This is a genomic window from Arsenicicoccus sp. UBA7492, from assembly GCF_002479615.1.
Classification (GTDB): domain Bacteria; phylum Actinomycetota; class Actinomycetes; order Actinomycetales; family Dermatophilaceae; genus Arsenicicoccus; species Arsenicicoccus bolidensis.
This window is the reverse complement of sequence record NZ_DLOE01000063.1, coordinates 11,757-103,608: the sequence shown is the minus strand read 5'-3', so window position 1 is coordinate 103,608 and position 91,852 is coordinate 11,757. Positions and strand designations below refer to the sequence as shown.

Sequence of the window (91,852 nt, the reverse complement as noted above, 5' to 3'; positions counted from 1 at the left end):
CGCCCGCGAGATCCTCACCGCGACCAGCACCGACTGGCCGACACACTAAAACGGCACGAGTCGGGTCCTGGCGCCACCCTGTGGACGGCGGCGCGGCAATCCGCGCGCGGCGATCGCCCTGTGGACGAGGCGGCCCTCACGCGCCTCGCAGATCTCCGGGTTGCAACCCGAAGATCTGCGAGGGAGCCGAGGGGGGAGGGGCGGTCAGGCCTGGCCGACCTGGCGCAGCAGGTCCTGGAACCAGTCCTGCGAGGCGTCGAACGCCTTGTGCCCCGCGATGCGCGGGAACTCGATGACGCGCAGCTCGTCGCCGCGCTCCTCGTCGTTGCCGACGACGCCGGGCGTGCCGGCCTGGGCCGCGTCGACCGCCACGTCGCACATCTGCTTGATCAGCGCGAGGTCGGTGTCGTTGGCGGCGGCGGAGCGGGAGAAGTAGCCGGACTTCTGGACCATCGTCTTCTCGGCCTCGATCTTGGCGCCGAACTCCTTGGCGAAGTAGCTGCCCGGGTTGATCGTGTCGAGCTTGACGTGCCCGAAGGGGTCGCGGGCGACCTCCTGGCCGGACGCCTCGAGCTGCTTGACGATGTCGTCGACGCCGGCACCCTCGGACAGGAAGATGTTGACGCAGCCGATCTCGTCCATGACCTTCTTGAGCCGCGCGGCCTCCGCGTCGAGGTCGATCTGCACCTCGGGGACGTAGACGCCGTGGATCGCCCAGCGCTCCGGGGTGAGGCCGGCCTGCGGCAACCAGGTCTGCTGGCCGTGCCAGGTCATGTAGTCGCGGGCCGCCGCCGCCGTCAGCCAGCCGCAGTTGCGGCCCATCACCTCGTGGACGATGAGCATGCGCGGGTTGGAGCCGTGCTCGGCGATGATGTTGCGGGCGAAGATCGCCGCCTGCTCGGCCGCCGTCTGGGCGCCGAGGGACTGGCGGATCGGGACGATGTCGTTGTCGATCGTCTTGGGCAGGCCCACCACGGTCAGCTCGTAGCCCTGCTCGTGCAGGTAGGCCGCGAGGTCCGCCGCCGTGGTGTTGGTGTCGTCGCCGCCGATGGTGTGAAGGACGTCGACGCCGTCCTCCTTGAGGCGGTTGGCCGCGACCTCGAGGGGGTTCTCGCCCTCCTTGACCAGGCCGCGCTCGACGAGGTTCTTGGCGTTGGTGAGCTTGACGCGGGAGTTGCCGATCGGGCTGCCGCCGAAGTTGCGCAGCACCCCCGCGTTGCGGCGGGTCTCCTCGTCGAAGACCGTGTAGCTGCCGGTCAGCACGCCGTGGTAGCCGTGGCGGTAACCGATGAGCTCCACGTCGGGCAGCATCTCGGTGTAGCGCTCGATGAGGTCGCCGACGGCGGCGGACAGGCAGGGGGCGTAGCCGCCGGCGGTCAGCATGGCAACGCGCTTGATGGTCATCGGGAGGGTCCTCCTGCGATAGCGGATGAGGGGGTATGACGGTCGCGACTCTGCGACCTCCACCCTATCGAGGGCGCCCCGGGTGGGCAGACCCCCCCGGGGTGGCTGCGGCGATCAGTCGTCGACGCCCCGGGCCGCGAGGGCGTCACCGACGCGTTCGGCGTGCCGGACCGTGCGGATGACGAGGGGCGTGGCCACCGCCCGCACGGACCGGTCCAGGCCGCGGGCCCGCCTCGCGTCCAGGGTCTGCTGCAAGAGCTGCCCCACGACGGGGATGCTGCGCAGCGTCAGGCTGACGGTCAGGGCCACGCGCTCCGGCGAGACGCCGACGTGCCGCAGCGGCTGGGCGAGGCGCTGCACCCCGTCGAGCATCTCGGACACGCGCGTGGTGAGGGTGACGAGCCCGGCCGCCGCCACCGCGACCACCATGCCGCCGAGGGTGACCACGACGGCCTCCCACCCGCCGCTCCACCACTGGAACGGCGCCATCACCAGCAGGAACCACCGCAGCGGCCGCACCTCGCCCCACGCCAGGCGCAGCGAGATCCGGCACAGGGCGTAGACGCCGAGGACGACCAGCGCCGAGGCCGCCGTCATCCAGGGCCGCTGCACGAGCGACACCGGCACGAGGAACACCGCGAGCGCCAGCAGCTTCCAGGGCACCGGGAGGCGGTGCAGGAGCGAGCGGCCCTCGGCATACGCGCCGGTCAGCACGTCAGGCCCCCATCAGCCGGCGGTAGAAGGGGACCACCTCGCCGGCCGGCCCGTCGGCCGCCACCCGACCCTCGTCGATGCACACGACCCGCTCCCACCCCTCGAGCAGCCACAGGTGGTGGGTGACGAGCACGACCTGCTGGTCGAGGGCGTCGAGCAGCCGCGAGACCTGGTGCGAGTGGCGCAGGTCGAGCAGGGTGGTGGGTTCGTCGCAGACCAGCACGTCGGGCCGAGTGACGAGGATGGCGGCGATGGCGAGGAGCTGCTTCTGGCCCGAGGAGAGCTGGTGCGCGGGGTGATCCGCGTGATCGGCCAGCGAGTAGCGCTCGAGCACCTCGTCGACCAGCCGCCGCTTGTCGTCGTCGCTGAGGCCACGGCGGCGCCGCAGCGAGAACTCCACGTCCTCGCGCACCGTCGGCATCACGATCTGCGCCTCGGGGTCGGGGAAGACGAAGCCGACCTTGCGCCGCACCGCCGCCCCGTCGCGCGCCGCGTCCAGGCCGTCGACCAGCACCCGCCCCTCCGTCGGCTCCACCAGGCCGTTGAGCATGCGCGCGAGCGTGGACTTGCCCGAGCCGTTGGCGCCCACGATGCCGACGCGCGGCTCCGTGAGCGTCAGGTCGACGTGCTCGAGGACGCGGCGATCGCCATAGGCGTGGGCGACGCCCTCGATGCGGATGGTGGGCATGGGTCGTATGGCGGACGCCTGCTGCGAGCCGTGGTCGGCGTCAGCGGCGGCGGGCCGGCACGAGGTCCGGCAGCGCCTTGTGGACGGCGGTGGCGACGACGCCCGCGACGACGGCCTTGACGAGGTCGCCGGGCAGGAAGGTCGCCGAGAAGGTCGCCGCGCCGGCGAGGTCGAGCTTGGCCGAGCGCCAGGCCATCCCGGGGATCCCGAGGGCGTAGGACACGACGATGCCGCCGACCAGGCAGGCGCCGACCGCCGCCATGACGTGCAGGCGCGGGAGGAAGCGCTGGACGAGCAGGCCGATGACGAGCGCGACCACGGGGTAGCCGACGACGAAGCCGACCGTGGGGCCGGTGAAGATGGCGAGCCCGCGCACGCCGCTGGCGAGGACGGGGAGGCCGGCGACCGCGAGGACGACGAACAGCAGGACGGCCAGGAACCCGCGGCGCGCCCCGAGGACGGCACCGGCGAGCATGATGCCGAGGTTCTGCAGGACGATGGGGGCGGCGCCGCCGACCGGGACCTTGACGGGGACCAGCGCGACGATGAGGGCGCAGAAGGCGGCGACCAGGGCCAGGTCGCGGGCGGTGAGGCCGCGTCGGGTGGCGGGTCGGGGGTGGTCGCCCCCTGCGCTGGTGCTGCTGGCGCTGGAGTCGCTGCTGGCGCTGGGGTCGTTGCTGGTGGAGGTGCGGCGGGCGGCGGTGGGCATGGGGCGAAGCGTACCTGAACGGCGTTCAGGAGGCGGCGGCCGGGCCGGGTGATGGTCGACACCTGAGCCGGAGAGGCGCGTGCCGGCGAGGCCGACCTAGGGTGCTGGGGTGATCGCCCCTCCCGCCCGCGTGCTCGTCACCGGGGTCGTCGTGGGCGCCGTCGTGTGGGCGGGCCTCGCGCTGCTGGCCCTGCCGTCGCCCTCGCTGTTCGGCGGGCTGGCGGCCGGGGCGGTGCTGGCGTTCGGGTCGCCGCGGGCGCCCCAGCTGCCGCGCTGGAGCGTGGTGCTGGCGCAGGCCTTCGTCGGGGTGACCATCGGCGAGACGGTGACCCTGTCGGCGCTGCGCCAGATCGCCGCCGACTGGCCGTCCGTCCTGATCGTCACCGTGGTGACGCTGCTGCTGAGCCTGCTCGCGGGCGTCATACTGGCGCGTCTGCACCCGATCTCGCTGGCCACCGGACTGTTCTCGATGGCCGCCGGCGGGGCGTCGGGCATCACGTCGATCGCCGACGAGCTGGGGGCGGACGCGCGGGTCGTGTCGATCCTGCAGTACCTCCGGGTGCTGCTCGTGCTGGTGACCCTGCCGCTCGTCGTGGGCCTCGTGTTCCACCCGCAGACGGGGCAGGGCGGGGACGCCGCTGCCGGCGGGGCCGGTGGCGGCTGGGTCGCGTCGGCGGCCTTCGTCGCCGTGTCGGTCGGGGTGGGGCTCGGGCTGGCCCGGCTGGTGCCTGTGTCGACGTTCACGCTGATCGGGCCGCTGGCCGTGGCCGGAGGGCTGACGCTGTGGGGCGGGCTCGGCGGCGCGCAGACGCCTGGCCTGCTCGTGTCCCTGGCGATGCTGGCGATCGGCCTGCAGGTCGGGGTGAAGTTCACGCGCGACAGCGTGCGGGCGATCGGGCGGCTGCTGCCCGCCGGGCTCGTGCTGATCGCGGCTCTGCTGGTCCTGTGCGGGGTGCTCGGCTGGGTGCTGTCGCAGGTCACGGGCGTCGACCCGCTGACGACCTATCTGGCGACGACGCCGGGCGGGCTGTTCGCGGTGCTGGCGACGGCCACCGACAGCGGCGCCGAGCCGACCTATGTCTTTGCCGTGCAGCTCGCGCGGCTCCTCGCGATCCTGGCGCTGGCGCCGCTGCTCGCGCGCTGGCTGCGGACCCGCCAGGGAGCGTGGACCCGCCGGGGGTAGAGGCATCAGCCTGGGGAACGAAGGCCGGTTGATGCCTCTACCGGGGGTGGGTGCGGTAGTCGGTGGGGCCGTCGACCAGGACGCCCGCTCCCCCGGTCAGCTCGGCGACCAGCGCCGCGAGCTCGTCGCGCTCCTGCGACTCCGCGTCGAGCCTCAGCGTCGCCCGCTCCGCGTAGTCGGTGCCGTCGACGTGCACCCCGCGCGAGCGCAGCGCCGCCTCCACGCGCCCCGCGTCCGCGTGCACGACCTCCAGCGAGAACCGTTGCGCCAGAAGGCGCTCCAGCACCTGCGCGGCATCGCACGCGGCGCGCACACTGTCGCCATACGCCCGGATCAGCCCACCGGTCCCGAGCAGCGTCCCCCCGAACCACCGCGTGACCACGCACACCACGTCGCTCAGCCCGCGGCCGCGCAGGACCTCGAGCATCGGCGCCCCCGCCGTCCCCGCCGGCTCGCCGTCGTCGGACGACCGCTCCGTCATCGCCTCCGGCCCCAGCACGAACGCCGAGCAGTGGTGCCGAGCGTCCCAGTGCGCCCTGCGGGCCGCCTCCGCCACGGCCCGGGCCGCCGCCTCGTCCTCGACCCGCTCCAGCCGCGCCAGGAACCGCGAGCGCCGCACCTCGATCTCGACGTCGACGGGCGACGCGACGGTCAGGTAGGACTGGGGCACCAGGCCATCCTCCCCTAGGCTCGACGGGGTGAGCGACCTCCCTGTCCCCCTGCCCACCACGCTGCCCGACAGCCGCGTCCCCGACCCCCGTGAGGCTCCCCCGCTGCGGTGGGGCGTGATCGGGCCCGGCGGCATCGCGCGGGCGTTCGCCGACGGGCTGCACACGCGCAGCCGCGTCGTCGCCGTCGGGTCGCGGTCCCTGGACCGCGCCGAGGCCTTCGCGCGCGAGGTGGGGGGCGCGACGGCATACGGCTCGTATGCCGAGCTCGTCGCGGACCCCCAGGTCGACGCGGTCTATGTGGCCTCGCCGCACAGCGAGCACCGCGAGCACGCGCTGCTGGCCATCGCCGCGGGACGCCACGTGCTGGTGGAGAAGGCCTTCACGCGCACGGCGGCCGAGGCGCAGGAGGTCGTCGACGCCGCCCGCGCCGCCGACGTGACGTGCATGGAGGCGATGTGGACGCGCTACCTGCCGCAGAGCGACGTGATCCGACAGCTCGTCGCCGACGGGGTGCTGGGCGAGCTCGAGACGGTGCTCGCCGACCACGGGCAGTGGTTCGCCGAGGACCGGTCCTTCCGGCTGTTCGCGCCGGAGCTGGCGGGCGGGTCCCTGCTCGACCTGGGCATCTATCCCGTGTCCTTCGCCTGCGGCGTGCTCGGTATGCCGCAGCGGGTCACCGCCGTCGGCACCACGGCCTTCACCGGGGTGGAGGCGCAGGCGTCGATGATCCTGTCGGACTTCGCGGCGGCGCCCAGGGCGCACGCGGTGCTGACGACGACGCTGGCCGCCAAGACCCCCACCATCGCCTCCATCTCGGGGTCGCTGGCGCGCGTCGAGCTGGACGGCGACTTCTACCAGCCCGGTCGGGTGCGGCTGGTGTCGCGCTCCGGCGAGGTGGTCGAGGGCCCGGAGCCGGTCGTGCACGGGCACCGGGGGCTGTGCTACGAGGCGGCCTACCTGGCGCGGCTGGTCGCGGAGGGGCGACGCGAGTCGGAGCTGCTGCCCCTGGACGAGACGGTCGCGATCATGGGGCTGCTCGACGAGGCGCGGCGGCAGATCGGCGTGCCTCTGTGAGATCAGCTGAGGTAGGTCAGAGCTCCTCGAGCTCCTTGCCGCGCAGCTCGGGCAGGCCGAGGGCCGAGAACGCCGCGATCGCGAACGCCACCGCGAAGGTCGTGAACACCAGGCCCGTCCCCCCGGCCGCCTTGAGCGGCGGCACGGCCAGCGGCGCCAGGATCGAGGCGATGCGCCCGAACCCCGCCGACGCCCCGGACCCGGTCCCCCGCATGACGGTGGGGTAGATCTCGGGGGTGACGGCATACAGTGCACCCCAGGCACCGAGGTTGAAGAAGCTGAGCGCGCACCCAGCGGCGAGGATCGCCGGCACCGACGAGGCCATCCCGAACGCCCCGGCGGCGCAGGCCGACCCGATCAGGAAGGTCGTGAGCGTCGCGCGGCGCCCCCACGCCTCGATCAGCCAGGCCGAGACGGCATAGCCGGGGAGCTGGGCGAGGGTGATCCACAGGGTGTACTCGAAGGACTTGACCATGTCGAAGCCCTGGGCGAACAGGAGCGAGGGCAGCCAGATGAACGCGCCGTAGTAGGAGAAGTTGACGCAGAACCACACGACCCACAGCGACGCCGTGCGGAGCCGGTAGCGCGAGCTCCACAGCCCGGGCACCGGCCCGGTCGGCGGGACGGGGGCGTCGATGGCGGCGTCCGGCGCGTGGTCGGGGGCGGGCACCCCCGCCGGCTCCTCGAAGCTGCGGACCGCGGACTCCGCCTCGGCATACCGGCCCTTGGACTCCAGGAAGCGCACCGACTCCGGCAGGGTGGCGCGCACGACCAGGGCATAGAGCGCCGGCACGACGCCCAGCGCCATCGCCCACCGCCACCCGTCGGCGCTGCCGGGGATGACGAAGTAGCCGATGAGCGCCGCCAGGATCCACCCGATCGCCCAGAAGGACTCGAGGCCGACGACGACGCGGCCGCGGATGTGCGCCGGGGAGTACTCGCTGATCAGGGTGGACGCGACGGGAAGCTCAGACCCGAGGCCCAGCCCGACGACGAACCGCAGCGCCATCAGGACCGCCACGCTGCCGGCCAGCGCCGACGCGCCCGTGGCGAGGCCGTAGACGAGCAGGGTCAGCGCGAACACCTGGCGCCGCCCGATCCGGTCGGCCAGCAGGCCACCGAGGGTCGCCCCCACCGCCATGCCGAGCGAGCCGATCGAGGCGATCCAGGACACCTCGGTCGGCGTGAGCTGCCACTGGCGGGCCAGCGCGGTCAGGACGAACGAGATGAGGCCGACGTCCATCGCGTCGAGCGCCCAGCCGACGCCGGAGCCCGCGAGCAGACGGCGGTGCTTGCTCGTGAACGGCAGGCGGTCGAGCCGCTCGGTGCGGGTGAGGTGGCGGTCGAGGCCGGTGGCGCCCCGGGGGGCGCTGGGGCCGGTCGGGCCGAGGGGGCCGGTCGAGGTGGCGGGCATGGCTGGCTCCTGGGGGGCGAGACAGGGTGGAGCGAGCGGGTCGGACGACGGATCAGGCCGTATGACGGACGCCGCACCCGGGACGCGAGGGCAGGCTAGGCGCCTGTTGTGCTCATTATAAGCATTAATGGCGCGGCGTGATTCCCCGACCCCGCAGGTTCACCCGGACGTGCTCAGGAGCCGCGCACGTCCGGGCGTCAGGACGGGCGCCGGTCAGACCACCTCGAGGTCCGGATAGACCGGGTGCCACATGCGCTGGTAGACCGCCTGGACGGGCTCGTCGACCTCGACCGTCGCGAGCCCCTCCTCCTGGGCCGCCTTGACGACCGCGAGCGCGACCGTCGCGGAGACGTAGCGCAGCTGCGTGATCGAGGGCAGCAACGACATCTCGGGACGCGTGACCTGGCTGATCCCGGCGATGGCCTCCGAGGCCGCCGCGATCATGCCGTCCGAGACCCGCGAGGCCCCGCACACCGCGACGCCGAGCCCGAGGCCGGGGAACACGAGCGCGTTGTTGGCCTGCGCGATCTCGTAGGTGCGCTGGTGGAAGGTGACGGGGGCGAACGGCGACCCGGTCGCGATCATCGCCTTGCCGTGCGTCCAGTCGACGATGCGCTCCGGGATGCCCTCGGACAGGCTCGTCGGGTTGGACAGCGGCATGATGATCGGGTTGCGGGTGTGCGCGGCCATGTCCCGGACGATCGCCTCGGTGAAGGTGCCTGGCTGGCCGGACGTGCCGATGAGGATCGTGGGGTGGGTGTTGCGGACGACGTCGGCCAGCCCGATCCGGCCCGCGACGTCGAGCCGCCAGCCCTGCACGTCGGCGTCGGTGCGGGCGTAGGGCTTCTGGAACGGCCGGACCCGGTCGCCGAGCGCCTCGGTGATCAGGCCCCGCGACCCCAGGCACCAGAACCGCGCGTTGGCCTCCTCCGGCGACGCCCCCTCGCGGATCATGATGTCGCGCAGCAGGTTGGCGATGCCGACGCCGGCGGTGCCGGCGCCGTGCACGACGATGCGCTGGTCGCTCATCCGCTCGCCCGTGGCCTTGACCCCGGCGAGGGCCGCGGCGGCCACGACGGCGGCCGTGCCCTGCACGTCGTCGTTGAAGGTGCAGATGTCGTGGCGGTACTTCTCGAGGATACGGTGCGCGTTGCTCGCGCCGAAGTCCTCCCAGTGCAGCATGGCCTTGGGGTAGAGCCGGGTCGTGACCTCGACGAACTTGTCGATGAACGCGTCGTAGCGCTCGCCGCGCACCCGAGCGTGCCGCACGCCGAGGTAGAGCTCGTCGTTGAGCAGGGCGAGGTTGTCGGTGCCGACGTCGAGCACGACCGGGATGGCCCGGCGCGGGTGGATGCCGGCGGCCGCGGTGTAGACGGAGAGCTTGCCGATGGCGATCTGCACGCCACCCACGCCCTGGTCACCGATGCCGAGGATGCCCTCGGAGTCCGTGGCGACGACGAGGTCGACGTCCTCCGGCTCGAGGCCGTAGTTGAGGAAGGCGTTCTCGATGCCGTCCGGGTCGTCGATCGATAGGAAGACGCCGCGCGGGCGGGAGTACCAGTGCGAGTAGCGCTGGATCGCCTCGCCGATCGTCGGCGTGTAGACGATCGGCAGCATCTCCTCGAGGTGCTCGGCCAGCAGGCGGTAGAAGAGCACCTCGTTGCGGTCGCGCATGGCCGACAGGTAGACGTTCTTGGACAGCGCGTCCGGCTGCTCGCGGAACTGCTGGTAGACCCGCGAGATCTGCCCCTCGATGGGCACGATGCCGCTCGGCATGAGGCCGTTGAGCCGCAGCGAGTCCCGCTCGGCCTTGGTGAACGCGGTGCCGCGGTTGATCAGGGGGATGGCCAGGACGTCGTTGCCCCGCACGCGGACACGGACCGTGGTGCCGGTGGGGGTGGACTCGAACTCGAAGGGGCGACTCGACATGGCCCCCAGCCTAGAGCCGCCCCGTCTGCTCATCGGCCTCGGAGTTGGCGGACGAGCCGCTCGGGCGCGCCGATCATGGCCGGGCCGTACCACGTGAGCGAGCGGCCGTCGACGAGCGCGCTCGGGAGGGGGTCGAAGGCCTCCGGGCCGTCGTCGTCGGTGAACCGGTAGGGCTCGTCCGGCAGGATCGCCAGGTCCGCTCCGGGCAGCTCGTCCAGCGGCACCGCGGGATAGCGCTCGTCGTGCCCCCGCAGCACGTTGTCGACGCCGAGCCGGCGCAGCACGTCCCCGGCATAGGTGTCCTGGCCGACGAACATCCAGGGACGACGCCAGATCGGTATGACGGCGCGCACCCTCCTCGCGGGGTCGACGCGCGTGGGCGCGGCCCAGGCGTCGTGCGCGTCGTCCAGCCAGCTGGGCGGCGGCACCTCGAGGGCGTCGACGAGGCGCGCCATGGAGCGCAGCGCCCCGTCGACCGTGCGGATCTGCGTGGTCCACACCGGGATCCCCGTGTCGCGCAGCGCGGCGAGGTCCGCGGGGCGGTTCTCCTCGTCCTCGGCGACGACCAGGTCGGGGCGCAGCGCGACGATCGCGTCGAGATCGGGGTTCTTGGTGCCCCGCACCCGCGTGACGTCGAGGTCGGCGGGGTGCGTGCACCAGTCGGTGGCGCCGACGAGCGCGTCGGGGGCGCTCCAGGCGACGGCCTCGGTCAGGGACGGCACGAGGCTGACGACGCGTCGCGGCGTCCCGTCGATGACGACGGGCAGGCCGAGGTCGTCGAGGTAGCGCGTCATGCCGTCACCTCGCGCTCGTGCTCGTGCTCGTGCTCGTGCTCGCAGGCGGGGTCCCGCTCGGGCTCCCGCACGGCCGCCAGCGGCACGTCGTGCTCCTCGCCCCAGGCCTCCCACTCGTCCGGCGAGCGCCCGGCGAGCGTCGCGGCGATCTGCGCGTGGTCCGCCCCGAGCAGCTCCTCGGCCCTCGCCCAGAAGTGCGGCTCCAGGGCGGCCAGCGCGACGTGGCCCCCGCGAGCGGCATACAGGCCGTATCCCGCGAAGCCGCCCCCCAGCAGGGAGCCGGGCGTGGTCATCCCGCGGCGCACCGGCGCCCCGAGGTCGTCGGCGCAGTCGCCCAGCCCCACCTCGCGCAGGGTCCCCTCCCCCGTCCGCTCCCGCAGCAGCAGCCCGGCCAGGGTCTCGCTGACGGCCCGCTCCGCGCCCGCGAGGTCAGCGGCCAGCGTGCGCGGGGCGGCCGGAGGGGCGAGGATCCCGGCGGCGGCCTGGTAGGTGAGGTCGTGACCGGGCACGTCGGCGCGCTCCCCGGCCCGCCCCACGATCGAGGTGTGGACCAGTCGCGGGAAGGCCTCGTGCAGGTGCGGCCAGTCGAACCCGAGCCGGGCCAGGGCCGCCGGCCGGGTGGCCGTGACCAGCACGTCTGCGCCGGCGAGCAGCTCGTCCAGCTCACGCCGGCCGCCGGGATCCTTGAGGTCGAGCCGCAGCACCTCGAGACGGCGGCTCAGCTCGGCATACCACCCCGGCGCGTAGCGCTCGAGGGGGTCACCGGCGGGAGGCTGCACCACGGTCCCCCGCGCGCCCAGGTCGACCAGGCGCGCCACGGCGACCGGGCCGGGCACGTTGACGGCCAGGGAGACGACGACGACCCCCGACAGCGGTTGGGACATGACCCCATCTCACCTGGTCAGGGGGCGGACCGCCACCGGTGACCGGACGTGCGCCACCGGATCCCCCGACCGGACGCAGCAGAACGGCCCAGGACGTGGAGATCCTGGGCCGTTCCTGTGCAGCGTGACACTGTGGTGGCGGGTGAAGGATTCGAACCTTCGTAGCTTTCGCGATGGATTTACAGTCCACTCCCATTGGCCGCTCGGGCAACCCGCCATGGTGCGTCGGAAAGCATAGCAACGACGAGCAGGTATGCCGAATCCGTAGACTCGACGGGACCGACGACCCGCACGACAACCCAGACCGGCCGCGCGAGCCAGGCCGGTCAGACCAGCAGGAGGAGCCCATGGCGGACAGCTCGTTCGACATCGTCAGCAAGGTCGACAAGCAGGAGGTCGACAACGCGCTCAACCAGGCGTCCAAGGAGGTGTCGCAGCGCTACGACTTCAAGGGCGTGGGCGCGTCCATCGAGTGGAGCGGCGACAACGTCCTGATCAAGGCCAACACCCCCGAACGCTGCGCCGCCGTCCTCGACGTCTTCGAGACCAAGCTGGTGCGCCGCGGCGTCTCGCTCAAGTCCTTCGACTTCGGCGAGGACAAGGAGGCCAAGCCGTCGGGCAAGGAATACCGCCTCGAGGGCGCCATGCGCGACGGCATCACGCAGGACAACGCCAAGAAGATCTCCAAGCTCATCCGCGACGAGGGCCCCAAGTCGGTCAAGGCGCAGATCCAGGGCGACGAGCTGCGGGTCTCGTCCAAGTCGCGCGACGACCTGCAGGCCGTGCAGCAGCTGGTGCGGGAGGCCGACCTCGACTTCGCGGTGCAGTTCACCAACCGCCGCTGAGCCGAGCACCGAGACGCACGCCCGCACCCCGGCAGCGCTGGATAGCCTGCCGGGGTGCTTGCTGCCCTCGTCCAGGTCGTGCTGCCCGTCGTGCTCGTGGCGGCGGTCGGCTACGTGCTGGCGCGGTCGTTCGCCCTGGACCGGCAGACCCTCAACAAGGTGGGGATGCACGGGCTGACGCCGGCGCTGGCCTTCACCTCGATCGTCAAGACCGAGGTGTCCCCCGGCCAGGGCGTGTGGCTGGTCGCGGGCTATGTCGCGGCCAACGTCCTGGCGGGGCTCGTCGCCTGGGCGGTCGGCGGTCGCTGGCCCGGGCGCACCCGCCGCGGCGTGGTGGCCTGCACCGTCATCGGCAACAACGGCAACTTCGGGCTGCCCGTGGCGTTGCTCGCCCTCGGCCAGCCGGGGCTCGACCAGGCCCTGGTCCTGTTCATCGTGTCGGTGGTCGTGATGTTCACGATCGGGCCCGTGCTCTACGGCTCGCACGACGGGCTGGGCGCAGGGCTGCGGTCGCTCGTCCGCCTGCCCGTGCTGTGGGCTCTCGTGGCCGCCACCGTGGTGCGCCTGGCCGGTATGACGGTCCCCATCGGCGTCATGCGGGGCATCGAGCTGCTCTCGGCCGCCGCCATACCCCTGGTGCTGCTGCAGCTCGGAGTGCAGCTGGGGCAGTCACGTCGGATCCACCTGACCGCCCCGGTGCTGGTGAGCGTGGGGCTGCGGTCGCTGCTGCTGCCGCTGCTCGGGCTCGCCGTGGCGGTGCTGCTGCCGCTGCCTACGCTGTCGGCCCAGTCGCTGGTGCTGGCGCTGGCGATGCCGACGGCGGTCAACGCGTTCCTGCTCGCCGAGGAGTTCCGGGGGGACTCGGAGATGGTGGCGAGCGTGGTCGCGGTGACCACCGTCGTGGCGGTGCCGGTGGTGGCGGTGGTCGTCAGCCTGCTGCCCCTGATCCGCTGACCCGCCGGGGGTAGAGGCATCAGCCTGGCGAACGAACGCCGGCCGATGCCTCTACCCCCGGTAGGTCTGTCCGCCTGGCGTGCCAACCCAGGCGGACGTGACTACCTGAGGTAGGTCTAGAAGGTGTCGCGGGAGCGGAGGACCTGGCGCAGCACGGACTCCTGGTCGACGATCCCGCGCCGCACCGCCGCCGTCAGGTCCGAGCGGTCCTGCGCGTCCTGCGACCGCTGCAGCGTCTCCGGCTCGGCGAGCTGCACGGGATAGGCCAGCTTGGCCACCCGGGCCATCGCGTCGTCGCCCACCCACGCGCACATCGCCGGCACGTCCTCGAAGTAGCGCTCGACGTAGGGCCGCAGCACCGCCGTGTCTCCGCTGCGCCAGAAGGACCCGGCGAGGGCGTTCATCTCGTGGTTGGAGCGACCCCGCTGCTCGGTCAGCTCCGCCCAGGCCCACGCCTTGTCCTCGCCGTGGGGTCGCGCGGCTCGCGCACCGAGCCACGCGAGCGTGCCCGTGACCGTGGCGTCAGCCGCGTGCGCCTCCTCCAGCTCCTCGACCGAGAGCGCGCCGTCGCCGGCGAGGGTCGTGGCGACGAGCCAGCGGAAGTCGGCGTCACCCTCGAGACCCGCGGGCAGGTCGCTCCCGGCATACCACCGGCGCAGGAGCTCCTCGTCGCGCGACGTGGAGGCGACCACCCGCGCGGCCGCGAGCGCCCGGGTCGAGCCGGGCTCCGCGGCCTCGAGGGCGGCGGCACCGGCCTCGGCGACGCGGACCCGGGCCTCGGCGCGCTCGTCGGCGGGGAGGTAGACGGCGACGACCACCTCGGGGACGTAGCGCCCTGCCGCCGAGAGCACCGAGTCGTCCGTCTCCAGGGGCCAGGCCGCGCAGAACACGTCGACGACCAGGCGCGGGTCGACCGTCGCGAGGGCGACGCCGTCGCGCAGGGCGTTCCAGAACACGACGCGGGCGGCCAGGTCGTCGACCTGGGCGAGCTGCTCGGGCAGGCGCCGGAGCGTGTCCTCGTCCAGGACCACCGTCGCCCAGGTCAGGTCGGAGGCGTTGGGCACGAGGATCGCCGGGCGCGGCCGGTCGAGCAGCTCGTGCACCACGCGGCGGTCCTCGTCGAGGGTGAGCCGTGCCCGCACCTGCTCGACCCCGTCGGTCCAGCCGGCGACGTCCAGGGCGTGCGAGCGCCGCGCCGGGTGCGCCTCGGGAGCGACCTTGACCAGCTCGGCGCGCCGCACGAGGTCGGACTCGTCGGCGCAGTCCACGTCGAGACGGATCGCGTCGAGCCCCGCCGTGCGCAGCCAGGCGTCGGTCCAGTCGGTCAGCGAGGCGCCGTGCGCCCGCTCCATCGCCGCGAAGAAGTCGCTCATCTCGGCGTTGCCGTACGCGTGCCGCTGCAGGTAGTCCCGCACGCCGGCCACGAACGCCTCGTCGCCGATGTAGGCGATCAGCTGCCGCAGCACCGCGGACCCCTTGGCGTAGGAGATGCCGTCAAAGTTCTGCAGGGCGGCGAGGGCGTCCTCGGAGCCGTTGCCCGCCACCGGGTGCGTCGACGGCGAGCGCTCGGCGGAGTAGCCCCAGGCCTTGCGGACGATCCCCTGGTCGGACCAGGCGTCGGGGTAGAGCCCGCTCTCGACGACGCACCGGCTGGCCATGTACTCCGCGAACGACTCGTTGAGCCACAGGTCGTCCCACCAGGCCAGCGTCACCAGGTCGCCGAACCACATGTGCGCCATCTCGTGGCTGACGGTGTTGTCCCGCGACAGCAGCTCGGCGCCGGTCACGCGGGAGCGGAAGAGGTACTCGTCGCGCAGGACCACGCAGCCGGGGTTCTCCATCGCGCCGGCGTTGAACTCCGGCACCCACACCTGGTCGTACTTGCCGAAGGGATAACGGATCCCGAACAGCTCGTGGAAGTAGTCGAAGCTGCGGCGGGTCACCTCCAGGACCCGCGGTGCGTTGGCCTCGAGCTGGGCCCGGATCGAACGGCGGGCGTAGAGGCCCAGCGGGATCCCGTCGTGCTCCTCGGTGACGCTCACGTAGGGGCCGGCGCAGATCGACACGAAGTAGGTCGCGATCGGCGCCGTCTCGGCCAGGTGCCACACGTCGCCCTCGCGGGTCGCGGCGCCGTTGCCGATCACCACCCAGTCGCTCGGCGCGGTCACGGTGAACGTGCAGGGTGCCTTGAGGTCCGGCTGGTCGAAGCAGGCGAACACCCGCGGCGCCGCGTCCATGAACGAGTGGCCGTAGACGTAGTGCTCGCCGTCGGCCGGGTCGACCGCCCGGTGCAGGCCGGAGCCGTCCTTGCTGTAGCTCATCGTCGCGCGGACGACGAGCTCGTTGTCGGCGGCCAGGCCGGTCAGTCGCAGCCGACCGTCGGCGAGGGCGTCGGACGGCACCGGCTCACCGTTGAGCGTCGCCTCCTGCAGCTCGGTCGCCTTGAGGTCGACGAAGGTGCTCTCGCCCGGGGTGGCGGCGAAGGTGAGGACGGTGCGGCTGCCGAAGGTCGTCTCGCCCTGGGTGAGGTCGAGCTCGACGGCATAGCGGGGGTGCTTCACGGTCGTGGCGCGCCCTCGCGCCTCCGTGCGGGTCAGGCTGGTCATGGGCCCACCGTTTCACACCCCGGGTCGTGCCGGTGGGTCGGCGACAGGCAGCAGTGCCGTATGCCGCGGGCCGGCGGCATACGGCGCTGCGTCACGAGGCCCGAACGGGCGCGGTCAGACGGCCGCGGTCAGCGCCCGTGGTAGCCGGCCATCTGCTCGAGCCGGGAGATCCGGTCGGCAGTGGCGGGGTGGGTGCTGAAGAGCTTGCTGACGTCCTGCGCGCGGAAGGGGTTGGCGATCATCATGTGGCTCGCGTTCACGACGTCGGGCTGGGGCGCCAGGGGCGCCCGGGCCACGCCGAGCTCGAGCTTCTTGAGGGCCGAGGCCAGGGCGAGCGGGTCGCCGGTCAGGGAGGAGCCGTCCTCGTCGGCGTCGAACTCGCGGGTGCGGGAGATCGCCATCTGGATCAGGCTCGCGGCCAGCGGGGCGAGCAGCGCCATGAGGATCATGACCACCGGGTTGGGGCGGTCCTCGTCGTTGCCGCCGCCGAAGAACATCGCCATCTGCGCGACGCTCGTGATGACGCCGGCGATCGCGGCCGCCACCGAGCTCGTGAGGATGTCGCGGTTGTAGACGTGCATCAGCTCGTGGCCGAGGACCCCCCGCAGCTCGCGCTCGTCGAGCAGGCGCAGGATGCCCTCGGTGCAGCACACCGCCGCGTGCTGGGGGTTGCGCCCCGTGGCGAAGGCGTTGGGCGCCTCGGTCGGGGAGATCCACAGCGTGGGCATCGGCTGACCGGCCTTGGCGGACAGCTCCTCGACGATGCGGTACATCGCCGGGGCCTGCTCGCGCGTGACCGGGTAGGCCTGCATGGCCTTGAGCGCCAGCTTGTCGGAGTTCCAGTAGGAGTAGAAGGTCATGCCGAGGCCGACCAGGGCGAACAGCCAGATGTAGCGGCCGTTGCCGATGAGGGCGCCGAGGCCGAGGAGCAGCGCCCAGATGACGCCGAAGAGCGCAGCGGTCTTGAGACCGTTGAAGTGCCGATGCATGCCAGGAACAACGCCGGTGCGCCCGCGAACGTTCCGGGTGGGTTCGTGGGCGGCGCCGACGGTCAGGGCGTCACGTCGGCGGGCACGAGGTGGGAGGGCCCGGCGTCGCCGTGGCTCTGGCGCCGGACGGCCTCGTCGGCCTCGTTGACGGCCTGCCACAGCCCACCCTCGGTGTGGTCGTCGGTGTAGGCCAGCCCCACCAGGACCTCCACCTCGGAGGACCGCTCCCCCAGGTCCTGCTGGAGGCGACGCCGCAGCAGCGCCAGGCGGTCCGCGCCGGGCACGACGAGCACCAGGTCGCGTCCGCTGACCCGGCCCACGACGCCCCTCCCCCGCGCCAGCTCGTGCAGGCTCGTCGCCACGAGGGCGAGGTCGGCCTCCAGGGCGGTGCCCTGCCCCTCGCCCCCGCGGGGCAGCACCGAGGTCAGCAGGATCCCCGTCCGGCGGGCGGGCGGCAGGTCGAGGAACTCCCGGGCGAGGCCCGCCCGGGTCAGCACCCCCGTGGTCGGGTCGGTGAGGGTGAGCACGTGCAGCCGGTTGAGCGAGGTGAGGCGGCGGCGGCGCACCATGGCCGCCAGCAGCGCCGTCACCGCGACCAGCCCGACCGCGAGGATGGTGATGCTAAGGGCGTGCGGCAGCGCGGTGGGACCCACCGCCGTGGCCAGGACGAAGCTCACCGGCAGGAGCACGACCATCCACTGCGCCCACACCCGGTCCAGGAGCACGCCCGCGATGGTCGCGGGGTAGGCCGCGAGCACCACCACGAGGTAGCGCGCCTCGACCGTGGGCACGTTCATCACCACCATGACGGTGACAGGGAGCGTCAGCGTCACCAGGAGGCGCCCCACCCGTGGGTGACCCGTGTCGCTCTGCGCGACCCACATCCCCCCGCAGGCGAGCGCCAGGCAGGCGGCGTAGACGAGCAGGTCGACGGGGCTCGACTGATCGGGGCGCCGCGGCACCGCGCTCAGCAGGATGCCGGTGCCGGCCAGCCACCACCCGAGCACCCGGGCATCGCTGCCCGGGAGGTCGGGCTGGTCGGGCTCCTCCTGCCGGGGAGGCGCCGCCGGCACCGGCTGGGGCACCGGGACCGGGACATAGGTCTCGGGCTCGAACTGCTGGGCGTCGATCCCCCCGGTGGACAGCTGCGCGGCGGTGACCCGCTGGCGGGCGCGCTCGACCATCGGGACGAGCTGCCCCTCGGCCAGCAGGTCCAGGGGGATGCCCCAGACGACGCCGGCACTGGCGGTGACCGGGCGCTGCGGGCTGGCCACCCGCACCGCGCGCAGCAGGGACGGCACGAGCAGGTCGGGGTCGATGTCGCTGACCACGATGAACTCGTGGTCGACGAACCGGCTGACGAGGTGGCTGCGGTGGTAGGCGCGCTCCAGGGCCACGGCAACCCTGGCCATCACCTGGTCGGCAGCGGCTCCGCCCCACGCCGAGGCGGCCTCGTCGAAGGAGTCCAGGTGGATGGACACCAGGCACACCGGCTCGGCTCCCCGCCCCCGCTCCGACCACTCGCTCAGCTCGTGCTCGAGACCTCGCCGGTTGAGCACCCCCGTGACCGGGTCCAACCGGGTCTGCTCGAGCACCGACCGCTCCCGGCGCCGCACCCGTCCGAGGACCAGCGCGGCCACCACACCGGGCATCACGATCGCCGCCGCTCCCGCCACCACCTCGTGCGCGTGGCGGGCCACGTCGACGTCGCTCAGCGCCAGGAAGATCCAGCCGCAGCCCAGGCACCCGACGGTGACCAGGGCGGCGTGGGCGGGTCGGCACAGGTAGGCCGCCAGCACGACCACGGGCTCCAGCAGCCAGAACCACACGATGGGAGGCCGCGGATCCACCAGGAAGGTCGTGAAGAGCGGGGACGACAGCGCCGACGTCGTCAGGATGACGGGCGCCCACCACGTGTCGGTCCACCCCGGCCGTCCGAGCGTCACCGCCAGCTGTGCCGTGTAGAAGGCCGCCACCAGAGCGAAGCCCAGCGCCATACCGAGGTCGGCGAAGCCGGAGGAGGTGGCCAGGTCCACCGCGCCCACGAGGAGCCCGCCCGCGGGAGCGCACGCCAGCAGCAGGGACGCCTCGCGCAGGCCGAGCCAGGACGCCAACCCCACCGACGTGGGTCGCGAGGCAGGTGTCATCGGCAGGTCGTCCTTCGTGGGGTGGTGTGCCCCTCCAGGCTAGTCCCGGGCGCCGACGCCGACGGGGCATCGGGTCGCCGCTCCCCCTGATGCATCAGGTGCCGACGCGACGCAGGACGACCAGCCCCGCCTCGCTGCGGAACTGCCCCGGGCTGAAGTAGCCGATGCCGGCGACGATCCGGTGGGTGCCGGCGAAGGTCGCGAGGATGGGGTCGCGCTGGGCCATGGCCTCGATCCCGTCGCCGTGGATGCCGTCGGTGGAGACGAGCACCACGTCCGGCACCCGACCGGTCCGGCGCATCCAGTCGGTGGTGTAGCGGCCCTGCTCGCCGAAGTCCTCGAGCCACACGATGTTGGTGTCCGCCCGCGCGCCCGACGTGAGGAAGGCGCCGGTGACCGCGCCGTAGACGAGCAGGCTCTCGCCCGGCCGCACCCAGGTGTCGGTCGTGTCCTGCACGATCCGCAGGTGCGCGAGCTCGCGCCCGCCGCTGTAGAGCCCGCCGTAGGCCCCGGCCGGAGCCGGTGTCCGGGCCGCCCAGGGCGAGCTGCCGTAGAAGTTCGTCGCGAACTGGGACGCGAGGATCGCGAGCACCGAGACGAGGGCGTAGCGCTTGAGCGCGCTCACGTCGCTCGGGCCGCTGATCCGCTCCACCACCCGGCCGGCGCCGACCGTCGTCGCGATGGCCAGCGCCACGGAGGCGGGCGGGAACTCGCCGTACCACGGGCCCGCGAAGGTCGTGGCGGCGACCATCGGGTGGCCGACGAGGGCGGTGGGGGCGGCGAGGAGCAGCAGGGTCGCGACCTCGCGGTCACCTCGGGACCGCACCCACCACAGGCAGACCGGGAGCATGACCAGGGCGGTGTAGAGCTGGACGGACCCGACGTAGCGCATCAGGTTGACGTCGTGCACGAGCAGCGCGAGCAGGCTGGTGGCGCCCAGCACCACGGGGAACCAGGTGACGGCCCCACGCCGCCACCGTGCGGAGAGCAGGGGCACGGCCGCGCTGAGCCCCAGCAGCACCGCGGGGAGTCGCACGGGGGTCACCAGCTCCTTGAGCCAGGAGATCGAGGTGAACCCCAGCCGCTCGAGCGGGCCGGAGCGAGGTCGTTGGTACTGCACGGTGTAGTCCAGGGTGTCGCTGATCGCCGACCAGCCGATGACGCCGAGGAAGTAGACCGCGACCGGGAGGGTGACCACCGCGGCGGTCCCGACGAGCCAGAGCACGGCGTCGCGGCGCCCACCCCGCCACAGGAGCACGACGAGCACGAGCAGGCTGAGCCCCACGGCGGGGAGCAGGGACTGCAGGCTGACCGCGCCGAGGGGGGCGGTCAGTCCGACGGGCACCACCCAGCGCCGGGCGCTCGCCCCGGGGCCCAGCACCGCCGCGAGGCCGCAGCAGGTGAGGACGACCATGGCCAGCGTGGGGACGGTGTTGTAGGACAGCCCGACCACGTGGTAGCTCGTCACCATCAACGCTCCCGCCACGGCGGGGAACGCGACGAGCGGGCGCAACCGCGTGCGCAGGGCGCGGTAGCACAGCACACCGACCAGGACGGCCACCACGATGTAGCAGTAGCGGTAGGCCAGGACGAGGTAGGCCTGCCCGAACAGGTGCGTCCACGCCCACACGAACGGCGCCCCGGCGGCGGAGCCGACGGCCTGCGCGTTCATCTCGTCGGCGAACAACCGGTCGCCCTGGGCGATGCGCTGCGCGAGGGCGATGACGTGCGAGCCGTCGTAGAGGTCGGCCCCCGACCGCGCCCGCACCAGGAACCACAGCACGAGACCCAGCGAGGCGAGTCCCACGCCCCGCTCCTCGCGGGTGGCCCGGGACCACGTGGCACGAACGCCCCGACGGGCGCGACCGCCGCCGTGGCCGTGGGGTGCGGCGGGGTGCGCCACCTCGACGGTCGACATGCGTGCGGGGTCCTCCAGCGGTCCGGGACGGGACGGCCCCGCCGCGCCCAGACTACCCGCGTGCGCCCGGCGCCCCGTGGCGCCACCCTGCTGGCGTCACCTGCCGAGGACCTGGGTGAGGTAGTCGTTGCCGAGCAGCCGGTCGGGATCGAGCTCGTCGCGCAGCCGCAGGAAGTCCGGGAGCCGGGGGTAGAGCTCGAGCAGCCGGTCGACGCCGAGCGTGTGCATCTTGCCCCAGTGCGGGCGACCGTCGTGGGCGGCGACGACCTGCTCGAAGGCCGCGAAGTAGCGGCGGGGGTCGACCGAGCGGTGGTGGTGGACGGCGACGTAGGCGTTGGCCCGCTCGTAGCCCGTCGAGAGCCACGCGTCGTCGGCGGCGGCGAACCGGATCTCCACCGGGAAGGCCACGTGCTCGCGCGAGCGCTCGATGAACCGGTCCAGGTCCCGCAGCACCTCCGGGAGGGCGGCACGCGGCACGGCATACTCGCTCTCGGTGAAGCGGACCGTCCGCGGGCTGGCGAACACCCGGTAGGAGGAGTCCGTGTAGGTGCGGGCCGACAGGGCCCGGCTCGCGACGGCGTTGATGGGCCGCGTGGTGGCGGGCACGCGCGCCGACAGCCGGCAGGTCAGGTCGAAGACACCGTTGGACAGCAGCTGGTCGTCCAGCAGGTAGCGCCAGCGCGGAAGGGCCTTGCCGGAGGTGTCGTCGGGGGCCAGGCGCCGGTTGTGCTTGGCGAGGACCCGGTCGGTGTGCGGGAACCAGAACATCTCGAAGTGGTCGTGCCCGTCGACGTGCTCGTCCAGCTGCGCGAGCACGGCGCTCAGGCCGGCCGGCTCCTCCCGCGCCTCGATGCGGAAGGCCGGTACGCACGCGAGCGTCACCTCGGTGACGATGCCGAGGGCGCCCAGCCCGACGCGCGCCGCGTGGAACAGGTCCGGGTCACGCTGCCGGTCGCACCGGCGCACGCGCCCGTCCGGGGTCACGATCTCCAGCGCCTCCACGAGGCCGGCCAGCCCGGGCAGGGTGGCCTGGTGCCGTGGGTGCCGGTCGACAGCGCGCCCGCGACGGACTGCCGGTCGATGTCGCCGAGGTTGGCCATGGCCAGCCCCTGCGCCTCCAGGAGCGCGTTGAGGTCGCACAGGCGCGTCCCGGCACGCACCCGCACCCGGCCGTAGTCCCGGTCGACGGCGACCAGCCCGGTGTGCGCGTCGAGGCTGACCTGGACGCCGTCGGTGAGGCCGATGGCGGTGAACGAGTGCCCGGCCCCGATCGGCTTGACCCGCAGCCCGTCTCGAGCGGCGTCGGCCATGACCTGCGCCACCTCGTCCACCCCCACGGGGGTGAGGACCCGCGCGGGTCGGCAGCTCTGGTTGCCGCTCCAGTTGGTCCACGTGCTCATCCGAAGGCCCTCCCCTTGCCGCGATAGGTCGGCACCTCGTCGACCACCTCTGTCCCGCTGACCAGCAGCAGCCGGTCCACGCGCTCGCACAGCTCGCCGGCCTTGGCGTGCCGGAACCACACGTGGTCGCCGATCCGCAGGTCCTCGGCGGCTCGTCCGGTCACGCGCGTCTGGACCTCCCCGGCGCCCTCGGCCCCGAGCAGCGGGAGGCCGTATGGCGACACCGGGCTCGGCAGCCGGTCGCGTCCCGCCGCGCCGCTGGCGGCATAGCCCCCGGAGAAGCACGTCGCCACGCGCCTCGCGGGTCGCCGCACCACCGGGAGCACGATCCACGCCGCGGGCCGGTGGCGGAAGGCGTCGTAGCCGTCGAATAGGCGCGGTGACATCAGTCCTGAGCCGGCCGCCAGCTCGGTGGTGGCCGGGTCCGTCGGCGAAGAGGTGCAGGCTGCCCGTGCCGCCGCCGTTGACCAGCTCGAGGGGGTGACCCAGCACGTCCTCGACGGCGGTCACCACCGCCGCACGACGTCCCAGGAGCTCGCGGACCGACGCCGCCTTGACGAGCCGGACCGCGGGCGAGCTGTCCTGGAGCCCGGCGACCTGGGCGTCGTAGGACATGACGCCGACCAGGCGCAGCTCGGGGCGGGCGAGGACCGCCCGCGCGGCGGCCGCGGCGGCCTCGGGGGTCCGCAGGCAGGAGCGTCGCACCCCCAGGTGCACGGGGCCGATCCTCAGCGATGCGTCGAGGTCCAGGCACACGCGGATCGGGCCGGCCGAGGCCTCTCGCACCACCGCGGCGAGACGCGTGACGTGATCGGGGTGGTCGATCATCACGGTCACCGTGTCGCGACGGGGGGTGCGTGGCGAGGCGCGAGAGCGAGTCGAGACCGACCGGCGGGTAGGCCACGAGCAGGTCGTCGACCCCCTGGTCGGCGAGCCACAGTGCCTCGTCGAGGCTGTAGGTCAGGACGCCGCTGAATCCCCGGGAGAGGGCCCGCTCCACCAGGGCACGACATCGCACCGACTTCGTCGCGAGCCGGACGGGCAGCCGCCCGGCCCGTCGCAGCAGGTCCTGGGCGTTGGCGTCCCACGCATCAAGGTCGACGACGGCGAACGGCGCCTCCCGTCCGGCGAGGGCGAGACGCAGCTCGTCGGCGCGCAGGTCCCGGGCCGGGGCGGAGGCGGTCATGAGCGCACTCTAGGGCGCGGCCGCCCCTCCTGGGGCGTGATTGTCCTCACCGGCCTACCGACAGGTAGGGCTAGACCTCGCGGTCCACCACGCTGGCCGCGAGAGCACGGAGGGCCCGGACCGCCTCGCCGTCGCCCAGCGGGTCCAGGACTCGCTGGGCCTCCTCGGCGACCTGACGGGTGTAGGCCTGGGCGCGATCCAGCGCCGGGTGGGTGCGCAGCAGCCCCAGGGCCTCGGCGTGCGCCTGGGCGTCGGTGCGCAGGTCCGAGGACAGCAGCTCCTGCAGACGGGCGTCGGCGGGGTCGGTGGACGCCTTGACGTAGAGCACCGGCAGGGTGTCGACACCCTCGCGCAGGTCGGTGCCGGGCTCCTTGCCGGAGTCGTCAGAGGTGATGTCCAGCAGGTCGTCGGCCAGCTGGAAGGCGACACCGAGCTTCTCGCCGTAGGCCTCGAGGATGCGCTCGGCCTCCTCCCCCGCCCCGGAGAACATGGCGCCGTAGCGCGCCGCGGTGGCGATGAGCACCCCGGTCTTGTCCTCGAGCACGCCGAGGTAGTAGTCGACCGGGTCCGTCCCCTCGGGGCAGGCGCGGTCGTCACGGATCTGGCCCGAGCACAGGCGCACGAAGGTCTCGGCCTGGATGCGGACCCCGAGGGGCCCGAGCTCGGCGATCATCTTGGACGCGGTCCCGAAGAGGAGATCCCCCACGAGGATCGCCGTGGAGTTGCCGTAGGCGGCGTTGGCGGACACCACCGCGCGGCGCATCTCGGCCTCGTCCATGACGTCGTCGTGGTAGAGGCTCGCCAGGTGGGTCAGCTCCACGGCCGCGGCGGCGGTCTCGACGTCGCGGCTGAAGCCGCCGCCCAGCTCGGCGGCGAGCAGCGTGAGGATGGGACGGAACCGCTTGCCCGCCGACAGCAGGTGCGCGGAGGCCCCGGCGATGAAGGGGTCCTCGTGGTCGACCTCGGCCCGGATCCGGGCCTCGACGGACTGCAGCCCCGAGGTGAGCCGGTCCATGAGCTCGGGGCTCGCCCCCGGCATCGTGGCCAGGGCGACGGTCGGGGCGCCCTCGGCGGGCGCCCCGACGGGAAGCGGCATGCCCGTCATGGGAGGAACGTGGCCCCACGTCCGGCCAGGTCCAGCAGCGGGGTCGGGAAGACTCCGAGGACCAGGGTGACCGTCACGCCGAGGGCGATGGCGATGGTGCTCCCCACGGACGGCATGACGACCTCGGCCGTGAAGCCGTCGCGGTCGCCGTGCCAGAGCGCACCCACCACCCGCAGGTAGGCGAACGCGGTGACGAGCGAGCACAGGACGCCGACGACGGCGAGGACGGTGCCCATGCCCCCACCGTGGGCGACGGCGGGGTAGAACGCGGCGAACTTCGCGGTGAAGCCCGACGTCAGCGGGATGCCCGCGAAGGCCAGCATGAGGAAGCTGAACACCGCGGCCGTCACCGGGTGCCTGCGTCCGAGCCCGGACCACTGCGAGATCGTGGTCGCCTCGGACCCGCCACGGCGGACCAGGGAGACGATGGCGAACGCCGCGATGGTCATGAAGCCGTAGGCCACGAGGTAGAAGATCGTGCCGATCACGCCGCTGCGGTCGAACGACAGCACCCCGACCAGGATGAAGCCGGCGTGGGCGATGGAGGAGTAGGCGAGCAGCCGCTTCATGTCGGTCTGCGTGACCGTCAGGACGGCACCGACCACCATCGTCAGGATCGCGACGACCCACAGGCCCGGCAGGTAGGACCACCGGTCGCCGGCGAGGCCGACGTAGAGCAGGCGCAGCAGGGCGCCGAACGCCGCCAGCTTGGTGCAGGCGGCCATGAAGCCCGTGACCGGCGTCGGGGCGCCCTGGTAGACGTCCGGCGTCCACGAGTGGAACGGCACGGCGCCGACCTTGAAGAGCAGACCCACCATGAGGAAGAAGGCACCCGGCAGCAGGAGCCCCTCCATGCCGATCGTCGTGCCGATGGCGCGGGAGATGCCCGCCAGCCGCACGGTGCCCGAGTAGCCGTAGAGCAGGGCGGCGCCGAACAGGAAGAACCCGGACGAGAACGCACCCAGCAGGAAGTACTTCAGCGCGGCCTCCTGCGACAGCAGGCGGCGGCGGCGGGCCAGCCCGGCGAGGACGTACAGCGGGAGCGAGAGGACCTCCAGCGCCACGAACATCACGACCAGGTCACCGGCTGCCGGGAAGAGCAGCATGCCGACCATGGACAGCATCGTGAGGGGGAAGACCTCGGTGGTGGTGGCGCCGAGACGCAGGGCCATCGACTCCCCGTGCGAGCCGGGGGCGGACGACGCGGACTGCGTGAACGCGTCCGGCGCGGACGAGTCGAACCGCTCGGCCATCGTCAGGACGCTCATCACACCGAGGATCAGCAGCGCACCCTGGATCAGGAGCGTCGGCCCGTCGACCACGACGGCACCCGCGGCGGTCGAGACCCAGCCGTCGTTGGCGCACGTCACGAGGGCGGCGAAGGCGCCGAGCAGACCCAGCAGCGCCACGACGACCTGCACACGGTAGCGCAGCTCGCGCTTGACGAAGGCCTCCACGAGCACACCGACCAGCGCGGCGATCGCCACGACGAGGACGGGCGACACGGCCGCGTAGTCGATGGACGTCACCTGGAAGTCCGCGGCAGGCAGGACGGCCTGCGGCATACCGGACAGTCCGGTCACAGCCACCAGGCTGCTGACCAACGCACTCACTTGGCACTCCCCTCGGAGGTGGCCTGCGCGCCGGTCGACGGCGCGGGGTCGGCGATGCCGACCGTCTGCAGGGTCTTGGTGATGGCCGGGTTGACGACGTCCAGCGCGGGCTTCGGCCACAGGCCGAGCACGAGGAAGCTCGCGATCAGCGGCACGATGACGACCTTCTCGCGGCCGGTCAGGTCACGGACCCGGTCGACACCCTCGGGCCGGGGGCCGGTGAACACGCGCTGGTACATCAGCAGGATGTAGAGCGCCGCGAGGATGACCGCGACCGCGGCGATGCCGCCGATCACGTGGTGCCGCTGGTAGGTCCCGACGAGGACGAGGTACTCGGACACGAAGGCTCCGAGGGGCGGCAGGGCCAGACCGGAGAGACCCGCGACCAGGAAGCACCCGGCCAGGGCCGGGGTGACCCGCTGCCAGCCGCCGTAGGCCGGGATCTTGGCGCTGCCACCACGGCGGATCAGCATGCCCACGATCAGGAAGAGCGCCGCGGTGGTGAAGCCGTGGTTGACCATGTAGAGCGCCGAGCCGTTGCCGCCGGTGATCGTGAAGGCGAAGATCCCCAGCACGATGAAGCCGAAGTGGCTGATCGAGGTGTAGGAGATCAGCCGCAGCATGTCCTTGCTGCCGATCGCGAGGAAGGCGCCGTAGAAGATCGAGATCAGGGCCAGCACCAGGATCGCCGGGGCGGCCCAGCGGGACGCGTCCGGGAAGAAGGGGAGGCAGAAGCGCAGCATCCCGAAGGTGCCGATCTTGTCCAGGACACCGACGAGCAGCGTGGAGGTGGCCGGGGTGGCCTCCTCGGCCGTGTCGGGCAGCCAGGTGTGCAGCGGCCACATCGGGGCCTTGATCGCGAAGGCGATGAAGAAGCCCACGAACATCAGGCGCTCGGCCATCGGGCTCATCTCGAGCCCGACCAGGCGGGTGATCATGAAGCCGTCGGCGCCACCGGGGCCGTGGACGTACAGCGCGATCAGGGCCACGAGCATGACCAGGCCGCCGGCCAGCGAGAACAGCAGGAACTTCAGCGCGGCCTGGCGGCGGCGGGCTCCGCCGTAGCCGGCCACGAGGAAGTAGACCGGGACCAGCATGGCCTCGAAGAACACGTAGAACAGGAAGACGTCGGTCGCGGCGAAGACGCCCACCATGAACGGCACCAGCGACAGCAGCAGCGCGAAGTAGGTCTTCTCCCTGCTGCCGCCCTCGGGCGCGTCGTGCCAGGCGGCCAGGATGCACACCGGGGCGAGGACGAGGGACATGAGGATCAGGCTCAGCGAGATGCCGTCGACCCCCACGGCGTAGGACACGCCGAAGGACGGGATCCACTGGTGCTGCTCGGTGAGCTGCAGCGCGCTCGAGTCGGTGTCGAAGCGCAGCGCCGCGACGATCCCGACCACCAGGGTCACGAGCGAGAAGCCCAGCGCGACCTGCTTGGCCTTGCTCGCGAGAGAGGACGGGAGGCAGGCCACGACCAGCGATCCCACGAGGGGAATCACCAGCATCGCGGTCAACCAGGGGACGTTGGACATCACTGCACCACCCACAGAGCAAGGAGGATCGCGACGACGCCGGCGAGCATCGTCAGGGCGTAGGAGCGAACGAAGCCGTTCTGCAGCTTGCGGACGCCGTTGGACGTGGCCTCGACGACCTCGCCGAGCCCCAGCACCCCGCCGTCGACGCCGTTCTTGTCCGCCGAGCGCAGGCCGCTGATGAGGCCGTTGCCGGGCCGGACGAACAGGCCGTCGTTGACGTCGTCCTGGTAGAAGTCGCGACGCGCAGCGCGGGTGAGGACCGAGCCGCGGGGTGCCACGACGGGCACCTCGTCGCGCCAGTACTTCATCCAGGCGACGGCCACGCCGATCACCATGAGCAGCTGGGTCAGGAGGGTGATCGCGAGGACCGGGAGGACCGGGTGCTCCTCGCCGTGCCCGCCGACGACCGGCTCGAGCCAGTGGGTGAAGCCGAAGAAGTTGAGGACGAAGCCGAGCGCGACCGAGCCGATGGCGAGGATGATCATCGGCACCGTCATGGTGGCCGGGGACTCGTGCGGGTGGTCCTGCGCCAGCCAGCGGCGGCGGCCCTGGAAGGTCATGAAGAACAGGCGGGACATGTAGAACGCGGTCAGCCCCGCGACGAGCATGGTGACCGAGCCGAAGACCCAGGGTCGCCAGCCCTCGCCGATGAACGCGGCCTCGATGATCTTGTCCTTGGACCAGAAGCCCGACAGGAACGGGAAGCCGATGATGGCCAGCCAGCCGGCACCGAAGGTGAGCCAGGTGGTCGGCATCTTGCCGGACAGGTTGCCGAAGGTGCGCATGTCGACCCGGTCCCCCATGCCGTGCATGACCGAGCCGGCCCCGAGGAACATCCCGGCCTTGAAGAAGCCGTGCGTCAGCAGGTGGAAGATCGCGAAGGCGTAGCCCACCGGGCCCAGGCCCGCGGCGAGCATCATGTAGCCGATCTGGGACATCGTCGATGCGGCCAGGGCCTTCTTGATGTCGTCCTTGGCGCAGCCGATGATCGCGCCGAGCGTCAGCGTGATGGCTCCGACGATCGTGACGGCGAGCTGGGCGTTCGGCGCCGCGTTGAAGATCGCGTGCGACCGGACCACCAGGTAGACGCCGGCGGTGACCATCGTCGCCGCGTGGATCAGGGCGGACACCGGGGTGGGACCGGCCATGGCGTCACCGAGCCAGGACTGCAGCGGGAACTGTGCCGACTTGCCGCAGGCCGCCAGCAGCAGGGCCAGGCCGATGAAGGTCAGCAGGGCGGGGCTGGCGTGCTGGACGCCCGCGTCGACGCCGGCGAAGGACACCGTCCCGAAGGCGGCGAACATCGCCATCATCGCGACGATCATGCCCACGTCGCCGACCCGGTTGGCGATGAAGGCCTTGTTGGCGGCCGAGGCGTACGGCGGGTTCCAGTTCCAGAAGCCGATGAGCAGGTAGGACGCCAGGCCGACGCCCTCCCACCCGACGAAGAGCATCAGGTAGGAGTTGCCGAGCACGAGGGTGAGCATCGCCGCGACGAACAGGTTGAGGTAGGCGAAGAACCGGCGCTTGTCGGGGTCGTGCTCCATGTAGCCGAGCGAATAGACGTGGATGAGCGATCCGACGAAGGTCACGAGCAGGACGAACGCGATCGAGAGCGGGTCGAGCAGGATCCCGGCCTTCAGGTCGAAGCCGCCCGCCGGCACCCAGTGCCACAGGTCCTTGGTCATGGACCGCTGCTCGGGGTCGGCCCCGAGCATCTGCAGGAAGATCATCAGGCCGACGGCGAAGGATCCCCAGGACAGCAGGGTGGCCAGGCCGGGGCCGAACCTGTCGGTCATCCGTCCGCCGACGAGCAGGAGCGCAGCGCCGAGGAGCGGGAGGGCGATGAGCAACCACCCCCAGGACGCGACGTCGGTCGCCTCCACCACGGGGGCAGCGCCCTCCGCGGCGAGGAGGGCCGAGGTACTGAGCAGAGTCACGCCAGTCGCTCCTTTACAGCTTCAGCAGGTTGGCGTCGTCGACCGAGGCCGACCGGCGCGCGCGGAAGATGGACATGATGATGGCCAGGCCGACCACGACCTCGGCCGCCGCCACCACCATCACGAACAGAGCGATGGCCTGGCCCTCGAGCGTGCCGTGCATGCGCGCGAACGTCACGAAGGCGAGGTTGGCTGCGTTGAGCATGAGCTCGACGCCCATGAAGACGATGATCGCGTTGCGTCGCACCAGCACGGTCACCGCGCCGAGGCTGAACAGGATCGTCGCCAGGTAGATGTAGTTCATGAGGCTCATCGGGTGCGCCCCTCCTCGATCTCGCGCTCGATGGCGTGCTCGATGTCCTCGAACTGGCCGGGCTGCGCCACCTGGTCCCGGGCCTCCAGCACGGCGGAGACGGACAGCTCGGACGGGGTGCCGTCCGGCAGGAGGGCGGGGGTGTCGACGGCGTTGTGCCGGGCGTAGACACCGGGCGCCGGCTTGCCGGCGGGGAACCGACCGGTCTTGAACCGCCGCTCCGCGTAGACCCGCTGCGTCGTCTTGGGGATGAGGCGCTCGCGGTGGGCGAGCACCATGGCCGCCAGGGCCGCGGTGATCAGGAGGGCGGACGTGAGCTCGAAGGTCCAGACGTACGGCCCGAAGATCAGGTCCGCGAGGCCGTTGACGTTGCCGCCGGCGTTGGCCTCGTCCAGGCCGACGGGGGCGGGCAGCCGGGACTGGCCGATGACGGCGATCAGCAGCGCGCCGAGGCCGAGGCCCAGCAGCACGCCCCAGACGCGGATCCCCTTGTGGGTCTCCACCGTCGAGTCCGCCGAGTCGACGCCGATCATCATCAGGACGAACAGGAAGAGCATCATCACGGCGCCGGTGTAGACGACGACCTGGACGATGCCGAGGAAGTCAGCCCCCTGGGCGAGGTAGATGGCGCCGAGGTTGACCATGATCACGGCCATGCTCATGGCGGCGTAGACCGCCTTGCGGGCGAAGACCAGGCCGAGCGCCGCGAGCACGCAGACGATCGACGAGATCCAGAAGAAGACGGCCTCGCCGCTGGAGGTCATCGCCGGACTCCCTTCACCGAGTCTCGGGTGGCCTGCCGGCCGGAGCTGATCGTGTCGACGCCCTCGACGGGGTCGCCGGTGGGCGCCGTGCCGTCGGCCGGGTGGGCCTCGTGCTCGTCCACCCAGGACTGCTGCGCGGGGGTGGCCTTGGTGACCCGACCCCGGAAGTAGTCGCGCTCCTCCATGCCCTCCACCATCGGGTGCGGGGCGGCGATCATGCCCTCCTGCACGGGGGCGAGCAGCTGGTGCTTCTCGAAGATCATCTCGCCGCGGGTGTGGTCGGCCAGCTCGTAGAAGTTGGTCATCGTGAGCGCGCGGGTCGGGCAGGCCTCGATGCACAGGCCGCAGAAGATGCAGCGCAGGTAGTTGATCTGGTAGACGCGGCCGTAGCGCTCGCCGGGCGAGAACCGCGCCTCCTCGGTGTTGTCAGCGCCCTCGACGAGGATTGCGTCCGCCGGGCAGGCCCACGCGCACAGCTCGCACCCGACGCACTTCTCGAGGCCGTCAGGGTGGCGGTTGAGCTGGTGACGGCCGTGGAAGCGCGCCGCGGTGGGGCGCTTCACCTCGGGGTACTCCTCGGTGTAGCGCTTGCGGAAGAAGGTCCGCAGGCTCACGCCGAAGCCGGCCTGCGGGCCCAATGCCTCGATCAGGGGGTTGGCCCTGGGGCGCTCGTCCTGCGCGGCGCGGTGCTCGCGGCTGACCTCGCCGCCCGTGCGGGACGCGGGGTCGAGCGAGCTGCCGGGCTCGGGCTTGGAGTCAGCCACGGTGGTCCTCCTCGTGGTCGTTCGCGGAGCTGCGGCCGGTGGCCGGAGCGGCGGTCACCGTGCGGTGGCTGGCGAGCGTGGGCTCGCGCAGCGTCTGGCCGGGCATCGGCGGCACGGGGTGGCCACCGGCGAAGGGGTCGATCTCGGCGGGCTGCTCGGGGCGCGCGGCCTCGCGACGGGACTCGTTGCGGCTCTCGATCAGCCAGGTCGCCACGACCGCTCCCAGCAGGAACACCCCGATGATGATCAGCAGGGAGACGTAGAACGACCGACCGAAGGCGGTGATCGCGGTGTCGCCGAGGTGGCCGAGCATGGCGGCGCGCACGAAGGCGACAGCCATGACCCACACCAGGGTGAGCGGGATCAGGAGCTTCCAGCCGAAGGCCATGAAGTGGTCGTAGCGGGTGCGGGGCAGGGTGCCGCGCACCCACACGAAGAAGAACATGAAGCCCCACAGCTTGAGGGTGAACCACAGCAGCCCCCACCAGCCGTGGTTGAGCATGCCGTCGTTGATCAGCGTCAGCGGCGGCGGTGCCTGCCAGCCGCCCAGGAAGAGCGTGGTGGCCAGGGCCGAGACCGTGAACATGTTGACGTACTCGCCGAGGAAGAACATCCCGAACTTCATGCCGGAGTACTCGGTGTGGTAGCCACCGACGATCTCGCCCTCGCCCTCGGCGAGGTCGAACGGCAGGCGGTTGGTCTCGCCGAACATGCAGATGACGTAGACGATGAACGAGAAGATCGCCGGGATCAGGAACCACAGGCTCGCCTGCTTGGCGACGATCTCCGAGGTGGACATGGATCCGGCATACAGGAACACCGCGACGAGGGAGAGACCCATCGCGATCGCGTAGGAGATCACCTGGGCGGTGGAGCGCAGGCCACCGAGGAGCGGATAGGTCGACCCGCTGGACCAGCCGGCGAGGATGAAGCCGTAGGCGGCGATCGACCCGGCCGCGAGCACCAGCAGCACCGCGACGGGGCCGTCGGTCAGCTGCAGGGGCGTGCGGTGGCCGAAGAGGTTGACCTCGCCCGCCAGGGGGATGATCGAGAACCCGATGAACGCCGTCGACCCCGCGATGATGGGCGCCAGGTTGTACATGAACCTGTCGGCGTTGGCCGGCGTGAACGTCTCCTTCCACACCAGCTTGAAGCCGTCCGCGAGGGTCTGGAAGATGCCGCCCGGGCCGAACCGGTTGGGACCTGGACGCTGCTGGAGGAAGCCGACGATGCGGCGCTCGAACCAGATCACGACGACGACGCTGAGCATCAGGTAGACGAAGACGAGCAGCGCCTTGATCAGCGTCAGCCACCAGGGGGTGTCGCTGAAGTCCGCGCGGTAGGTCCCGCCGGGGGCGAGCTCGGTCGCGAGCCGGTTGGTGCCCGCGAGCGCGGTGGCCGCGAGGGTCGGGAATGTGCTCACTGCGCAACACCCTTCGTCAGCGTGACGACGTCGCCGTTGTCGGCGACGAGGCGGGAGCGGACCGACTGGCCCGCGGAGCTGGTGGGGATCCACACGACGTGGTCGGCCATGTCCTCGGTGATCCGGACGGGGTAGGTCACGGTCCCGGACTCGGACTGCACGGTGACGACCTCGCCCTCGGCCAGGCCTGCGGCCTCGGCGGTGGCGACGGACATGCGGGCCACGGGCTCGACGGCCGTGCCGGCGAGGTAGGGCTCGCCGTCCTGCAGCGAGCCGCCGTCGAGCAGCTCGTGCCAGGTCGCGAGGACCGCGCGGCCCGAGCCGGTGCGGCCCGGAGCCACGGGGGCCACCGGGTTGACGCCCGTCCGCGCGCCCGTCCAGGGGCCGAGGCGGTGCATCTCGCGCTCGACCTGGGCGAAGGTGCGGGCCCCGAGGTAGGAGCCCAGCTCCCCGGCCAGGAGGTCGAGGACGCGGTAGTCGCTCATCAGCTCGGTCTCGATCGCCGCCTGGAACGGACCCACGCGGCCCTCCCAGTCGAGGAACGCGCCGGACTTCTCGGAGAAGGCGGCGACGGGCAGCACGACGTCGGCGAGCCGCGTCACCGAGGACTCACGCAGCTCCAGCGACACCACGAAGGCGCGCTCGAGGCCCTCGCGGGCCGTCCTCGGGTCCGGCAGGTCGTCCGCGTCGACACCGCCCACCACCAGGGCGTCCAGCTCGCCGTCGGCGGCTGCGCGCAGCATCGACGACGTGTCGAGGCCGGGCTCGGTGGGCAGCGTCGCGTCGTCCCAGGTCTGCGCCAGGGAGGCGAGGCCCTCGGCGGTGACGGGACGGCCGCCGGGCAGGAGGCCGGGCAGGCAGCCGGTCTCGAGCGCCCCCCGCTCCCCGGCACGGCGCGGGATCCAGGCAAGACGAGCGCCGGTGGCGCGGGCGACGTCCATCGCGGCGTAGTAGCCGCCCGAGGTGGCCGCGAGCCGCTCGCCCACGAGGATCACGGCGTCGGAGCCGGCCTCGCGCAGCGCGGTGCCCGCGTCGGCGAAGACGCCCTGGGCGTCACGCACCGCGGAGAGGACCTCGCCCTCGAGGCCGGGCGCGGCCTGCAGGACGGTGCCCCCGAGCTTGGTCGTGCCCCGGGAGGTGTACGGCGCCACGGTGTAGATCTTGAGGCGGTTCTTGCGGAAGGCCTTGCGCAGGCGCAGGAACACGATGGGCGACTCGTCCTCGGGCTCCAGACCCACCAGGAGGACGACCTTGGCCTGATCGAGGTCCGCGTAGGTCACCGCGCCGTGGTCGGGCGCCGTGAGCGCCACGTGGGACGCCAGGAACTCGGCCTCCTCCACGGAGTGGGGACGGGCCCGGAAGTCGATCGAGTTGGTGCCGAGGACCGTCCGCGCGAACTTGCTGTAGGCGTAGGCGTCATGGATCGAGGTCCGGCCGCCGACCAGGACGCCCGAGCTGCGGGCCCGCTCGAGCCCGGCCGCGGCGACGGCGAGCGCCTCGGGCCAGGAGGCGACGTGCAGCTCCCCGTCCTCGCGCCGCACGAGCGGCATGTCGAGGCGGTCGGCCTGCGTGGCGTACTGGAAGGCCCAGCGACCCTTGTCGCAGTTCCACTCCTCGTTGACCTCCGGGTTGTTGGAGGCGAGGCGGCGCAGGACCACGCCGCGGCGGTGGTCGGTGCGGATGGAGCAGCCGGACGCGCAGTGCTCGCAGGTGCCCGGCGTGGAGACGAGGTCGAACGGTCGGGACCGGAACCGGTAGGCCGCTCCCGTGAGGGCGCCCACCGGGCAGATCTGGACGGTGTTGCCGGAGAAGTAGGACTGGAAGGGCTTCTCCTGGTAGATGCCGATCTGCGAGGCCGCGCCGCGCTCGGTCAGCGAGATGAAGGGGTCTCCGGCGATCTGCTCCGAGAAGCGCGTGCACCGCTGGCACAGGACGCACCGCTCACGGTCCAGGAGCACCTGCGAGGAGATGTTGACGGGCTTGGCATAGGTCCGCTTGACGTCCTCGAAGCGCGAGGTGGCGCGCCCGTTGCTCATCGCCTGGTTCTGCAGCGGGCACTCGCCACCCTTGTCGCACACCGGGCAGTCCAGGGGGTGGTTGATGAGCAGCAGCTCCATCACGCCGTCCTGGGCCTTCTCGGCCACGGGCGAGGTCAGCTGGGTCTTGACCTCCATGCCCGGCGCGATCGTCATGGTGCAGGCCGCCTGGGGCTTGGGCATCGGGGCGATCTTGCCGTCACGCCCCGGCGTCGCCACCTCGACGAGGCACTGCCGGCAGGCACCGGCGGGCTCCAGCAGGGGGTGGTCGCAGAAGCGCGGGATCTGGATGCCGATCTGCTCGGCGGCCCGGATGATCAGCGTGCCCTTGGGCGCGCGGACCTCCACACCGTCGATGGTCAGCGTGACCAGGTCGGCGGCGCTGGTGGTGGGGGCGGTCATCGGGACACCGTCTCCTTCGCGAAGAGAGTGGAGGCCTCCGGCGGGAAGAGGTCGTACCACGGCGTGTGCATGCCGGCCTCGAACTCCTCGCGGAAGTGCTTGATGGCCGAGGAGATCGGCGTGGTGGCGGCGTCGCCGAGCGCGCAGAAGGAGCGGCCCAGGACGTTGTCGCAGATGTCGAGGAGCTTCTCGATGTCGCCCTCGTGGCCCTGGCCGACCTCGAGGCGCTCCATGATCTGCTTGAGCCACCAGGTGCCCTCGCGGCAGGGGGTGCACTTGCCGCAGGACTCGTGGCGGTAGAAGTCGGTCCAGCGGGAGACGACCCGCACGACGGACACGGTCTCGTCGAACACCTGCAGCGCGCGGGTGCCGAGCATCGAGCCGGCGGCGGCGACGGAGTCGAAGTCGAGCGGGACGTCGAGGTGCTCCTCGGTGAAGATCGGCGTCGAGGAGCCGCCGGGGGTCCAGAACTTCAGGCGACGCCCGTCGCGCATGCCGCCGCACAGCTCGATCAGCTCGCGCATGGTGATGCCGAAGGGGGCCTCGAACTGGCCCGGGCTGGTGACGTGGCCGGAGACGGAGAAGATGCCGTGGCCGGCGGACTTCTCGGTGCCCATGCCCTTGAACCACTCGGGGCCGTGCAGCAGGATGCCCGGCACGGAGGCGATGGACTCGACGTTGTTGACCGAGGTCGGGCGGGCGTACAGCCCCTGAGCCCCGGGGAAGGGGGGCTTCAGGCGCGGCTGCCCGCGACGACCCTCGAGCGAGTCGAGCAGGGCGGTCTCCTCGCCGCAGATGTAGGCGCCGGCGCCGGCGTGGACGACGATGTCGATCCGCTTGCCGGTGCCCATGGCGTTGTCGCCGAGGTAGCCCGCGGCGCGGGCCTCCTCCACCGCGCGCAGCAGGCGGCGGTAGACGTGGACGACCTCACCACGGAGGTAGATGAAGCCCAGCTCGCCCTGCACCGCGTGGGTGGCGATCGCGAGGCCCTCGATGAGGTGGTGGGGCGCCGCCATCATGAGCGGGATGTCCTTGCAGGTGCCCGGCTCCGACTCGTCCGCGTTGACCACGATGTAGCGGGGTCCGCCGTCCGGGGGTGCCATGAAGCTCCACTTGAGCCCCGTGGGGAACCCGGCGCCTCCGCGGCCGCGGATGTTGGAGTCCTTGACCGCGCCCAGCACGGCGTCGGGCTCCATCGACAGGGCCTTGCGCAGGGCCTGGTAGCCCTCGGCCTTGGCCTCGTAGGTCGCCAGCGTCCACGAGCGCTCCTGGTCCCAGGTGCGGGTGAGGACGGGGGTCAGCTCGGTGGTGGTCACTTGGTGTCCCCCTTGGGGTCGGAGGTGTTGCCGGCGGACGCCTGGTCGTCGACGGGCGACGTCGCGGGATGCTTGGCCTCGGAGCTCTTGCCCGCGGCGGCCTCGGCCTCGGCGGAGCTCTGCTTCTCGCCCGGTCCGGGCTGGGCGTCGACCTTGCCGCTCTCGCTGCTGCCGGCACCGTCGGCGCCGGGGACGGGCCCGGTGGCCTCCTCGCCCGCGCGGGCGGACGAGGGCATGTCCCAGCCGTGCTCACGGGCGATGCGCAGGCCACGCATCGTCGCGACGCCACCGCTGGGGCCCTCGTCCGCGTGCCCGTCGAGGAAGCCGGCGAGCACGCGCGACACCTCCTTGAAGGTGTGCACGCGGTCCGGTCCGCGGGTGGGGCGGACGGCCTGACCGGAACGCAGCGCGTCGACGAGCTCGCGCGTCGACCGCGGCGTCATGTTGTCGAAGAACTCCCAGTTGGTCATCACCACAGGGGCGAAGTCGCACGCGGCGTTGCACTCGAGGCGCTCGAGCGTGATCGTGCCGTCGGCCGTCGTCTCGTCGTGACCCACGCCGAGGTAGTCGCTGATGTCGTCCCAGATCTGGTCGCCGCCCATGACCGCGCACAGGGAGTTCGTGCACACGCCGACGAGGTAGTCGCCGTTGCGGTGCCGCTTGTACTGCGTGTAGAAGGTGGCCACGCCGGACGCCTCGGCCGCCGTCACCCCGGCGAACTCGGCCGCGAGCTCGATGCCGCGGGTGGAGACGTAGCCGTCCACGCTCTGCACCAGGTGCAGCAGCGGCAGGAGCGCCGAGCGCTTCTGCGGGTAGCGCGCGACCACGGCGGCCGCGTCGGTGCGCAGACGCTCCGCGACCTCGGGCTCCCAGGGCTGCTCGAGGTGGTTGGGCTGGGTGCCGTAGTTGGGGGCATCGAAAGCTGACATCAGCGGTCCACTCCTCCGAGCACCGGGTCGACGGAGGCGACGGCGACGATGACCTCGGCCACCTGGGCGCCCTCGCACATGGCAGCCACGGTCTGCAGGTTGTTGAATCCCGGGTCGCGGAAGTGCGCACGGTGCGGGCGGGTGCCGCCCATGGAGACGAGGTGGCAGCCGAGCTCGCCCTTGGGCGACTCGACCGCCTGGTAGGCCTGGCCCGCGGGCACGCGGAAGCCCTCGGTCACCAGCTTGAAGTGGTGGATGAGGGACTCCATCGACTCGCCCATGATCTCGCGGATGTGCTCGAGCGAGTTGCCCATGCCGTCGCCACCGATGGCCAGCTGGGCCGGCCACGCGATCTTCTTGTCGTCGACCATGATCGGGCCGGGCGTCGCCTCGAGGCGGTCGAGGCACTGCTCGACGATCTTGAGCGACTCCCACATCTCGGTGAACCGCAGGCGCAGACGTCCGTAGGCGTCCGACGTGTCCCAGGTCGCCACCTCGAAGTCGTAGGTCTCGTAGCCGCAGTAGGGCTCGGCCTTGCGCAGGTCATAGGGGTAGCCGGTCGCGCGGAGCATCGGGCCGGTGACGCCGAGGGCCATGCAGCCGGTCAGGTCGAGGTAGCCGACGTTCTCCATGCGGCCCTTGAGGATGGGCTGCTCGTTGATCAGCAGCTCCAGCTCGTGGATGCCGCGGCGCAGGTCGGGCAGCTCCGCGCGCAGGTCGCGGATCGCCTCGGCGGGGACGTCCTGGATGACGCCGCCGGGACGGATGTAGGCGTGGTTCATGCGCAGCCCGGTGACCGCCTCGAAGAACCGCAGGATGCGCTCGCGCTCGCGGAAGCCGAACTCCATCACGGTGGTGGCGCCCAGCTCCATGCCGCCGGTGCCGGTGCACACCAGGTGCGAGCCGATCCGGTTGAGCTCCATCATCAGCACCCGGATGACGTTGGCCCGCTCGGGGACCTGGTCGGTGATGCCGAGGAGCTTCTCGATCGCGAGGCAGTAGGCCGCCTCCTGGAACAGCGGCGTGAGGTAGTCCATGCGCGTGCAGAAGGTCACGCCCTGGGTCCAGGAGCGGTACTCCATGTTCTTCTCGATGCCGGTGTGCAGGTAGCCGATGCCGACGCGGGCGTCGGTGACCGTCTCGGCGTCCAGCTCGAGGATGAGGCGGAGCACCCCGTGCGTGGACGGGTGCTGGGGGCCCATGTTGACGACGATGCGCTCGTCGGAGTGCTCGATCGCCTCCTGGGCGAGGTCGTCCCAGTCGCCGCCGACCGAGGTCAGCTCGTAGCCCTCCTCGTCCTGCCCGGCGCCGCCGGTGGCCGTGAACTCGCTGTGTGCGGTGCTCATCAGTTGTACGACCTCCGCTGGTCGGGGGGCGGGACGGTGGCACCCTTGTACTCCACCGGGACACCGCCGAGGGGGTAGTCCTTGCGCTGGGGGTGGCCGGGCCAGTCGTCCGGCATCATGATGCGGGTCAGCGCCGGGTGGTCGTCGAAGACGATCCCGAAGAAGTCCCAGGTCTCGCGCTCGTGCCAGTTGGCTCCCGGCCACACCTTCGTCACGGACGGGATGTGGGGGTCCGCGTCGGGGCAGCTGACCTCGAGGCGCACGCGACGCGAGCCGTGGGTGAGCGAGAGCAGGTGGTAGACCGCGTGCAGCTCGGCGCCCTCGACCTGCGGGTAGTGGACCCCGGACACGCCGGTGCACATCTCGAAGCGCAGGCCGGGGTGGTCGCGCAGCGCCTGCGCGACGGCGGCCAGGTGCTGGCGGCGCACGTGCAGGGTCATCTCGCCGCGGTCGATCACCACGGCGTCGATGGCCTCGGCGAACGACGCGGAGCCGCCGAGCAGGGCCTTCTCGAGGGTGTCGGCGACGTGGTCGAAGTACGAGCCGTAGGGGCGGTCGGACTGCCCGGGGAAGAGCACCGGGGAGACCAGGCCGCCATACCCGGAGGTGTCACCGCCGCGCGAGCCGCCGAACATGCCGTGGCGGCGACCCATCTCCACGGGCCGCAGGGACCCGCCGTCGACGGGCAGACGGCGCGCGGCCTCGCCCTGCGCCTCGGCAGGGAGCTTGTCGTCGGTCATGCCAGCAGACCCTTCTGCAGGTGGAGCGGGGTCGCCTCCATGGCGGCCCGCTCCGCGGCCCGGGCCGCCTCCTCGCGGTTGACGCCCTGGGGCGAGGCCTTGACGTAGTCGTGCAGCGTAAGGATGGCGTTGAACAGCATCTGCGGCCGCGGCGGGCAGCCGGGGAGGTAGACGTCGACCGGCACGATGTGGTCCACGCCCTGCACGATCGCGTAGTTGTTGAACATGCCGCCGGAGCTGGCACAGACGCCCATGGCGATGCACCACTTGGGCTCGGGCATCTGGTCCCACACCTGGCGCACGACGGGGGCGAACTTCTGCGAGCACCGGCCGGCGACGATCATCAGGTCGGCCTGCCGCGGCGTCGCGGAGAACCGCTCCATGCCGTAGCGGGCGATGTCGAAGTCGGGGCCGCCCGAGGCCATCATCTCGATGGCGCAGCAGGCCAGGCCGAAGGTCGCCGGCCACATGGACCGGTGCAGCATCTGCCCGGCCACGGCCTCGAGCGTCGTCAGGGCGATGCCCGACGGGATCTTGTCTTCCACACCCATGGGTCAGTCCCACTCCAATCCGCCACGTCGCCAGACGTAGGCGTACGCGATGAAGACGGTCAGCACGAAGAGCACCATCTCGACCAGGGCGAAGAGCCCCAGACGGTCGAAGGCCACCGCGAACGGCAGCAGGAACAGCGACTCGACGTCGAAGATGATGAAGAGCATCGCGGTCACGTAGTACTTGACCGGGACGCGGCCCCCACCCTGGGCGACCGGGCTGGGCTCGATGCCGCACTCGTAGGAGTCCAGCTTCGCCCGGTTGTAGCGCTTCGGGCCGATGAAGCCGAAGACGAGCACCGACACCACGGCGAAGGCGATGCCGAGGGCGAAGAGGAAGAGGATCGGCACATACGGGTTGATGCTCATCCCGCCACGCACCCCTTTCGGTTGGTCTGCGACTTCATCCTAGGGTCAGCCCCGCCCACTCGCTCACGGGCGGTCATGACGAGGGCACCAGACGGGTGAGGGCCATGATGGCGCGGTCGGTCAGCGCGGGACTGTGCTCGTCGGCGAGGTTGGCCATCACCTTGAGCAGGAGCCTCATCAGGGTCCGCCGCGGCAGGCCGTACTTGACCGCCAGCCGCATGATCTCGGGGTGGCCGATCAGGGAGGCGAAGCCGCGCCCGAGCGTGTAGTAGCCACCGAGCTGGTCCTTCATGATCCGCGGGTAGGCCTGCAGCACGCGCTCGCGCCCGGCGTCGTCGCTGCGGGCGAAGGCCTGCACCACCACCTCGGCGCTGTGCCGGCCGGCCTCCATGGCGTAGTCGATGCCCTCGCCGTTGAAGGGGTTGACCATGCCTCCGGCGTCGCCGACGAGCAGCAGGCCGTCGGCGTACAGCGGCTGACGGTTGAGGGCCATCGGCAGGGCCGCGCCCCGCATGGGCGCCGTCATCGTGTCGGGGGTGCACTCCCACTCGGGCGGCAGCGTGGCCACCCAGCGGCGCAGCAGGTCCTTGTAGTCCACCTGACCGAAGGCGGGCGAGGTGTCGAGCATGCCCAGGCCCACGTTGACCCGTCCGTCGCCGAGGGCGAAGATCCAGCCGTAGCCGGGCAGCAGGATGCGCTTGGCGTCGGGGTCGGCCGGGTCGGCATACGGGTCCTCGGGCACCCACAGCTCGAGCCAGGACTCCATGTAGTCGTCGTTGGTGCGCGGGCTCGTGTAGTAGGTGCGCGCCGCGACGCCCATGGGGCGGCGCTCGAGCTTCTGCCGGCCGACGGCGGTGCCGAGCCGGCTCGAGACACCGTCGGAGGCGATCACGACGGGGGCTCGCAGCTCGCGGACCTCACCGGTGGCGCGTCCGTCCTGCATGACCTTGGCCTGGACACCGACGACCCGGCCGCGCTCGACGACGGGAGCGGTGACGTTCATGCCCTCCATCAGCCGGGCGCCGGTCGCGGAGGCGTGGCGGGCCAGGGTCTCGTCGAGGGTGGCGCGGGCCCGGGCCAGGCCGTAGCCCGGGAAGGCCGAGCTCTCCGGCCAGTCCAGCTCGAAGGTCTGCCCCGCGCCGACGATGCGGAGGCCCTTGTTGCGGATCCAGCCGTCCTCCTCGCGGGTGGGGACGCCGAGCGTCGCCAGCTCGCGGACGGCTCGGGGGGTGAGCCCGTCGCCGCAGATCTTGTCGCGGGGGAAGGTTGCCTTGTCGAGCAGGACGACGTCCAGGCCGTGCCGCGCGAGGTGGGTGGCGGTGGCCGAGCCGCCGGGGCCGGCCCCGACGACGATGACGTCTGCGCTCTCCACGCCGTCAGGTCGTGGGATCGTCCCAGAGGTCACAGCCACTCCGCATCGCTCGTCCGTCGTCGGCAACTCCTGTGCTCCGCCGCGCTCGACGGCCGGCAGGAGGCGCACCACCTCGGGAGTCTAGGAGGGCTCCGCACCGATGTCGCGTTAGGCAAGCCTCACTTGTGCACGCCTTCACAAGATCGTCGCCCGATCGTGACCCGCGCCGGCGCGATCGCGGGTGATCTCCGGTGACGGACCCGGACCGGCCGTATGACGCCCTCCCCTCCCCCGGACCTAGACTCGCCGCCGTGCTCGCGACCCTCCTGCTCCTGCTCGCGGCCGTCCTCGCGGCCACCTCCGCCTGGATCGTCCTGGTCGCCCTGGCCTACGTCGCCGTCGGCGTGCTGCTCCCCCGCCTGCGGCTGCGCGAACGCCCCCGCTACGTCGCCGTCCTGGGGTCCGGGCTCGAGGCCGGCCGGATGCCGGACCTGCTGACGCGCCGGATGGACACGGGCATCGAGCGGTGGGCGGCCCTGCACGCCGAGGACCCGCAGGTCCGGCTGGTCCTGTCCGGCGGGCAGGCACCGGGCCAGCCCCGGTCAGAGGCCGCCGCCATGGCCGAGCACGCCCGGTCCCGTGGGGTGCCCGACGCCGCGATCGTGCTGGAGGACCGTTCGCGCACCACCGAGGAGAACGTCGCCTTCACGCGCGCGCTGGTCGCCGACCTGCTCGGGCCGGCCGCGGTGGGGGTGCTGGTGACCAGCGGCTACCACGTGCCTCGCGTCGCCGACCTGGCCCGCAGCGCCGGCCTCACCGCGCTCCTGGCCGGCGCGCCCGCCGTCGGTCTGCCGTGGGCGCGGGTCGTGCGGCACGAGGTCGTGATGACCCTGGGACGTCACCCCGTGGTGCACGCCCTGGCCGCGCTGGCGGTCTACGTGGTCGTGCCCGCCGTCGTGGTCCTCACCCGGTAGTGATCCCGCCCTGGCCGGAGACGGCACCCTGCACCGAGGCCTCGACCTCGGTGCTGCTGAGCGGGTCGAGCAGGTCGCTGGCGAGCCACTCCCGTGGGATGGCGAACGCGTCCACGAGCGTCTGCGCGTGCGGACGCACCTGGGCCAGCAGGTCGTCCACGCGCCCGGTCAGCCGCTTGGCCTGCTCGGGCGACAGGCGCCCGTGCTCGAGGTACCACGCCCGGTGGGCCTCGACGGTCGAGCAGGCGAACAGGTCGGCCACGAGGTCGAGCAGGTCGTGCGCCTCCCCCGGCGGGCACTCGTCGATCGCCGCGGCGAAGGCCTCGAGCAGGATGCGGTCGGTGTGGGCCCGGGCCGCCTCGAGGACGTGCTCCCCCGCCGCGTCGAAGGTCTGCCAGGCCTGACGGGGGTCGTCCCGGTCGGCCCGGCGCAGCCGGGCGGCCAGGGTCTCCAGGACGTGCTCCTCGCGGTCGGTCAGGAGCGCGAGCTGGCCGCCGCGGTCGCCCAGCGCGTCGTCGGCGTCGCGGCCCGGCGCCCCGGTCAGCAGCCGCTGCACGAGCGAGCCGCTGATGGTGCGCTCCAGCAGCGCCGCCCCGGCCTGGCGGGCGACGGTCGCGACGGTCTGGACGGCGTTGAGGTCCTCGAACTGGGACGCGTAGGACGTGAGCAGGCTCTTGCCGACCAGCTGCAGCAGGACGGTGTTGTCGCCCTCGAAGGTCGTGAACACGTCGGTGTCGGCGCGCAGCTTGCCCAGCCGGTTGAAGGAGAGGTAGCCCGCACCACCGCACGCCTCGCGGCAGGTCTGGATCGTCGTCGAGGCGTGCGACGTCGACGCCACCTTGAGCGCCGCGGCGCGCGTCTCCAGCCGTCGCCGGTCCCGCTCGTCGGCGTCGTCACCGGCCCGGAGCACCTCGTGCATCGTCCTCGTGAGGTCGTTCTGGGCGTACATCAGGGCATAGCTGCGGGCCAGGGCGGGGAGCAGCTTGCGCTGGTGGACCCGGTAGTCCAGGAGGACGACGTCCTGCCCGTCGAGGCCGGCGAACTGGCGGCGGTGCAGCCCGTAGATCGTCGCGAGGGTGAGGGCGTTGCGGGTGGCGGAGCCGGCGGCGGCCCCCACGGTGATGCGGCCCCGCACCAGGGTGCTGAGCATGGTGAAGAAGCGGCGGCCGTCGGACTCGATCGGCGACGAGTAGGTGCCCTCCGCGTCGATCGCGCCATACCGGTCCAGCAGGTTGTCGCGCGGCACCCGCACGTGGTCGAAGGTGAACCGGCCGTTGTCCACGCCGGGCAGGCCGGCCTTGCCACCGCAGTCGCCGATGGTCACCCCGGGCAGGGCCCGGCCGGCGTCGTCCCGGACCGGGACGAGCACGCAGTGCACCCCGTGCCCCGTGCCGTCCGCGGTGACGAGCTGGCCGAAGACGGCCGCCATCCGTCCGTCCCGGGCGGCGTTGCCGATGTAGTCCTTGCGCGCGCTCGGGTCGGGGGTGTGCACGACGAGCTCGTCGGTGGCCGGGTCGTGGGTGATCGTCGTGCGCAGCGACTGGACGTCGGACCCGCGCCCGGTCTCGGTCATCGCGAAGCAGCCCAGCAGCCGCGCCTGGGCGATGGGCTCGAGGTAGCGCTCGTGGTGCCGCTCGGTGCCGAGCGCCGCCACGGCCCCGCCGAAGAGTCCCCTCTGGACCCCTGCCTTGACGAAGAGCGACAGGTCGCCGTGCCCGAGCATCTCGAAGGCGGTGACCGAGGCTCCCTGGTCGGCCGAGCCCTGGTCGGTCGACAGCCCGAGCCCGGCGAAGCCCAGCGAGGCGAGGTCGAGCAGCTGGTCGAGGACCCGGGCGCGGTAGTCCTCGGTCGACAGGTCCGTCTCGGGTGGTCCGAACCGTCCGGGCTCGATCTGTCGGCGCGCGAGCTCGCGCACCTCGGCCCACGGGCCGTCGAGGGAGGAACGCAGGGCATCGGCGACGTCGCTCATCCACCCATGCTGCCCCAGCGACGGCGGGCTGGGCGAGGAGTCGGGTCAGACGGGCTTGACGGCCCGGTGCACCGCGGCGATCCCGCCGGTCAGGTTGCGCCACTGCACCTGGGACCAGCCGGCCCGCTGGATGCGGGTGGCCAGGGTGCGCTGGTCGGGCCAGGCCCGCATCGACTCCGCGAGGTAGACGTAGGAGTCGGGGTTGCTCGACAGGGTGCGGGCCACGGTGGGCAGCGCCCCCATGAGGTAGGTGGTGTAGAGGGTGCGGAAGGCGCGGTTGGTGGGCTGGCTGGACTCGCCGACCACCAGGCGGCCGCCCGGGCGGGTGACCCGCAGGAACTCGGCGAGGGCGGCGTCGGTGTCGACGACGTTGCGCAGGCCGTAGGACATGGTGACGACGTCGAAGCTGTCGTCGGCGAACGGGAGCCGGGTCGCGTCGGCGGCGGTGAACGGCAGCGCCGCCCGGCGCTCCTTGCCGACCCGCAGCATGCCGAGCGAGAAGTCCGCGGGCACGACGCGTGCCCCGGCCTCGACGAACGGCAGGCTGCTCATGCCGGTGCCGGCGGCGATGTCCAGGATCGTCTCCCCCGGGCCGGCGGCCACCGCCGAGGTCACGGCCCGCCGCCACAGGCGCATCTGACCGAAGGTCATGACGTCGTTCATCAGGTCGTAGCGACCCGCCGTCTCGTCGAACATCGAGGCGACCTCGTGCGGCTGCTTGGACAGCGTGGCTCGGCTCATGACGGACATCTTCACACGGCGGCGCCCCGGGCCCGGTGTAGCCTGAACCGGCGTCAGGCTCGCCTGCGCCCGACCGATCGCCTACCCGGACGAGGACCATGACCGAGCCTTCGACCACCGCCCGCCCGCCCCTGCGCATCGTGTCGCTGGGGGCCGACGGCCTCGACGCCGGCGTGGAGGCCCGCTCCGGCAGCTTCCTGCAGCTGTCGTCCTGGGCCGCGCTGAAGTCCGAGTGGGAGGGCGAGCGGATCGCCTGGGTCGACGAGCACGACGACGTCCAGGGGGTCGGCCTGGTCCTGCACCGTCGCCTCCCCAAGGTCCGCCGGTCCCTGGCCTACCTGCCCGAGGGGCCGGTCCTGCCGTGGGACGAGGTGGCCGAGGACCCGCAGCGCTGGTTCGGCCCGCTCGTCGATCACGCCCGGCGCTCCGGCGCGTTCACGCTGCGCGTCGGCTGCCCCTCGACGGCTCGCACCTGGGACCCGGGGACGGTCAAGGCCGCCCTGGCCGACGAGGAGCAGACGAGCCTGTATGCCGTCCCCGCCGACTCCGTGGACGCGTCCGGCTCCGCCATCGTCTCCTGGCTGCAGGCGCACGGCTGGTCGCGGGCCGACGACGGGCCGGGCTTCGCCGCCGGGCAGCCGCGCCTCACGGCCGGCCTCCCCCTCGCGGGTCAGACGGAGGAGTCCCTGCTCAAGGGCATGAACCAGCAGTGGCGCCGCAACATCAAGGCTGCCACCAAGGCCGGCGTCCAGGTGCGCCTGGCCACCCCCGAGACGCTGCGCGAGGACGTGGCCGCGTTCCACCGCGTCTACGTCGAGACCGCCGAGCGCGACGGCTTCACGCCCCGCCCGGAGTCCTACTTCCACCGCATGGCCGAGCTGATGGGCGCCCCGGGGTCGCCGGCCCGCTTCGAGCTGGCGCTGGGCGAGCTCGACGGCGGGCTGCTGGCGGCCACGATCAACATCACGGTCGCCGACCGCTGCTGGTACCTCTACGGCGCCTCGACCACCGCGCGCCGCGAGGCGCGGGCGATGAACGGCACCCAGTGGTTCGGGATCCAGCGCGCCCTCGCCGAGGGGTGCTCCGTCTACGACATGCGCGGCATCACCGACGAGATCGGCAACGACGACCCGCACGCCGGGCTCGTCCGGTTCAAGATCTCCGTGGGCTGCGACGTCCACGAGCGCGTCGGCGAGTGGGACCTGCCGATCAACCGGCTGCTGCACAAGGCCTTCCAGCTCTACCTCGGGCGGCGCGGATGACCTTCAAGCTCGTCATCGACCGGCCCCGCTGGGAGACGCACGTCGACACCTATCTCGCGGAGCACCCCTGGGTGGTGCCCGTGGTCAAGGGCGACGGCTACGGCATCGGCGCCGAGCGCGTGCTGGCCCAGTGCCGTCGCGTCCAGGCCCCCGTCGTCGCGGTCGGCACCCCGGCCGAGGCGCAGCAGGCGTTGGACGCCACCGACGGCGACGTGCTCGTCCTCTTTCCCACCCTGCCGGGCGAGGCGCTCCCCGACGACCCGCGGCTCGTCCACACCGTGGCCTCCGAGACCACGCTGCGCGAGATCCTCGGCACCGGGCGGCGGTTCGTCGTGGAGGTGGACTCGCCGATGGGTCGCCACGGCATCGAGTGGCCGCGGCTGCCCTCGCTCGTCGACGCGCTGCGCGACGAGCGCTGCGAGGGCGTGGCCCTGCACAACCCGCCCTTCGGCGACCGCGTCGTGTTCGTCTCGTCCCTCCTGGACCGCCTCGGCGAGCTGGGCGTGGCGGTCCCGCGGCTCTATGCCTCCCACCTGACCGCGGACGAGGTCGGGCGGCTCTCCGGCACCGCCGGCGACACCGTCGTGCTGGTCCGCACGGGCACCGACCTGTGGCTCGGCGACCCCGCCGCGCTCACGGCATACGGCCGGGTCATCGACGTGCACCCGGTCGCCAAGGGCCGCTCGATCGGCTACTCCCAGCGAACCGCTCGCAAGGACGGCTGGCTGGCCGTCGTGGGCGGCGGCACCGCGCACGGCGTCGGCATCGAGACGGCTCGTCCCCGTATGACGCCGCGCCTGGCGGCGCGGAAGGCCGCCCGGGTCGTCGCGACCCAGCTGGGTGGGGCGCCGTCACCGTTCCGGCTCGACGGTCGCCGGCTGACCTACGCCGACGTCCCGCACATGCAGGTGTCGATGGTCAGCGTCCCGTCCGGCGACGCGGTGCGGCCGGGTGACTGGCTCGCGTGCGACATGCGCATCACCGTCACGCGCTTCGACGAGGTCGAGGTGCGGGGCGCAGAGTCCGGCCCCGGCTCCGGCTCTGGCTCCCCGGGGGACCTGCGGCGGTGACGATCTCGACCACGTCGTCCGCCACCGGCACGGACGGCTCCGCTCCCGTGCCCGCCCTGCGGGTGGTGACGCGCCGCATCGCCGACCCGGGCGACCTCCTGGCACTGGTCCCGGCGGACCTGCCTGCGACCCAGGTGTTCTCGTGGCAGCGCCGTGGTGACGGCATCGTCGGCTGGGGCGCGGCCGGCCGCGTCGACACCTCGGGGGCCGAGCGCTTCGCCGAGGCGTCCCGCTGGTGGACCGCGCTCGTGGCCGAGTCGTCCGTCGACGACGAGGTCCGGCTGCCCGGCTCGGGACTCGTGGCGTTCGGCTCGATGGCCTACTCCTCGTCCTCGCCCGCCGGCGGCACGCTGATAGTCCCGTCGGTGGTCGTGGGCCGCCGCGGCGACCAGGCGTGGCTGACGACGTGCACGCCCGCCGGCGAGGCCACCCCGTCGGTCGTCCTCGAGCCCAGCACCGTCCCGGCGGCCTCCGCGGGCGTGTCCTTCGGCGACGGCTCCCTCACGCCGACCCAGTGGATGGGCGCGGTGGCGACCGCCGTCTCGCGCATCACGGCCGGAGAGCTGGACAAGTGCGTCCTCGCGCGCGACCTCACGGCCCGCGCCCGGACGCCCCTCGACACGCGCACGCTGCTGCAGCGCCTGAGCACGAGCTACCCCAACACGTGGGCCTTCTCGGTCGACGGGCTGGTCGGGGCCACCCCCGAGATGCTCGTCCGGCTCGAGCGGGGCCTGATCACCTCCCGCGTCCTCGCCGGGACGATCCGCCGGACCGGCGACGACGAGCGCGACCTGTCCCTCGCCGCGCACCTCGCCCGGTCCTCCAAGGACCTCGTCGAGCACGAGTATGCCGTCCGCTCCGTCGCGGATCGCCTGGCCCCGCACTGCGACTCGATCAACGTGCCCGAGTCGCCGTTCGTGCTGCACCTGCCCAACGTCATGCACCTCGCCACCGACGTGGCCGGCGTCCTGTCGTCCCACTCCACCTCGCTGGCTCTCGCCGAGGCGCTGCACCCGTCGGCGGCGGTCTGCGGCACGCCCCGCGACGTCGCGGACACCCTGATCTCCGAGCTGGAGCACATGGACCGCGGGCGGTATGCCGGGCCCGTGGGCTGGCTCTCGGCCGACGGCGACGGCGAGTGGGGCATCGCGCTGCGGTCCGGCGCCATCTCGGCCGACGACCCGCGCGAGATCCGCCTCTTCGCCGGCTGCGGGATCGTCGCCGGCTCCGACCCGGCGGCCGAGCTGGCCGAGTCGGACGCCAAGCTCGTCCCCATGCGCGACGCCCTCTCCTCCTAGGGGCGCCCGGCCCGACCGCGTTCCTTCGGGCGCCCGGCCCGACCACGTCTCTGGGGGCGTTCCCCGTGAGGCATTCCCCCACGGGCGGTCCTCCGGCATGCTGGGGGCCGGAGGTGCACCCATGCACGACGCGATGTACGACCGGGACGACCCCTTGCTCGCGCGCGTCCGGGCCCTGGCCCGCGCGCTGCCCGACATCGACGAGAAGGTCTCGCACGGACGGCCGGCGTTCTTCACGGTCAAGGTGTTCGCCTACTACGGCGGCTCGCTCAAGGTGGGCGGCGAGTGGGTGCAGCACCCGCAGTCCGTGGTGGTGCAGGCCGCGCCGGAGGATCGAGACGCGCTGCGGCAGAGCCCTGGGGCGTACGTGCCGGGCTACCTCGGGGCCTCGGGCTGGACGGGTCTCGACCTGACCGGGACGACCGACTGGGACGAGGTCGCCGAGATCCTGGAGGACTCCTACCGCTGCACCGCCCCGCGCCGGCTCGTCACGCTCCTCCCCCAGGCCTGACCCCTCGGCGCCCGTCGCACCCACGCACCCCGGTCCGTTCCTCCCCGCAGGAGAACCCATGTCGCACGACCCGCAGCACGGCACCACCACCTCGGCCGACGGCACGACCATCGCCTGGACCTGCCGGGGCTCCGGCCCGGTCCTGGTCCTCGTCGAGCCGGTCATGATGCACCGGGGACTCACCGCCTTCGCCGACCTCGCGCCCGCCCTCGCCGAGCAGGCGACCGTCGTGACCTACGACCGGCGCGGCAAGGGCGAGAGCGGCGACACCGAGGGCTACGAGCCGGACCGCGAGGTGGAGGACCTGGCCGCGCTGGTCGCCGAGCACGGGGGCAGCGCCCGCCTCTACGGCTTCTCCTCCGGTGCGACCCTCGCCCTGCTGGCCGCGCGTGACGTCGCCGGCGTCACCGGCGTGGTCGCCCTCGAGCCGGTGCTGGCGGATGACGGCCCGGACGTGCGCGACGAGATCCGCGCGCTCGTGCGCGAGGGACGTCGCGGTGACGCGGTCCGCACCTTCAACCGCCGCATCGGCATCCCGGAGGAGGTCGTCGCCCAGATCCCGACGGGGCCGGGCGAGCCGGCCGCCCACACCCTCCCCTACGACCTCACCCTGACCGGCCGGACCCGCGCGGCCGACCTGGCGGCGATCACCTGTCCCACGCTGGTCCTCGCGAGCAGCGGCAGCGACGACCGCCTGCGCGGCTGGGCGCGCGAGGTGGAGCAGGCCGTCCCCGGGGCGCAGCACCGTGAGCTCCCCGGGAGCTGGCACGGCGTCGACGGGGACGCCCTGGTGGCCGCGATCCGCGAGACCTGACGGCTCCCCCCCACCACCCCACCAGCACCGCCGCCCCGCACCGCTGCCCCGCCAGATCGTGAGTGTTTCGTCCAAGAATGGTGGACGAAACACTCACGTTGTCGGGGCGGGGGCGATCAGGCCAGCGCGGCGGCGACGTTCGCCCGCACCGTGGCCCGGGCGCCCCGGACACCCGTGCGGGACAACGGGACCTCGACGACCCGTATGCCGGAAGCCTTGCGCCGCAACGCATCCCGCAGCGCCGGGATCGTGGTCACCCGCTCGTGCGCGACCCCGTGCGCGGCGCAGAGGGCGGCCAGGTCGGTGCCCGTCGGTGTGCCGAAGACGCGCTCGAACTGCGCTGCACGAGACGGGTCCCCGTGCTCGAGCGTGGAGAAGATCGCGCCGCCGTCGTCGTTGACGACGACGATCGTCAGCTCGGGCACCGGCTCGTGGGGGCCGATCAGCAGACCGTTGGCGTCGTGCAGGAAGGTCAGGTCACCCATCAGCGCCACCGTCGGACCGTCGCCGGCCAGCGCGAGACCCGTTGCGGTGGAGACGCACCCGTCGATGCCGGCCAGTCCTCGGGAGGCGACGACCGTCACGGGCGTCGCGAATCCCGCTGACGCCCAGTCGAGGTCACGCGCGGACTGGGACGAGCCGACGAACAGCGTTGCCGCGCCGGGCAGCTCGGCCAGCGTCTCGAGGACGGCGGACGCCACCGCCAGCCCGGACGGCTCGTCGGCCGCCCACAGCGGCGTCGCGGCGAGCCGCCGGCCGGCCTCGCGCCAGCGCGCGCTCCACTCCGCGTCCTCCGCAGAGCGCGGGCGGATCTCGGTGGCGGACAACGCCTCCCACGCGTGGACGCGACCGACGCGGGCGGAGGGATCCGGCCAGTCGGGGACCGGCGTCACGCACTCGACCCGATCGACGAGGCGCATCAGAGCCGCCACGTCGCGGGTCAGCGTGAGGCGCCCCACCACGAGAACCCGCGCCGGCAGATGGGACTCGAGCCACGGCCGGCAGGTCAGCAGGAGCGGACCGTGCGGCAGCACCGACGTCCGGTCCATGAGGCCGAAGGGCTCGGCCACCACAGGCCACCCCGCCGCCGCCGCGAGCCGGACCGCCTCGTCGGCCATCGCAGGCTCCGGGAGGTCGCCGAGCACCACGACGGTCCGGGGCACGTCGTCCACCCCCGCACCGTGGGGGATCCCCGGCGCCGTCCGTGACGCACGGGACGCGACCGCCGTCCACGGATCGCCGCCCGGCCGTCCCTCCAAGGACTCCGGCCAGTCGTGAGAGTCGTCCGGCGTCAACGGGTCTCGCAGCCCGACGTCCAGGTGCACCGGGCCGGCCCAGCCCGTGAGGGCCCCAGCCGCCGCGGCGCAGGCCCGCGAGACGGCGGAGCGCCATACGGCCGTCTGACCGGCCCGCCGCTCCGGGGCGGGCATCTCGTGCCGCCACCGCAGCGCCTCGCCGAACAGGCCCGGCTGCACCGTGGTCTGGTTGGCGCCCGTCCGCAGCAGCTCCGCCGGGCGGTCGCAGGACAGGACGAGCAGCGGCACGCCCGCGTGGTGCGCCTCGAGGACGGCGGGGTGCAGGTTGGCGACGGCGGTGCCGGAGGTCGTGATGACCGGGACGACCCGCCGGGACACCTTGGCCAGACCCAGCGCGAGGAACCCGGCGGACCGCTCGTCGACCCGCACGTGCAGCCGCACGCGACTGGCCCGGTCCGCGTCGTGCACGGCGTAGGCCAGTGGCGCAGAACGGGATCCGGGGCAGAGGACGACGTCGGTCACGCCGTGGCGGACCAGCTCGTCGACGAGGACCTCGGCGAGGGCCTGGGAGGGGTTCATGCCCCGATGCTGCCAGACGACGAGGCCAGCTCCGCATGGCACGCGGCGACCCGCTCCCGCCACCACCGCACCCGGTCCGGCGGCGCCGCGAGCGCCTCCAGCCGGTTGCGCGACACCTCCACCGGCCGTATGCCGAGCGCCCCGCCCCTCGGCACGAGGGGCGCAGCGGCGACGTCGCCGTCCAGCAGCGCGACCGTGCCCAGCCCGCAGGCGTGCTCGAGCGAGGGCAGCGCGGCGGCCAGGGCGACGCCGGCGCGGATGCCGACCGAGGTGTCGAGGGCGGACGACACGACGGCGGGCAGCCCGCACGCCTCGACGACGCCCAGGGCCGCACGCACCCCTCCGAGCGGGGCGACCTTGACGACGACCATGTCGGCAGCCTCGAGCCGGGCGACGAGCAGCGGGTCCTCGGCCTTGCGGATGGACTCGTCGGCCGCGACCGGCACGTCGATCCCGTTGCGGGCCAGGGCGATCCGCAGGGCGGCGAGCTCCTCGACGGTGGCGCAGGGCTGCTCGGCGTACTCCAGCCCGTGGCGTGACAAGGCATCCAGGGCCCGCAGCGCGTCGTCGACGGACCAGCCGCCGTTGGCGTCGACCCGCACCCGCGCGTCCGGCCCCATCACCCGCCGCACCTCGGCGACCCGGGCGAGGTCGTCGTCGAGCGACTGGCCGCGCTCGGCCACCTTGACCTTGGCGGTCCGGCAGCCGTCGAAGCGCGCGACGACCCCCGCCACCTCACCGGCAGCCACCGCCGGGACGGTGGCGTTGACCGGCACGACCTCGCGCACGGGGTCCGGCCAGCCCACCCACGCCGCCTCGACCGCTGCGGCGAGCCAGCGCGCGGCCTCGCGGGGCTCGTACTCCAGGAACGGCGCGAACTCCCCCCACCCCGCCGGACCGTCGAGCAGCACGGCCTCACGGTGTGTCACCCCGCGGAACCGTGCGTGGAGGGGGATCGTGACGACAGACATCTGTCCGAGCAGCTCGTCGAGGGCTGGCAGCACGCGGGTCGGCATACGACCCATCATCCCCCGCCTGCGCCCCGAGCCGTCCGAGAGGAGCCGACCGCCTCATGGCCTTCGTGATCGTCCTGGCGATCCTCACCCTGGTGGCCGGGTATGGCGCCGCCCGCCCGAACGACCTGTGGTTCCAGCACTACGCGGGGAGGTTCGCCCGCGCCCGCGCGGCCCGTCCCGGCGAGCCGGAGCACGCGCGCCGTCGCCTCACCTACCTCGTCGTCGCGGCGATCTGCGGCGTCCTGCTGGCGGTCAGCGCGTGGGCGCTGTGGCAGTCCGGGCAGCCCACGCCACCGTCCTGACCCCCGTCCAACCCCGGTCGATGTGCCTACCTCAGGTCGTCACGTCCGCCCGGCGTGCTAACCCCGGCGGACGTGACGACCTGAGGTAGGTCCGAGGAGGACGTCGGACGGGTCGTCCAGCGCCACCCGCACCCGGTCCCCGAAGTGGGCCCGCATCGGCGGCACGCCCTCCCGCACGCCGCGCACCGGCCACCAGCGCGCCTCGAGGTTCTCGTCGTCGCCGACCGCCGGCTCCCCCGACACCCACCGCAGCCGGAAGGTGTGGTCGACGTACTGCGCCTGGTCACCGTTGGCGTGCCGCACCGGCTCCGTGGTCGACACCCACACGAGCCGCTCGACCGCGGCGACGACGGACGCCTCCTCCTGCACCTCGCGGACGGCCGCCTCGTGCACCTCCTGGCCGGGCTCGACGATGCCCGTCACGGGGCTCCACTCGTCGGTGTCGGCGCGCCGCACCAGCAGGACCTCCTGCTCGTCGCCCTCCCCACGCAGCACCACGGCGGTCACTCCGGTCAGCCACAGGGGTGCGTGACCGACGTGGCGGCGCAGCTCGACGATGAACTCGGGGATCGGCATACCTCCACCGTATGCCGCCCGCGGGCCGCCGCCATCGGACCGCGCGGCTATCCTCGGGTCCGTGAGCGCCCTGGACTTCGTCAGCGAGACCTTCGACCCCGCCGAGTGGGCGGAGGTGGAGGGCTTCGGCTTCACCGACATCACCTACCACCGCCGCGTGGGCGGCCCGTCCCGCAGCGCCAACGGCGTGGTCCGCATCGCGTTCGACCGCCCCGAGATCCTCAACGCCTTCCGGCCGCACACCGTCGACGAGCTCTACCGCGCGCTCGACCATGCGCGGATGACGCCGGACGTGGGTGTCGTGCTGCTGACCGGAAACGGCCCCACGCCCCGCACCGGCCAGTCGGCCACGACCGCCGGCTGGGCTTTCTGCACCGGCGGTGACCAGCGCATCCGTGGCCGCAGCGGCTACCAGTACGCCGTCGAGGGCAGCACCGACGAGACCGCCGCCGCGGTGGACGAGGCGCGGGTCAAGGCCGCCGGCGGGCGGCTGCACATCCTCGAGGTGCAGCGCCTGATCCGCACCATGCCCAAGGTCGTCGTCGCCGTGGTCAACGGCTGGGCGGCCGGCGGCGGTCACAGCCTGCACGTCGTCTGCGACCTCACGATCGCCTCGCGCGAGAACGCCAGGTTCAAGCAGACCGACGCCGACGTGGGCTCGTTCGACGCCGGCTACGGCTCGGCCTACCTGGCCAAGCAGGTCGGGCAGAAGTTCGCCCGCGAGATCTTCTTCCTCGGCCGGCCCTACACCGCCGAGGACATGCACCGGATGGGCGCGGTCAACATCGTGGCCGACCACGGCGACCTCGAGCGCGAGGCGCTGCAGGTGGCGACCGAGATCATGGGCAAGAGCCCGCAGGCACAGCGGATGCTGAAGTTCGCCTTCAACCTGACCGACGACGGCCTCGTCGGTCAGCAGGTGTTCGCCGGTGAGGTGACACGCCTGGCCTACATGACCGACGAGGCCGTCGAGGGGCGGGACTCGTTCCTGGAGAAGCGCGACCCGGACTGGTCGCCCTTCCCGTGGTACTTCTGACCGCTGCGAACGGCGAGCGTCAGGGTGCCTCGCCCGGAGCGAGCTGCATCGCGAGGTAGTTCTCGACGCCGGTGCGGGCGACCGCGTCCAGCTGGCCCTCGAACCAGTCGGCGTGGGTCTCCTCGTCGCGCGCCATCTCCTCGAAGATCGAGGCCGTGGCGTGGTCGCCGAGCGCGTGGCACTCCTCGGCCGCGCCGTTGAACTGCGCGACGGCGGCCACCTCGCTGGCCAGGCCGAGCCGCAGCATCTCCTCGGCGGACTCGCCGATGCTGATCGGGTTGAGGCGCTGCACGTTGGGGTGACCGTCGAACATCAGGATCCGCTCGATGAGCTCGTCCGCGTCCTTCATCTCGCCGATCGACAGGTCGTAGAACACCTTGCCGAGCTTGGGCAGGCCCCAGTTGTCGAGCATGCGCGCGTGCAGGAAGTAGGTGTTGACGACGGTGAGCTCGAAGGTCAGCGCCTCGTTGAGGAGCTCGATGATCCGTGGGCTACGCGGCTGCATGTGAATCCTCCAGGGCCGATTGGACGGACGCGAGACGCGCGAACTGCGGCGTCAGTGCGTGCTCGAGCGTCAGCCTAGCGCCGACGGGCTCGAACGTGTCCTCCCGGAACCTCTGGAGCAGCGATCGCACCGCCGGGACGCACCCGCCGCACACGGTGCCGGCGCCGGTAGACCGGCAGATGGCTCCGAGGGTGGGCACCCCTGCCGCGGCGACATCGAGGATCTCGGTGTCGCGCACGATGCGGCAGTGGCAGACGATCATGTCGGCAAGGCTAACCTCAGTTAGGCCATCCTCACCAGAGGATGTGGACGAGATCACACCGCCGTCGCGAGCTGCTCGCGAGCCCCTCCCGAGCCCTCCCGAGCCTCCGGACATCCAGGGAACGCCCAGGGCCGGCGCCTAGGGTTGCTCGCCGAGGGGAGTACTTCCCAGTCCCGATCCGGTCATTCCGGCGGCCACGTCAGACGGCCGCCTCGGACGGGGGCCCGGCGCCTGGCGCGGGTGAAGGAGACCTCAGACCGCCATACGACGATCTGAGGAACCCCATCTCATGCTGACCCTGTCCCTGCCGTATGCCGCCGCGCCCGCCGCGAGCCCGGCCGCCGCCACGGGCGGTGCCCTCGACAGCATCGGCACCCCGATGCTGTGGGCCGTGACCCTGGGCGCCGTGCTGGCGTTGTTCGCGCTCGACTTCCTGCTGACCCGCAAGCCGCACGCCGTCTCCATGCGCGAGGCGATCGGCTGGTCGGCGTTCTACATCGCGCTCCCCCTGCTCTTCGGCGCCTGGGTCTGGACCCAGCACGGGTCGCAGATCGGGATGGAGTACTACACGGGCTACCTCGTCGAGAAGTCGCTCTCGGTCGACAACCTGTTCATCTTCATGCTCCTGCTGGCGGGCTTCGCGGTCCCCAAGGAGCTGCAGCAGCGCGTGCTGCTCATCGGCGTCGCCGGGGCCCTGGTCCTGCGCGGCATCTTCATCGCCCTCGGCGCCCAGCTGATCGCGAGCTTCGACTGGGCCTTCCTGCTCTTCGGGATCATCCTGCTCGTGACGGCGGTCAAGGTGGCGCGTGACGCGATGAGCGACGCCGAGCACACCCCCGTCGCCGAGATGCCGGTCGTCCGGCTCATCAACCGCGTGTGGCCGGTCACCGGCGACTATCGCGGCACCCGGATGACGGTGCGGGACGCCGGGCGCCGCGCCCTCACCCCGCTCGCCGTCGTCACCCTCGCCGTGCTCGGCACCGACATCATCTTCGCCATCGACTCGGTGCCCGCGGTCTACGGCATCACCGGCGACCCCTACCTCGTCTTCGCCACCAACGCCTTCGCCCTGCTGGGCCTGCGCGCGCTGTACTTCGTGCTCGAGGGCGCGCTGTCCCGCCTCGTGCACCTCGGCCACGGGCTCGCGATCATCCTGGGCTTCATCGCCGTCAAGCTGATCCTGCACTGGGCCCACGGCATCTGGCCGCGCGTCCCCACCGTGCCCACCGCCTGGTCGCTGGTGTTCATCGTGGCGGTGCTCGCGATCGTCACGGTCACGAGCCTGCGAGCCACCCGGGACCGGGCCACCGGTGACGCCGACGACGAGTCGCGCAACGGCGCAGACGATGTGGGGCAGGACGAGCAGGTCGCGCAGCGCCACTGACGGCTGCAGATCGCAACTAGTTCACCCGGATGGGCGTTGCCCAGGTCACACAGCTGTGCTCGGTCGATTCGGACCACCGAGTCCGGAGCGTTATGGTAGTGAGAGCGTGCCTCGCCCCGAACGAGTCAGCACGCGCCCCGCGTCGGCCCATCTCATGCGTGCTGGCGCCCTGGCGGCCCCGTCCCCGGCCTCACGGCCCCGGCGCCGCTGTGCCCGCAGCATCGCAGCACCTGACCGCCGCCCCCTCCCTGATCGGCCCCCATGCGTCATCACCCTCGCCATCGCGCCTCCGCGCGCCGTCCGTCCACCCCCGGCCTCGTCGCCGTCACCCTCGCCGTGGCTGCCACCACCGCCGTGGTGACGACCGACATCTCCGGCCAGGCCCCCGCCGCCTCGGCGGTCGAGGCGGCGCCCGCGCCGTCCTCCCGCCCGGTCGTGCAGGCGGCGCTCGCCGCGCGCGACAAGGACACGGCGTCCCGCTCCACCGCACGCTCGGCCCTGCCCGCAGCCACGGTCTCCCGGCTGCTGCGGCCCGTCGCGGTGCCCGGTGCACTCCTCGCGGCCCGGCCCATCGACAGCGCCACCACCCGCACCGCCAAGGCCGGTCTCGCGTCCGCGCGCACCGCCGAGGCCCGCACCCGCGCCACGCTGCAGCAGACGCACGCCGAGGCCACCGCGGCTCACCGCGCCTGGGAGCAGACCGTCGAGGCCCAGACCCGGTCCGTGGCCTCCGCCGCCGGCGGGCGTCCCGCCACCGAGGCAGCCACCGCGCCGCTCACCCCGTCCGCCGCTGCCGCCGCCATCGCGGTGCCGGCCGTGCGCGCCGAGACCGCCACGAGCCTGGCCGACGACCGACGCACGACCGCCGACGCCGCGCTCGCGGACGCCGTCGAGGCCCAGCAGCGCGCGCTCGACGCCCTCACCGCCGCCCGGACCCAGGCGACCACCCTCACCGACGCGGACACGAGGCGCGCGGTCGCCGACGGCTCGTTCGTCGTCCTGGCGGACGGCCGGGTCGTGCGCACCGTCCGCCCCGGCACCCCGGTCATCGGCAACGGGCACACCGTGTCGCCGCAGCTCAGCCGCCAGATCGGCGAGGCCCTCGGGCTGCTCTACGCCAACGGCTACCCCCAGGGTGCGCAGGACGCGGAGAACCTCGCGATCATCATCTACAACGAGTCCGGCGGTGACGTCGGGGTCGTCAACACCTACGACCGCAACGCCGCCGCCGGCATGCCGTCGTTCGGCCTGATGCAGACGATCGGCCCGACCTTCGACGCGTTCGCGCTGCCCACGCGCACGGAGCGCAACGACCCGGTCGCCCAGATCATGGCGGGGGCCCGCTACGCCCAGGCGACATACGGCGGTCTTGCCGGGGTCCCCGGGGTCAAGAGCCTCCGCGGCGGTGGACCCTACCGGCCGTACTGACCCGACTCGACCTAGGCTGGTGCCATGGCACTGGGTGATCGACTCAAGGACAACCTGGCCGGCGCGGCGCGCATGGCCGCCCACCTCGCGACGGGGCCGCTGCACAGCCACGAGCGACGCACCTGGGGCGCCACCCCGGACGAGGTGTCCGCGACGCTCGGCGGCGACGAGCTGATCGAGGACCACGACTGGCGATCCACGCGGGCCATTACGATCTGGACGACCCCCGACCGGGTCTGGCCGTGGCTCGCCCAGATCGGGCGAGGCCGCGGGGGCTTCTACAGCCACCAGCTGCTGGAGCAGGCTGCCGGCTCCCTCGACAGCAACGTCGAGGAGATCCGTCCTGACCTGCAGGACCTTCGCGTCGGCGACGAGGTCAGGCTGCACCCGCAGCTCCCACCGCTCGTCGTGGCCGAGGTGCGGCCGGGCGTCTCGCTCGTCCTCGTGGGTGTGCCGGAGGGGGGGCCGCTCGCCACCACCGTCTGGTCCTACCACCTGCAGCCACTCAGCCAGGGGCGGACCCGGCTGATCGAGCGCAACACCTACGCCCACGGCGACAGCCTCGCGCAGCGCCTGGCCGGCGGCCCCTATGTCATCGAGCCCGTGAGCTTCGTGATGAGCCGGGAGATGCTGCTCAACATCAAGCGCCTCGCCGAGCAGCCCGCCTAGCTAGAGCTTTTGGATCGCCTTGACGATCTCGCTCACCGCGAGCGCCGCGAAGGCCAGCGCGCACACCACCATCAGGACGTTGGACCAGGCCTTGTTGCGCCACTCGCGCGGCACGCGGTCGGTGTTCAGGATCCACAGCAGCGTGACCGCCAGGAAGGGCATGAAGAACGCGCCGAGGACGCCATACGCCAGGATCAGCACCACCGGCTTGCCCCAGAACATCATGATCATCGGCGGGAAGGTCAGCCACAGGATGTACCACCGGTAGTAGCGGCCGCCGGTGCGCGTGTCGGCGTGGCCCGACGGCAGTCCCTTGAGGTTGCCGACGAAGTCCGCAAACATCAACGAGACGCCGTTCCACACGCCGACCAGCGAGGACATGGCCGCGCCGAAGAAGCCGAGCAGGAAGACCTTGCCCGCGAACGGCCCGTAGCGCTGGTCGAGGACGTCGGCCACCGAGAGCAGCCCCTTGTCGTCGCTGGCGACCTTCATGGAGTACATCAGCTCGGCGCCCACGACGAGCGTGGCGAGGACGAAGATGCCGGTCACGACATACGCGACGGTGTTGTCGATGCGCATGACCCGCATGAAGCGCGTTGTGTCCCAACCCTTCTCGCGCAGCCAGTAGCCGTAGGCCGCGAGCGTGATGGTGCCGCCGACGCCGCCCGCGAGCGACAGGACGTTGACCAGGCCGCCGTCCGGGATCCACGGCTTGAGGCCCGCCAGGATGTCGAGGAGGTTGGGCAGGGTGATGATCGCGGCGCCGACCATGGCGACGAACATCAGGCCCACGAACGCCGCCATGACCTTCTCGAAGAGGCCGTACCGGTGGAACCACACGAGCATCAGGCCGACGAGCCCGGAGATGATGCCCCCCCACTTGGTGTCCAGGACGGGGAAGAGCGCGTTGAGCGGCAGACCGGTGCCGGCCATGGCGGCCGAGCCGTAGACGAAGCCCCAGATGACGATGTAAGGACCGAAGTACCAGGTCGTCCAGGGACCGAGCGAGCGCCAGCCCTCGAACATCGTGCGGCCCGTGGCGAGGGAGTAGCGTCCCGCGCCCTCGACCAGCACGATCTTCATGATGCAGCCGACGAGCACGCACCACAGCAGGCCGTAGCCGAACTTGCTGCCGGCGATCAACGTGGCCACCAGGTCGGCGGCGCCCACACCGGTGGCAGCGACGATCAGGCCGGGGCCGATGATCTTCCACCGGGGCGGGTTGGCGGCGTCAGCGGCAGCGCCTGGGACTGCGGTGTCACGGGTCATGGGCGGGAGTATGCCGGACCGCCCGGCGCCTGGCGAGGGCCGCCCACCCGCGCGGCCGCCGCCATCAACCGAGGCCAGTCGGCCGTCAGCCGCCGTCCCCCCGGGGTCAGCGCTGACGGACGAGCTTGTGCGGCGCGGCCTGGGCCTGCGGCTTGATCACCAGACGGTCGATGTTGACGTGAGAGGGCCGGGTCGCGACATACGCGATCGCGTCCGCGACGTCCTCGGCCACGAGTGGCTCCGCGACCCCCTCGTAGACCTTGTCGGCCGCCGCCCGGTCCCCGCCGAGGCGCACGAGCGAGAACTCCTCGGTGTGCACCAGCCCCGGGTCGATCTCGCAGACCCGGATGCCGTCCTCGACCGCCTCGAGCCGCAGCGTCTCGGCGATGACGGTCTCGGCGTGCTTGGCCGCGCAGTAGCCCGCGCCGCCCTCGTAGACCCCGAGGCCGGCGATCGAGGAGACGATGACGACCATGCCGCCCTCCACCTGCGTAAGCGCGGGCAGCAGGGCCTTGGTGACGTTGAGGGCGCCGATGACGTTGGAGTCGTACATCTGCCGCCACTTGTCGACCACCGCGTCGGCGATGCGCTCGGTGCCCAGGGCGCCACCGGCGTTGTTGACGAGGACGTCGAGCCGGTCGCCGACCTCCTGCGCCAGGCGCGCCACGTCCTCCTCGCTGGTGACGTCGCAGGTGACGGCCCGTCCGTCGATCTCCTTGGCCAGCTGCTCGATCCGCTCCGTGCGCCGCGCGGCGCAGATCACCTCGAAGCCCTCCTGGGCCAGACGACGGGCGGTGGCCTCGCCGATGCCGCTGGAGGCTCCGGTGACGACGGCCAGGGGACGGGTGGTGATCGCGTCGGTCATGCCTCCCATCCTGCCCGGTCCGCTGCCGGGCCTGCACGCCCGGCTCGGATGCCGTCCCGGCTCCCGCACCCGCCACATGGGACGTACACTTTTCCGTACAGGAGGCACCATGAAGACGATGAGCTACACCGAGTCCCGCGCCCGCTACGCCGAGGTGCTCGACGGCGTCATCGAGGACCGCGAGGAGGTCGTCATCACCCGCGCTGGCCACGAGCCTGTGGTGATCGTGTCGCTCGAGGACTACGAGTCGCTCCGCGAGACCGCCTACCTGCTGCGGTCACCGGCGAACGCGCGACGCCTCCTGGACGCGATGGAGCGCCTCGAGAACGGCCGCGGGGCCGCCCACGACGTGATCCCGGCGGAGTGACGTGCTGCTCGTGTGGGACCCGAACGCCTGGGAGGACTACCTGTGGTGGCAGACCCAGGACCGCAAGATCCTGAAGCGCATCAACGTGCTGCTGGCTGACGTCCAGCGCAACGGCAACGAAGGCATCGGCAAGCCTGAGGCGCTGAGGCACGACTACGCGGGGTACTGGTCACGTCGGATCACCGACGAGCATCGGCTCGTGTACAAGATCGCCGGCGACGAGATCCGCATCGCCGCATGCCGCTACCACTACGGGTAGTCATGCTGGACAGGCGATGGTTGGGAGTACCCCCGAGTCACCCCGGCCGGGGATCAGGTCGACCTGGTGGAGTTCCTCGAGCTGGACGGGCCACTGATCCGGCACCACCGCATCTACTCGGGGTGGTTCGGCACGCCGCTGCTGACCAGCCACTCCCAGCCCGCGCCATTGGTCACCAAGGACGTTGTGGATCGTTCACACACCCCTCGGGGACGCCATTGGTGACCAGTGGCGGTCAGTCGACGAGGTCGTCGCCCAGCGGGGTGCGCCAGTAGAGCACGGCCCGACCGGCCCGACGCCGGGTGACCAGGCCTGCTGACAGCAGGACCGCGAGGTGCCCACCCACGGACCCGAGCGGCAGGGCGGTACGGGCGACGAGCTGGGTCGTCGAGGCGGGGGCGTCGAGGAGCCGAAGCACGGTCGCGCGGTTGCGGCCGAGGAGCCGGTCCAGCGCCGCGTCGTCGGGTAAGGGGCTGGTGAGCCCGGTCCCCGTCGCCGGGTAGGTCAGGGCGTAGCGCCCTGCCGCGAGGTCCCACATGACGAAGCCGCGACCGGCCTGGACGGGGTGAAAGGCCAGGTGGGCGTCGTCGAGGACCTTGGGCAGCAGGTCATGGCCGCTCACCCGCAGGGTGCCCCCGCCCAGGTAGGCGGTCGACGGGCGGATCCCCTCGAGCGCCGCCACCCACCCGCCCCGGCCCAGCGCCGCCGTGCGCGACACGACGTCACCTTCGAGGACGCGGCGCAGCCGTGGCCACTGCGGCTCCACCTCCTGCTCCCACGCCAGCTCGAGAAGCTCTGCCACGGCCTGGCCGAGACCGCCGCTGGCTTCACGACTCGACCCACTGGCACGGCCACGGCCACGGCGCAGGGCGGGCGGCAGGGGGCGACCCGCCGTGGCGTGGACGTCGCGACGGACCTGCGCGTCCGAGACGGCGCGGACGGGCTCGAGCTCCTCGCGCAGGTCGCGGCCGGGCGGGCTCGCGCGGGAGAAGCAGTCCGCGACCCATCGCGGCGCGAAGGCCTCGGCCACCAGCGCCTGATGGACCGGGCGACCCGACAGGGCTGCGGTGAAGGACGGTGTCGGCCGCGCGGCCAGCCGAGCGAGCGCAGCGAGGGCCACCGCGAGGTGCGACACGCAGAAATGCGCTCGGGCCAGCACGTCTGGGCCCAGGATCCATTCGCTCACGTTTCGCCTCCTGACGAAATCCTAGGCCGCGCTGCAGAGCGGGGCCGAGGGTGTGCGAGTGCCCCTCACCTACACCACGCTCCTGCGCAACCGCGAGATGCGTGCGCTCTTCACGGGATTCGCGGCGCTCGTCGCCGGCAGCTCGCTGGGCGGGCTGGCGCTCGCCACCCTGGTCGACGCAGAGACCGGCTCGCCGCTGCTCACGGCGCTGAGCCTGTTCGGCCCCACGCTCGCCAACGTCCTCGGCGCGTCCACGCTGATGTCCCTCGCCGACTCCGCCCGCCCGCGTCGCGTCCTCGTCGGCCTGCAGCTCGTCGGCACCCTGCTCGTCGCCGGCCAGCTGGTCCCCGGCCTGCCGCTCGTGCTGCGGTTCGTCCTGCTCATCGCCCTCGGCCTGGTCATGTCGGTGGCGGGCGGCATACGGCTGGGCCTGTTGTCCGAGGTCGTCGGCGAGTCACGCTATGCGACGGCCCGCTCGCTGATGAACGTCGCTACGGGGTCGATGCAGATCCTCGGGTTCGCGGCGGCGGCGGTGCTGCTGCCATGGCTGAGCCCCCGGGAGCTCTTCCTCGCCGACGTCCTCCTGCTGCTGGCCTCGACGGTGGTCACGGCAGTGGGCGTGCGGGAGCACTCCGCCCGGCCGGTGCGACGACCCAGCCTGCGGCAGACCGTCACGACCAACGCCTGGCTGGCCCGGCAGCGACGCCTGCGCCCCCTCCTGGTCACGTCGTGGGTGCCCAACGGGCTGGTCGTGGGGTGCGAGGCGTTGTTCGTGCCGTATGCCGGGGGCGCGGCGGGGTCGCTGTTCGTCGCGGGCGCCCTGGGGATGCTGGTCGGCGACCTCGCGATGGGCCGGCTCGTCACGCGTGCGACGCGCGCCCGGCTGAGCCCATGGCTGCGGCTGCTGCTGGCCGCGCCCTTCCTGGCCTTCGTGGCCGAGCCCGCGCTGCCGGTCGCCGCCGCGCTCGTGCTGCTCGCGACGGTGGGCTACTCGGGCACCCTCGCGCTGCAGGAACGTCTGCTGGAGCTCACGCCGGTGGAGGTGCGGGGGCAGGTCCAAGGGGTCGAGGGGGCGGGGCGGATGACGACGCAGGGGCTGTGCGCGCTGCTCGCGGGCGGTCTGGCGGAGGTGATGCCCGTGGGCGCCGCGATGACGACGTGCGCCGCCCTGTCGATCGTCGTGACCCTCAGCACCCTGCACGGGGTGACGAGGGCGTTGGGCCTCCCTGTCCGTCCCTGAGCCCGGCCGCCGATCTCGGTGGGTCCACAGGTCGACGGATCAGCGGACACCGGACAGGCGGAGGCTGGGGTCAGGAGACCGGCCAGTCGGCCGGGTGGATGCGTCGCAGACCCGGCACGTCGACGAAGTCGGTGTCTGGGGAGATGATCTCGTCGAAACCGGCCAGCAGCGCGGTCGCTGCGTGCACAGCGTCTCGCCCGCGGATCGCACTGACCTGCATCAGGCGGGTCGCCTCCTGCCAGACCTCCAGGTCAAAGGCATGGACAACGGTCATGTCCGCCAGGTCTCGAGCGTCCAGCAACGCCTCGGGCACCGCACCCATCCGCATGCGGTGGTGGGTGAACTCCTGCAGCATCTCGACGCTGGCGTGCATGCGGACGCTCCCGGCCGCCACCGCAGCCATCACCTCCCGTGATGCCGCCCGTAAGCGATGGGCGCCGCCCGCGGCCAGGAGTGGCACCGCGCTGTCGACGAAGACCTCGTTCACGAGGGCAGCGTGGCCATGAGCTCGTCATCCAGGTTGCGCCGGAGCTCCCGGAGGTCGAGAGGCGGCTCGTCTCGGGGCTCGGACGTACGGTCTAGGAAGCGCCGGGCCGCGTGCTGGGCCGCGCCGACGTCCTCGGGGTAGGTGACGTCGATGGCGTGCCGGATCACCGCCCCGACACTCTGGCCGGAGTCCTCGGCGGCGCGAGCGACCCGGTCGTAGCGATCCTGGTCGAGCAGGATCTGCAGGCGGCGTTCGAGGAGGGACATGCACATATCCTACACATGCGCAGGAATGGCGCCAGACCTGTGCAGGAGGGTCTGTCGGTGGGCGCGGCTAGGGTCGGTGGCATGACGATGGTCCACTGGCCCGGCACGCAGTCCCCCGCCTCGGCGGTCGGCGACCTGGCGCCCCTCGAGCTGGCCCTCACCGGGCGTGGTGCGGCGGTGTGCCCGAGCGGGGAGCCGCCGGACCGATCGGACCACGTGCCCTCGCCGCCGGAGGGCACCGCCATCGTCGTCGGCACCTCCGGCTCCACCGGGACGCCCAAGCTGGCCGTCCTGTCGGCCGCGGCCGTGCGCGCATCCGGCGAGGCCACGGCCGAGCACCTCGATGGCCACGGGCAGTGGCTGCTGGCCCTGCCGCCCACGCACATCGCCGGCCTGCAGGTCCTCGCCCGCTCGCTGCTGGCCGGGCACTCCCCCGTCGCGATCGACGACGGACCCTTCACCCCCGAGGGTTTCGCCGCGGCGACCGAGCGTCTCACCGGTGGCGTCCGCCACTACACCTCGCTCGTACCGACCCAGCTGGTCCGGCTGCTCGCCTCACCTCTGGGCGCCGAGGCCGCGGCGACGTACGACGGGATCCTCGTCGGCGGGGCCGCGCTGCCCGCTACCGTGCACGCGCAGGCGGTGGCGGCCGGGCTGCGCGTGGTGCGGACCTACGGCATGAGCGAGACCGCGGGCGGGTGCGTGTATGACGGACGGCCACTCTCCTGCGCCCGCGTCCGGCTCGACGAGGGACGCATCTCGTTGGGGGGCGAGATGGTGGCCGACGGCTACCTCGGCGAGACGGCCCTCACCGCAACCCACTTCACGGTCGAGGACGGCACGCGGTGGTTCCGCACGGACGACCTCGGAGAGCTGGCCGAGGACGGCACCCTCACGGTGCTGGGTCGGGCCGACGACGTGATCGTCACCGGCGGGCTCAAGGTCGCCCCCCGCGTCGTGGAGGACGCGATCCTGGCCCACGTCACCGGCGTCCGCGAGTGCGTCGTCGTCGGCGTCCCCGACCTCGAGTGGGGTCAGGTCGTCGGAGCGCTGGTCGTCGAGGACGGCGCGCGCGACGGCGGCCACGGAGGCGGAAGCGACGGTGGCGGTGGGGGTGGCGGTCACCCCGGACCTGACGGAGTCGGCGGTCCGGCGGCGGACGAGGTCGCGACCGGCTGGGACGCCGAGCGGGTGCGGGCGGCGCTACGCCCCCACCTCGCGGCCCACGCCCTGCCCCGGGTGGTCGCCGCCGCGGACGGCATACCGCAGCGGGGCCCGGGCAAGCCGGACCCCGCGGCCGTCCGGGACCTGCTGTCCCAGGTGCTCAGCGCGGCGCCGAGGCCGCGGGAGAGGGGGTCCGGGCCGGGCGGCAGCTGAGTCGCTCGTCATCGGTCTTCGGCTTCCGGGCCATGGGCGACGACTCACCCGTCCGGCGCGCGTGCCGTGCGCACCGCGATCTCTCGATCACGAGACAATGTGCTCATGGCCACCATCTCCCAGTGGGTCGAGGGCGCTCGCCCCCGGACCCTGCCCGCCGCTCTTGCTCCCGTCGCCGTCGGCACCGGATCCGCAGCGGGGCTCGGGCAGTGGGACGCCGCGCTCGCCCTCCTCGCGCTGCTGGTCGCGCTGTTCCTGCAGGTCGGCGTCAACTACGCCAACGACTACAGCGACGGCATCCGCGGCACCGACGCCGACCGGGTCGGGCCGGTGCGGCTCGTCGGCGGTGGCCTCGCGACGCCGCTGCTGGTCAAGTACGCCGCGTTCACGTGCTTCGGGCTCGCCTGCCTCGCCGGGCTGGCGCTCATGGGACTGTCCGGTGACACCTGGCTGCTGCTGATCGGGATCGCCGCGGTCCTGGCGGCCTGGTTCTACACCGGCGGACGCCGCCCCTACGGCTACGCCGGGCTGGGCGAGGTGTTCGTGTTCGTGTTCTTCGGGCTGGTGGCGACGGTCTGCACGGCATACACCCAGGCCGAGAAGGTCGACGCGGGCACCTGGGCGGGCGCCGTCGGCATCGGCTCGATCATCACGGCGGTCCTCGTCGCCAACAACCTGCGCGACATCAGCGGGGACGAGGTGGCGGGCAAGCGCACCCTCGCGGTGCGGCTCGGGGACCGCGGCACGCGGATCCTGTTTGTCGTGCTCATGGTCGTCCCCGCGGTGTGCGCCGGCCTGGCCGCCTGGGCCGGTCACCGGTGGGCGCTGCTCGGGCTGGTCGGCCTGCTGCCCGCGATCAAGCCGTGCCTCGACGTGCTGCGCGGCGCGACCGGTCCCGCGCTGATCCGGGTGCTCGCGGCGACGGGCCTGGTGGCCCTGACCTACGGCGGGCTCCTGGCCGCCGGCCTCGCGATCCACTGACAGACCTACCGGGGGTAAAGGCATCGACCTGGCGAACGAAGGGCGGTCGATGCCTTTACCGGCGGTAGGTCAGGTGCCGCAGTAGGTGATGTGGCGTGGCGCCCCCGCCGGCGCAGGACCGCGCAGGTCCTCGAGGCCGGGCCGCTCGGCATACGGGCTCGAGACGGCGTCGAGCAGCCGCTCGAACGTCCCGAGGTCGCCCGCTGTCGCGCGAGCCAGGGCCTCCTCGACCCGGTGGTTGCGCGGCACGTAGACCGGGTTGACCGCGTCCATCCGGGCCGCGACGGCCGCCCGGTCGTCCGGCAGCAGGGCGTCGCGACGGGCGCTCCAGGCGTCGAAGGCCATGGCGTCGAGGAAATGACCGCCCGCCGTTCCCGCCGCGAGGGCGCGGAAGAAGGACGTCCAGTCAACGCCATGGGTCTGCAGCAGGGCGAGCAGGTCTGTGACCAGCGGACGGACCACGTCACGGGTCGTCGCCGCGTCGAGACCGGCCAGGCCGAGCTTGGCGGCCATGCCGTCCACGAAGACCCGGTCGTAGCGCTCGGCGAACTCGTGCAGCACGCCCGTCGCGGCCTCGACCGCAGCGTCCGCACCGGCCGCGCCCTCAGTGCCCTCAGCGCCCTCGGCGCCCTCGGCGCCCCCAGCGATCAGCGGGATCAGCGTCTCGCCGAGGCGCGCGAGGTTCCACTGCGCGGCCGCAGGCTGGTTGCCGAAGGCATAGCGACCACCCGTGTCGATCGAGCTGAAGACCGTCGCCGGGTCGTAGGCGTCGATGAACGCGCACGGGCCGTAGTCGATGGTCTCGCCGGAGATGGTCATGTTGTCGGTGTTCATGACGCCGTGGACGAAGCCCACCAGGGACCATCGGGCGACGAGCTCGGCCTGGGCCAGGGTCACCCGGCGGAACAGCTCGAGGTAGGGCTCGTCCGCCTCGGCCGCCTCCGGGTGGTGGCGGGCGATGGCGTAGTCCGCCAGCGATCGCAGCAGGGCGGGGTCACCGGTCGCGGCGGCGTACTGGAAGGTGCCGACCCGCAGGTGGCTGGCGGCGACCCGCGCCAGGATCGCCCCCGGCAGCGGCGTCTCGCGCAGCACCGTCTCGCCGGTCGCGACCACCGCGAGGGCCCGCGTCGTCGGGATGCCGAGCCCGTGCATGGCGGCGCTCACGAGGTGCTCGCGCAGCATGGGACCCACCGCGGCCTTGCCGTCGCCGCCGCGGGCGAAGGGGGTGCGACCCGAGCCCTTGAGGTGCAGGTCGCGGCGAGTGCCGGACCCGTCGACGAGCTCCCCCAGCAGGAGGGCGCGCCCGTCGCCCAGCCGCGGCGAGTAGCCGCCGAACTGGTGGCCGGCGTAGGCCTGGGCGACGGTCGTCACGCCCTCGGGCACCTGTCCGCTGAGCAGGGCCACCCCGTCGGGCGAGCGCAGCCACGCCGGGTCCAGGCCCAGATCGTCAGCCAGCCCCTCGTCGAGGGTGAGCAGGCGCGCTGCGGGGACGGGAGCGGCCGACCACGCGAGCGACAGGGCCGGGACCGCCCTGGCGTAGGAGTCCCCGAGCCGGAACGGCAACGAGGTGGGGGTCCCCTGCGCCTCGCCGGCCGGCTGAGCGTCAGCAGGCTGAGTGCCGGCCACCTCGGAGTCAGCCACCTCGGCGGCGGTCGGGTCGACGCCGGCCATGTCAGAGACCGTCGTGCCGGCGGTCGGTCCGCCGCGCGGCGCGGTCGTCGATCCTGCCGTCGCTCGACGTCCGCCTGATCTCGTCGTCCTCGACCTCCTCGTCGGAGACCTTGTGCGCTCCCGCCGCCTCGGCGCGCGCGGCCTTGCGGTCGACCCGCTCGGCGATGCGGGCGCTGAACTCCTCACGGGGTCCGCGCAGGACGAACAGCGAGGCGACCATGGACAGCAGGCCGGCGAGGATGACCAGGAGCAGGCCCCGCAGCCCCACGAGCCACAGGACGATCAGGCAGCCGAGGAACAGCATGATCCGCAGCAGCGAGTAGCGCAGTCCAGGAGAGCTCATCGGTCGATCACATCCCCGAGTAGGAGTGCATGCCGGACATGAACTTGTTGACCACGAAGGAGTTCATGGCGATGCAGAGGAACCCGGCGATCGCGATCCAGGTGGCGGTGCGGACCTTCATGCCGGTCGTGGCGCGGGCGTGCAGGTAGGCCGCGTAGACCACCCAGATGATGAAGGACCAGACCTCCTTGGGGTCCCAGCCCCAGTAGCGTCCCCAGGCCTTCTCGGCCCAGACGGCGCCGGCGATGACGGTGAACGTCCACAGCGGGAACGCGACCACGTGCAGCCCGTAGGCCATCCGGTCCAGCGTCCGCGACGGCGGCAGGGCCGCGAGCAGCGTCTGGCGCCACCCCGAGAGCCGGGCCTGCGCCGCCTGGCGACGCTCGCTCGACTCCTGCACGAGGTAGAGCGCGCTGAGCGCCGCGCCGATGGCGAAGATCGCGGTGGCGATGATGGCGATCGACACGTGCACGACCAGCCAGTAGGACCGCAGCGAGGGCATGAGCTGCCCCGCCTCGGTGTAGACGGTGAGGGCGGGCCCGAGGATGAGCATCAGCAGCGCGGTGAGGAAGACCCCGAGCCAGCGCACGTCCCGGCGCAGCGACATCACGACGTAGACCACGCTGACGGCGGCCGCCGCGGTGAGGAGGTACTCGTAGAGGTTGCCCCAGGGAGCCCGCGACACCGACAGCGCCCGCATCACCACGGCCGCCACGAGCAGCAGCGACGCGAGCCGCGACAGGGCGATCCCGATGCCGGCGGCCTGGCGACGAGACGGACCCTCGTCGGCCTGCACCACGGCGGGGGCGTCACCCCGGACGAGGGTGTCCGTGCCGCCGGAGGCGGCCGACATACGGCCCTCGCCCGAGGCGCCCGACCGGCCCGCGAGCGCGCGGCTGCGGGTGCCCGCCAGGTCGACGGCGAAGGCGAGGAACGCGATGCCCAGCACGACGAGCGCGGAGTAGACCGCGAGGTTGGAGTAGCCCGCGAGGGCTTCGTTGGTCATCGTGCGTTCTCCTTCGTGGACCGGGCGGGCGGGGTCAGCCCGAGTCGCTCGCAGAGCTGCTCGGTGAGGTCGTCGACGGCCTCCCCCAGGCGGGGGTCGTCGTTCTTGGCGAGACCGGCCACCTCCAGCAGGGTACGTCCATCGCGCTCGCCGACCCGCACGAAGGCGCGTCGGCGCCGCACGACGAGGGACAGCACCAGGCCGACGAGCACGAGTACCGCGCCGAGCAGGGCCACGGGCTTGCCCGGGTCGTAGCGCACCGACAGCCCGGCGAAGCGCTGCACGCCCTCGAAGGTCACCGTCCCGCGGCCGCCCGGCAGGGTCTGGGTCTCACCGGGACGCAGCGCGAGGCGCACGGGCAGGCCGCTCTCCAGCGTCGGCTGCTTCATCGCCTGGGTGTCGAGCGTGTAGACGGACTGCGGCCGACCGCCGGGGAACAGGTCGCCCTCCCACAGCTCGAGCAGCAGGCCGGGCGCTACCGGCGCCGGGAAGTCCGACTGGGGCATCGCGCGCAGCGCCTCGTCGGAGATGGTCGGGGCGAACAGCCCGAGGAAGCCGAGCTGCTCGCCGGGGGGCAGCGCCGAGACCTTGACCGCGCCGGTGGACGTGTAGTTGTTGTCCTGCGGGCGGAACACGGTGGCCTGCTTGTAGACCTGACGACCCTGCGCGTCCTTGACGGTGATGACCGGGGCGTAGCCGTTGCCGAGCAGGTAGACCGAGGACTGCCCGAAGCTCAGCGGCTCGTTGACCTCGAGCTTGCGGCGGCGCTCGGCGGCCCCGGGCGTGTCCCGGGTGGTCACGTCGGCCTCGAAGGACCGCGGCTGCCCGAACTGCTTGCCCTTGAGCGTGGTCTCGAAGGCCACGCGCATCTGGTCCACGCGGACGGTGAAGGGCGGCAGGGACTCCTCGTCGACCCACGGCCCCTTGGTGAAGGTGTCGTGCTGGCTGGTCGTGTTGGCGAAGGTCTCCCCCTCGGGCACGATCGCGTCGACGCGCCAGCCGAGCAGGTGGCCGAGGGCCACGCCCACGATGACGACGAGCAGGGCGACGTGGAACAGCAGGTTGCCCACCTCGCGCAGATAGCCGCGCTCTCCCGAGACCGAGCCGTATGCCGACCGCCCCGCCCCACCCGTGGCCGCCGCGTCGGCGGCGCGGACCCGGTAGCGCCGGCTCCGCAGCACCTCGCGGGCCGCCGCGAGCGCGCGCTCCGGCTCGACGTCGCCGAGCTCCACGACGCGGTGCTCCGGCATCCGGTCGAGGACACGAGGGGCTCGCGGCGGTGCGGCGCGCAGCTCGCGCCACAGCAGGCGCAGGCGGGGCACGACGCAGCCGACGAGGGAGATGAACAGCAGCAGGTAGATCGCGGCGAACCACGGCGAGGCGTAGACGTCGAACAGCCCGACGCGGTCCATGAAGGGGCCGAGGGTCTTGTGCTGCTCGAGGTAGTCGCGGGTCTTGACCGGGTCGATGTCGCGTTGGGGGAAGACCGAGCCCGGGACGGCGGCGAGGGCCAGCAGCAGCAGGAGCAGCAGCGCGGTGCGCATGCTGGTGAGCTGGCGCCAGGCCCAGCGCAGCCAGCCGATCGGGCCGAGCCGAGGCTGGGTGATGTCGGCGCCGTCGCCAGCGCCGCCGCCGCCGGTGGCGCGGTCACGCGTGTGGGAGGAGGTGGCGGGCATCAGAGGACCGGGTTCCCGACGAGCTCGGTGAGCCGCGTCTGCAGGCCCGCGACCAGGGGCTGCCACAGCCCCAGGACCATGAGCAGGCCGAGGACGAGGAGCAGGCCGGCCCCGGCGAGCTGCAGCGCCCGCTGGTGGCGGCGCAGCGCGGTCCAGGTGCCCGAGAGCCGGCCGTAGCCACCGGCCAGCAGCAGGAACGGCAGGCCGAGACCGAGGCAGTAGGCCACGCCCAGCACGGCGCCGCGCGCCAGCGGCCCGGTGGCGGAGTCGTCCAGGGGGCTGCCGAGCGCCATGACGGCACCGAGCGTGGGGCCGATGCAGGGGGTCCAGCCGAGCGCGAAGGCCGCGCCGAGGAGGGGGGCTCCCGCCATACCGGCCGCGGGTCGCCAGCCGACCTTGACCTGGCGCTGGGTCCCCATCCCGGCGAAGACGAGGGCGAGCAGCACGACGACGACGCCACCGACCCGCTCGAGGACCTCCCGGTGCTCGCGCAGCAGGGTGGAGACCGAGGTGACGACGAGGATCACGAGCGGCACGAAGACGACGGTGAAGCCGAGGACGAAGAGCAGCGTGCCCGCGAGCATGCGGCTGGTGCGGCGGTCCTCGAGGCGCGTGTCACCGAGCCCCGTGACGTAGCCGAGGAAGCCGGGCACGAGCGGGAGCACGCACGGCGACAGGAAGGACGCGGCGCCGGCGAGCAGCGCGACGCACGCCGCGAGCGGGAGGGTGCCCTCGGCGATGACGTCGGTGACGCCGGCGATCACCCGGCTTCCTTGGCGACGTCGTCGACGAGGTCCTGCACGGTGCGCTCGGACGTGATGGCGCCGAGCACCCGGGCCGCGATGCGCCCCTGCTTGTCCAGCACGAGCGTGGTCGGCGGCGAGGGCGCCTTGCCCTGCAGCGCCAGCACGGTCTGGCCGTCGAAGGCCAGCGTGGGATAGGGCACCTGACGGGCACGCGCGAAGTCGCGGGCGTTGTCGGAGGACTCGCGGCCCGCGTGCACGCCCATGAAGACCGCGTCGGGGTGGGTCTTGCGGACGGCGGCGTGCAGGGCGTTGAGCCGCGGCTGCTCCTCGACGCAGGGCGGGCACCACGAGGCCCAGAGGTTGAGGACGACGACGTGGCCGCGCTGCTGCGCGACGGACCAGGAGGCACCGTCGAGGGTCGTGCCCTGCAGCGCCACCGGCTCCTTGCGCTGGGCCGCGGTCAGCCGCTCGATGGTGCCGTCGCCGGAGATGTAGCCCTTCTGGTCACCGGAGCGGGCCTGGGCGTTGATCGAGCCCGCGTCGTCGGAGCAGCCGGCGAGCGGTATGCCGATCGCGACCGCCGCGAGCGCGGCGCAGAGCGTGCGTCGGACCTGCGTCATGCCCCCACCGTGGGCTCAGCGACCTGCAGGAGCGCGCCCGCGGGCTCGCTGTAGACGATCGAGGTGAGGCGGTCGCCGTCGTAGTGCAGGCTCGTGAGGCTGGCCAGGCTGCACTGCCGGCGTCGCGGGTCGTGCCACAGGGGGCGACCCTCGAGGTGGCGGCGCAGCGTCCAGACGGGCAGCTGGTGGGAGACGAGCACGATCTCGCGGCCGGGCGCATGCTGGCGGGCCGCGTCCACGGCCGCCTCCATGCGGCGGGCGATGGCGCGGTAGGGCTCTCCCCAGGATGGGGTGAAGGGGTTTCGGACGAGCCACCAGTTGGCGGGGCGCCGCAGCGACCCCGCGCCGTGGCCGAACCTGCGGCCCTCGAAGTGGTTGCCGGCCTCGATGAGCCGGCTGTCCGTGAGGATCGGGGTGTCGAAGTGCTCGGCCACGGGCCGGGCCGTCTCCTGCGCGCGCTCGAGCGGCGAGGCGACGACGAGGGCGACGTCGCGGCCCTCCAGCGACTCGGCCACCAGGTCGGCCATCTGCCGACCGAGGTCGGACAGGTGGTAGTCGGGCAGGCGTCCGTAGAGGATCTTGGCGGGGTTGTGGACCTCGCCGTGACGCATCACGTGCACGATCGTGCGGGCCGTCGCGGTCATGCTGCTCGTCACGCTCCCATCGTAGCATCGTCGGCTGAGGCCGCCCTGGCAGCGGCCGGCAGGGCCGCGAGGACGCGGTCGACCGCCGCGTCGTCGTGGGCGGCGCTGACGAACCAGCACTCGTAGGCGCTCGGGGGCAGGTGGACGCCCTGGCTGAGCATGCTGTGGAAGAAGCGCCCGAACGCGGCGGTGTCCTGGCCCTGCGCGTCCGCGTAGGACAGCACCGGGCCCTCGCGGAAGAAGACGGAGAACATCGAGCCGGCCCACTGGATCGTGTGGGCCACCCCGGCGGCGGCCAGCTCGGCGGCCACGCCGTCGGCGATCGCGTGCGCCGCGTGCTCGAGGCGCTCGTAGACCGCGGGCGTGCAGCCGCGCAGCGTGGCGAGGCCGGCGGCGGTGGCCACGGGGTTCCCCGACAGGGTGCCGGCCTGGTAGACGGGGCCGTTGGGCGCGAGGTGCTCCATCACGTCCCGGCGCCCGCCGAAGGCCGCGGCCGGGAAACCGCCGCCCATGACCTTGCCGAAGGTGAACAGGTCGGGGGCGCCGTGGACGGTCGGGCCCTCGAGGCCGTACCACCCGGCGGCCGAGGCGCGGAAGCCCGTCATGACCTCGTCGCTGATCAGCAGCGCGCCGTGCTCGCGGGTCGTCCGGCGCAGGGCGGCGGTGAAGCCGGGCGCCGGCGGGACCATCCCCATGTTGCCCGGGGCGGCCTCGGTGATGACGGCAGCGATCTCGTCGCCGCGGCGCGCGAAGGCCTCCTCGAGGGCGCGGACGTCGTTGTAGGGCAGCACGATCGTCTCGCCGGCCGAGCTGGCGGGGACGCCCGCGGAGTCCGGCAGGGCGAAGGTCGCGACGCCGCTGCCCGCGTGCGCCAGCAGCGCGTCGACGTGGCCGTGGTAGCACCCGGCGAACTTCACGACCGCCGAGCGGCCGGTGAAGCCCCGCGCGAGGCGCAGCGCGCTCATCGTGGCCTCGGTGCCGCTGGACACCAGGCGCACCTGCTCGACCGGCTCGACGCGGTTGACGATCGCCTCGGCGAGCAGCACCTCGTTCTCGCTGGGCGTGCCGAAGCTGAAGCCCTTGTGCGAGGCCTCGTGCACGGCCTCCAGGACGGTGGGGTGCTGGTGCCCGAGGATCATCGGCCCCCAGGAGCACACCAGGTCGACATACTCCCGGCCGTCCACGTCGGTGAGATAGGGGCCGGTCGCGCTCGCCATGAACCGCGGGGTCCCACCGACGGATCGGAAGGCCCGGACCGGGGAGTTGACCCCGCCGGGGATCACGGCGCTCGCCCGCTCGAACCACGCCTCGGAGGCGGGAGCGGCAGACGGGTATGACGGGGGCTGGGTGGTCATGCGGCTCAGTCTCTCAGCCCGGCCGGGCGCGGGTCGAACCCGTGCTCGTCAGTCGCCGCAGACGCGGGCGACCTCGGCCCGCTGCTGCTGCGAGGTGCCGTTGTCGTCACGGACCCGGGTCATGGCGTCGCCGAGCGCCTGCACGAGCTCGGGCGACAGGGCGTCCAGCCAGTGGCGGCGCACGCTCTCGACGTGGACGGGGGCCATCTCGACCACGGCCTCGACGCCGGCGTCGGTCAGGACCAGCTCGACGCCGCGCCCGTCGCCGGGGACCGGGTGCCGCTGGACCCAGCCGCGTCGCTCGAGGCGGTTGGCGGTGTGGGTGAGGCGGGACCGCGACTGGACCACGAGGGCGGCCAGCTCGGACATGCGCTCCCGGCGTCCGGGCTGCTCGGACAGCATGGACAGGATCTCGTACTCCGACAGGGAGACGCCGTGGGTCTGCAGGTCACGGTCGAGGGCGACCTCGAGCAGGCGCTGCCCACGCAGGTAGGCCCGCCACGACACCTGCTCCGCCGGGCTCAACCACCGCACGTCGTCCGTCACAAGACCCTCGCTCCCCTGGGTGCCGTCATTCGGGGCACCGACAAGCACCCAGCGTAACGACTAGTTCAGCCAGCGTGCTGCCGAGCTTGCGTAATAGGTGAGGATCTGCTGCGCACCGGCGCGGTGGATGCTCGTCAGGGCCTCCAGCGCGACGCGGTCGCGGTCGATCCACCCGTGGGCCGCGGCGGCCTCGATCTGGGCGTACTCCCCCGACACCTGGTAGGCCGAGACGGGCACCGTGGACTCGGCCGCGACGGCGGCCAGCACGTCGAGGTAGGGCAGGGCCGGCTTGACCATGACCATGTCGGCGCCCTCCTCGATGTCGAGGCGGGTCTCGCGCAGCGACTCGGTGAAGTTGGCCGGGTCCTGCTGGTAGGTCGCGCGGTCGCCCTGCAGCGAGCTGGAGACGGCCTCACGGAAGGGGCCGTAGAAGCCGGAGGCGTACTTGGCGGCGTAGGCCAGCACGATCGTGTCGGTGCGGCCGGCCTCGTCGAGGGCTCGGCGCACGTGCCCGACCTGGCCGTCCATCATCCCGGAGAGCCCGAGCACGGTGGCGCCCGCCTCGGCCTGGGCCAGGCCCATCGCGGCGTAGCGCTCCAGGGTGGCGTCGTTGTCGACACCGCCGCGGGCGTCGAGGACCCCGCAGTGCCCGTGGTCGGTGAACTCGTCGAGGCACAGGTCGGCCATGACGACGAGCTCGTCCCCGACCGTGTCGGCCAGGCGGCGCAGGGCGACGTTGAGGATGCCGTCCGGGTCGGTCGCGCCGGACCCCACGGCGTCCTTGCTGGTGGGGACCCCGAAGACCATGATCCCGCCGACCCCGGCCGCGACCGCCTCGCGCGCCGCCTGCTCGAGGGTGTCGAGGGAGTGCTGCACCACGCCGGGCATGGATCCGATGGGTGTCGGCTCGGTCGCCCCCTCCTTGACGAACACCGGCAGGATCAGCTGGGCCGGGTGGAGGCGGGTCTGGGCCACGAGCCGGCGGACGGCCGGGCTCTGGCGCAGGCGGCGGGGGCGGTGGAGCGGGTAGCTCAAGGGTGTCTCCAGCAGAGGTCGGTGGTGCGGTCGTGTGGTGCGATCGGGGACGCGAGGTGGTGGTGCGCCGGCGGTGCTCAGCTGCGGCGGCTGCGACGGCGCTCAGCTGCGCCGGCGGCGGCGGCGCTTGCTGGGCAGCACGACGGGGTCGCCCGCGTCGTAGGACGCCCGAGCGAGCGTGTGTCCGTGGTCGGCGAGCGCGTCGACGAGGGCGTCGGCGCTGGCCTCGGGGGCGAGGACGTCGACGTGCAGGCCGTGCTCCTCGGCGGTGCGCGCCGTCGCGGGACCGATGCAGGCCACGACCGTGGCGCGGTGCGGCTTGCCGGCGATGCCGACGAGGTTGCGGACGGTGGAGCTCGAGGTGAACAGCACGGCGTCGAACTGGCCGGTCTTGATGGCCTCGCGCACCTCCGCGGGAGGCGGTGAGGCGCGCACGGTGCGGTAGGCCGTGACGTCCTCGACCTCCCAGCCCATGTCCTGCAGCCCGGCCACGAGGGTGTCGGTGGCGATGTCGGCGCGCGGCAGGAAGACGCGGTTGATCGGGTCGAGGAGCACGTCGTAGGGCGGCCACTCCTCGAGCAGCCCCGCGGCCGACTGCTCCCCGCTCGGGACGAGGTCGGGCACGAGACCCCACTCGCGCAGGGCCGCGGCCGTGGTGCCGCCGACGGCCGCGATCCGCAGTCCGGCGAAGGACCGCGTGTCCAGGCCGTACTCCGTGAACTTCTCGCGCACGGCGCGGACGGCGTTGACCGAGGTGAAGCCGATCCACTCGTAGCGCCCGGTCACCAGGCCGGTGATGGCCTTGTCCATCTGCTGCGGGGTGCGGGGCGGCTCGATGCCGATGGTCGGGACCACGGTGGCGGTCGCGCCGTATGACGCGAGCCGGTCGACGACGCCGGTCGCCTGCTCCTTGGTGCGGGGGACGAGGACGTTCCAGCCGATCAGCGGCCGCGTCTCGAACCAGCTCATGGTGCTGCGCAGCTCCACCGTGCGGCCGATGACGGCCAGCAGCTCCTGGTCCTCGTCGGCGTGGTCGAGGACGTGCGCGGCGTCGCCCAGGGTGGTCGCACTCGTGTGCTGGTGCGCGGTGGTGCCGTGCTCGGTCAGGGCGACGGGCGTCTCGGGGGCGCGACCGGCGTCCAGGAGGGTGCTGAGCTGCTCGACCAGCCGTCCGGGGGTCCCGGACATCACCACCGTGACGTCCTCGGCGGCGGACGCCTCGAGGTCCTGCGGCAGGGCCGCGTCGCACACGTGCAGCCGCGGGGAGTCCTGGGAGGTGAGCGGGATCCCGGCATACAGCGGGACGGCCAGCAGGCTGGAGACGCCCGGAACGACCTCGTAGGGGACGTCGGCCTCGCTCAGGGCGCGGCACTCGGCCTCCAGGCCGGAGAACACCCCCGGGTCGCCGCTCATGAGACGCACGACCAGGCCCGTCCCCCCGAGGCGGCCGACCGCGTCGAGGAGTCGTTGCAGCGGCAGCGAGCCTGCCGGCCCGGAAGGCGCTGCGCCGCCGGTCGTCGTCGCAGCCGGGTCGACGCGGCCGACCGGGACGAGGGGCACCACGTCGACGTCCTCGCGGCAGTGGCGACGCACGACCTCGACGTCGTCAGGACGGTCCAGCAGGACGATGCGGGCCTGGCCCAGGAGCTCGGCCGCCCGCAGGGTGAGCAGGCCGGGATCCCCCGGCCCGGCTCCCACGAAGGCGACGTGCGCACGCTCTCCCGTCGCCGCCCGGGGGGCGGGCACGGGGCCGTGCCTCCCGGTGGTCCTGCCGGTGCTCGAGGCCTTGCGCATCGTCGGGTGCTCCTACGCCGGGGGGTCGGTGCTCTCGGGGGCAGTCTGACCCACCCCGCTCGGGCTGCCAAGTCCGCTCCCGACCCCGGCGAGTCCGGCGGCGCCGTCCTCGAGGAGCAGCTCGGCCAGGCGGTGACCCAGGTCACGGGGCTCGGTCCACGATCCGGTCAGGGACCGCCGCAGGCCGTCGGACCCGTCGGGGCTGCCGACGAAGGCGCGCAGGGACAGCTCCAGCCCGTCCTCGGACTCGACCACCTCGGCGAGGGCGCCGACGGGAGCCGTGCACCCCGCCTCGAGCCGGGCGAGCAGGCCCCGCTCGGCCTCGACGCAGGCCCGGGTCTCGGCGTCCTCGATGCGGGCGAAGACCTCGCGCAGGGGGTGGTCCTCGCGGCACTCGAGCGCGAGGGCTCCCTGACCCGCGGCGGGCAGCACCTGCACGGGGTCGAGCGTCTCGCTGACCACGTCGCGCAACCCCAGCCGGGAGAGGCCGGCCATGGCGAGGACCACGGCGTCGCACCGCCCGTCGCGGACGTGCTGCAGCCGGGTGTCGACGTTGCCGCGGATGGGGACGAGCTCGACGCCGAGGCCCAGCGCGGCGATCTGCGCGGCGCGGCGGGGCGAGCCCGTGCCCACCACCGACCCGGGCGGCAGCTCGGCGAGGGTCAGGCCGTCCCGGGCGCAGAGCGCGTCACGGGGGTCCTCGCGACGGGGCACGGCGGCGATGACGAGGCCGGGCTCGGGGGCGGAGGGCAGGTCCTTGAGCGAGTGGACGGCGCAGTCGACCCGGCCGTCGAGGAGCGCCTCGCGGATCGCCGAGGCGAAGACCCCGGTGCCGCCGATCGTGGTCAGGGGGGCGGCGCTGACGTCGCCCTCGGTCGTGATCTCGACGAGCTCGACCTCCAGGCCCAGCTCGCGCAGCCGCGCGGCGACCCAGCCGGACTGGGTGGTGGCGAGGGCGCTGCGGCGGGTGCCCAGGCGGACGATCTGCTGCTCAGGCATCAGGGTGACCGATCTCCACGGGGGGCTCGACGTTGGCTGCCGACACGGCAGCCACGGTGTGCGGGTCCAGGTCGAAGAGCCGGTGCAGCGCCTCGGCGTAGCTACCGGTCACGTCCTTGTCGGCCATCTCCTTCACCCGCACGGTGGGGGTGTGCAGGATCTTCTCGACCACGCGGTGCACCGTCAGAGCGACCTGCTTGCGGGTGGCCTCGTCCATGTCCGGGGTGCGGGTGTCGAGTCGCTCGAGCTCGGCGTCGACGACGGAGCGGGCGCGCGAGCGCAGCGCCGTCAGCGTCGGGGCCACCGCCTGGACGCGGCGAGCCGCGAGGTATGCCGCGACCTCCTCCACGACCAGGTCGCGCACCTGCTGGACCTGGGCCGGGACCATGCCGTCGCGCGCCATGAGCTCGCCGAGCCGGGACAGGCCCACGACCTGCACGCCCTCGACCTCGCTGACGGACGGGTCGACGTCGAGGGGCAGGGCCAGGTCGACGTAGGCCTGCGGGCGGTGGTGGCGGGCGGCGGCGACCTGCTCGGCGAGCTCCCGGCCGACGATGCGACCGGACGCGCCCGTGCAGGTCACGACCACGTCCGCGGAGGCGAGCGCCTCGACGCGCTCGGCCCAGGGGACGGTGCGCGCGGCATACGCGCGGGCCAGGTGCTCGGCCTTGGCCTGGGTGCGGTTGGCGATGATCACCTCGGCGGCCCCGGACCGCGTGAGCGTGGCGACGGACAGGGCACTCATGGCCCCGGCACCGATGACGAGCACGGACCGCTCGGTCAGCGGACCGACGTGTCGCTCGGCCTCCTCCAGCCCGGCGCTGACCAGCGACAGGGACACGTCGTCGAGCTCGGTCTCGGTGTGGGCGCGCTTGCCGACGCGCAGGGCCCGCTGGAACAACGCGTTGAGCTCGGGACCGACCTCCTCGCGCGACTGGGCCGAGCGCAGGGCCGAGCGCATCTGGCCGAGGATCTGGCTCTCGCCGATCGCCATGGAGTCCAGACCGCAGGCCACCGAGAAGGCGTGGGAGACCGCCCGGTCCTCGTGGTGGACGTAGAGGTGGTCGCGCAGCACCAGCGCGTCGACCTCGGTCACGTCCGCGATCGCCTGGCCGATCTCGCCGACCCCGCCGTGGAAGGTGAGCACGTCGGCGTAGACCTCGGTGCGGTTGCAGGTCGTCACGACGAGCGCCTCCCGCACCTGCTGGCTCGTCGCGAGGACGGACCGCAGGGTCTGGGCACGGTCGTCGCCGAGCGTCGTGCGCTCGAGCAGGTCGATGGGGGCGCTGCGGTGAGACAGGCCGATGACGAGCAGGGTCACGCGGGGGCACCTCCGAGGGCCGACGCGGGCGAGGTCCGCGAGCGGTGGGCGAGCAGGCGAAGCTCGGACGACAGGTCGACGGCCCGCACGTCGGTGGTCGACGGGACCTGCAGGGTCGTGGGGGCGAAGTTGAGGATGGCGCGGACGTCGGCGGCCACGAGCAGGTCCGCGACCTGCTGGGCGGCCGACGCGGGGGTCGCGACCACGCCGATGACGCGTGGACCGTGCTCCGAGACCGCCTCGGTGAGGCGGGCCACGTCCTGGACCACGAGGCCGAGCACGGAGCCGCCGACGACCTGCGGGTCGTGGTCGAACAGCCCGACCACCTCGAAGCCGTCGCCGTCGAAGCCGCCGTGGGAGGCGAGGGCCTGGCCGAGCCGGCCCATCCCCACGATGACGACGGGGCGCACCTCGTCGCGGCCGAGGACCGACACGAGCTGGTCGGTCAGCACCGCGGTGTCGTAGCCGACGCCGCGCACGCCGAGCGAGCCGATCTGGGACAGGTCCTTGCGCAGCATGGCCGAGCTGACGTGGGCGGAGGCGGCGAGCTCCTCGGAGGAGACGCTGCCCACCCCCCGGGCAGCGAGCGCGGCCACCGCCTCGAGATACAGGGGTAGCCGGAGCACGGTGGCGTCGGACAGCTCACGACGCTCGGCGACCTCGACCTTCACAGCCCCTGGGGCTCCCTTCTGCCCGCCCCGTCCGGCGGGTAGGCACCGTTGTCCAGGGTATGCCCCGGCCTGGCGGGCACCCAAAAGGACGGTGCGGCCGTCACCCGAGCGCCCGTCGCAGGCGTGCGGGATCGACCCTCCAGTAGTCGTGCTGGCGCCCGTCGACGAAGACCACGGGGATCTGCTCGGCGTAGCGCTCCCGCAGGTCCGGGTCGTCATCGATGGAGTACTCCGCGACGCTCACCCCCTGCTCCCCGGCGACCTCGTGGATCGTGGCGCGCGCGACGTCGCACAGGTGGCAGCCGGGGCGGCCGAGCAGGACGACGCGGGCGCTGGTGAGGTCGGTGTGCACGGTGCCGACTCTACGGGGGCCGGTGCGCGCGGGGCGGACGCGCCGGCACGTTCCGGCCCGGCAAGCTCGTCCCGGGCAGCCGCCATGTGCTGCAATGGGAGTCGCTCGGGCCAGGAGGACCTATCAAGACCATCGCGACGGCGCGGCATCGCGACACTCTCCTACGGGTGACCACGCGACTTCCCGCACTCCTCGGCGCCCACCCGCACGCGGGGGGCGCCATGTCTGCGTCGGTCACCGTCGACCTGAGCCTGCTGTGGCTGGCGCTGTCGGACCCGCCGGGCGGATCCGGCACCGGGGGCGGGTCGTCCTCCGGTGGGAGCGGGCCGGACCCCGACGAGCTGGAGCGGGTGCGCGCCCTCGTGGTCCTCGCGCAGGGCGGCGACCAGGACGCGTTCGGGCAGCTCTACCAGCGCTACGTCCAGGTGGTCTACCGCTACATCTACGTGCGCGTGGGGTCGGTCCACACCGCCCAGGACCTGACCAGCGAGACCTTCATCAAGGCGCTGCGCAACCTGTCGGGGTTCACCTGGCAGGGCAAGGACATCGCGGCGTGGTTCGTCACGATCGCCCGCAACGTCGTCAACGACCACGCCAAGTCCTCGCGCTTCCGGCTCGAGGTGACCACCGAGGACATGCGGGATGCCGACACCGAGGTCGAGGCGCCCGAGGGCGAGGTGCTCCAGCGGATGCGCGACGAGCGGCTCCTGCAGGCCGTCGCCCAGCTGCGCCCCGAGCAGGCGGAGTGCGTGACGCTGCGGTTCGTCCAGGGGCTGTCCCTCGCCGAGACCGCCGAGGTCATGGGCAAGAAGGAGAACGCCGTCAAGCAGCTGCAGCTCCGGGCCGTGCGTGCGCTGCAGCGGGCGCTGGAGGGCGAAGACCTGTGACGGTTCCCGTAACCTACGGCCCGCTCGCTCGTTGAGCATGGCGGACCAGCACACCCAGACCCAGACCCAGACCCAGACCCAGACCCAGACACTGAGGAGAGGAGGGGTGCCATGGTGAGCTTCATCGACGACTTCGTGTCCCGCGCTGACGCCGACGCCTTCGAAGCCATGCTCCAGGGCACGACACCACCCTCCCCCGCGATGTCCGACCTGCTGAGCCTGACCCAGCAGGTCGCTTCCGTGCCGATCCCCGGGCCCGACCCGTCGTTCGTCTCCGGACTGGCCGCCACCCTGCGCACCGAGGCGGCGGCGGTCGCGGCCTCCCCGCCGACGTCCGCCCCCGCGCCGGTCTCCCAGCCGTCCGTCCTCACGATCCACGGCACCTGGCCCAAGGTCCTCGCCGGCGCGGCCGCGGGCGTCGTCGTGGCCGGCACCGGCCTCGGCGTCGCGGCCCAGGGGGCTCTCCCCGGGGACGCGCTGTATGCCGTCCGCGGGGTCGTCGACGGCCTCGAGGTCCGTCTCGCGGGGTCCGACGGAGCCCAGGGCCGGACCCTGCTGTCGCACGCCCGCGAGCACGTCGCCGACGCGGGCGCCCTCGCCGATCGGACGCCGCAGGTCGCCGACGACATCCGCACGTCCTTGAGCGACGCGGCCGCGTCGGTCGAGTCCGGCCAGACCGAGCTGTTCGCGGCCTTCGACGACACGCGGGAGCCCGACCACCTGCGGGTCGTCCAGGAGTTCACGAGCTGGGTCCAGCCCCAGCTGCAGACGCTGCGGCAGAAGCTGCCGGCCGAGGCGCTGGGCGAGCTCGCCGCGCTGCAGAGCACCGTCGACAAGGGCACCACCGAGCTGCGGGCCAAGCTCGTCGCGTGCGGCGAGTCCTGCTCGGGCATCGCCGTCCCGGCACCGAGGCCGAGCGCCACCACGTCGCCCCCCTCGTCGACCACGGCCCCGCCCTCGACGTCGCCCTCGCCGCCGAGCCCCTCGTCGCCCACCACGATCCCGCCGCTGCTCACCTCGCCCGGCGCCACGGTCACGGTGCCCGCGCCCAGCGTCCCCACCACCCCGGGCCGCACCACGCGGCCCCAGCGACCGACGACGGTGCCGGACGAGCCCCGACCGCGCCCCACCACGGATCCGACCCGGACCCGCACGCCTCGGCCCACCGTGCCCCGACCGACCACCACGGACGCGGACCCCACGCCCACCCCCTCCACCTCGACGCCCACCCCGTCTGGGCCGAGGCCGAGCCCGCCCTGCCAGGTGTGGGTGCCGCTGCCCGGCACCGACCTGGGGACCTGCCTGCCCAAGCCCGAGGTCCCGACCGTCACGGCGACGATCGTCGTGCCCACGGTCGTGGCGCCCCCGGTCGTGGGGCTCGATGCGCCTGATGTGACCGTGCCCGTTGCGCCTGATGCGCCCGACCTGCCCGGCGCTCCCGAGCCAGAGCCCACTGCGCCCGCGGCACCCGAGCCGTCGGAGCCCGGGGCGCCCGAGCCGCCGGTGACCCCGCCGGCCGAGACCGTCACTCCCCTGCCGAGCATCCCGACCAGCGCCGCCCCGGGGCTGCCCGGCCCGACCGCCCCGGCGCCGGCGACCACGAGCGCAGCGCCGACCCCGACCGCCACCACGACCGAGCCCGTCCCGACGACGCCGGCTCCCACACCCACCAGCTCCACGACGGAGCCGACTCCCACGCAGACGACTCCGGCTCCCACACCCACCAGCACCACGACCGAGCCCGTCCCGACGACGCCGGCTCCCACACCCACCAGCACCACGACCGAGCCCGTCCCGACGACGCCGGCTCCGACGACCCCGGCGCCCTCGGACATCCCGACGGGGGTCCTCGTCACGCCGGAGGCTCCGCGGTTCGCCGACCACTGCGTACCGGGCAACGGGATCGTGCACCTGCCGCGCACGACCGGGGTGAGCTACGAGTGGGACCGCCGCATCGGGCTGATCACCACCACGGTGGTCGTCGACGCAACCCCGGAGCCGGGCTACGCGTTCGCACCGGGCACGACCAGCCGGTGGACGCGCGACTATCCGGGCACCTGCGGGAGCGACTGACGTCTGCTGGCCCCGGGCCCGTGCGCTCACGGCGCCGTTGACGCCGACCACGTCTCGCGGCAGGCGCTCGTCATAAGACCGACCGAGGTGCCACTGCGGTCGCCCTCCGTCTCCGCGACAGTCCCCCGTCTCGGCGACCGTCCCCCGTCGGTCCGGCCATCCTCGGTCTGGTGCTGCAGCACCAGACGGGAGACGACCAAGCAGACGGGGGACGCAGCCCGAGACCCCGGACGGAGCCGCCCTGCCAGGAGGCGGCAGGGCCACGCCAGGGCGCACGAACGCCGTGCGTGCGGATCGACCTGAGCAGGTCAGCCGAAGAAGGCGGAGTCCCGGGTCGCGAGGAGGCGGTAGAGGCTCTCCTGGATCGTCTGCCGGATCTCGTCGGTGAGCGCGAACACCGTCATGGGGTCCTCCCCTGCCCCGGCCCCGAGCTCGTCGGTGCGCACCGGCTCGCCGAACTCGATGATCCACTTGCTGGGCAGCGGGACCAGCCCCATCATCCCCAGCCACGGGAAGGTCGGCGTGAGGGGGAAGTAGGGCATGCCCAGCAGCTTGGCCAGGCCCGAGGCGTTGCCCAGCATCGGGTAGGTCTCCTCCGCGCCCACGATGGAGCACGGCACGATCGGCACCCCGGCGCGCAGGGCAGCGGCGACGAATCCCCCACGCCCGAACCGCTGCAGCTTGTAGCGCTCGCTGAACGGCTTGCCGACCCCCTTGAAGCCCTCGGGCCAGACGCCGACCAGCTCCCCCGCCCTGAGCAGCCGCTCGGCGTCCTCGGCCGTGGCCAGGGTGGAGCCGGACTTGCGGGCCAGGTCCCCGACGACGGGCGTGGCGAAGACGAGGTCGGCACCGAGCATGCGCAGGTGCCGTCCCGCCGGGTGGTCGTCATACAGGGCCACCTGCGTCATGAGCGCGTCGAGCGCGATCGTCCCGGAGTGGTTGGCGACGACCAGGGCGCCGCCCTCGGCGGGGACGTGCTCGGCGCCGCGCACCTCGACGCGGAACCAGGAGCGGTAGAGGGGGCGCAGCAGGGGCAGGTAGGCGTGCAGCGTGAAGTCCTCGTCGAAGCCGAACTCGTCGACGTCGTAGTCGGCGGTCAGGCGGCGGCGCACGAAGGCCAGCAGCTCGGCGATCTGCCGTTCGGCCTCGTCCGGCGGGATCTTGGCCAGAGCGGCGGCGCTGCGCAGCACCTGCACGACGGCGTCGACCACGGCGTCCACGTCGATCGGGGGCACGGCTCGTGTCGGGTCGGCCGGCTGTCCGGGGCGAGGGTCGTCGGTCACGAGCGGGCTCCGGGGGTCGAGGACGGGTCGGGGAGCCACCCCATGGCGGCCAGGACGACCTGGGCGCGGCCCAGCCCCGTGCGGGCGAGGTCGACGCCCGGCACGGTCAGCCCGGCGGTCTCGGCGAACGACCCGAACGCCTCGCGGCTCGTCCGGCTCGGCTCGAAGCCGAGACGCTCCCTCATGCGGGTGGTGTCGACGACGCGGCCGTACGCCAGCTGGCGGAACTGCCCCTCCGGGAAGGTCGCCATCCGGGACCAGCCGTAACCGCGCCGCAGCAGGCCCTCGGTCTGCAGGGGCGCCTGCACGACGGGCCGGTGCATCATCCGTGCGCACTGGAGCACGGTGAGCACCCCGTCGCCGGCGACGTTGGTGACGCCGGTGACGCGGTCGGCGTCAGCGGTGGAGGCCAGCACGGTCGCCCGGACGCAGTCGTCCTCGTGGACGAACTGCAGGCGCCCGTCGAAGCCCGCGGGGACCGGCACGACCGGGAGGCTGAAGTAGTCGGTGAGGGCCGTGGCGATGCTCGGCCCGATGACGTTGGCGAAGCGCAGGACGGACACCTCGACGTCGGGGCGGCGCCGGGCGAACCCCGCGACGTAGGACTCCACCTCGGACGAGTCGCGCCCGAAGCCGTTGGCCGTGCGCACCCCCAGCGCCGCCGACTCGGTGAACACCGCGGGGTCGTGCGGGGAGGCGCCATACACCGCCGCTGCGGACTTGACCACGAGCCGCCGCAGCGAGGTGGCCTTCTGGCACGCCGCGAGCAGCTGCATCGTGCCGATGACGTTGATCTCCTTCTGCGACGCCCGGCCTCCGGCGGCCGTGGGGGTCGCGAGGACGCCCATGTGGACGACGGTGTCCACTGAGTACTGCTCCACGAGCCGGGTGATGACCGGGTTGCGCAGGTCCACGCGCACGAAGTCGACCCCGATCAGCGGACGTCTCGGTGGCACCACGTCGATGCCGATGACGCGGCCCACGTCCTCGCGGGCGGCTAGCGCCGTCGCGGCGAGCCCGCCCAGCAGCCGGGAGACACCCGTGACGAGCACGACGTCGGGCACGTGGACCTCCTGGGTGACGTTCGGTGACGCTGGGCTGGCGGCGGGCTGGCGGCGCGGCTGGTGGCCAGGCTGCTCGCGTGGCTGCTGGGGGGAACCTGTCCCGAGCCTAGGCCAGGGGTGACGCCGACGGCACCCGGGCATGACCAGAGCCCCCCGACCGTGGTCGAGGGGCTCTGCTGGTCACTTCTTGTTGCGGCGCTGGTGACGCGTCTTGCGAAGCAGCTTGCGGTGCTTCTTCTTGGCCATGCGCTTGCGGCGCTTCTTGATCACGGAACCCATAGCGTGTCCTTCGTCGAGCTGATCTGCAGTGTCGGTCGTGAGCCTCGTGCCGGTGCACGACGTTGTCACGTGCGCGTGGCGCGCTCACCGCCGACGAGGGAATCCGCCCCAGCCTAGCGCCCCGGGCTCTCCTCACCCAATCGACCGAGGCCGTATGCCGTCCGCGCCGGCCTCACGCGGTCTCGGTGTAGGCGCGCGCGAGGTACTCCTCGACGACGTGCTCGGGGACGCGGAAGGACCGTCCGACCCGGACGGCGGGCAGCTCTCCGCTGTGGACGAGGCGGTAGACGGTCATCTTGCTCACGCGCATGCGGGCCGCGACCTCGGCGACCGTGCAGAAGCGGACACCGTCGAAAGGACGTTGGGACGACATAGGGGATGGCTCACTCTCCGGGCACGAGGTGTCGTCGGCTTCCCCGTCGAGTCTTCACACGCGTGCTGGTTGGCACTCTAGAGCTCCGGTCACGCCGCGTGAGCAATCCGCGATGAGATTCACCCATGCTGTCCAGTCGACACGCCGCCGACCCCATGATCGGCGCCCATCTTGTGACGGCTAGTCGAACCAGACGTCGAGCCCGTGCAGCGGGAACGCCGCCTCGCGGGTGGCCATGACGGCGCGGTCCACGGGGTCCTCGGGGTCGTAGCCCGACTCCCAGCCCCGCCACCAGACGATGCCACCCTCGGCCACGCCGTCGCTCATGGACTCGGGCCCGGGCCGGCCGTGGCGCTCCAGCACGTGGTCGCGCCAGGCTTGGGGGATCGGGGTGTCCAGCCGGATCGGGTGGTGCGTGGCGATGGCCGTGAGGTGCGTCCAGGCGCGGGGCACCACGTCGACGACCTCGTAGCCTCCCCCGCCGAGGGCGACCCAGCGGCCGCCGCTCACCTCGTGGGCGAGCCGGTGCAGGCCCTCGAAGGCCTGCCGCTGGGCGTCCACCGAGATCGCGAGGTGCGCGAGCGGGTCCTGGTAGTGCGAGTCGCACCCCTGCTGGGTGATCAGGACGTCGGGGGCGAAGGCCCGCACGAGGGGGTTGACGGTGGCGTTGATCGCCCGCAGCCAGGCCGCGTCGCCGGTGCCCGGCGGCAGGGCCACGTTGATCGCGGTGCCGTCGGCCGAGGGGCCGCCGAGGTCGCGAGGGAAGCCGGTGCCGGGGAAGAGCACCCGGCCCGTCTCGTGCACGGACAGGGTCATGACGCGCGGATCGTCCCAGAAGCAGCGCTCGACGCCGTCGCCGTGGTGGACGTCGATGTCGACATAGGCCACCCGCTCGGCGCCGTGCTCGAGGAGCCAGTGGATGGCGACGGCCGCGTCGTTGTAGATGCAGAAGCCGGCGGCCCTGTCGGGCATCGCGTGGTGCATGCCGCCGCAGAAGTTGACGCCGTGCAGCGCCCGCCCCTCCCACACGTCTCGGGCGACGGCGAGGGTGCCGCCGGCGATGCGGGCGCTGGCCTCGTGCATGCCGAGGAAGGCAGGGTCGTCCTCGGTGCCGATCCCGAACGCCTGGTCGGCCTGGGCGGGGTCCTCGCCCGCCGCACGGACGGCCGCGATGTAGTCCCGGTCGTGGACCCAGGCGAGCTCGTCGTCGGTGGCGACCGGGGGGGACACGAGCTCGACGTCATCGTGGTCGAACAGCCCCAGCTCGCGGCACAGTCGCGCGGTCAGGTCCAGACGGACGGGACTCATGGGGTGGCTCGGCCCGAAGTCGTAGCGCGTGAAGACCTCGTCCCAGACCACTCTCGTCGGCATCGACATGGAGCCGACCGTACCCGTGCGGGACCGGCCCGGCACGACGAGGCTCGCTAGCCGGTCAGACGCTGGTGCTCGCCACCGAGCCCGGGTCGTCCGCGAGGGGCAGGATCATCATCATCTCGTCGTCGTCGTCCTCGGTCGGCTGGTGACCGCGGGCCACCATGGGACGACGGGTGTCGGTGACCCGGAAGCCGTAGGAGCTGGCGAACGCCACGGCCGGACCGTTGTCGGTGCCCACCCAGTAGGACAGGTGGCGGCAGTCCATCGACCGGGCGATGCCGGAGGCGGCGCGGACCAGCTCGACGGCGACGCGGCGACCGCGCAGCTCGGGCCGGACCCAGATGCCGAACAGCTCGGCCATGGCGTCGTCGCTGCCGTCGCGGGGCGCCTGCGCCCGCACGCTGGCGACGCCGACCGGACCGTCCGCCGCCTCGGCCACGAGGCGGGTCGCCCGGGCCATGCGCTCGTGCCACAGGTCGTCGGAGAAGTCGCGCTCCTCCTCGTAGGTGGCCGCGAAGGCGTCCGGGGACTCCTTGAGCGCCGCCAGCCGGATGGTCCGGTAGAGCTCCCAGTCATCATCGGTCAGCACGCGCACGGTCAGCTCGGTCATGTCCCGCATCCTTTCATGGTGTCCGTGGCCGCTGCTACACCGGTCTGCGACCGATCCAGCGGGGCGCTGCGGCCTCGATCCGCAGGCGTGGCCGGAGATTTCAGTTGGGTCGAAGGGCCGATGGGGTCGAGGGGCCGGTGGTGTCGAGGGGCCGGTGGTGCCGAGCGTTCAGTGACCGCGGCCCAGCTCGGCCGAGCGCTCGGTCGCGGCCCGCACCGCCGCCACGACGGCGGCCCGGGTGGCCCGCTCGTCGAGGACGGCCAGGCCCGCGGTCGTCGTGCCCCCCGGCGAGCTCACCCGCTCGCGCAGGATCGTCGCCGAGTCGTCCCCCTCCGCCAGCATCGTGGCAGCACCGAGCAGGGTCTGCACAGCTAGGGTCGAGGCGACGTCGCGGGGCAGGCCCATCAGGACACCGCCCTCGGTCATGGCCTCGGCGAGGTAGAAGACGTAGGCGGGCCCCGAGCCGCTCACCCCGGTGACGGCGTCCAGGTGCTTCTCGGGCAGGGACAGCACGGCCCCCGACGGCTCGAGCACGGCACGCGCCAGGGCGAGGGCCTCGTCGCCGCAGCGGCTCCCGGGGCTGACCACGGCCATGCCCTGCCCCACCAGGGCCGGGGTGTTGGGCATGACCCGCGCCACGGCGATCGAGTCGGGCAGGTGCTCCTCGATGGCGGCGGAGGTGACGCCGGCGGCGACGCTGACCACGACGTCGCCCTCGCCGAGCCCGCCGGCCATCGCGTCGAGCAGGGCCGGGACGTCGGCCGGCTTGACGGCGACCACGTGCACGTCGGCCGCGCCGGCGGCCTCGGCCACGTCGGAGGTCGTGCGCACGGCATACGACCCGGCGAGCTCGGAGAGTCGCTCGCTGCTGGTGTCGACGGCGAGGACCTGGTCGGCCGGGTGCCCGCCGCGGACCAGGGCGGCGAGGATCGCCGACCCCATGGCGCCGACGCCGTAGAACGCGATCGTGCGGGACGCGAGGTCAGTCATCGGAACTCCCTGTCGAGGTTGCGAGGTCGGGTGCGCTCGCCAGTATGCCGAAGCCCACCGACAACCCCTACCCCGCGCCATTGGTCACCACTGGCGGATTTGATCGTTCGAACCGTGCCTCGAGACGTCATTGGTGACCAATGGCGGCGCGGCGCGGCGCGCGGTATGGCGGCGCGGCGCGG

General features: G+C 72.8%; 88 protein-coding genes and 1 tRNA gene. 22 read left to right on the top strand and 67 right to left on the bottom strand.

What is annotated here, in order from left to right; translation table 11 throughout:
- Positions 1–204: 204 nt before the first annotated feature.
- The 4 genes from B4E97_RS18945 to B4E97_RS18930 form a co-directional block, all read right to left on the bottom strand.
- The gene (locus tag B4E97_RS18945) at positions 205–1,404 is read right to left on the bottom strand and encodes a pyrophosphate--fructose-6-phosphate 1-phosphotransferase (protein ID WP_286961288.1); all 1,200 of its coding nucleotides are present in this window, start codon (positions 1,402–1,404) and stop codon (positions 205–207) included.
- Between the two features lie 114 nt (positions 1,405–1,518).
- A complete protein-coding gene (locus B4E97_RS18940) occupies positions 1,519–2,118 on the bottom strand; it encodes an energy-coupling factor transporter transmembrane component T family protein (protein WP_239264113.1) in 600 nt (199 codons plus the stop codon).
- A 1-nt stretch (position 2,119) separates the two neighbouring features.
- Positions 2,120–2,806, bottom strand: coding sequence for an energy-coupling factor ABC transporter ATP-binding protein (locus B4E97_RS18935; RefSeq protein WP_286961284.1), 687 nt, complete (start codon positions 2,804–2,806; stop codon positions 2,120–2,122).
- Positions 2,807–2,846: 40 nt separating this feature from the next.
- Entirely contained in the window at positions 2,847–3,515 is a 669-nt protein-coding gene (locus tag B4E97_RS18930) for a biotin transporter BioY (protein ID WP_286961281.1), read from the bottom strand.
- A 109-nt stretch (positions 3,516–3,624) separates the two neighbouring features.
- Between B4E97_RS18930 and B4E97_RS18925 the strand changes: the two genes are divergently transcribed.
- On the top strand, positions 3,625–4,698 hold the full coding sequence (locus tag B4E97_RS18925; RefSeq protein ID WP_286961277.1) for an AbrB family transcriptional regulator: 1,074 nt from the start codon (positions 3,625–3,627) through the stop codon (positions 4,696–4,698).
- A gap of 37 nt (positions 4,699–4,735) precedes the next feature.
- On the opposite strand, the gene B4E97_RS18920 is transcribed toward B4E97_RS18925, so the two are convergent.
- A complete protein-coding gene (locus B4E97_RS18920) occupies positions 4,736–5,368 on the bottom strand; it encodes a YigZ family protein (RefSeq protein ID WP_414632807.1) in 633 nt (210 codons plus the stop codon).
- Between the two features lie 28 nt (positions 5,369–5,396).
- Here B4E97_RS18920 and B4E97_RS18915 point away from each other — a divergent pair, with 28 nt between their 5' ends.
- Positions 5,397–6,443 carry a Gfo/Idh/MocA family protein gene (locus B4E97_RS18915; RefSeq protein ID WP_286961274.1) on the top strand — a complete coding sequence of 349 codons (1,047 nt, stop codon included), beginning with the start codon at positions 5,397–5,399 and terminating at the stop codon, positions 6,441–6,443.
- A gap of 16 nt (positions 6,444–6,459) precedes the next feature.
- On the opposite strand, the gene B4E97_RS18910 is transcribed toward B4E97_RS18915, so the two are convergent.
- The 5 genes from B4E97_RS18910 to B4E97_RS18890 form a co-directional block, all read right to left on the bottom strand.
- Positions 6,460–7,857 (bottom strand): MFS transporter, encoded by a 1,398-nt coding sequence (locus B4E97_RS18910; RefSeq protein ID WP_286961271.1) that lies wholly within the window; start codon positions 7,855–7,857, stop codon positions 6,460–6,462.
- 213 nt (positions 7,858–8,070) lie between these two features.
- Positions 8,071–9,786: an NAD-dependent malic enzyme gene (locus tag B4E97_RS18905; protein ID WP_029211275.1), complete on the bottom strand. Its 1,716-nt coding sequence runs from the start codon at positions 9,784–9,786 to the stop codon at positions 8,071–8,073.
- Between the two features lie 29 nt (positions 9,787–9,815).
- Complete coding sequence (locus tag B4E97_RS18900; RefSeq protein ID WP_286961267.1) at positions 9,816–10,580, bottom strand: helical backbone metal receptor; 765 nt, start codon at positions 10,578–10,580, stop codon at positions 9,816–9,818.
- The gene (locus B4E97_RS18895) at positions 10,577–11,464 is read right to left on the bottom strand and encodes a CoA transferase (RefSeq protein WP_286961265.1); all 888 of its coding nucleotides are present in this window, start codon (positions 11,462–11,464) and stop codon (positions 10,577–10,579) included. Before B4E97_RS18895 ends, B4E97_RS18900 begins: the two co-directional genes overlap by 4 nt.
- Before the next feature lie 133 nt (positions 11,465–11,597).
- Positions 11,598–11,681, bottom strand: a tRNA-Tyr gene (locus tag B4E97_RS18890).
- Positions 11,682–11,811: 130 nt separating this feature from the next.
- Between B4E97_RS18890 and B4E97_RS18885 the strand changes: the two genes are divergently transcribed.
- Entirely contained in the window at positions 11,812–12,309 is a 498-nt protein-coding gene (locus B4E97_RS18885) for a YajQ family cyclic di-GMP-binding protein (protein ID WP_019286399.1), read from the top strand.
- Positions 12,310–12,363: 54 nt separating this feature from the next.
- Positions 12,364–13,263 carry an AEC family transporter gene (locus B4E97_RS18880; RefSeq protein WP_286961263.1) on the top strand — a complete coding sequence of 300 codons (900 nt, stop codon included), beginning with the start codon at positions 12,364–12,366 and terminating at the stop codon, positions 13,261–13,263.
- A 116-nt stretch (positions 13,264–13,379) separates the two neighbouring features.
- Here B4E97_RS18880 and pepN read toward each other — a convergent pair whose 3' ends face one another.
- The 23 genes from pepN to B4E97_RS18770 form a co-directional block, all read right to left on the bottom strand.
- Positions 13,380–15,869 carry an aminopeptidase N gene (gene pepN / locus B4E97_RS18875; RefSeq protein WP_286961261.1) on the bottom strand — a complete coding sequence of 830 codons (2,490 nt, stop codon included), beginning with the start codon at positions 15,867–15,869 and terminating at the stop codon, positions 13,380–13,382.
- Between the two features lie 128 nt (positions 15,870–15,997).
- Positions 15,998–16,858 carry a zinc metalloprotease HtpX gene (htpX, locus tag B4E97_RS18870; RefSeq protein WP_019286402.1) on the bottom strand — a complete coding sequence of 287 codons (861 nt, stop codon included), beginning with the start codon at positions 16,856–16,858 and terminating at the stop codon, positions 15,998–16,000.
- Between the two features lie 62 nt (positions 16,859–16,920).
- Positions 16,921–19,005 (bottom strand): GGDEF domain-containing protein, encoded by a 2,085-nt coding sequence (locus B4E97_RS18865; protein ID WP_286961260.1) that lies wholly within the window; start codon positions 19,003–19,005, stop codon positions 16,921–16,923.
- 94 nt (positions 19,006–19,099) lie between these two features.
- Positions 19,100–20,923: a hypothetical protein gene (locus B4E97_RS18860; RefSeq protein WP_286961259.1), complete on the bottom strand. Its 1,824-nt coding sequence runs from the start codon at positions 20,921–20,923 to the stop codon at positions 19,100–19,102.
- A 96-nt stretch (positions 20,924–21,019) separates the two neighbouring features.
- Entirely contained in the window at positions 21,020–21,925 is a 906-nt protein-coding gene (locus B4E97_RS18855) for a D-arabinono-1,4-lactone oxidase (protein ID WP_313666820.1), read from the bottom strand.
- Entirely contained in the window at positions 21,904–22,323 is a 420-nt protein-coding gene (locus B4E97_RS19060) for an FAD-binding protein (protein WP_308191363.1), read from the bottom strand. The genes B4E97_RS18855 and B4E97_RS19060 overlap by 22 nt, the downstream gene beginning before the upstream one ends.
- Positions 22,320–22,709, bottom strand: coding sequence for a hypothetical protein (locus B4E97_RS19055; protein ID WP_349681198.1), 390 nt, complete (start codon positions 22,707–22,709; stop codon positions 22,320–22,322). Before B4E97_RS19055 ends, B4E97_RS19060 begins: the two co-directional genes overlap by 4 nt.
- An 870-nt stretch (positions 22,710–23,579) precedes the next feature.
- The gene (locus B4E97_RS18845) at positions 23,580–24,605 is read right to left on the bottom strand and encodes a polyprenyl synthetase family protein (protein ID WP_051274069.1); all 1,026 of its coding nucleotides are present in this window, start codon (positions 24,603–24,605) and stop codon (positions 23,580–23,582) included.
- Between the two features lie 5 nt (positions 24,606–24,610).
- The gene (gene nuoN / locus B4E97_RS18840; protein ID WP_286961294.1) at positions 24,611–26,179 is read right to left on the bottom strand and encodes an NADH-quinone oxidoreductase subunit NuoN; all 1,569 of its coding nucleotides are present in this window, start codon (positions 26,177–26,179) and stop codon (positions 24,611–24,613) included.
- Positions 26,180–26,223: 44 nt separating this feature from the next.
- On the bottom strand, positions 26,224–27,762 hold the full coding sequence (locus B4E97_RS18835; RefSeq protein ID WP_019286407.1) for an NADH-quinone oxidoreductase subunit M: 1,539 nt from the start codon (positions 27,760–27,762) through the stop codon (positions 26,224–26,226).
- On the bottom strand, positions 27,762–29,705 hold the full coding sequence (nuoL, locus tag B4E97_RS18830) for an NADH-quinone oxidoreductase subunit L (protein WP_029211284.1): 1,944 nt from the start codon (positions 29,703–29,705) through the stop codon (positions 27,762–27,764). The genes B4E97_RS18835 and nuoL overlap by 1 nt, the downstream gene beginning before the upstream one ends.
- 13 nt (positions 29,706–29,718) lie before the next feature.
- Positions 29,719–30,018: an NADH-quinone oxidoreductase subunit NuoK gene (gene nuoK, locus B4E97_RS18825; protein ID WP_019286409.1), complete on the bottom strand. Its 300-nt coding sequence runs from the start codon at positions 30,016–30,018 to the stop codon at positions 29,719–29,721.
- Positions 30,015–30,782 carry an NADH-quinone oxidoreductase subunit J gene (locus tag B4E97_RS18820; protein WP_019286410.1) on the bottom strand — a complete coding sequence of 256 codons (768 nt, stop codon included), beginning with the start codon at positions 30,780–30,782 and terminating at the stop codon, positions 30,015–30,017. The genes nuoK and B4E97_RS18820 overlap by 4 nt, the downstream gene beginning before the upstream one ends.
- Positions 30,779–31,546 (bottom strand): NADH-quinone oxidoreductase subunit NuoI, encoded by a 768-nt coding sequence (gene nuoI, locus B4E97_RS18815; protein ID WP_019286411.1) that lies wholly within the window; start codon positions 31,544–31,546, stop codon positions 30,779–30,781. The genes B4E97_RS18820 and nuoI overlap by 4 nt, the downstream gene beginning before the upstream one ends.
- The gene (gene nuoH, locus B4E97_RS18810; protein WP_286961257.1) at positions 31,539–32,969 is read right to left on the bottom strand and encodes an NADH-quinone oxidoreductase subunit NuoH; all 1,431 of its coding nucleotides are present in this window, start codon (positions 32,967–32,969) and stop codon (positions 31,539–31,541) included. The genes nuoI and nuoH overlap by 8 nt, the downstream gene beginning before the upstream one ends.
- Complete coding sequence (locus B4E97_RS18805; protein WP_029211286.1) at positions 32,966–35,407, bottom strand: NADH-quinone oxidoreductase subunit G; 2,442 nt, start codon at positions 35,405–35,407, stop codon at positions 32,966–32,968. Before B4E97_RS18805 ends, nuoH begins: the two co-directional genes overlap by 4 nt.
- Positions 35,404–36,723 carry an NADH-quinone oxidoreductase subunit NuoF gene (gene nuoF / locus B4E97_RS18800; RefSeq protein ID WP_029211287.1) on the bottom strand — a complete coding sequence of 440 codons (1,320 nt, stop codon included), beginning with the start codon at positions 36,721–36,723 and terminating at the stop codon, positions 35,404–35,406. The genes B4E97_RS18805 and nuoF overlap by 4 nt, the downstream gene beginning before the upstream one ends.
- Positions 36,720–37,652 carry an NADH-quinone oxidoreductase subunit NuoE gene (gene nuoE, locus B4E97_RS18795; protein WP_239263095.1) on the bottom strand — a complete coding sequence of 311 codons (933 nt, stop codon included), beginning with the start codon at positions 37,650–37,652 and terminating at the stop codon, positions 36,720–36,722. The genes nuoF and nuoE overlap by 4 nt, the downstream gene beginning before the upstream one ends.
- Complete coding sequence (locus B4E97_RS18790) at positions 37,652–38,998, bottom strand: NADH-quinone oxidoreductase subunit D (RefSeq protein ID WP_019286416.1); 1,347 nt, start codon at positions 38,996–38,998, stop codon at positions 37,652–37,654. The genes nuoE and B4E97_RS18790 overlap by 1 nt, the downstream gene beginning before the upstream one ends.
- Positions 38,998–39,738, bottom strand: coding sequence for an NADH-quinone oxidoreductase subunit C (locus tag B4E97_RS18785; protein WP_019286417.1), 741 nt, complete (start codon positions 39,736–39,738; stop codon positions 38,998–39,000). Before B4E97_RS18785 ends, B4E97_RS18790 begins: the two co-directional genes overlap by 1 nt.
- Complete coding sequence (locus tag B4E97_RS18780; protein WP_029211289.1) at positions 39,735–40,289, bottom strand: NADH-quinone oxidoreductase subunit B; 555 nt, start codon at positions 40,287–40,289, stop codon at positions 39,735–39,737. The genes B4E97_RS18785 and B4E97_RS18780 overlap by 4 nt, the downstream gene beginning before the upstream one ends.
- Positions 40,290–40,292: 3 nt before the next feature.
- The gene (locus tag B4E97_RS18775; protein WP_029211290.1) at positions 40,293–40,652 is read right to left on the bottom strand and encodes an NADH-quinone oxidoreductase subunit A; all 360 of its coding nucleotides are present in this window, start codon (positions 40,650–40,652) and stop codon (positions 40,293–40,295) included.
- A 79-nt stretch (positions 40,653–40,731) separates the two neighbouring features.
- Positions 40,732–42,030 (bottom strand): geranylgeranyl reductase family protein, encoded by a 1,299-nt coding sequence (locus tag B4E97_RS18770; RefSeq protein WP_240483962.1) that lies wholly within the window; start codon positions 42,028–42,030, stop codon positions 40,732–40,734.
- 290 nt (positions 42,031–42,320) lie between these two features.
- Between B4E97_RS18770 and B4E97_RS18765 the strand changes: the two genes are divergently transcribed.
- Positions 42,321–42,983: a YdcF family protein gene (locus B4E97_RS18765; RefSeq protein WP_286961249.1), complete on the top strand. Its 663-nt coding sequence runs from the start codon at positions 42,321–42,323 to the stop codon at positions 42,981–42,983.
- Here the strand turns inward: B4E97_RS18765 and B4E97_RS18760 are convergent.
- Both B4E97_RS18760 and B4E97_RS18755 read right to left on the bottom strand, forming a co-directional pair.
- Entirely contained in the window at positions 42,973–44,952 is a 1,980-nt protein-coding gene (locus tag B4E97_RS18760) for an acyl-CoA dehydrogenase (protein WP_286961248.1), read from the bottom strand. The genes B4E97_RS18765 and B4E97_RS18760 overlap by 11 nt on opposite strands.
- A 45-nt stretch (positions 44,953–44,997) precedes the next feature.
- Complete coding sequence (locus B4E97_RS18755; protein ID WP_037214694.1) at positions 44,998–45,693, bottom strand: demethylmenaquinone methyltransferase; 696 nt, start codon at positions 45,691–45,693, stop codon at positions 44,998–45,000.
- A gap of 98 nt (positions 45,694–45,791) precedes the next feature.
- Between B4E97_RS18755 and B4E97_RS18750 the strand changes: the two genes are divergently transcribed.
- The 5 genes from B4E97_RS18750 to B4E97_RS18730 all read left to right on the top strand — a co-directional run bounded on the left by B4E97_RS18750 (position 45,792) and on the right by B4E97_RS18730 (position 50,648).
- Entirely contained in the window at positions 45,792–46,955 is a 1,164-nt protein-coding gene (locus B4E97_RS18750) for a lipid II:glycine glycyltransferase FemX (RefSeq protein ID WP_286961247.1), read from the top strand.
- Positions 46,952–48,025, top strand: coding sequence for an alanine racemase (locus tag B4E97_RS18745; protein WP_286961246.1), 1,074 nt, complete (start codon positions 46,952–46,954; stop codon positions 48,023–48,025). Before B4E97_RS18750 ends, B4E97_RS18745 begins: the two co-directional genes overlap by 4 nt.
- Before the next feature lie 2 nt (positions 48,026–48,027).
- Positions 48,028–49,323, top strand: a complete 1,296-nt coding sequence (locus B4E97_RS18740) for an isochorismate synthase (protein ID WP_376783715.1) — start codon at positions 48,028–48,030, stop codon at positions 49,321–49,323.
- 121 nt (positions 49,324–49,444) lie between these two features.
- Positions 49,445–49,834: an MmcQ/YjbR family DNA-binding protein gene (locus B4E97_RS18735; protein WP_286961241.1), complete on the top strand. Its 390-nt coding sequence runs from the start codon at positions 49,445–49,447 to the stop codon at positions 49,832–49,834.
- A 58-nt stretch (positions 49,835–49,892) separates the two neighbouring features.
- A complete protein-coding gene (locus tag B4E97_RS18730; protein WP_286961240.1) occupies positions 49,893–50,648 on the top strand; it encodes an alpha/beta fold hydrolase in 756 nt (251 codons plus the stop codon).
- 116 nt (positions 50,649–50,764) lie between these two features.
- Here the strand turns inward: B4E97_RS18730 and menD are convergent, their stop codons facing one another.
- Positions 50,765–52,483: a 2-succinyl-5-enolpyruvyl-6-hydroxy-3-cyclohexene-1-carboxylic-acid synthase gene (gene menD, locus B4E97_RS18725; protein ID WP_286961239.1), complete on the bottom strand. Its 1,719-nt coding sequence runs from the start codon at positions 52,481–52,483 to the stop codon at positions 50,765–50,767.
- Positions 52,480–53,499 carry an o-succinylbenzoate synthase gene (locus B4E97_RS18720; protein ID WP_286961237.1) on the bottom strand — a complete coding sequence of 340 codons (1,020 nt, stop codon included), beginning with the start codon at positions 53,497–53,499 and terminating at the stop codon, positions 52,480–52,482. The genes menD and B4E97_RS18720 overlap by 4 nt, the downstream gene beginning before the upstream one ends.
- A 56-nt stretch (positions 53,500–53,555) precedes the next feature.
- Here B4E97_RS18720 and B4E97_RS18715 point away from each other — a divergent pair, with 56 nt between their 5' ends.
- Positions 53,556–53,801, top strand: coding sequence for a hypothetical protein (locus B4E97_RS18715; protein WP_286961235.1), 246 nt, complete (start codon positions 53,556–53,558; stop codon positions 53,799–53,801).
- Positions 53,802–53,858: 57 nt separating this feature from the next.
- On the opposite strand, the gene B4E97_RS18710 is transcribed toward B4E97_RS18715, so the two are convergent.
- The gene (locus B4E97_RS18710) at positions 53,859–54,377 is read right to left on the bottom strand and encodes an NUDIX hydrolase (protein ID WP_029211303.1); all 519 of its coding nucleotides are present in this window, start codon (positions 54,375–54,377) and stop codon (positions 53,859–53,861) included.
- A gap of 61 nt (positions 54,378–54,438) precedes the next feature.
- Between B4E97_RS18710 and B4E97_RS18705 the strand changes: the two genes are divergently transcribed.
- Positions 54,439–55,413 carry a 1,4-dihydroxy-2-naphthoyl-CoA synthase gene (locus B4E97_RS18705; protein WP_286961233.1) on the top strand — a complete coding sequence of 325 codons (975 nt, stop codon included), beginning with the start codon at positions 54,439–54,441 and terminating at the stop codon, positions 55,411–55,413.
- 19 nt (positions 55,414–55,432) lie between these two features.
- On the opposite strand, the gene bfr is transcribed toward B4E97_RS18705, so the two are convergent.
- Positions 55,433–55,918: a bacterioferritin gene (gene bfr, locus B4E97_RS18700; protein ID WP_019286436.1), complete on the bottom strand. Its 486-nt coding sequence runs from the start codon at positions 55,916–55,918 to the stop codon at positions 55,433–55,435.
- Positions 55,905–56,180 (bottom strand): (2Fe-2S)-binding protein, encoded by a 276-nt coding sequence (locus tag B4E97_RS18695; RefSeq protein WP_029211305.1) that lies wholly within the window; start codon positions 56,178–56,180, stop codon positions 55,905–55,907. Before B4E97_RS18695 ends, bfr begins: the two co-directional genes overlap by 14 nt.
- A gap of 289 nt (positions 56,181–56,469) precedes the next feature.
- Here B4E97_RS18695 and B4E97_RS18690 point away from each other — a divergent pair, with 289 nt between their 5' ends.
- The 3 genes from B4E97_RS18690 (at position 56,470) to B4E97_RS18680 (ending at position 59,661) form a co-directional block, all read left to right on the top strand.
- Positions 56,470–57,564: a TerC/Alx family metal homeostasis membrane protein gene (locus B4E97_RS18690; protein WP_019286438.1), complete on the top strand. Its 1,095-nt coding sequence runs from the start codon at positions 56,470–56,472 to the stop codon at positions 57,562–57,564.
- A 336-nt stretch (positions 57,565–57,900) separates the two neighbouring features.
- The gene (locus tag B4E97_RS18685) at positions 57,901–58,992 is read left to right on the top strand and encodes a transglycosylase SLT domain-containing protein (RefSeq protein WP_286961230.1); all 1,092 of its coding nucleotides are present in this window, start codon (positions 57,901–57,903) and stop codon (positions 58,990–58,992) included.
- A gap of 24 nt (positions 58,993–59,016) precedes the next feature.
- Entirely contained in the window at positions 59,017–59,661 is a 645-nt protein-coding gene (locus tag B4E97_RS18680; protein ID WP_019286440.1) for a hypothetical protein, read from the top strand.
- On the opposite strand, the gene B4E97_RS18675 is transcribed toward B4E97_RS18680, so the two are convergent.
- Both B4E97_RS18675 and B4E97_RS18670 read right to left on the bottom strand, forming a co-directional pair.
- Positions 59,662–60,930: an Nramp family divalent metal transporter gene (locus tag B4E97_RS18675; RefSeq protein WP_286961227.1), complete on the bottom strand. Its 1,269-nt coding sequence runs from the start codon at positions 60,928–60,930 to the stop codon at positions 59,662–59,664.
- A 106-nt stretch (positions 60,931–61,036) separates the two neighbouring features.
- Entirely contained in the window at positions 61,037–61,795 is a 759-nt protein-coding gene (locus B4E97_RS18670) for an SDR family NAD(P)-dependent oxidoreductase (RefSeq protein ID WP_019286443.1), read from the bottom strand.
- A gap of 109 nt (positions 61,796–61,904) precedes the next feature.
- Here B4E97_RS18670 and B4E97_RS18665 point away from each other — a divergent pair, with 109 nt between their 5' ends.
- Together B4E97_RS18665 and B4E97_RS18660 are read left to right on the top strand one after the other, a co-directional pair.
- Positions 61,905–62,162 carry a type II toxin-antitoxin system Phd/YefM family antitoxin gene (locus tag B4E97_RS18665; RefSeq protein ID WP_286961224.1) on the top strand — a complete coding sequence of 86 codons (258 nt, stop codon included), beginning with the start codon at positions 61,905–61,907 and terminating at the stop codon, positions 62,160–62,162.
- Position 62,163: 1 nt separating this feature from the next.
- A complete protein-coding gene (locus tag B4E97_RS18660) occupies positions 62,164–62,421 on the top strand; it encodes a Txe/YoeB family addiction module toxin (protein WP_286961221.1) in 258 nt (85 codons plus the stop codon).
- A 235-nt stretch (positions 62,422–62,656) separates the two neighbouring features.
- Here the strand turns inward: B4E97_RS18660 and B4E97_RS18655 are convergent, their stop codons facing one another.
- Positions 62,657–63,607: an ArsR/SmtB family transcription factor gene (locus tag B4E97_RS18655; RefSeq protein WP_286961220.1), complete on the bottom strand. Its 951-nt coding sequence runs from the start codon at positions 63,605–63,607 to the stop codon at positions 62,657–62,659.
- Positions 63,608–63,665: 58 nt separating this feature from the next.
- Here B4E97_RS18655 and B4E97_RS18650 point away from each other — a divergent pair, with 58 nt between their 5' ends.
- Positions 63,666–64,847 (top strand): hypothetical protein, encoded by a 1,182-nt coding sequence (locus B4E97_RS18650; protein WP_286961217.1) that lies wholly within the window; start codon positions 63,666–63,668, stop codon positions 64,845–64,847.
- A gap of 70 nt (positions 64,848–64,917) precedes the next feature.
- Here B4E97_RS18650 and B4E97_RS18645 read toward each other — a convergent pair whose 3' ends face one another.
- A complete protein-coding gene (locus B4E97_RS18645) occupies positions 64,918–65,334 on the bottom strand; it encodes a type II toxin-antitoxin system VapC family toxin (RefSeq protein ID WP_286961216.1) in 417 nt (138 codons plus the stop codon).
- The gene (locus B4E97_RS18640; protein WP_286961215.1) at positions 65,331–65,600 is read right to left on the bottom strand and encodes a hypothetical protein; all 270 of its coding nucleotides are present in this window, start codon (positions 65,598–65,600) and stop codon (positions 65,331–65,333) included. Before B4E97_RS18640 ends, B4E97_RS18645 begins: the two co-directional genes overlap by 4 nt.
- Before the next feature lie 81 nt (positions 65,601–65,681).
- On the opposite strand from B4E97_RS18640, the gene B4E97_RS18635 reads away from it, so the two are divergent.
- Both B4E97_RS18635 and B4E97_RS18630 read left to right on the top strand, forming a co-directional pair.
- Positions 65,682–66,977 carry an AMP-binding protein gene (locus B4E97_RS18635; RefSeq protein WP_286961213.1) on the top strand — a complete coding sequence of 432 codons (1,296 nt, stop codon included), beginning with the start codon at positions 65,682–65,684 and terminating at the stop codon, positions 66,975–66,977.
- A gap of 105 nt (positions 66,978–67,082) precedes the next feature.
- Positions 67,083–67,958: a 1,4-dihydroxy-2-naphthoate polyprenyltransferase gene (locus B4E97_RS18630; protein WP_286961212.1), complete on the top strand. Its 876-nt coding sequence runs from the start codon at positions 67,083–67,085 to the stop codon at positions 67,956–67,958.
- 69 nt (positions 67,959–68,027) lie between these two features.
- Here B4E97_RS18630 and B4E97_RS18625 read toward each other — a convergent pair whose 3' ends face one another.
- The 15 genes from B4E97_RS18625 to B4E97_RS18555 form a co-directional block, all read right to left on the bottom strand.
- A complete protein-coding gene (locus B4E97_RS18625) occupies positions 68,028–69,629 on the bottom strand; it encodes a protein adenylyltransferase SelO (RefSeq protein WP_286961211.1) in 1,602 nt (533 codons plus the stop codon).
- Between the two features lies 1 nt (position 69,630).
- Complete coding sequence (locus B4E97_RS18620; protein ID WP_286961209.1) at positions 69,631–69,972, bottom strand: DUF4229 domain-containing protein; 342 nt, start codon at positions 69,970–69,972, stop codon at positions 69,631–69,633.
- Positions 69,973–69,979: 7 nt separating this feature from the next.
- Complete coding sequence (ccsB, locus tag B4E97_RS18615; RefSeq protein ID WP_029211315.1) at positions 69,980–70,978, bottom strand: c-type cytochrome biogenesis protein CcsB; 999 nt, start codon at positions 70,976–70,978, stop codon at positions 69,980–69,982.
- A complete protein-coding gene (resB, locus tag B4E97_RS18610; protein ID WP_286961206.1) occupies positions 70,975–72,654 on the bottom strand; it encodes a cytochrome c biogenesis protein ResB in 1,680 nt (559 codons plus the stop codon). Before resB ends, ccsB begins: the two co-directional genes overlap by 4 nt.
- Entirely contained in the window at positions 72,654–73,418 is a 765-nt protein-coding gene (locus tag B4E97_RS18605) for a cytochrome c biogenesis CcdA family protein (protein WP_029211317.1), read from the bottom strand. Before B4E97_RS18605 ends, resB begins: the two co-directional genes overlap by 1 nt.
- Positions 73,415–74,020 carry a TlpA family protein disulfide reductase gene (locus B4E97_RS18600; RefSeq protein ID WP_286961202.1) on the bottom strand — a complete coding sequence of 202 codons (606 nt, stop codon included), beginning with the start codon at positions 74,018–74,020 and terminating at the stop codon, positions 73,415–73,417. The genes B4E97_RS18605 and B4E97_RS18600 overlap by 4 nt, the downstream gene beginning before the upstream one ends.
- Positions 74,017–74,664 carry a histidine phosphatase family protein gene (locus B4E97_RS18595; RefSeq protein ID WP_286961291.1) on the bottom strand — a complete coding sequence of 216 codons (648 nt, stop codon included), beginning with the start codon at positions 74,662–74,664 and terminating at the stop codon, positions 74,017–74,019. The genes B4E97_RS18600 and B4E97_RS18595 overlap by 4 nt, the downstream gene beginning before the upstream one ends.
- A gap of 8 nt (positions 74,665–74,672) precedes the next feature.
- The gene (gene hemL, locus B4E97_RS18590; protein ID WP_286961200.1) at positions 74,673–76,019 is read right to left on the bottom strand and encodes a glutamate-1-semialdehyde 2,1-aminomutase; all 1,347 of its coding nucleotides are present in this window, start codon (positions 76,017–76,019) and stop codon (positions 74,673–74,675) included.
- Between the two features lie 48 nt (positions 76,020–76,067).
- Positions 76,068–76,565, bottom strand: a complete 498-nt coding sequence (locus B4E97_RS18585) for a MarR family winged helix-turn-helix transcriptional regulator (RefSeq protein WP_286961197.1) — start codon at positions 76,563–76,565, stop codon at positions 76,068–76,070.
- A gap of 60 nt (positions 76,566–76,625) precedes the next feature.
- Positions 76,626–77,600 carry a porphobilinogen synthase gene (gene hemB / locus B4E97_RS18580; RefSeq protein ID WP_029211322.1) on the bottom strand — a complete coding sequence of 325 codons (975 nt, stop codon included), beginning with the start codon at positions 77,598–77,600 and terminating at the stop codon, positions 76,626–76,628.
- Between the two features lie 102 nt (positions 77,601–77,702).
- Positions 77,703–79,394 carry a uroporphyrinogen-III synthase gene (locus B4E97_RS18575; RefSeq protein WP_414632806.1) on the bottom strand — a complete coding sequence of 564 codons (1,692 nt, stop codon included), beginning with the start codon at positions 79,392–79,394 and terminating at the stop codon, positions 77,703–77,705.
- Positions 79,395–79,406: 12 nt separating this feature from the next.
- On the bottom strand, positions 79,407–80,393 hold the full coding sequence (gene hemC, locus B4E97_RS18570) for a hydroxymethylbilane synthase (RefSeq protein WP_286961191.1): 987 nt from the start codon (positions 80,391–80,393) through the stop codon (positions 79,407–79,409).
- Positions 80,386–81,714 (bottom strand): glutamyl-tRNA reductase, encoded by a 1,329-nt coding sequence (locus B4E97_RS18565; RefSeq protein ID WP_286961189.1) that lies wholly within the window; start codon positions 81,712–81,714, stop codon positions 80,386–80,388. Before B4E97_RS18565 ends, hemC begins: the two co-directional genes overlap by 8 nt.
- A complete protein-coding gene (locus tag B4E97_RS18560) occupies positions 81,711–82,385 on the bottom strand; it encodes a redox-sensing transcriptional repressor Rex (RefSeq protein WP_286961187.1) in 675 nt (224 codons plus the stop codon). The genes B4E97_RS18565 and B4E97_RS18560 overlap by 4 nt, the downstream gene beginning before the upstream one ends.
- 100 nt (positions 82,386–82,485) lie before the next feature.
- Entirely contained in the window at positions 82,486–82,737 is a 252-nt protein-coding gene (locus B4E97_RS18555) for a glutaredoxin family protein (protein WP_286961185.1), read from the bottom strand.
- Between the two features lie 167 nt (positions 82,738–82,904).
- On the opposite strand from B4E97_RS18555, the gene B4E97_RS18550 reads away from it, so the two are divergent.
- Both B4E97_RS18550 and B4E97_RS18545 read left to right on the top strand, forming a co-directional pair.
- Positions 82,905–83,624 carry a sigma-70 family RNA polymerase sigma factor gene (locus tag B4E97_RS18550; RefSeq protein WP_286961183.1) on the top strand — a complete coding sequence of 240 codons (720 nt, stop codon included), beginning with the start codon at positions 82,905–82,907 and terminating at the stop codon, positions 83,622–83,624.
- A 111-nt stretch (positions 83,625–83,735) separates the two neighbouring features.
- A complete protein-coding gene (locus B4E97_RS18545; RefSeq protein WP_286961181.1) occupies positions 83,736–85,697 on the top strand; it encodes a hypothetical protein in 1,962 nt (653 codons plus the stop codon).
- Positions 85,698–86,005: 308 nt separating this feature from the next.
- On the opposite strand, the gene B4E97_RS18540 is transcribed toward B4E97_RS18545, so the two are convergent.
- From B4E97_RS18540 to proC, 7 genes are all read right to left on the bottom strand, one after another.
- Complete coding sequence (locus B4E97_RS18540) at positions 86,006–86,980, bottom strand: lysophospholipid acyltransferase family protein (protein ID WP_286961178.1); 975 nt, start codon at positions 86,978–86,980, stop codon at positions 86,006–86,008.
- On the bottom strand, positions 86,977–88,044 hold the full coding sequence (locus B4E97_RS18535; protein WP_029212736.1) for an NAD-dependent epimerase/dehydratase family protein: 1,068 nt from the start codon (positions 88,042–88,044) through the stop codon (positions 86,977–86,979). Before B4E97_RS18535 ends, B4E97_RS18540 begins: the two co-directional genes overlap by 4 nt.
- A 180-nt stretch (positions 88,045–88,224) precedes the next feature.
- Positions 88,225–88,323: a 30S ribosomal protein bS22 gene (locus B4E97_RS18530; protein ID WP_003792170.1), complete on the bottom strand. Its 99-nt coding sequence runs from the start codon at positions 88,321–88,323 to the stop codon at positions 88,225–88,227.
- Between the two features lie 172 nt (positions 88,324–88,495).
- A complete protein-coding gene (locus tag B4E97_RS18525) occupies positions 88,496–88,696 on the bottom strand; it encodes a helix-turn-helix domain-containing protein (RefSeq protein ID WP_019286471.1) in 201 nt (66 codons plus the stop codon).
- A gap of 180 nt (positions 88,697–88,876) precedes the next feature.
- Positions 88,877–90,073, bottom strand: a complete 1,197-nt coding sequence (locus B4E97_RS18520) for an acetoin utilization protein AcuC (protein ID WP_029212737.1) — start codon at positions 90,071–90,073, stop codon at positions 88,877–88,879.
- A 55-nt stretch (positions 90,074–90,128) separates the two neighbouring features.
- Complete coding sequence (locus B4E97_RS18515; RefSeq protein ID WP_019286473.1) at positions 90,129–90,680, bottom strand: GNAT family N-acetyltransferase; 552 nt, start codon at positions 90,678–90,680, stop codon at positions 90,129–90,131.
- A 168-nt stretch (positions 90,681–90,848) separates the two neighbouring features.
- Complete coding sequence (gene proC / locus B4E97_RS18510) at positions 90,849–91,670, bottom strand: pyrroline-5-carboxylate reductase (RefSeq protein ID WP_019286474.1); 822 nt, start codon at positions 91,668–91,670, stop codon at positions 90,849–90,851.
- Positions 91,671–91,852 lie beyond the last annotated feature (182 nt).

Coding starts and splice junctions, on each gene's coding strand:
- B4E97_RS18935 (WP_286961284.1), bottom strand. CDS start 2,806: ATGCCCACCATCCGCATCGAGGGCGTCGCCCACGCCTATGGCGATCGC.
- resB (WP_286961206.1), bottom strand. CDS start 72,654: ATGCCCGCCACCTCCTCCCACACGCGTGACCGCGCCACCGGCGGCGGC.
- hemL (WP_286961200.1), bottom strand. CDS start 76,019: ATGACCACCCAGCCCCCGTCATACCCGTCTGCCGCTCCCGCCTCCGAG.
- B4E97_RS18760 (WP_286961248.1), bottom strand. CDS start 44,952: ATGAGCGACGTCGCCGATGCCCTGCGTTCCTCCCTCGACGGCCCGTGG.
- bfr (WP_019286436.1), bottom strand. CDS start 55,918: ATGCAGCCGCGTAGCCCACGGATCATCGAGCTCCTCAACGAGGCGCTG.
- B4E97_RS18930 (WP_286961281.1), bottom strand. CDS start 3,515: ATGCCCACCGCCGCCCGCCGCACCTCCACCAGCAACGACCCCAGCGCC.
- B4E97_RS18735 (WP_286961241.1), top strand. CDS start 49,445: ATGCACGACGCGATGTACGACCGGGACGACCCCTTGCTCGCGCGCGTC.
- B4E97_RS18805 (WP_029211286.1), bottom strand. CDS start 35,407: ATGACCGCCCCCACCACCAGCGCCGCCGACCTGGTCACGCTGACCATC.
- B4E97_RS18910 (WP_286961271.1), bottom strand. CDS start 7,857: ATGCCCGCCACCTCGACCGGCCCCCTCGGCCCGACCGGCCCCAGCGCC.
- B4E97_RS18900 (WP_286961267.1), bottom strand. CDS start 10,580: ATGACGCGCTACCTCGACGACCTCGGCCTGCCCGTCGTCATCGACGGG.
- B4E97_RS18520 (WP_029212737.1), bottom strand. CDS start 90,073: ATGTCGATGCCGACGAGAGTGGTCTGGGACGAGGTCTTCACGCGCTAC.
- B4E97_RS18730 (WP_286961240.1), top strand. CDS start 49,893: ATGTCGCACGACCCGCAGCACGGCACCACCACCTCGGCCGACGGCACG.
- proC (WP_019286474.1), bottom strand. CDS start 91,670: ATGACTGACCTCGCGTCCCGCACGATCGCGTTCTACGGCGTCGGCGCC.
- B4E97_RS18895 (WP_286961265.1), bottom strand. CDS start 11,464: ATGTCCCAACCGCTGTCGGGGGTCGTCGTCGTCTCCCTGGCCGTCAAC.
- ccsB (WP_029211315.1), bottom strand. CDS start 70,978: ATGACCAACGAAGCCCTCGCGGGCTACTCCAACCTCGCGGTCTACTCC.
- B4E97_RS18545 (WP_286961181.1), top strand. CDS start 83,736: ATGGTGAGCTTCATCGACGACTTCGTGTCCCGCGCTGACGCCGACGCC.
- B4E97_RS18670 (WP_019286443.1), bottom strand. CDS start 61,795: ATGACCGACGCGATCACCACCCGTCCCCTGGCCGTCGTCACCGGAGCC.
- pepN (WP_286961261.1), bottom strand. CDS start 15,869: ATGACCAGCCTGACCCGCACGGAGGCGCGAGGGCGCGCCACGACCGTG.
- B4E97_RS18860 (WP_286961259.1), bottom strand. CDS start 20,923: ATGTCGACCGTCGAGGTGGCGCACCCCGCCGCACCCCACGGCCACGGC.
- B4E97_RS18780 (WP_029211289.1), bottom strand. CDS start 40,289: ATGGGTGTGGAAGACAAGATCCCGTCGGGCATCGCCCTGACGACGCTC.
- B4E97_RS18530 (WP_003792170.1), bottom strand. CDS start 88,323: ATGGGTTCCGTGATCAAGAAGCGCCGCAAGCGCATGGCCAAGAAGAAG.
- B4E97_RS18665 (WP_286961224.1), top strand. CDS start 61,905: ATGAAGACGATGAGCTACACCGAGTCCCGCGCCCGCTACGCCGAGGTG.
- B4E97_RS18625 (WP_286961211.1), bottom strand. CDS start 69,629: ATGGCCGGCGTCGACCCGACCGCCGCCGAGGTGGCTGACTCCGAGGTG.
- B4E97_RS18620 (WP_286961209.1), bottom strand. CDS start 69,972: ATGAGCTCTCCTGGACTGCGCTACTCGCTGCTGCGGATCATGCTGTTC.
- B4E97_RS18630 (WP_286961212.1), top strand. CDS start 67,083: ATGGCCACCATCTCCCAGTGGGTCGAGGGCGCTCGCCCCCGGACCCTG.
- B4E97_RS18885 (WP_019286399.1), top strand. CDS start 11,812: ATGGCGGACAGCTCGTTCGACATCGTCAGCAAGGTCGACAAGCAGGAG.
- B4E97_RS18745 (WP_286961246.1), top strand. CDS start 46,952: ATGACCTTCAAGCTCGTCATCGACCGGCCCCGCTGGGAGACGCACGTC.
- B4E97_RS18525 (WP_019286471.1), bottom strand. CDS start 88,696: ATGTCGTCCCAACGTCCTTTCGACGGTGTCCGCTTCTGCACGGTCGCC.
- B4E97_RS18710 (WP_029211303.1), bottom strand. CDS start 54,377: ATGCCGATCCCCGAGTTCATCGTCGAGCTGCGCCGCCACGTCGGTCAC.
- B4E97_RS18845 (WP_051274069.1), bottom strand. CDS start 24,605: ATGCCGCTTCCCGTCGGGGCGCCCGCCGAGGGCGCCCCGACCGTCGCC.
- menD (WP_286961239.1), bottom strand. CDS start 52,483: ATGAACCCCTCCCAGGCCCTCGCCGAGGTCCTCGTCGACGAGCTGGTC.
- B4E97_RS18945 (WP_286961288.1), bottom strand. CDS start 1,404: ATGACCATCAAGCGCGTTGCCATGCTGACCGCCGGCGGCTACGCCCCC.
- B4E97_RS18695 (WP_029211305.1), bottom strand. CDS start 56,180: ATGATCGTCTGCCACTGCCGCATCGTGCGCGACACCGAGATCCTCGAT.
- nuoN (WP_286961294.1), bottom strand. CDS start 26,179: ATGCCGCAGGCCGTCCTGCCTGCCGCGGACTTCCAGGTGACGTCCATC.
- nuoK (WP_019286409.1), bottom strand. CDS start 30,018: ATGAGCCTCATGAACTACATCTACCTGGCGACGATCCTGTTCAGCCTC.
- B4E97_RS18790 (WP_019286416.1), bottom strand. CDS start 38,998: ATGAGCACCGCACACAGCGAGTTCACGGCCACCGGCGGCGCCGGGCAG.
- B4E97_RS18515 (WP_019286473.1), bottom strand. CDS start 90,680: ATGACCGAGCTGACCGTGCGCGTGCTGACCGATGATGACTGGGAGCTC.
- B4E97_RS18600 (WP_286961202.1), bottom strand. CDS start 74,020: ATGACGCAGGTCCGACGCACGCTCTGCGCCGCGCTCGCGGCGGTCGCG.
- B4E97_RS18820 (WP_019286410.1), bottom strand. CDS start 30,782: ATGACCTCCAGCGGCGAGGCCGTCTTCTTCTGGATCTCGTCGATCGTC.
- B4E97_RS18595 (WP_286961291.1), bottom strand. CDS start 74,664: ATGACCGCGACGGCCCGCACGATCGTGCACGTGATGCGTCACGGCGAG.
- B4E97_RS18715 (WP_286961235.1), top strand. CDS start 53,556: ATGGCCTTCGTGATCGTCCTGGCGATCCTCACCCTGGTGGCCGGGTAT.
- htpX (WP_019286402.1), bottom strand. CDS start 16,858: ATGCATCGGCACTTCAACGGTCTCAAGACCGCTGCGCTCTTCGGCGTC.
- nuoE (WP_239263095.1), bottom strand. CDS start 37,652: ATGTCAGCTTTCGATGCCCCCAACTACGGCACCCAGCCCAACCACCTC.
- B4E97_RS18750 (WP_286961247.1), top strand. CDS start 45,792: ATGACCGAGCCTTCGACCACCGCCCGCCCGCCCCTGCGCATCGTGTCG.
- B4E97_RS18640 (WP_286961215.1), bottom strand. CDS start 65,600: ATGTCCCTCCTCGAACGCCGCCTGCAGATCCTGCTCGACCAGGATCGC.
- B4E97_RS18835 (WP_019286407.1), bottom strand. CDS start 27,762: ATGTCCAACGTCCCCTGGTTGACCGCGATGCTGGTGATTCCCCTCGTG.
- hemC (WP_286961191.1), bottom strand. CDS start 80,393: ATGCCTGAGCAGCAGATCGTCCGCCTGGGCACCCGCCGCAGCGCCCTC.
- B4E97_RS18575 (WP_414632806.1), bottom strand. CDS start 79,394: ATGCGCAAGGCCTCGAGCACCGGCAGGACCACCGGGAGGCACGGCCCC.
- B4E97_RS18865 (WP_286961260.1), bottom strand. CDS start 19,005: ATGACACCTGCCTCGCGACCCACGTCGGTGGGGTTGGCGTCCTGGCTC.
- B4E97_RS19060 (WP_308191363.1), bottom strand. CDS start 22,323: ATGAGCACGTGGACCAACTGGAGCGGCAACCAGAGCTGCCGACCCGCG.
- B4E97_RS18635 (WP_286961213.1), top strand. CDS start 65,682: ATGACGATGGTCCACTGGCCCGGCACGCAGTCCCCCGCCTCGGCGGTC.
- B4E97_RS18905 (WP_029211275.1), bottom strand. CDS start 9,786: ATGTCGAGTCGCCCCTTCGAGTTCGAGTCCACCCCCACCGGCACCACG.
- B4E97_RS19055 (WP_349681198.1), bottom strand. CDS start 22,709: ATGTCACCGCGCCTATTCGACGGCTACGACGCCTTCCGCCACCGGCCC.
- B4E97_RS18755 (WP_037214694.1), bottom strand. CDS start 45,693: ATGAGCCGAGCCACGCTGTCCAAGCAGCCGCACGAGGTCGCCTCGATG.
- B4E97_RS18720 (WP_286961237.1), bottom strand. CDS start 53,499: ATGCCGACCCGCGTGCTGCCAGCCCTCGACGAGCTGCTCGGACAGATG.
- B4E97_RS18690 (WP_019286438.1), top strand. CDS start 56,470: ATGCTGACCCTGTCCCTGCCGTATGCCGCCGCGCCCGCCGCGAGCCCG.
- B4E97_RS18675 (WP_286961227.1), bottom strand. CDS start 60,930: ATGACCCGTGACACCGCAGTCCCAGGCGCTGCCGCTGACGCCGCCAAC.
- B4E97_RS18680 (WP_019286440.1), top strand. CDS start 59,017: ATGGCACTGGGTGATCGACTCAAGGACAACCTGGCCGGCGCGGCGCGC.
- B4E97_RS18785 (WP_019286417.1), bottom strand. CDS start 39,738: ATGACCGACGACAAGCTCCCTGCCGAGGCGCAGGGCGAGGCCGCGCGC.